Raw genomic sequence first — 115,343 nt, 5'->3', positions numbered from 1 at the left:
CTCGACAAGGTGTGGGCGAACGTCAGCTCCGACCGCGACCTCCCGTGGACGAGCCCGACGATCGTCGTCTACGAATGGCCCGACGTGCCCGCCTCCGCCTGCGACGCGGACTCCTTCGACGCCGACTATCCGCGGGTGTGCAACCTCGACTCGACGATCTACTGGCCGTTCGGGTACGGGCTGACGCCGCTGCTCGCGGAGGACGACCGCTTCGCCGACGACGCCGAGGTCTCCACGTCCTACCTGTGGGACCTGTCGTACATCTACATGACCGTCGTGAACTGGAACAGCTCGCTGGGGACCTACTACCAGAACCTGCTGGTCAAGCTCGGCGACGACACCGACGCGCAGGACGACGCCTGGCGGCGGTACAGCCTGCAGGCCACCTGCCTCGCCTCGGCGGCGATCCTCGAGGTGCCGGAGGCGCAGCGTCCCGCCCAGCACGTCCTCGACATCCTCGAGGACCCCGAGACCTGGAACGACACCGCGGTGACGGCCGAGGCGCGGGCCCGCTGGATCACCGCCGGCTTCGAGTCCGACGGCGACCTCGCGGCCTGCAACACCTGGGAGGCGCCGGACGACCAGGTCGTCTGACCCGGCCCCGCGCCCGCCCCGGTACGACGCCCGCCGAGGGCTTGGGCCCGCCGGGACCGTTGCAGAACGGTCTCGGCCCGTCCCTGCGGGGCGCGCGCCGATATCCTGCCGTGTGCACGGCGCCGATGCCGGCGCGTCACGCACAGCATCACGGGGGAGCGCATGACCACGCCAGGGAACGGGGGCCCGGGGTACCCGCAGCAGGGGAACGGGCGTCAGCAGTACGGGAATCAGCAGGGCGGCCAGGGCGGTCCGCAGGGGTGGGGACCGCCGCAGGGAGCACCGCAGGGCATGCCCCCGCAGGGTCCGCCGCAGGGCCCCGGGGCCTCGGGGCCGACGGGCGGGGGCGGCGGACGCAAGCCCTGGGCGATGATCGCCGTCGCCGCCGGCTGCGTGATCGTGCTGCTCGCGGTGATCGCCGTCGGCGCCGGCGTCTACCTGTTCACCCGCGACGACGGGACCGCCACCGCCTCCGCCACGGACACGCCCTCCGAGACGCCGTCGGAGACGCCCTCGGAGAGCATCTCCGTCACGCCCGCCGAGCCGACGGAGGACTTCGAGGTCGTCGAGTCCTGGGACGTGCCGCCGGGCGATGCGGATGAACTGCGCGAGGTCCTCCGCACGAGCCCGCTGACCACCGGCTCCTTCTCCTCCGTGGGCTCCTGCGAGCTGCCGGAGACGCCCGTGGACCCGAGCGTCGAGGAGATGCAGGCGACGCTGGACGCATCCGCGTCGTGCCTGAACAGCCTGTGGTCGTCGGTGAGCTCGGACCGGAACCTGCCGTGGACGAGCCCGACCATCGTCGTCTACGAATGGCCGGACATCCCCACCAGCTCCGTCTGCGACGCCGAGTCCTTCACGGAGGACTCCGCGCGCGTGTGCTTCCTCGACAACATCATCTACTGGCCGCTCGGCTTCGGCGCCGCCGAGGAGGACGCGGTCGCCGCGGTCTCCACGGACCCGGCCGCGCGCTCGACGATGGTCCTGTGGGAGCTCGGCTACTCGTACTCCCTGGTCGCGTACTGGAACAGCTCGGTCGCGTTCTACTACTCGGCGATGATGAACCTGTTCGACGAGGACGGGGATACGACCGCCTCCGAGGACGCCCAGCGGCGCTTCATCCTCTCGCGCGTCTGCCTCGCCTCGGCCTCCACCGAGGCCCTGCCCGAGGCCGCGCACGTCCCCGACGACCTCCAGGATCTCCTCGTCGAGTCCGACACCTGGATCGACACCGACGTCAGCGCCGAGGCCTGGGCCCACTGGATCGAGGTCGGCCTCGACTCGGGCGGCGATCTCGGCGCCTGCAACACCTGGACCGAGGATGCGGAGTCCGTCGTATGAGCAGGGAGAACGTGAGCAGCGATCCCCTCTACACCGCCCGCGCAACGAACCGCGGCGGCACCTCCGGCGAGGTCGAGGCCGACGGGCGACCGGCGCTGCCCACCGGCGGCCCCTCCCCCGACGCCGAGGGCTTCAACCCCGAGCAGCTGCTCGCCATGGCCTGGTCCACCTGCCTGAACGAGACCCTGCGGACGATCCTGCGCGAGCGGCGCCGTGCCGCGCGGAAGGCCGGGGACGCGGAGGCCGTCCGGGTCGCGGAGAGCATCGGCGAGCCGGAGGTGATCGTCGAGGTCGCCCTCGAGCCCGACCCGGACGGCGGCTACCGGTTCCTCCCGCGCGCCCGCGTCAGCATCCCGGGGATCGACCCCGAGACCACGCGCGAGCTCGCCCTGGCCGCGCACGCCCGCTGCCCGGTCTCCAAGCTGCTCACCGCCGCCGGCGACCACCCCGTCGAGGTGCACGTCCCCGGCGCCTGACCGGCGACCCGTCCGCGGCATGCCGGCGCCGCACCCGCCGCCCGGCCGGCGTCTCGCCGGGCGAGTGAGGTCGCCCACCGGGCCACCCACCGGCGGGGCCGCCTCCCTAGGATCGAGAGGGCATCCTGCCCGGTCATGACCGGGCTCCCGACCCCTCTCGAGGACCATGATCCACTTCGACGGCGTCTCCAAGACCTATCGCCAGGGCCGCTCCGTCGTGACCGCGCTGGACGGCATCGATCTCACGATCCGGGACGGCGAGATGTTCGGGGTGGTCGGCGAGAGCGGCTCCGGGAAGTCGACCCTGCTGCGGCTCGTCAACCATCTCGAAGCCCCGTCCGCCGGGACCGTCACGGTCGACGGGGTCGACCTCGCATCGCTCCCCGAGCGGCAGCGGCGGCTGCGCCGGCGCGGCATCGGGATGGTCTTCCAGCACTTCAACCTGCTGGCCAACTCGACCGTCGCCGAGAACGTCGCCATGCCGCTGCGGCTGCAGGGCCGGCGCGACCCCGCGCGCGTCGCGCAGATGCTCGACTTCGTGAACATGGGCGCCCGCGCGGCGCAGCATCCCAGCCGCCTCTCCGGCGGCGAGAAGCAGCGGGTCGCGATCGCCCGCGCCCTCGTCACCGCCCCCTCGATCCTGCTGTGCGACGAACCGACGTCGGCGCTGGACGCCCACCACACCGACGAGGTGATGGAGACCCTGCGCACCGTCCACACGGCGCTCGGCACGACGATCCTGCTGGTCAGCCATGAGCTCGAGGTCGTGAAGTCCTCCTGCGACCGCGCGGCCGTGCTCGAGGACGGCCGCCTCGTCGGCCTCACCGAGGTGACCGCCCCGCCCCCGCGCCGGCGCTCCGGCTCCTATGCGCGGCGGGCCACCGACTATCTCGCGGAGGAGGGCGCATGACCGGCCTCGGAACCTGGGTCGCGGCCCTGCTCGCCCTGCTCGCCGAGTACCGCGGCGAGATCGTCACCGCGATCGTCGAGACCGGGATCATGCTGGGCAACTCGCTGATCGCCGCGGTCCTCCTCGGCCTGCCGGTCGGGACGCTGATCTACCTCACCCGCCCCGGCGGTCCCTATGAGCGGCCCGCGCTGCGGGCGGCGTTGAACGCGTACGTGAACGTCGTCCGCTCGGTGCCGTTCCTGCTGTTCGTCGTCGCGATGATCCCCTTCACCCGCTGGCTGGTGGGCACGAGCTTCGGGACGACGGCGGCGTCGGTGCCGCTCGCGTTCGTCGCCGTCGCCCTCTACGCCCGCTTCGCCGAGCAGACCCTGCTGGACGTGCCCGAGCAGACGATCGAGCTGGCCCGCTCCCTCGGCGCCGGACCCGTGCAGCTGGTGCTGCGCTTCCTCTACCCCGAGGCCCGCTCCGGCCTCGTGCTGAGCCTGACCACCGTCACCATCAGCATGATCTCGTACTCGACGATCATGGGCGTGGTCGGCGGCGGGGGCGTCGGCGACTTCGCGATCCGCTACGGCTACCAGACCTACGAGTACGAGCTGATGTACACGACGATCGCGATCATGGTCGTCTGCGTGATGCTCGTCCAGGGCGCCGGCACCCTCCTCGCCCGCCTCCTCGACCACCGCGCGCGCTAGCGCGCCGCCTCCCCTCACCGGACCCTTCCGGCGCCCCTCACACGGAAAGACGAGCCCCCCCCATGACTCCCGCGTCCCTCCCCGCTCCCCGCACCCGCGCCGCCGCTCCGTCCGTCGGCTCTGCCCGGTCCGTCGGCTCCGCCCCGTCCGTCGGCTCCGCTTCGTCGGCCGGCTCGCTCCTGCCGGCGCCCACCCGCCGCGGCGCCCTCGGGCTGCTCGGCGTCGGCGGCGCCGCGCTGGCGCTCGCCGCCTGCGGCGCGGGCGGCTCCGGCGCAGGGTCCGACGACAAGGTCATCAAGGTCGCCTCGCACATGACCCCGATGACCGACGTCGTCGAGCTCGCCGCCGAGGTCGCGAAGGCCGACGGCTGGACCGTCGAGCTCGTGCAGGTCAGCGACAACGTCCAGTACAACCGGCTGCTGGCCGACGGCGAGGTCGACGCGAACTTCGCCCAGCACGAGCCCTACATGCAGGCCTTCAACGAGGCGAACGGCACGGACCTGGTGAAGGTCCAGGCGATCTACGACGCGAAGGTCGGCTACTACTCCAAGGCCTACGACGCCGTCGACCAGATCCCCGAGGGCGCGAAGGTCGCGATCCCCAACGACGCCTCCAACGAGGGCCGCGCCCTCGCGATCCTCCACGAGCACGGGCTCATCGCCCTGCCCGAGGACGCCGGCTTCGAGGGCCGCCTCGCCGACATCGTCGAGAACCCCCTGGCGCTCGAGTTCGTGCAGATCGACCTGCTGAACCTCTCCTCCGCCTACGACGAGGACGGCATCGCGCTGGTCTACAACTACCCGACGTACATCGCGAAGGTCGGCCTGACGCCGGCCGACGCCCTCATGCTCGAGGAGACCGTCGACCAGCGCTTCGCGATCTCCCTCGTCGCCCGCGGGGAGGACGTCGAGTCCGAGAGGATCCAGGCCCTGAAGGCCGCGATGTCCAGCGACGAGGTCCGCGCCTTCCTCGAGGACGAGCACAGCGCCACCCTCATCCCGTCGTTCTGAGCGCGGGCGGGGCGGGACGGGGCGGCCCGGGCCGCCCCGCCCCGATCCCATCCTTCGTCGCCCACTCGCTAATGCGAACGATTCTCATATAGTGGGGGGATGCCCCTCCCTCGACTCCTCGACCCGCGGATCGCGCCGCACGCCCGCGCGGCCCGCCGCGGGCTCATCGCCACCAGCGCGGTGACCCTCGCGGCCACGGCCGCCTCGATCCTCGTCGCGTTCTCCCTGGCCGCGGCCACCTCCCGCCTGCTGACGGAGGACCCGCGCGCCTGGTGGCCTCCCCTGCTGCTGGCGCTCGGCGGCGTGCTGCTGCGCGCCGGCCTGCTGTGGCTGCGGGACGTGCTGGCCCTGCGCACCGGCACCGCCGTGGCGCGGCGCCTGCGCGCACGGATCCTCGACCATGTGCTCGACCTCGGCCCCGGCTATGCCTGGCCGGGCGGATCGGCCCGCGCGCATGCGGCCGTCGTCGACGGCTGCGAGCACATCCGCGGCTATGTCGGCTCCTATCTCCCGCAGGCGATCTCCGCGGCCGTGGTGCCTGCAATCCTGGTGATCGTCATCGGCCTGCAGGATCCGCTCGTCGCCGGGGTGATCGCGGCGACCCTGCTCGCGGTCCCCCTCGGGCAGCGGTTCACCGCGCGCCTGCTCGGCCTGCGGTCCGCGACCCACTGGCAGAAGTACGAGGACTACGGGGCGAAGGTCGCCGACTCCGTCGCCGGTCTCGCGACCCTCGCGGGCCTCGGGGCGACCGCGCGCCGGGCGCAGACCCTCGCCGACGAGGCCGACGCGCTGCGCGAGGCGACCACCCGCACCATGAACGTCTCCCTCTCCTCCTACATCGTCACCGGCGCCGCGATGCTCCTCGGGACCGCCGGCGCGACCCTCCTCGCCCCCTGGCATGCCGCCCAGGGGACCCTCCCCGCGGGCGCCGTCATCCTGGTCCTGTTCCTCGCCGCCGAGTGCTTCCGCCCCCTCCAGGAGCTGCAGAACTACTGGCACGAGGGCTTCTACGGGCTCGCCGCGGCCGCCGCCGTCAACCGGCTCCTCGAGGAGGAGCCCCCAGTGCGGGACGAGGCCGCCGGGACGTCCGCACCCGCGGCGCCGGCCCGCATCGCCGGTGCTCCGGGCTTCGTGCTGCGGGACGTCAGCCTGCGCTATCCGGGGGCGACCCGCGCCGCGCTGGACGGGGTCACGGCCCGGATCCCCGCGGGGCGCAGCACGGCGCTCGTCGGCCTCTCGGGCGCCGGGAAGAGCACCCTGACGGCGCTGCTGCTGCGCGACCGCGACCCGGACGCCGGCGCCGTGCTGCTCACGACGCCCCTCGACCCGACGGACCCGCTGGAGCCTCTCGCCCAGGAGACCGGCAGGCCGGAGCCCGGCGGGCACGGGATCGATCTGCGGGAGATCCCGCTGCGCACGCTGCGCCGCGCGAGCGCGCGCGTCAGCCAGGACGTGGTGCTGCTCGACGGCACGATCCGCGAGAACCTGCTCGACGCCGCCCGCGGGCCGGTCCCGCCCGAGCGGCTCGCCGCGGTGCTGGCGGCGGCCCGGGTCGATGAGTTCCTGCCGCGGCTGCCCGCGGGCCTGGACTCCCCCGTCGGCGAGCGCGGGCGCCTGCTCTCCGGGGGCCAGCGCCAGCGGATCGCGCTGGCCCGGGCCCTGCTGCAGGATGCCCCGCTGCTCGTGCTCGACGAGGCGACCAGCGCGCTCGACGGCGAGAACGAGGCCCTGGTGACCGCCGCGCTGCGGGGCGACCCGGGGCCCGGCACGACAGGACCCGGCACCGCGGGGCGGACCCTCGTGGTGATCGCCCATCGGCTCAGCACCGTCGCCGCGGCCGATCACGTGATCGTCCTCGAGGACGGCCGGGTCGCCGAGGAGGGGTCGCCCGCCGAGCTCGAGGCCGCGGGCGGCGCCTGGGCGGGGCTCGTCGGCGCGCATCGCGAGGCCATGGCGGGCGCCGGGGCGGGGGTGCGCGCATGATCGCCGTCGGCCATGCCGTGCCGCAGCCGCCGCGCGGGACCCGCTACGACTCGCTGCGGGCGCTGCCGGCGGTGCTCGTCGGCTGGCGGCCGTGGTTCGCGCTCACGCTCGCCTGGAACCTGCTGGTGCACCTCGCGGCGGCCCTCGCCGCCGGGGGCGCGGCCTGGGCGGTGGCCGCAGCGGTCCGCGGGGCGGCGCCGGAGGCGCTGTGGGCGCCGACGCTGCTCGTGCTCGGCGCGACGCTGGTGCGCTCGATCAGCCAGTGGCAGGAGTCGTACACCAGCCATGACCTGTCCTTCCGGGTGATGGCCCGGATCCGGATCTGGGTGTTCGACGCCGTCGCGCGGGTCGCCCCGGGCGGTCTCGCGGGGCGCCGCCGCGGCGATCTCACCAGCACCGTCATGAACGATGCGGAGGCGCTGGAGGTCTTCCTCGCGCACAGCTCGCTCTACCGGATCGGGCGCTTCCTGGCGACGCCGCTGATCCTCGCGGGGCTCGCGCTGATCTCACCGGTCACGGCCCTGGCCGTGGTGCCCTTCGTGCTGCTGCTCCTGGCGATCCCCGCCGCGACCCGGCGGGCCGCCCTGCGCGACGGCGCCGAGGCCCGGGAGCTGCTCGCGGCGATGGCCTCGCAGGTGCAGGAGGATGTCGGCGCGGTCCGCGAGATCGTCGCCTTCGACCTGCGGGAGGATCGTCGGGCGCGGCTCGAGGACCTGCAGCGGCGGCTGACCGCGGCGCAGTCCCGCACCGTCGCCCGCACCGGGCTCGAGTCCGCGGTCGCCGGGGTCGCGACGGCCTCCCTGGCGGTCGTGGCGACCGCCGTCGGCGCGGTCGAGGTCTCCGCGGGACGGCTCGACCTGGTGATGCTGCCGGTCGTCGTGGCGGTCGCCGCGGCGAGCCCCTCCGCGGTGCTGCAGTGGATCTCCACCAGCCGCCACACCGGGAACACCGCGGCCGCGGCCCGTCGGATCGAGGCGATCCTCGAGGCCGAGCCGCTGGTGGACCCCGTCCCCGGCGTCCACCCGGTCGTCCCGGCCGCGGAGCCCGGCATCGTGCTCGAGGCCCGGGACCTGGCCTTCTCCTGGCCGGGGGCGCCCCGTCCCGCCGTCGACGGGATCTCTCTCGTGCTGCGCGAGGGCGAGCAGGTCGCGATCGCCGGAGCGAGCGGATCGGGCAAGTCGACGCTCGCGCAGCTGCTCGCCCGCTGGCAGGAGCCCGCGGCGGGCCGCGTCCTGCTGGACGGGGCCGACGTGCGGGACATGCCGCTGGAGGAGCTGCGGGAGCGTCTGCGGATGATCGAGCAGGAGCCGCATCTCTTCGCCGAGTCGATCCGGGAGAACCTGCTGCTGGCCGCCCCGTTCGATCCCTCGGGCGCCCAGTCCGCGCCCGACGACGCGGAGCTGCGCCGGGCGCTCGCCCGGGCGGGGGCGCTGGCGACGGTCGACCGCCTCCCCGACGGCCTCGACACGGTGCTCGCGGACCATGGCGCGAGCCTCTCCGGCGGCGAGCGCCAGCGGATCGCCCTGGCCCGGGCGTTCCTGCGGCCCGGGCAGGTGCTCGTGCTGGACGAGGCCGTCAGCCAGCTCGACACGGGCGCGGCGCTCAGCGTGCAGCGCTCCGTCGCCACGGACCGCCGCACGACCCTGGTGATCGCGCACCGCCTGGTCACCCTCCTGCACGCGGACCGGATCCTCGTCCTCGAGGACGGGCGCCTGGTCGACGACGGCACGCACGAGGAGCTCATGGAGCGCTGCGCGGCCTACCGGGCGCTGGTGGAACCGCAGCTCGTGGTCTGACGGGACCGCGGGCCCTCGAGCCCGACGGACGGCGGACGACGACGGACGACCGACTCAGGGAAGAGAAGAGAGGGCGTCCCGCGATCGCGGGACGCCCTCTCGGCTCATCTGACGGCTCGGCTCATCCGACGGCTCGGCGCGCCCGACGGGTCGGACCGTCGGCCGGCTCAGGCCGTCGTCGGACGATCAGTGCTCGTCGTAGTGGTCGCCGTGGGCGGCATGCTGGTGGCCGTCGTGGATGTAGTCCACGTGGTCGCCGTGCTGGACGGCCTCGTGGCCGCAGTCGGCGCCGTGCTCGTGATCGGCGACGGCGTGCTCGGCCTCGTGCGCGTGGGTCGTGGTCATGGTGCGCTCCTCTGTGCTGATGGTGTCTGTGCTGATGGTGCGTGCGGATGATGCCTGCGGGCCCTGCGTGCGAACCCTGCTCACTGCTCCACGCCGGGACGCGGGATGCCGGCATGCGCGACGTGGGCGAAGGCATCCTCGACCACATGGACGACATGCTGGTCGGCGACGCGATAGACGACTTCTCGCCCCTCGCGATCACCGTGCACCAGGCCCGCCTGACGGAGAGCGCGGAGGTGCTGGGACGCCAGGGGCTGCGTGAGACCCGCCTCCTGGGCGAGCACGCCGACCGGCCGAGGCTGCTGGGCGATCCGCCGCAGCAGGTCCAGGCGCACCGGATGGCCGAGCGCCTTGAAGAGCTCGGCCGTCCGCTCGGTGGTCGCTGACGTCTCCATGGCTCCAGCCCACCACACATATGCATCTATTGCAATATCACCATACTTCTTGTCATCGGGAGTTCGCGCCCTGGACGCACACCGCCCGTCACCCTTCTTGCTGAGGACGCAACACCCCTTGCCATCGCGTCACCTGCAGCGAATGCTGGATGCATGACGCACACCCCCGGCCCCGCCTCCCCGACCGCCACCGGCACCGCGCACGAGCACAAGCACACGCATGAACACCAGCACACGCACGCGGACGCCCCCGCGCAGGCCTCGGCGCACCCGGCATGGCCCGAGGTCGCGGCGGACGGCTTCTGGGAGGACCGCTACCGCAGCCGGGAGATCACCTGGAGCGGCCGCCCCAACGGCCTGCTCGTCTCCCTCCTCGACGCGCATGCCGCTACGGAGCCGCGACCGGCCGGGGCGCGGGCGCTCGACGTCGGCTGCGGCGAGGGGGCCGACGCGATCTGGCTCGCGCTCCAGGGCTGGGAGACGCTCGGGGTCGACGTCTCGGCGACGGCCGTGGCGCGCGCCGAGGCCGCCGCACGCGAGGCCGGCGTCGGCCCGCAGGCCGACGGGGCGGACGGGTCAGACGGGGTGCCGTCGGCGCCGTCGGCACGCTTCCGGGCCGACGGCCTGCTCGGGATCCCCGCCGAGGAGCGCTTCGACCTCGTCTGCGCGAGCTATCTGCACGGCCCCGCGCAGGGGCGCCGCGAGAATCTGATCGCGGCGGCCGGCGAGCGCGTGGCCCGCGGCGGCCTGCTGTTCCTGCTCTCGCACCTCTTCGGCGACGAGCCGGTCCCCGCCGACGGGGCCCTCGCCTCGGCTGCGGAGATCCGCGCACTGGGGCTCGACGACGGCTGGGAGTGCGTGCGGGCCAGCACCCTCCCGCGGACGGAGGCCCGCCCCTCGGGCGAGCAGGTCAAGCTGGCCGATCGGGCGATCCTGCTGCGCCGCACCGCCTGACCCCGCCCTCGACGCGGTCTCGCCGCCCGAGCACCCTCCACCTGTTGCGAACCGTTCTCATATGATGGCGCGATGCTCCTCACCGGCCGGGCGCGCATCGCATCCGACCGTCGGACGGGGAGCCGACGACGAGAGGCGGGCGCATGGCCGGACGAGGACCGATGAGGGACGAGCACCGATGAACGTCGAGCTGGCCGCGCACCCGCGCCTCCGCGCCGCGGAGCTGGACCGGGCGGCGGAGCTCTTCGGGGCGCTGGCGACGACCTCGCGGCTGCGGATCCTGCTCGCGCTGGGGCCGCAGGAGCGGACCGTGAGCGAGATCGTGGGCCGCACCGGCCTCTCCCAGCCGCTGGTCTCCCAGCATCTGAAGACGCTGCGGGGCCTGCGGCTCGTCCGCGTGCACCGCAGCGGCCGGCAGGCCTACTACGCGGTCGACGACGCGCATGTGCTGAGCATCGTGCGCGACGCCCTCGACCACATCCGCGAGGACGAGGCGCCGGACGAGCACTGAGCCCGCCCGGCGCCTGCAGGTCACCCGATGATCAGGCGCTCCTCGCCGTCGAGCTCGATCCAGCGGGAGTCCACGCCGAAGCAGCTCGCGATGAGCTCGGGGACGAGGATCTCGCGCGGGCGCCCGGCGGCGATCGCACGACCCGCCTCGAGCACGACCGTGCGATCCGCCCAGCGGGCGGCGAGCGCGAGGTCATGCAGGGCGACGAGCACGGTGCGGCCCTCCTCGCGGGCGAGCTGCCGCAGCAGGGCGAGGGCCGCGACCTGATGGCCGATGTCGAGGTGGTTCGTCGGCTCGTCCATCACGACGACGGCGGCGTCCTGCGCCATGACCCGGGCGATGTGGGCGCGCTGGCGCTCACCGCCGGAGAGCGTGGCGATGTCCCGCTCGGCGAGCTCGACGATGCCGACCTGGGCCATGGCCTCGGCGATCCGTCGGGCGTCCTCGGCGTCGGCCCGCTGCAGGACCGGCCGACGGGCGGACCGCCCCACCGCGACGACCTCGCGGGTGCGGGTCCCGGCGGCGAAGTCCCGCTCCTGCGTGAGGACGGCGAGCCGCTCGACGCGGGCCCGCGCGGGCAGCGATCGCAGCTCCTCCCCGCCGACGCGGACGGAGCCGGTGGCCGGGACCGCGGAGAACAGCGTCCGCAGGAAGGTGGACTTCCCCGACCCGTTGGGGCCGACGAGCGCCGTCACCTCCCCGGCCCGTGCCTCGAGGGCGATCGCGCGCAGGATCTCCCGCCGCCGCAGGACGACGCCCACGTCCTCGGCCCGGATCCCCTGCGCGGCGGGCTCCGTGGCGCCCGGCTCCGGGGAGCCCGGTTCCGCGGCGGGCCCGGGCGGGACGGTCTCGGGCAGGACGGTCTCGGGCAGGACGGTCTCGGTCTGGACGGTCTCGGTCTGGATGGTCATGCGTCCTCCCGGGTGCGGGTGATCAGCAGGATCGCGAAGCCGACGCCGCCGACGAGCGCGGTGACCACGCCGATCGGCAGCTCGGAGGGGCGGGTGGCGACGCGGGCGAGGACGTCGGCCCACACCAGGAAGGCGGCGCCGAGGGCGGTCGCGGCCGGCAGCAGGCGGCCGTGGGCGCTGCCCACCAGCAGCCGGCAGATGTGCGGGACGACGAGGGACACGAAGCCGATGCCGCCGGCCGCGGCGACGCACGTCCCCACCATCACCGCGCACACGACGATCAGCTCGACGCGCAGCAGGGCCGGGCTCAGCCCGAGCGACCGCGCGGTGAGGTCCCCGAAGGCGAGCTGGTCCAGGCGGCGCGCCCGCAGCAGCAGGTAGGCCGCACCGGAGAGCAGCACGACCAGCGGCAGCACGAGGTCGGCCCATTGGGCGCCCGCCACCGAGCCCATCTGCCAGAAGATCGCCGAGCGCAGCTTCCGGTCGTCCCCGGCCCGCGCCAGCACGTACTGGGTGAGGGCGCCGAGGACGTAGGAGGTCGCGACGCCCGCGAGGATCAGCTTGAGCGGCGAGAAGCCGCCGCCGGCCGTCGCGATCACGAGGGTGATCGCGAAGCCGACGGCCGCTCCGACGAACGCGCCGAGGGGGATCAGCAGCGACAGCGCGCCCGGCAGCAGCGCGATCGCCGCGACCGCGCCGAGGCCCGCCCCGGCGGTCCCGCCGAGGACGGAGGAGTCCGCGAGCGGGTTTCGCACGACCGCCTGCAGGATGCAGCCGACGAGCGCGAGCGCGGCGCCCACCAGGAGCGCCAGCACCCCGCGCGGCAGGCGGAGCTCGGAGACCAGACGGTCCGGGGCGGCGACGTAGTCGATGCCCCAGGCGCGCCGGTAGGCGATCTCGAGGACGTGCGCGAGGGACGTCGGCTCCGTGCCGATCGCCCCCGACACCACGAGTCCCACCAGGGCGAGCAGCGCGCTGACGACGGTCAGCGCGATCGCCGCCGCGACGGGCCCGGTCCGGCGGCGCGCGGGCTCCGACCGACGCGTCGTCGGCTCGGTCCCCGGGGCGGTGGGCTCCGGCCGACGGGCCGGCGGCGAGGCCGACGGCCCGACGGGTGCGGTCCGGAGGCTCACGAGGCCGCGTCGATGGCCGCGTGGATCTCCTTGATGCCCTCGATCGCCTGCGGCCCGGGCACGTTCTTCGCGTAGTCGAGCGTGATGATGCGGTCCTCCTGGACGGCGGTCATCTGCGCGAGCGCGGCGTTGGAGGTCAGGTAGTCCTCGATGTCCTGGCGGGTCTCCTCGCCGCCGCCCCCGCCGGAGAACAGGATGTCGGGGTTCCGGGTGGCGATGTCCTCCCCACGACGGCGTCAGGTAGCCCTCGGGGCTGTCGGCGTAGGAGTTGATGCCGCCGGCGTAGTCGAGCTGGTCCTGGACGAAGCTGCCGGCGCCGGAGACGAAGGGCTGCGAGGGATCCATGTTCCCGTAGACCACGACGGTCGGGGCGTCGGAGGCCACCTCGGTGCGCTCGGGCAGCTCGGAGCGCCACTGCGCCACGAGCTCCTCCCCCGCCGCGGCATCGCCGAGGGCGGTCGCGATGGTCTCGACGTCCGCGAAGTAGCCCTCGACGGTGTGGTCGGGCTCGTCGCAGGTCTCGGAGAGCTGCAGGTAGGGGATCTGCTGCGCGTCGAGCTGCTCGGCGAGCTCGCCGGAGTCCCCGAAGCCGTAGAGGACGACCAGGTCGGGGTCGTTCTCGATGACCTGCTCGGCGGTCGGGAAGGGGAACGAGGAGCCCAGGTGTTCGGTCTGCTCGGCCTGGGCGGCGAGGTCGTCCGGCAGGCTCTCGGGGGCGGTGCCGAAGTAGCCGACGGTCTGGTCGGCGACGCCGAGCGCGAAGAGCGTCTCGGCGGCGCCCTCGACGCCGACGACCCGCTGCGGGGCGCTGTCGAGGGTGACCTCGCGCCCGCAGTTCTCGACGGTGACCGGGTAGGTCACGGTCGCCCCGGCATCCGCGGAGGCGTCCGCTCCGGCCGAGGCGGAGGCCGAGCCGCCGTCGGAGGCCGTGCCCGCGGCCGCCTGCTCGGGGACGGCGGGGGCGCAGGAGGCGAGGGCGAGGGCGAGCACGCCCGCGGCGAGGCCGCGGCGGACGACCCGCGGCGCGGGACGGGCAGGACGGATCACGGAGCTGGTCATGGGATGGGGTCCTCTCAGAGGGATCGGGGCAGGGGGTCAGGCGGGGAGGTCAGGCGAAGGGGAGGTCAGGAGGGAAGCAGGACCGCGGGGCGAGGTGCCGCGACGGCGGCCCCGAGCGCGCGGTACCGCGGGCGCAGGCGGACGGCGATGATCAGCACGCTGACGGCCCAGAACACGAGGTGGTCGATGAAGACGCCGGTCAGGCCCAGCGGGAGGATCCGGGTGAGGAACCAGCCGAGCGGCAGGAACACCGCGTACTCGGCGACGAGGCTCGCGATCATCGGACCGCGGGTGTCCTTCAGGGTCCGCAGGGCGGAGGTGATGGGCACGTGCAGGGCCATGAGCGGGATCTGCGCGAGGGCGAGGCCGACGACCCCGGCGGAGGCCGCGACGACCGTCTCGGGGGCGATCAGGCGCAGCAGCGGCAGATAGCCCACGAGGCCGAGGGCGAGCACGAGCGCGCCGATCGACAGGGTCAGCAGGAGGCTGTGCCGCAGGACGCGCCGGAAGCCCTGATGGTCCTCGGCGCCCGCGGCCCGGCCCAGCAGGGTCGTGGCGGCGGTCCCGAAGCCCGCGAGCACCGTGAACACGATCGAGCCGATGGTGAGCTCGAGGAAGCGGGAGGCGGCGAGCTCGGCGGAGGGCCCCGCGGACAGCAGCCAGGTGGCCACGACCGCCGCGCCCGAGCTCGCGCCGTAGAGGATCGCCTCGGGCCAGCCGAGGGCGAGCAGGGCGCGCAGGGCCGTGCGGTCCACGCGCACGAAGGAGGCCGCGCGCGGGCCCCTCACCCCGGTCGATGCCGGCAGCCGGCGCACGGCGATCAGCAGCAGGATCAGCATGTTCGTCGCGGATCCGAGGACGGTGCCGATCGCGACGCCGAAGGGTCCGAGGAGCAGGTTCAGGCTGATCGCGGCGCCCACGTCGACGACGGCGGCGCAGGCCGCGGCCACCAGCAGGCCCCGCGCCCGGCCGAGGCCCGCGCAGCGCGCCCGCAGGGCGGAGCTGATGCCGATGCAGGGCAGGGCGATCAGGGTGATCGAGAGGTAGGTGCTCGCGAAGGCGCCGTCGATCGCGGGACCGGCGAGCGCGGACAGGAGGAACGGACCGAGCAGGGCCAGGAGGATCGCCGTCGCGGCCCCCGCCCACAGCCCGACCCAGAGCCCGGTGTCGGCGGCGCGGGCCGCATGGTCGCGGCATCCGGCGCCCATCGCCCGCGAGATGAGGACCTGGCCCGCGCCGACGAGACCGGCGACGACCATCGCGGCGACGGCGTGCACGGACGAGGAGGCGACGGCGGAGGCGAGCACCCGGTCGGAGGCTCCGGCGAGCAGGATCGTGTCGTTGCCGCTGATGAACAGCGTGACGAGACCTGACAGGATCACCGGCCAGGCGATCGCGGACAGGGCGCGGACCGTGGCGGCGAGACGCTGCTCGGCGGGACGTCCCTCGACGGGACGTTCCTCGGCGGGGCGCGGGTCGGCGGGGCTCATGGGGTGCTCTCCTGGTCTGTCGCAGGACCGCGGTGCTCGCCCGTGATCCGCAGATGGTCGATGACATGGGCGCGGGCGGCCGTCGCGTGGGCGGCCCACAGCGCAGCGAGCTGCAGCTGCTCCCGCCCGATCTGCTCCACGCGCGCGGGGGGTCGCGCCCCAGGCGTCGGCGAGGAGCTCGACGGCCTCACCGGCCGGCAGCCCGAGATGCTCGGCGAGCACGGCGCGGGACTCGGCGGCCCCGGGCCGCGGGAGGCCCGGGACGAGCCCCTGGGCGACGAGCGCCCGCACGAGCCCGGCGCGCATGAGCTCCGGCCAGCGCTCCTCCTCGGCGAGCCGGTCCAGCAGGTCGACGGCGCCGACGTCGCCGACGACCGCATCGTCGGCCCGGTGCTCAGCGCCCGCGCCGCCCGTACTCGCGGCGGCGCGGGCCTCGGCGAGCACGGCCTGCAGCTGCTGGGTCGCGGGCACCGCCGCCGGATCATGGATCCGCTCGGGGCTGCGCCGGAGGAGCGCCGGCAGGGCGGCGATCGCCTCCCGGGCGTCCTGCTCCTTGCGGCCGGGCCCTTCGAGGATCTCCGCGCGCAGCCGCCGGACGGCAGGTTCGGTCAGCGCGGTCGGCGCGGTCGGCGCAGTCGGTTCGGTCGGCTCGGTCAGATCCGCCAGGAGGCCGCGCCAGGTGCGGGCGGCGTAGAAGCGGTCGCGGGCCGCGGAGCGCAGGCGCTCGGCCTGTGCGCTGTCGAGGATGTCGCGGGCGAGGGCATCGTCGCAGGCGGCGTCGACGTCAACGAGGGGCACGCTCAGCGCCCGATGCTCGTCCTCGGGGCCCGCATGGGCGACCGCCACGTCGGCGTCGCTCGTGCGGGTCCCGTCGGCATAGGCGGCGGCGATCGTCCCCACCGGCTCCGCACCCCACGGGGCGCATTCGACGGCGCGCAGCGCACCCGTGCTCGAGCAGCCGATCACCCGGCCGCCCGCGGCGAGGACGGCCAGGATCTCCTTGTGCCACAGCGCCGGCTCGCGCTCGTAGACGCCGTCGACGAGCAGCACGACGGGCGGCTCCGCGCTCGCCTCGAGCAGGCGAGCCAGGTCGCCGCAGCGGGCCGGCGGGTGGACCCGCAGCACGATCCCCGCCGCGCGGGCGAGAGCGCGGGCGACGTCGACGGCGAGCGTCGGGCCCAGATAGGCGTCGACGACGGTGCTCATACGCCGACCTCCGGCTCGGGGTCGACGGCGCTGCCGCCGGAACCGGCGTCTGCGGCGGCGTCGCCGGCGAGGATCGCGCGGGCCCGGGGACCGGGGGCGCAGGCGCTGCCGTAGGCGGCGCCTGATCCCTCGAGGCCGGGGGCGAGGACCCGCACCACGCGGACCTCGAGGTCAGGGGCGGGGAAGCGGCCGAGGTCGACGACCACGGGCTCGCGGCCGGTCGTCCGTCGGACGGCCTCCGCGAGGGAGCGCAGGTCACCGGCGACAGTCGCCGAATCCGTTACCGAGCCGGTCGTCGAACCGGCCGCGGGATCGCCGTCGGCGCCCGCCGCGGCGAGGCGCTCGCGCAGCCGATGCTCCGCCTGCGGGTCGAGCATCCGGCGGTACGCGGACGGGCTGAGGTCGTCGCGTCCCCCGGCGATGGTGACGAGACGCGACTGCGCGGCCTCGGTGAGGGCGCGGACCGCCGTCGCGTCCGGGTCGGGACCGGCGGCGGTGCCGAGCGCGACGGGCAGCGGGCGCACCGGGCTCGGCCGCTCGTCCAGCACGATCGCGCAGAGAGCGGGGATCCCCGTCGCGGAGCGCAGGTCGACGAGGCGGACCAGCGCCCCGGCCGCGCCGAGCGCGGCGGCGAGGTCCCTGGTCGCGGGGCCGATCGCGGCCGGGTCGAGGACCGGGGAGAGGACGGGCGGCTCGAGCCCGCCCGCGACGGCGCGAGCGGTCGCGAGGGCGAGGGCGTCGCGCTCGACGAGCTCGAGCAGGCCATGGCGGATCGCGGCCTCGCGGCTCGTGCCCGCGCCGATCCCGGCGGAGTCGACGGCGAGACCGCTCGGATCCGTCGGACGCGTCCAGTCGGTGTGCACGGCCTCGAAGGGGACGTGCACGGCGGCGCCGCTGAGCAGGCCGCGCCCCGTGCACCACCACAGCTCCCCGTCGAGCGCGCCCTCGGGGCGATGCGGCAGCTCGGCGGGCACGACATGCGGGCCCTCGAGCTCCGTCGCGCGGGCGCGGAGGCAGGGCGGGGCGACGGTCTCCGCCGCCTGCGCCTCGAGCGCCTCCATGATCGCGGCGATGCGGGCCTGCTCGGGCGCGGTGCCGCGGCCGCTCATGACGGCGAGCGAGCGGGAGCCGGGACGGATCGCCGAGACGACGGGCACGCCGAGGGTGTCCAGGCCGGTGACGTCGGCGAGACGGGTCACGCCGACGGCCGCCTGCAGCGGGAGCAGATCGTCGGAGCGGAGGATCGCGCTCATGCCAGCGGCACCGGCAGCTCGGTCGGACGGACGGACCGCGGCAGCGGCGTCCTCGCCCCCGGAGCGAGGACCCGCATGACCGTGAGGCCCGCCCAGCGGCTCTCCGGGGAGCGCAGCTCGACCGCCAGCACGCGTCGGCCGCGCTCGCGCAGCAGCCGCACCGGGTCCTCGCCGACGGGGCCGTCCTCGAGATCCGGGTCGACGACGGCGTACCCGGCGGACCGGGCGGCGGACCGGTCGGCGGGCCGGGCGGCGTCGACGCGCGCGCGGATCTCCGCGGCGAAGCGCGGGTCCAGCAGCAGGCGCAGCGTGCCGGCGAGGCTGCGGTCCTCCGCGGCGGGCCGGTCCAGGAGGCGACGGTCGCCGGCCGACGGGAGCAGCGCGGTCAGCTGCGCGAGCGAGATCAGCGCCTCCTGGGTCGCCTTGCGGCGCCGACGGTCGGGATCGGGACCGGCGCTGGTGCCGACGGCGACGAGCTCGCGGGCGTCGTCGACGGCCGCGACGAGGATGCAGCCCGGGCCGATGGCGAGGGCGTGCAGCGCGATCCCGCGCGCGCCGAGCTCGGCCGACACGGCGAGGGACCGGGTGTCGGAGGCGGCGGGCAGCGCGGCCGCGGGGGTCCGGTCGCGCCACCAGGCGGTCAGGAGATCCCGTTCGAGCACCTCCCAGGCGCCGGCGGCGATCGCCGCCCGATGCCCGACGGCGGCGGCGAGGCCCGTGCTCCCCGCCGGGAACCAGCCCGGGCCGCCGAGCCCGACGGCGGCCCGGTCGACCGTGACCAGGCCCGAGACGGAGTCGAGATCCGTGAGCTCCTCGACGGTGGTCGCGATCCCGCTGGGGATCGGCAGGACGCCGTCCTGGGCGAAGCAGGCGGCCCGCAGATGCGGGGCTCCCCGCAGCGGCGCGGGCAACGGGTCATGGCGCCAGGCGGTGAGGCGCTCGACGGCCTCGCCGTGGCACCGGCCCGCCGCGGCGGCGACGTCGGCGTCGTCGGCCCCGCAGGCGATCTCCGGCGCACCGGGCAGCGGGCTGAGCAGGACGTGCTCGCAGCCGGGGACGGCGAAGGGTGCCGGCTCCGGGGGCGGCCAGGGGCCGGTCCGCACGGAGGTGGCCGCGGGCGCCGGGACCGCGGCGGACGCCGCGCGCAGGGCGACCGTCGACGGCCGGGAGGAGGAGAGCGGAGGGGACGGGAGGGGCATCAGGGGCATGGCGACGATTCAGGTGTGCGGGAGCGGAGGCAGAGGACGATCCGCGGGGACGGGATCCGGGCGCAGGCCGAGCTCGACCGGCTCGGTGCGCCAGCGCTCGCCGGCGAGGAACGGGGTCGCGGCGGCGGCGTTGGAGTAGGTGCCCGGGGCGATCACGCGGACCGCGGCGAAGCCCGCCTCCTCCACGTCGCCGGTGGTCAGGTCGATGCTCACCGGCTCGACCCCGGCCTCGGCGAGGCGGTCGAGGTAGAGCTCGCGCAGGTCGTCGGCCTCAGGAGACGCAGGAGGTTCCAGCAGGTCGGGCAGCTCCTCGGCGGCGAGCATCCGCTCGGGGCGGCGCAGGCGGTCGACCTCGGCGAGCGCCCGCGGATCCAGGTAGTACTGGGAGTTGCAGCAGAGGTCGTGCATGTCGGAGAGGTCCGGGGCGAAGGAGTCGAGGTAGCGCCGGTCCGCGCGGAACGGGGCGAGGCGCGAGGCGCCGAAGAGCCCGAGGTCGACCGCGAGCCAGGCGCCGCCGTCGGCGTCCAGCAGCCCCTTGGAGTAGGAGCGCAGGCTGACGGCCTCGGCGGCGGCCTTGCGGGCGGCGTCGAGCATCCGCGGCCGGGCCGCGGTGCCGACGGCGAGGATCCGCAGGGCGGCGTCGTGGACGACGACGGCGACCACCGGCACCCGCCAGCGGTTGGGCACGGCGAGCACCGTGAACTCGAGGTCGCCGGTCGCGTCCTCGAGCTCCGCCCGCAGACCCGGGATCCGCTCGTCGGGCACGCCGATCGCCGGGCCGCCGGCCCGCCACCAGACCTCGACGGCGTCGCGCTCGATGATCTCCTCGAGCGCAGAGGTCTCCGCGCGGCGGCGCGAGGAGCCGGCGGCGAGTCCCGCGTAGACGGTCGCGTTGGTGCGGGGCTCGCCCGGATACCGGGTCGCGTGGAAGTTCGGGAACACCAGCGAGGCGGGGACGAGGCGCGGGCCTCCGCCGCGCATCGCGGTGCCGGCGGTCCAGCGCACGGGCAGGTCGCGGGTGAGCGGGAGGAAGGGGAAGCCGGGACGGGCATGCTGCTGCGCCGAGTACAGCAGCAGGCTCTGCGGGTCGATCGCGTCGATGCCGCGGTCCGCGAGCGCGGACCACGACGCCGACGGCAGGCCCGCGGGCACGAAGTTCCCGCAGTAGCGCTCGAGGGCCTCGCCGACGGCGGCCGCCGCGATCGGATCCGCCGGGCGGACGGAGGCGTCGCCGCCGGGCGCGACGAAGCCCATCCCCGTGGACATGCGGTCGCTCGGCCAGGTGCCGTCGCGGCCGGTGTCGGCGACGTGGCCGACGATCATCCGGAATCCGCGCGGCCACTCGGGCGGGCTCGCATAGGCCTCGAGCTCGGTGAGCAGGCCGGTGCGCCGGTCGATCAGGCGCCGCATGGCGGGGGCGACGTCGGGGCTCACCGGGCGCTCCCCTCGAGCGCGCCGGGATCCTGCACGGCGCGGTCCGGAACGGCGCGGTCCGCGGGCGCGAGGAGCGACGGGTCGAGATCCGGGCGCGCGGGATGCGGGCCCTCGGGCCGCGGGTACGGCAGCACCGGGTGGAGGCCGACGCTCAGGTCGGGGGTCACGAGCGCCTGATGCCCGGCGAGCAGGGTCCCGCCGTCGGCGAGCTCGGCGAGGATCCATGCGGCCGCGGCGAGCAGCGCGGACCGGGCGGGACGGGCCCCGCGATGGGCGGGGATGCTCACGGCATCCCGCCAGAGCTCCTCGAGGAGCTCGGGCGCCGGATGCGCGGCCAGCCGACGTCGCCGCAGGTCCTCGAGACCGGGCCCCTTCCCCGGCACGGGGTGGAAGGGGCCGACGGCGATGGAGGCGCCCTCGATCAGCACGGGCAGGTCGTGCCCGGCGAGGGCGAGCCGCTGCTCCTCGAGGTCGTGGCAGACGCGCAGGACGAGCTCGTCCGCGGCCATCGGCCAGGTCGCCGCGACGACGAGCGTCGGACCGAGGGCCGCGCGCAGCACGTCGGCCGCCTCGGAGCTCCCCTCGACCCGGCAGCCGACCGTGCGAGTGCGTCGGCGCGGCACCAGATAGCCCTCGGCCCGCAGGCCCTCGAGCGCCTCCGCGAGGCGGGGCCAGCGCTCGGCGACCCGGGCGGGCTCGGGCAGGGCTCCGCCGGCGGCGCGAACGTCCAGGAGCAGCGGTCTGGCCCCGTGCTCGATGTCCAGCTCGGCGAACTGCTCGTCGACGTCGACGGCCATCAGCACGCCGTCGCGAGTCGTGAACAGCGAGGCGCCGGGGGCGAGGACGTGACCGTCGGGATCGGGACCGGGCATGGCGGAGTGGGCTCCTGGGAGGGGGACGGCGAGGGGCGGGCGGCACAGCGCGGGCGGGCGACGCGGGCGGGCGGACAGCACGGCGGCCCGGCCGGAGGGGCCGGGCCGCCGAGGGGTGTCACTTCCACACGGAGAAGGCAGTCGCCGTGGCGTGGTTCGACGAGTGCAGGGCGATGCCTGCGGGGCGCGTGCCGACCTTGCTGAAGGCGGGCTTCGAGGCGTTGCTCGTGGAGTTCGCGGTCATGATTCACCTCCTTCTCTCTGCTCGACGGGATGTCGGGAGAGAGTCTGAGGAGGCGTGTCCAGCATGGTCAAAGCGTCATATGAGCATGCGTGAATATGCCGCTGGTCAGGGACGATTCCGTCGACGGGCGGGCATGACGAGAGCGGCCCGCCCCTCGCTCCAGGCGAAGGGCGGGCCGCTCTCGGGACGTGCTCCGGGGCCGACGGTCGTCGGCCCGATGATCGGTGGTCGGCGGTCGGCGGCCGGCCGTCGGCGGGATCAGCCGAGCGTCGCCGGGGCCTCCCACTCCTCGCCGCGCACGTGCTCGTCGAGGAAGCCGAGGAAGGTCTCGTACCAGACCTGCGCGTTCCCGCGGCCGAGGACCCAGTGGCCCTCGTCGGGGAAGTACAGGTAGCGGTGGCGGGTGCGTCCGTCGGCGTCGCGCGGGGTCGCCGAGTGCTCGTGCAGGTCGTACCAGAGCGCGTGGCCCTGGGAGATCGGCACGCGGTAGTCCTTGTCGCCGTGGATGACGAGCATCGGCACGACGATGTCCTCGACATGGTCCCGCGGGTTGTAGAGCGCGTTCTGCTCCCGCATGGGGCGCTCCCAGCCGGCGTTGTCGGTGGTGCGGCCCATCGAGGCCGTGTCCCACAGCGAGGCATGGGTGACGATGCAGCGGAAGCGGTCGCCCGTGCGGCCGGCGACCCAGTTGGCCATGTAGCCGCCGTAGGAGCCGCCCGCGAAGGCGGTGCGCTCGGCGTCGACGTCCTCGCGCGCGACGGTCGCATCGGTCAGCGCCATGATGTCGGTGAAGGGCGTGCCGCCGAGCTGATGCTGGCCGCGGTCGATCATCGCCTGGCCGTAGCCGGTGGAGATCGCCGGGTCCGGGAGCAGCACCGCGTAGCCGGCGGCGACGAAGGGGTTCGGGTTCCACCGGTAGGTCCAGGCGTTCCACGAGCCCCAGGGCCCGCCGTGCGCGAAGACGACCAGCGGGTGCGGGCCCTCGCCCTCGGGCAGGCGCAGCCAGGCTCGCAGGGCGGTGCCGTCCTCGGCGGTGGCCTCGACCTCCGTGAGGGTGCCGGCCTGCGCGATCTCGTCGGCCGGGTTCGGCAGCGGCTCGACGACGGCGCTCCCGCCGTCGAGGGCGATCCGCACCGGGTGCGGGGCGACGGCGACGCCGGAGGCGAGCGCGACCACGGCGCCGCCCGCGACGGAGACGCCCGAGAAGGCCAGATCCTGGCCGGGGCCGCCCGCGAGGAGGCGCGGGGCGGCCTCGTCGATCCCGCCGGCCCAGATCGCGCCGCGGCCGTGGTCGTCGCTCGCGGCGACGAGCGTCGCGTCGTCGGCCCAGACGGGGTCGATCCAGCGGTCGAGCTCGGGCCAGACGGGACGGGAGTCGTCGGTCGCGAGGTCGAGGACCTCGACGCTCGAGCCGAGGGACCGGGTCTGCGTCCACACCTGCTCGCGGGAGATCAGGGCGCGGGTGCCGTCGGGGCTGAACTGGCCGGGCCAGAACTCGACGTCCGCGCTCGCATCGCGCACGAGGCGCGGGGCCGTCTCGCCGACGAGGTCCACGAGGTACAGCCGCGGGACGCCGAGGCGGGAGTCGAGGGAGTCGGTCATGGCGACGAGCGCACGCTCGCCCGCCCGGTCCATCGTCCAGCTGTTCAGGCGGCCGGGCGGCAGCGCGACATGGCGGAAGCGGAGGACCTGGTAGCCCTTCTTCTCGTCCTTCGCGTCCTTGCCATCCTCCTCGTCGGCGTCGTCCGCCTCGTCGGCCGACGGCGCGGGCACGGGTTCGGCGGTGAAGACGCTCTCGGGGTGCTCGGGCAGCTCGGCGACCGCGAGGATCGGGCGGGACGGGCCGAGGTCGCTGTCCCAGAAGCGGGTCGGGAAGCCGCTGTGGAGGGCGGCGGTGACCTTGGCCTTCTCGCGCGCGCCGGAGAGCTCGGCATGCTCGGTCTCGTCGGTCGCCTGCGAGTGGACCTCGATCTCGACGACGAGGCGGCCCTCGCCGAGGCGGAGGGCGCTGAAGCCGCCGGGGCGGGAGGCCAGCTCGCGGGCCTCTCCGCGCACGGGCAGCGCCCACAGCTGGGCGTCGTCGGCGCTCTCGCCGTCCTCGCCGATGCGCTTCGCGGTGAAGTAGGTCGTGCCGTCCTCGGCGAGCGCGACGGCGCCGACGGAGGCGCTGCCGCGAGTGAGCGGGAGGAGGGTCCCTCCGTCGGTCCCGTCGATCCCGTCAGTCCCGACGGTCCCGACGATCTCGACGAGGGAGGTGCGGTAGGCGGTGCCGTCGGCGTCCGGGGTCTGGACCTTCGCGACGATGCGTCCGCCGGGGGTGGTGGTGAGGCCGGCCGGACGGGTCGCGTCCAGCAGGTCGGGGATGCTCCTGTGCGTCATGGCTCGCCATCCTGTCACGGAGCTCAAGCGCTCGAGGGCGCAGGGCGGGGCCGAGATCGGGACGAGACCCGACCGCCTCCGGCCCGTCGTCGGCCCTGCGGACATCCCCGCGGGCGGCCCCGCGGAGGGCCCACCGGTGTGACCGCGCCGACCTCCGGACCCCTCGGGACTTGCCAAGCCGACCCAAGTAGTTTAATTTCGAACTATCAGCCGGACGGGCGCCGGACTCCCCCGCGAGGGGCACGGAGGCCGGACCCGATCGGCGCACAGCAACGAGCAGGAGGAGCCGTCATGCAGTTCGGAATCTTCACCATCGCCGACATCACCCCCGATCCCACGACCGGTCGGGTCCCCACCGAGAACGAGCGCCTGAAGAGCATGGTCGCCCAGGCGAAGCTGGCCGAGGAGGTGGGGCTGGACGTCTTCGCGCTCGGCGAGCACCACAACCCGCCCTTCGTCACCTCGTCCCCCACCACGACGCTCGCCTACATCGGCGCGCAGACCGAGCGGATCATCCTCTCGACCGCGACCACGCTGATCACCACCAACGACCCGGTGAAGATCGTCGAGGACTACGCGATGCTGCAGCACCTCACGGGCGGCCGCGTCGACCTCGTGATGGGCCGCGGCAACACCGGCCCCGTCTATCCGTGGTTCGGCCAGGACATCCGCAAGGGCATCGAGCTGGCCGTGGAGAACTACGAGCTGCTGCACCGCCTGTGGCGCGAGGACGTCGTGAACTGGGAGGGCCAGTTCCGCACCCCGCTGCAGCAGTTCACCTCGACCCCGCGCCCGCTCGACGGCGTCCCCCCGTTCGTGTGGCACGGCTCGATCCGCTCCCCGCAGATCGCCGAGCAGGCCGCGTTCTACGGCGACGGCTTCTTCCACAACAACATCTTCTGGCCCATCAGCCACACCAAGCAGATGGTGCAGCTGTACCGCGAGCGCTTCGAGCACTACGGCCACGGCACCGCGGCGCAGGCGATCGTCGGCCTCGGCGGCCAGGCGTTCATGCGGAAGAGCTCGCAGGACGCGATCACCGAGTTCCGCCCCTACTTCGACAACGCCCCCGTCTACGGCGGCGGCCCCTCGATGGAGGACTTCACGCGGCAGACCCCGCTGGTCGTCGGCTCCCCCGAGCAGGTCGTCGAGCGCTACCTGACCATGGCCGACCATGTCGGCGACTACCAGCGCCAGCTGTTCCTCATGGACCATGCGGGACTGCCGGAGAAGACGGTCCTGGAGCAGATCGAGCTGCTGGGCACCGAGGTCGTCCCGGTGCTGCGCCGCGAGCTCGACGCGCGCCGTCCCGCCGACGTCCCCGACGCGCCGACGCACGCCTCGCTCGTCGCGAAGGCCGAGGCCGACCGCGGCGCCTTCGACGACGCCTACCGCTTCGAGACCGGCGACAACTGGACCGGCCTGCGCGCCGAGGACTCCCGCTCCGGGCGGGCCGCCGGCACCGCGACCGCGACGACGGAGGCCCGCCGATGACCGCCCCGATCCGCCTCGCGGTCATCGCCGCCGGGCTCTCCACCCCGAGCTCCACGCGGATGCTCGCCGACCAGCTGGCCCAGTCGGTGCGCGAGCAGCTCACCGCGGCCCCGACGTCGGACGCCGGGTCCCCCGCGACCCCGGAGGTCGAGATCCGCACGATCGAGCTGCGCGAGATCGCCCACGAGATCACCGACATGATGCTGACCCGCTTCCCCGGCGAGCGCCTCGCGCAGGCGATCGACGCGGTGCGGACGGCGGACGCGGTCATCGCGGTCACCCCGATCTTCAACATCGGGCCGTCGGGCCTGTTCAAGTCCTTCGTCGACGCACTCGACAAGGAGCTGTGGGCCGGTCGCCCCGTGCTGATCGGCGCGACCGCGGGCACGGCCCGCCATTCGCTGGCGATCGACTTCGCGCTGCGCCCGATGTTCGCCTACCTCCACGCCGACGTCGCCTCGACCGCGGTCTTCGCGGCCTCCGCCGACTTCGGCGCGGACACCGAGGGCCAGGCCGACGAGCAGCCGCTGTCCGCTCGCGTCCGTCGGGCCGCCGGCGAGCTGGCCGCGCTGATCCGCGCCCGTCGCGCCGACCTCGGCGGGACCGCCGCCGGCCCGACGGCCGGTTCGACCGCCGGTTCGACGGCGAGCTCGGCCGACGAGCAGGCCGAGGGCGCGGACCGGACCGAGGCCGCCGGCCCCGCCACAGGGCTCGATCCCGAGTTCGCGGACTTCGTGCCGATGGGGACGCTCCTGCACCGCTGACCCCGCGGCTCACCCCCGAGGCCGGGGCCGGACACGTTCCGGCCCCGGCCTCGGCGCGTGTCGGCGCGGGCGCCGACGCGTGTCAGTGCGGGCGCCGGAGGGGGCGGCCGCGGACGCCGCAGGCGGCGCGCGTCTCACCGGAGCCGTCGGTCCAGTCACACACGGTCACCAATCTGAGCTTATGGACTCCCAAAGCTCTTATTGTTGAATCGTGTCTTCCTCCTCTGCCCTCGCGCCCTCCTCCGCCGCTCCCTTCCTGGCCGTCCTCGGCGACCTGAGCGGCACCGGCCCCCTGCTCGCGCAGCCCGCCGACGAGACCGCTGAGGCCACTGAGACCACAGGGATCGCAGGGACCGCTCGCCTCGCCGCGCTGATCGCGGCGCTGCGCCCCGGCACCGCCGCCCGCACGCGCGACGCCTGGGCCGCCCTCTACGCCGAGGGCCAGGCCCTGCCGGCCGCCTTCCTGCACTCCGTCGCGGCCGACGTCGCCGCCGCGCAGGGGAACGACCCGCTGCGCGCCTGGCACGCCGAGCGCTCCGCCGCCGACGCCCCTGCGGTCGACACGGCAGACGACACGACCGTGCCCTTCGGCGACGCCGCCTCCCCGAGCCTCGACGCACAGGCCGTGGAGGCGCTGCGCGCGCACGCGCTGCTGCTCGCGGTCTCCCCGAGCCTCGCGCACGGCGAGGACGTCGACGCCCTGCGGGACGCGGGCGCGAGCGTCACGCAGATCGTGCTGATCGCCCAGCTCGTCGCCTTCGAGAGCTACCTGCACCGGCTGGCCCTGACGATCCTCGCGGTCGCCGGGCTCGCCCTGCCGATCGCCTCCGGGCCCGTGCCCGCGACGATCGGCCGCGGGCGTCAGCACGCCGATCACGCGACCACCCCGCAGACCCGTCTCGGCACGCCCCGTCCCACCGCCTACACCCGCGAGCAGCTGCAGTGGGAGCCGTGGGTCGCCGTTCCCGCCGCCGAGGAGCTGACCGCGGAGCAGGTCGTCTCCTTCGCCGCGAAGTCGACCACCAACAGCGTCTACTTCCGCCTGATCTCCCTGACGCCCGCGCTGACCGCGGCCCGTTCGGACATCGACAACGCGATCTTCCTGCCCCGCACGGGCGGCCTGCCCAAGGCCGAGCGCGAGCTCGCCGCGGCGGCGACCTCGAAGGTCAACGACTGCATCTACTGCTGCTCGGTCCACGCCCGCAAGGCGGCCGCGCTCGCGAAGCGACCCGAGGACGTCGACCGTCTGCTCGCGATCTCCCTCGAGCGCGACGGCGACTGGATCGCCGCCGACGTCGCCCCGCTGGCCGCGGGCCAGGACGCGCGCTGGAGCGGGATCGTCCGCCTCGCCGCGGAGATCTCCCGGCCCCGTCCGCAGGCCCCCGCCGAGGTCCTCGAGGACCTGCGCGCGCAGGGCCTCGCCGACGACGAGCTCCTCGACGCGCTCAGCGCGGCCGCGTTCTTCGCCTGGGCGAACCGCCTGATGCTCACGCTCGGCGAGCCGGCCCTCGCCGCCGACGCGGCCTGAGCGGCCCTCGCCGAGCGCCCCGCTCCCCCTCTCCCTCCCTCCTCGCGAAGGAACCCCCTCATGCGCACCACCGTCTCCCCCGCTGACTCCGCCTTCTCCGCCGGCTCCGCCGTCGCCGCGTCGGCCTCCGCCGCCCCGGCCCGCCGCGGCCCCTCCCGCCGCACGGCCCTGGGCCTCGGCCTCGCCGCCCTGCTGCCCCTCGTCGCCGCCTGCGGCGAGGTGACCGTCGAGGGCGCCGAGGAGTCCACCGCCGCGAGCATCACCGTGATCGACGACCAGGACCGCGAGGTCGTCATCCCGCAGCCGGTCGAGCGGGCCGTCGTGCTGAACAGCTACACCAACGAGTTCGTGCGCGCGATCGGCCGGGGCGACGCCGTCGTCGGCATCGACCGCGCCAGCCTGGACCGCCTGCCCTACCTGGACCTGGGCGAGGACGCGATCATCGCCGAGGGCCTGGACCAGCTGAACTACGAGGCGATCGCCGAGCTCGCCCCCGACGTCGTGATCCTGCCGCGCAACGCGGTGTGGTCCGAGGCCGCGGCGCAGCTCGAGAGCTTCTCGATCCCCGTGGTCGTCGCGACCGCCTGGGACACCGAGGTCGTCGAGGACACGATCACGCTGCTCGGGCAGGTGTTCGGGGCCGACGAGGCCGCCGCCTCCGTGATCGCGTTCAAGGACGAGATCGCGCAGGTGCTCTCCGCGAACCTCGAGGGCGTCGAGGCGCGGTCCGTCTACCTCGAGACCGTCGACCCGTACCTGACGACGCTGCCGGGCTCCGGCTTCCACGCGATGATCGAGGCCGCCGGCGGCGAGAACATCTTCGCCGAGGCCTCCGGCGGCGACGCCCAGGAGGAGCTGACCGTGGACCCCGCCGAGGTCGTCACGCGGAACCCCTCGTTCGTGCTCCACGAGTTCGAGCCGAGCGCCGAGGCCGTCGACCGCTTCGACGACCTGCACGCGGAGATCGCCGCGCGACCGGCCTGGAGCGGCATCGACGCGATCGCCGACGGGCAGATCGCGATCGCCAACGGCTGGGCGACGAGCGCGCTGGGCAAGTCCATCGGCGCCCTGTACCTGGCGACCTGGCTGCACCCGGAGGCCTTCGACGGCGTCGACCCCGACGCCTACCTCACCCGCTGGGTCGAGGAGTTCCAGGACGCCGGCTCCCTCGACCCGGCCGAGTACGTGCAGGGGCCCGGAGCATGACCGGCACCCTCGAGACCGCTCCCGCGCAGGACCGCCGCGAGCGGCGCGAGCGGCGTGAGCAGGGCGGGCGGCGTGAGCAGGGCGGGCGGCGTGAGCAGGACGGGTCTGGTCCGGACGCCCGCCGCCGCGAGCGCCCGCTCGATGCGGGCCGGGGCCGTCCGCGCCTGCTGCTGCTGATCATCGGCGTCGTGCTGTCGGCGGCGGCGCTCGTGGTCGCGGTCGCCGTCGGCTCCGGCAGCGCCGGGATCGGCGGCGTGCTGCGGACGGTGCGGCTGAGCGTCCTCGGCGGCACCATGGACGCCGACTTCGCCTCCACCTACGCGGTGGTCCGCGACCTGCGGTTCCCGCGCGCCGTGCTGGCCTTCGCGGCCGGGGCCGCGCTGTCGCTCTCGGGCGTGCTCATGCAGGGCCTGCTGCGGAACCCGCTGGTCAGCCCCTTCACCCTCGGCGTCTCCCCCGCCGCGGCCTTCGGCGCGGCGCTCGTGATCACCCTCGCCGGCACCCAGTACCTGCCGTCCTGGGCGGTGATCGCCGGGGCGATGGTCTCGAGCCTCGCCGTGTCGGCGCTCGTGCTGGGCATCTCCTCGAGCCGCCGCATGTCGGTCGCGACGCTGCTGCTGCTCGGCATCGCCTTCACGCAGATCTTCGAGGCCATGACCTCGGCGCTGCAGTTCACGGCCAACGAGAACACGCTGCAGGCGATCGTCCGCTGGACCTTCGGCTCGGTCAACGACGCGACCTGGTCCGACGCCCTCATCGTCGGGGCCGCGACCCTCGTGGCGCTGCCGATCGCGCTCTGGGCGGCGCGGGACCTCAACGCGATCGCCTTCGCGGGCGATGAGGCCGCCCGCAGCTTCGGCGTGAACGTCGGACGCGTGCGCATCGGGCTGATCGCCCTGTCGGTCGTGCTCGCGGCCGTCGTCGTCAGCTTCTGCGGGATCATCGGCTTCGTCGGCCTCGTCGGCCCGCACATCGCCCGCCTGATCATCGGCTCCGACCACCGCTACCTGCTGCCGTTCTCGGCCCTCGCCGGCGGCGTGCTGCTGCTGATCGCCGACGTCGTCGGCCGCACCGTGATCGCCCCGGCGGTCGTGCCGGTCGGCATCGTGGTCGCCTTCATCGGCGGCCCCCTGTTCGTCTACCTCATCATCACGCGGAGGAACTCGCTGTCATGACCCTCGCGATCGAGAGCCTGTCCTTCTCCTACGGCCGCCGGCAGATCCTCTCCGGCGTCGACCTGCGCGTCGCCGAGGGCACCTTCTGCGCACTCCTCGGCCCCAACGGCTCGGGGAAGTCCACCCTGGTCAAGGCCGTCGCCGGGGTCCACCGCCCCGGCGCGGGCCGGATCCTCGTGGACGGCGTCGACACCGCCTCGCTGGGCCGGCGCGCGCTCGCACGGCTCGTCGGCTACGTGCCGCAGGCGGGCGACGCGCCCTTCGACCTGTCGGTGCGGGAGGCCGTCATGCTCGGCCGCACCCCGCACTTCGGCTTCGCCCCGCGCGCCGTCGACCATGACGCGGTCGACGCGGCGATCGCCCGCATGGGCCTCGAGGAGCTCTCCGAGCGGAGCATGTCCGAGCTCTCCGGCGGACAGGCGCAGCGCGCCCTCATCGCCCGCGCCCTCGCGCAGGACACCAAGGTGCTGCTCCTGGACGAGCCCACGAGCGCCCTGGACCTGCGCTTCCAGATCGAGACCCTGCAGCTCGTGCGCCAGATCGCCCACGAGCAGGGCCTGACCGCGCTGATCGCCATCCACGACCTCAACCAGGCCGCCCGCTACTGCGACCAGACGGTCGTGCTGCACGGCGGCCATCTCGTCGCCGACGGCGCCCCCGAGCAGGCGCTCACCGCCGACGTCCTGCGCGCGGTCTACGAGATCGACGTCGAGGTCCGCACGGACGCCGACGGCGTCGACGTGCGCCCGCGCATCGGGGCCGACGGCACCACCCGCACCGGCGAGCGGCTCCACGCCGACGCGCTGGTCGGCGCCCGATGAGCGCCGCCACGACGCCCGCCGCCACGACGGTCGCCGACCGTCCCCTCGACGCCGTGATCGTCGGCGGCGGACCGCGCGGCGTCGCGACCGTGCTGCGCCTCGCCGCCCGCGCCGAGGCCGCCGCGGCCACCGGCGGGGGCACCGAGATCGCCGGCGAGGGCACCACGAATGCCGGGGGGAGCGCCCCGCGCCCGGTGCGGGTGGCGCTCGTCGACGTCTGCGAGATCGGGCCGGGCGCCACCTGGACCACCGCCCAGACCGGCGCCTATCTCAACAACACGCAGGCCGCCGCCACGACCATCCATCCCGACGCCTCGACCCGCATGTCAGGGCCCGCACGCCCCGGCCCCGACCTCGTGGACTGGGCCCGCGAGGTCGTCGCCGCGGGCGGGCATCCCGCGGGCGCATGGGTGCTCGCGGAGGCGCGCGCCCTCGAGCCCGCCTCCTTCCCGAGCCGCCGCCTGCAGGGCGTGTACTACCGCGACCAGCTCGACCGGGCGATCGCCTCCGGCACGGTCGAGGTCGACGAGCACCGCGACCTCGCGATCGCGCTCGAGGTCGCCGGCGCCGCTGACGCTGACGCTGACGACACCAGCGACATCGACGGTGCCGGTGACGGCGACATCGACGGCGGTCTCCGCACCGTCGTCCTGCGCGACGGGACCCGGCTGACGGCGCCGACGGTCGTGCTCGCGCAGGGCATGGTGCAGGCCCGCCCGTCGGCCGAGGTGCGCGGGCTCGCCGCCGCGGCCGAGCGAGCGGGCCTGCGCTACGTCGCCCCCGGCATGCCCGCCGAACGCGTCTTCACCGACCTCCCCGCCGGGCAGACCGTGCTGGTCAGGGGCCTGGGCGCGAACTCCTTCGATGTCATGGGGCAGCTCGCCGAGCACTGGGGCGGCCGCTTCGAGGCCGTCCCCGGGGATCCCCACGGGCGCCTCCGCTATGTGCCGTCGGGGCGCGAGGCCCGCCTCGTCGTCGGCTCCCGGCGCGGCGCGCCCTACCGCTCGAAGCCCGACGGCGGTCTGCCGGTGCGGCCCTTCGCGGCCCGCTGGGCGACGCCCGAGCTGTTCGACGCGCTGCGCGAGCGCGGCCGCGTCGACCTGCGGCAGGAGGTGTGGCCGGTGCTCGCCCGCGAGTTCGCCCGCTGCTATCTCGAGGCCCTCGCCGAGCACGCCCCCGCGGTCGTCCCGCCGGCGGCCCTCGCCCGCGCGCTCGCGCAGCTCGACGCCGCCCGCACCGCCGAGGAGGCCGACGAGATCCTCGCCGAGACGATCGACGACGAGCGCTGGGCCTGGTCCCTCGCCGAGCTCGAGTCCGCGACCTCCGGCGCCCTGGTCGACGAGGACGGCTGGGCGCGGATCGTCGGCCGCCTCGTCGACGACGAGCTCGGCTCCCTCGCCGAGCCCGCGACCCATCCGCGGGCCGCGGTCAACGGCGCCATGGGGGCGCTGCGCGGGCACGTCGGGCGCCTCGCCGGGGCCGGCGCCTTCACCGGCGCCTCCCTCGCCCGCGATGTGCTGGGCTGGTTCGACGCCTGCGGCCTCTCCCTCGCCTCCGGCCCGCCCGCCGACCGCACCCGCGCGGTCCTCGCGATGATCGAGGCCGGGGTGATCGACCTGCTCGGCCCCGCGCTCGAGATCGGCATCGACGAGGACGGCACAGGTGCGGCCGACGGGGCCGGCACATCCGCGATCGACGGGGCCGCGGCCGACGGGCCGGCGTTCACCGGGCGCTCCGCCGTCACCGGCCGCAGCGTCCGCGCCCGCACGCTCCTGGAGACGCGCATGTCCAAGGGGCGGGTCCCCGAGACCGACGATCCGCTGCTGCGGGGCCTGCTCGACGCCGGACGCGCACGCGTCCACACGGTCGACGGCGTCCCCACGCACAGCATGGAGGCCACCGGCGCCGAGATCTCCGAGGACGCCGCGGGCGGGCACAACCTGGTCGCGGCCGACGGGACGGTCGATCCCGCCGTCGTCGTCCTCGGCATCCCCGCGCAGTCCACGCAGCCCGGCAGCGCGATCGGCGCGACCCCGGGGAAGCCCTCGCCGCTGCTCGCCGGCGCCGACGTCGCCGCCCGGCAGGTCCTGCGCCGACGCCGGGAGGTCGGCGAGACGGTCGGCGAGCGGGCGGTGAGGAGCGCGTCACCGCGGTGAGGTTGCCGCGTCATGCCAGCTCGCGTTGACGCTGGTCGTCGGACATCCTTACAGTCCCGGGCAGGCCACCCGCCGCCCTGCCGACGACGTCGAGGAGTCCGCCGATGATCAGACCGGGTCTGTGCTCCGTCACCTTCCGCGCCCTCGCGGTCGAGGACGTGATCGCGCGCGCCGTCGAGGCCGGCCTCGAGTGCATCGAATGGGGCGGCGACGGGCATGTCCCGCCCGGCGACCTCGCCGAGGCGGAGCGCGTCCGCGCGCTCACCGAGCAGGCGGGGCTCGCCGTCGCCAGCTACGGCGCCTATCTGGGCTTCGCCGACGGCGAGCGCGCCGACGAGATCGACCGCGAGCTGATCGACGCGATCATCGCCACCGCCCGCGCCCTCGGGGCCCCGCGGATCCGCGTGTGGGCGGGCCGGACCCCGTCGGAGGCGACGGATCCCGCGCTGCGCGAGGAGATCGTGCGCCGGATCCGGCTGTTCGCCGACGCGGCGGGGCTCGCCGGGATCGACGTCGGCCTCGAGCACCACGGCGGCACCCTGACCGACGAGATCGGCTCGACGCTGCGCCTGCTCGACGAGATCGACCGCTCCCACGTGCTCTCCTACTGGCAGCCGCATCAGGACATGCCCGCCCCCGAGGCCCTCGCGACGCTGCGCGCGCTGCTCCCGCGGGTCTCGACGATCCACGTGTTCTCGTGGTGGCCCGGGAGCGAGCGCCACCTCCTGGCCGCGCTGCCCGAGCGCGAGGGACTGTGGCGCGAGGCCTTCGCGATCCTGCGCGAGGAGGGCTCGGACCACGACGCGCTGATCGAGTTCGTGCCCGCCGACGATCCCGCCCTGCTCGCAGGCGAGGCCGCGACCCTGCGCGCCTGGATCGCCGGCGCCCCCACGCCCGCGCCCGGCTCCCCCGCCCCCACCCCGATCCCCGCCCCCGAGGAGGCCGCCCGATGAAGGCCCTGCTGGCGATGCCCGAGGGGCTCCCGCACCGCATGTTCTCCCCCGCCCAGCTCGAGCGGCTGCGCGCGCTCGTCGAGGTCGACACCGCGGCGACGACGCCGGATCTCACGGCCGCGCCCGATGAGATCCTCGAGCAGGTCGAGGTGCTGATCACCGGCTGGGGCTCCCCCGTCGTCGACGCCCTCGCGCTCGCCCGGATGTCGCGTCTGAGGGCGATCGTGCACACCGCCGGGACGGTGCGCTTCGTGGTGTCCGACGAGGTGTGGGCGCACGGCGGCATCCGCGTGACCTCGTGCACGGAGGCCAATGCGGTGCCCGTCGCCGAGTTCTCGCTCGCGCAGATCCTGCTCGCCTCCAAGCGCGCCCTCGCCCAGGAGGCCGAGTACCGGCGCACGCATCGGCCCGCCTTCGGCGATCGGGCCAGCACGGAGATCGGCGCCTACGGAGCGGTGGTCGGCCTCATCGGCGCCTCGCGCGTCGGCCGCCTCGTCGCCGAGCACCTCCGACGTTTCGATCTCGAGGTGCTGATCTCCGACCCGTACGTCGACGCCGAGGAGATCGCGGCGCTGGGTGCGCGGAAGGTCGAGCTGACGGAGCTGTTCTCCGCCTCCGACGTCGTCAGCCTCCACGCCCCGGACGTCCCCGCGACCCACGGCATGGTCTCGCGCGAGCTGCTCTCCCTGCTGCGCGACGGCACGACCTTCATCAACACCGCACGTCCCGCGCTCGTGGACATCGACGCGCTGCGCGCCGAGCTCGTCTCCGGCCGCCTCTACGCGATCCTCGACGTGCACGACGACCTCGAGGAGGACGACCCGCTGTGGGGCGTGCCCACGCTGTCGATCACCCCGCACATCGCCGGCTCCCAGGGCAACGAGCTGCACCGCATGGGCGAGGACGCCCTCGAGGAGGTCCGACGACTGGTCGCGGGCGAGGCGCCCCTGCACCCGGTCGACCACGACACCCTCGCCTTCAGCGCCTGAGCCCCGGGCCCCGCCCGCACGCCCGCCGACCCTCCGCACCGCGCCGCGAGTCTCCGGTTCCCCAGGACGCCGCCGCGGGTCCCACGTATCCTGATCCCGTCGGACAGCGGTTGCCATCGGCGTGCGCAGGCACGTCGCGGCACGCGGGGAGGCTTCCCCGCGCCCCGCTCCCGGCATTGCCGGGCATCCTGCCCGCACCGCGCGACCCCGTCGGGGCCGCGGATCGAGACGACAGGGAGAGGGGCCGACGATGGCCGCCGTGCGACTCAGCGATGTCGCCCATGATGCCGGGGTCTCCCTGGCCACCGCCTCACGGGTGCTCAACGGATCCTCCCGCGTGCCGGGCAAGGAGGTCGCCGAGAAGGTCCGCCGCTCGGCCCTCAAGCTCGGCTACGTGCCCAATGCGCAGGCGCAGGCCCTGGCCCGCTCGCGCTCGGGCCTGATCGGCCTGGTCGTCCACGATATCGCCGACCCCTACTTCGGCGCGATCGCCCGCGCCGTCCAGCAGCAGGTCTTCGCCTCCTCCTCGCAGGTGCTGCTCACGCAGACGGATCGCGACGCCGACACCGAGGTGCGGGCGCTGCGCTCCCTCATCGCCCAGCAGGTCGACGCGCTCGTCCTCGTGGGCTCGCACCGCTACGGCGGCGAGTCCGACGACGCGATCCGGCAGCTGATCGAGGGCTTCGCCCGCAACGGCGGCATGGTGGTGGGTCTGGGCCAGTCCCTCGGCGTCGGCCGCACGATCGTCCCCGACAACGCCGAGGCCGCCTACGAGCTCGCGACCGCGCTCGTCGTCGAGGGCCACCGCCGCTTCGCGGTCGTCGAGGGCATCCGCGGGATCCCCTCCGCCGGCGACCGCACCGGCGGCTTCGTCCGCGGCCTCACCGAGGCCGGCATCGAGCCCGAGCTGACCTTCCAGGCCGACCTCACCCGCAGCGGCGGCCACGATGCCGCCCGCCGGGTCGCCGAGCACCTCGCCGCCGCCCCCGCGGGCGCCGATCCGGACCTCCCGCTGTGCCTGTTCGCCCCCGCGGACATCATGGCGCTCGGGACCCTCGGCGAGCTGCGGCGTCAGGGCCTCGCGGTCCCCGAGCAGGTCAGCGTCGCCGGCTTCGGCGGCGTTCCCGACGCCGAGGACGTCCACCCCACGCTCACCACGATCGCCCTGCCCCTCGAGCGGATGGCGCAGCAGGCCGTCGACTGGGTCCTCGGCCGCACGACGAGCCCCGCGGGCGCCGCCGAGGCGGCGGACGGGGATGCGGAGGCGGCGGACGCGTCCGGCGATCAGCAGCCCGACGCCGAGCAGACGGCCCCTGCGGCCCCGGAGCCGCAGGAGATCCACCTGCGCGGCGACGTGGTGCTGCGGGAGTCCACCGCCCTCGCCATCGCCGTCTGACCGGCGCGCTCGGGCGATCTCACCGGCGCGCTCGGGCGATCCGACCGGCACGCTCCAGCCGTCCGACCGGTGCGCTCAGACCGATCCGCGCTCGATCACCCGGAAGCGCGGGCTCACGATCGCGCTCGCCCCGTCGGCCGTGCTGGCATTCGCCCCGTCGGCTGCGCTCGCACCCGCGGCGTCGGCCGACGCGTCGAGCGGGCTCTCGCCGATCATCTCGAGCCCGCGGGCGAAGAGCATGCGGGCGAGACCGCGCGCGTCGTAGTCGATCGTGGTCAGCGGCGGGTCGAGGAAGGCGGACATGGGCTCGTCGTCGATGCCGATGACCGAGAGCTCGGAGGGGACGGCGATGCCCTCGGCGCGCGCGGCACGCAGCAGGGCCGCCGCCCAGAAGTCGTTGTAGCAGGCCACGGCGTCGACGGGCTCCTCGAGGGCGAGCCAGCCGCGCAGGATCTCCTGCACGGGGACGATGCCCTCGGCCTCCACGACCATCGGGATCGCCGCCTCGACGGGTGCGGGCAGCCCCAGCTCCTCGCACGTCCGGCGGACGCCCTCGCGGCGGCCGGCGTCGAAGAGCGCGAGGCTCTGCTCGGTCGCCCCCAGATAGGCGAGGCGGCGGCGACCGGCGTCGGCGAGGCGTCGGACCTGGAGGGCGGAGGCCTGCTCGCCGCCGACGACCTCGCCCTGCAGCGCCCAGCCGTCGACGATCGGGGCGTCGAGGCGGGCGAGCACGCGGAGGTCCTCCTCGGGGACCGGGAGGGTCGCGATCACCAGGCGCGGGTGCAGGTGGACGACGGTGGTCTCGAGGGCGCGATGATCCTCGGAGCGCAGGCTCACAAGCGAGAAGCCGGCGCCCGCGGCGAGCGCCGCGAAGGCGTCCATCATGTCGCCGACGTTGCGGCCGAAGGGCATGTCGTGGGTGACCACGAGGATCACCGGCGGCACCTTCCCGCGCAGCGCGCGGGCGCTGTGGTTGGGGATGTAGCCGAGCTCCTCGGCCGCGGCGCGCACCTTCTCGCGGGTCGGCGCCGAGATCGAATGCCCGGGCCGGTCGTTGAGCACGTAGCTCACCGTCGCGCGCGAGACCCCGGCCCTCCGCGCGACGTCGGCGCTGGTCGCCCGTCCGCCCACGTGCTGCCTCCTTGAATCGACCGAGGACCCAGCCTACAGTGAGGTTACTCGTGTCACCAACCGGTCGCGCCGCCGCGGCCCCCCATCGAGAAGGACGCCCATGCCCGAGAACCTCGGCCTGCCCAACCCCCTGATCCCCGGCTTCCACCCCGACCCCAGCATCTGCCGCGTCGGCGAGTGGTACTACCTCGCCACCTCGTCCTTCGAGTACCTCCCGGGGATCCCCGTCTTCCGCTCGCGCGACCTGCGCAGCCTCGAGCTGATCGGCCACGTCGCCGTGCGCGAGGGCCAGGTCGGCGTGCCGGGCGTGCCCACCGGCGGCGGCGTCTGGGCGCCGACGATCCGCCATCACGACGGCCGCTTCCACCTCGTGGTCCCCGACATGATGGGCACCGGCCGCGGGAACATCCTGTTCACGGCCGAGGATCCGGCCGGCCCCTGGGACGACGGCGTCGTGCTCGACGTCCAGGGCATCGACCCCGACATCGCCTGGGACGAGGACGGCACCTGCTACGTCACCATGTCCGGCTTCCTGCTCGACGAGGAGACCGGCACCCTCACCCACCAGGGCATCACGCAGGTCGTCATCGACCCCGCGACCGGCGCGGCCCTGACCGAGCCGATCCGCCTGTGGTCCGGCACCGGCGGCATGTTCCCCGAGGCCCCGCACCTCTACCGCGTCGGCGAGCACTGGTACCTGATGATCGCCGAGGGCGGCACCGAGCGCGGCCACAGCGTCACGATCGCCCGCGGCCCCTCCCCGCAGGGCCCCTTCACCGGCGCGCCCCACAACCCGCTGGTCACGGCCCGCGGGACCGACCATGCCGTGCAGAACAGCGGCCACGGCGACCTCATCGAGCTGCACGACGGCTCCTGGGCGCTGGTGCTGCTGGGCACCCGCCCCCGCTCCTCCACGCGCGCCTGGGCGCCCATGGGCCGCGAGACCTTCGTGACGCCCGTGACCTGGGTCGACGGCTGGCCGCATGCCGAGCCGGTGCGCCTGGACGACCGCCATCCGGCGATCGCCGGCGAGGTCTCGCTGACCGGCGAGGTCCCCGCCGCCGTCGACGGCTTCGACCCGGAGATCGTCGCCGTGCGCCGCTTCCCGCGCGAGATCGCGGATGCGTCGGCCCGTCCCGGTGCGCTGCGGCTGAGCGGCCGCGGCGTCGGCATGGACGACCTGCGCCCGGACTTCCTGGGCATCCGCCAGACCACCGAGGCCGCCGTCGTCGAGATCGCGATCGACCCGCGCGCGGGCGTCGGCGGCCTGGCGATGCGCTACGACGAGCAGACCCACCTCGACCTCGAGGTGCGCACAGGCGAGGTCGCCGCGACCATGCACATCCCCTCGATGCAGCAGACCTGGTCGGTGCCCCGCCCCTCGGGTGACGCCCCCGTGCGGCTGCGCCTCGAGGCGCGCCCGCCCGCCCCGGGCGTCGTGGACATGCTCTCCTCCTGCGACGTGCTGATCGCGTCCGTCCACGACGGCGCGGACTGGGTCGAGATCGCCCGCGTCGACGGCCGCTATCTCACCTCGGACTTCTGCGAGTCCTTCACCGGGCGCATCGTCGGCCCGTACGCGCGCAGCGGCGCGATCGACGTGCTGTCCTGGACCTTCAGCGGCCAGGACGTCCAGCGCGTCATCCGCTGAGCGGGCCGCGCCCGGCCGGCACTCCGGGGCCGACCGGGCGCCGTCGGCCGATCAGTGCGCGTTGACCGCGTCCAGGAACTCCTGGATCTCCTCGCGCGAGAAGCCGCCGAGGCCGGTGAGGCGGCCGACGGGGATCTGCTCGCCCATCTTGCGCATCTCCGGGTCCTGGAACAGCGGGGTGCGGGCGATCAGCGCCTCGAGCTTCTCGGCGCCGCCGGGGATCTCGGCGATCTCCAGCGGGGTGGTGGAGAAGGTGGCCTCGAGGACGGGCTCGTCGCCCGCGAGCACGATCTCGGCGCTCCCGCGCAGGTCGCGACTGGAGGCGCCGACCTCGACCCGGTAGGTGCCGGCCTCGACGGCCCAGGCGCCCGCACGGGTGCTCCAGTACTGCAGCTCCGTCGCCGGGATCTCGATGCGCAGGCGCTGGGAGGCGCCCGCCTCGAGCTCGACGTCGGCGAAGCCCTTGAGCTCGCGCGGGGCGCGGGCGATCCGCGAGTCCGGCACCGAGACGTAGGCCTGGACGATCTCGCGGCCGGCGCGGTCGCCGGTGTTGCGCACGGTGACCTCGACGGCGATGCCGTCGCCCGCGGCCTCGACCGCGACGTCCGTGTGCTCGAAGCTCGTGTAGCTGAGGCCGTGGCCGAAGGGGAAGGCGACCTCGGTGCCGCGGGCGTCGAGGCCGCGGTAGCCGACGAAGAGGCCCTCGCCGTAGGTCACGCGACCGTGCTCGCCGGGGAAGTGGAGCGCGGAGGGCACGTCCTCGAGGCGCAGCGGGATCGTCTCGGCGAGCTTGCCCGAGGGGTTCGTGCGGCCGAAGAGCACGTCGGCCGTGGCCTCGCCGCCGGCCTGGCCGAGCAGCCAGGCCTCCAGCAGGCCGGGGACGGAACGCAGCGTCGGGGAGAGGCGGATCGCCGAGCCGTTGGAGAGGACCGCGACGACGCGGTCGTTGACCGCGAGGACGTCCTCGAGCAGGCGCTCCTGCGCCGCGGGGAGCTCCATGTCGGTGCGGTCGTAGCCCTCGGACTCGACGTCCTCGCCGAGGCCCAGGAAGAGCACGACCGCGCTGGCGCCGCGGGCGAGCTCGACGGCCTCCGCGCGCAGCGCCTCGTCATCGGCGGAGGCGTCGGCGCCGTCGGCGGCACCCGCCCCGGGGGCGAAACCGCGCGCGAAGGGGACCTCGCCGGCGATCGCGCGGATCGCGTCGAGGGCGGTCGACAGGCGGGTGGGGTTCACGTGCGAGGAGCCGGCGCCCTGGTAGCGGGGGGTCGCGGCGAAGTCGCCGATCACCGCGAGCGGACGGCCCTCGGCGTCGGCGCCGCTCTCGGGCAGGGGCAGGATGCCGTCGTTGGCGAGCAGGACGATCGCCTTGCGGGCGGCCTCGAGGGCGACCCGATGGTGGTCGTCGGCGTCGTAGCTCGCGTCCTCGTCGTGCGCGGCGGCGGACTTGCGCAGCAGGTCCAGGACGAGGCCGGCGGCGCGGTCGACGTCCGCGGGGTCGATCTCGCCGGCGGCGAGCGCCCGGGCGAGCTCCGCCTCGGCGCCGGGATCGGCGGGCATCTGCAGGTCCAGGCCCGCGGCGACGGATGCCGGTCGGTCGGTCACGGCGCCCCAGTCGGAGACGACCAGGCCCTCGAAGCCCCACTGCTCGCGCAGCACCTCGGTGAGCAGGAAGCGGCTCTGCGAGACGAGCTCGCCGAGCACCGAGTTGTAGGAGCACATGACGGTCCACGGCTGCGCGCGGGTGACGACGGCGCGGAAGGCCCGCAGGTAGATCTCGTGGAGCGTGCGCTCGTCGACGGAGACGTCCACGCGCATGCGGTCGGTCTCCTGGTTGTTCAGCGCGAAGTGCTTGACGGAGGTGCCGACGCCCTCGGCCTGCATGCCGTCGACATAGGCGACGGCGAGCTCGCCGGTGAGGTGCGGGTCCTCGGAGAAGTACTCGAAGTTGCGCCCGCACAGCGGGGAGCGCTTGATGTTCATGCCGGGGCCGAGCACGACGGCGACGCCCTCGGCGAGCGCCTCCTTCGCGATCGCGCGGGCGACGGCGGCGGCGGTCTCGCGGCTCCAGGTCGCCGAGAGGCCGACGGCCGGCGGGAAGCAGGTCGCGGGCACGGAGTCGTTCAGGCCCAGATGGTCGCTCTCGCCCTGCTGGGCGCGCAGGCCGTGGGGACCGTCGGTCACCATCACGCCGGGCAGTCCGGCCGACGGGGCGGCGTTCGTGTGCCAGAAGTCGGCGCCGCCGGTCAGGGCGATCTTCTCGGCGTCGGTCAGCGCGGCGACGGCCGGAGCGGCGTCGGTCAGCGCGGCGGCAGGCAGATCGGTCATGGAGTCCTCCTCGAGCGTCCATCGGGTGTCACGCGTGAGGTTACACGAGTAATCCCTACCGGTGGAAGGGGTGTGGACCACCTCTTATCTACTATCTACTCAGTAGATGGGTAGACTGCCGGGACCGACCTGCTCGGCCCGACGCACTCCCTCCGCAGCGCCCGGCCCGGGCGACCTGCTCGCGCGATGAAGGGTGACCGCCATGGATCGACTGCTGTACGGAGCCGCCTACTACTCCGAGTACCTCCCGTACGACCGCACCGCCGAGGACGCGGCGATGATGACGGCGGCCGGGCACAACGTCATCCGCATCGCCGAGTCGACCTGGTCGACGCTCGAGCCGCAGCCCGGCGTCTTCGACTTCACGCATGTGGACCGCGCCCTCGAGGCCGCCCGCGAGGCGGGCCTGTCGGTCATCATCGGCACCCCCACCTACGCGGTGCCGACCTGGCTGGTCGCCTCCTATCCCGACGTCCTCGCCGAGACCGACGCCGGCCCGGGCCGCTACGGCGCGCGCCAGATCATGGACATCACGCATCCGACGTACCTCTTCCACGCCGAGCGCGCGATCCGCGCGCTGCTCGAGCGCACCGCCCATCACGAGCACGTGATCGGCTTCCAGATCGACAACGAGACCAAGCACCACGGGACCGCCTCCCGCGGCGCGCAGCGCGCCTTCGTCAAGCATCTGCGGGCGCGCTTCGACGACGACCTGGACCGTCTCAACGACGCCTTCGGCCTCGCCTACTGGTCCAACCGGATCGACGCCTGGGAGGACTTCCCCGACGTCCGCGGCACGATCAACGGCTCCCTCGGCTCCGCCTGGGAGGCGTTCCGCCGCTCCCTCGTCGACGACTTCCTGGGCTGGCAGGCGGGCATCGTCGCCGAGTACGCCCGCGAGGACCAGTTCGTCACGCAGAACTTCGACTTCGACTGGACCCCCGGCTGGTCCTACGGCCTGCAGCCGGCCGTCGACCACTTCTCCGCCGCCCGCACCGTCTCCCTCGCCGGCACCGACATCTACCACCCCACCCAGTCGCGCCTGACCGGCAAGGAGATCGCCTTCGGCGGCGACATGACCCGCTCGATCAAGGGCGGCGCCAACTACCTCGTCCTCGAGACCCAGGCGCAGGGGCAGATGGGCTGGCTCCCCTACCCCGGGCAGCTGCGCCTGCAGGCCTACAGCCATGTCGCCAGCGGCGCCCTCGGCGTCATGTACTGGCACTGGCACTCGATCCACCACTCCTTCGAGACCTACTGGAAGGGCCTGCTCAGCCACGACTTCTCGCCGAACCCGACCTATCTCGAGTCCGGCCGCGTCGGCCGCGAGTGGGCCGCGCACGCCGCGTCCCTGACGGGGCTCGCCAAGCGCAACCGGGTGGCGATCATGGTCAGCAACCGGGCGCTGACGGCGCTGCGCTGGTTCACCCTCGAGACCGGCTTCATCGACGGCGTCTTCGGCTCCTCGATCACCTACAACGACGTGCTGCGCTGGGTCTACGACGCCCTCTTCGACCTCAACGTCGAGGTGGACTTCATCGCCCCCGATGACGAGGACCTCGGCCGCTACACGATGATCCTCACCCCCGCGCTCTACACGGCGAGCCAGGAGACGATCGATCGCCTCGCGCGCTTCGTCGCCGACGGCGGCCATCTGGTCTCGACCTTCCGCACGGCCGTCGCCGACGAGGACGTGACCGTCTGGCACGACCGCGCCCCGCATGCGCTCACCGAGACCTTCGGTATCTCCTACGACCAGTTCTCCCGGCCCGACGGCGCCCGCCTCGCCCTCGCGGGCCCGCTCGCCGGCGCCCGCCCGTCGGCCGACGCGACCGCCGCCGGCGACGCGGACGCGGCCGACGACACGGACGCGGCCGACGGCGCGGCGCCGGCCGTCCAGCACTTCCTGGAGCTGCTGCAGGTCGAGGACGCCGAGGTGCTCGCCTCCTACGACCACCCCGCCTGGGGCGGGACCGCGGCCGTCACCCGTCGGGTGCATCCGGCCGCCGGCGGCACCGGCTCCGACGCGGGTTCCGACGCCGGCACCGGCACTGCGGGCTCCGCGACCTACATCGGCGCGATGACCTCCCCGGAGACGCTGCGCGGAATCCTCGCGCACGCCCTGCGCGAGGCAGGCCTGTGGGACTGGCCGCAGGAGATCGGCACGGTCGCCGTGCGCCGCGGCACCAACGGCCGCGGACGCGAGATCACCTTCCTGCTGAACTACTCGGGCGAGACGGTCGCGCTCGCGAGCCCCGTCGCCGGCGTCTCCGTGCTCGCCGCGTCGGCCGACGAGGCGGCGGCGCACGATGCGTCGTCGGCTGCGACGTCGGCGAGCGGGGCCGGCGCGAGCGGCGCGCCCGGCGCGCCGATCGCCGTCGGCGACCCGCTCGAGATCGCCCCCTGGGATCTCGTGATCATCGAGGGCTGAGCCCCCACCGCCTCCACCGCCGCCGACGGCGCCCGATGACGGGCCCGTCGGCGGCTGTCGCTCAGCCGGCGGCGGGACCGGCGACCTCGGCGCCGAGGAGGCGGACCCGCTCGTCGAGCTGATCGCGGATCAGGCGCATGCGCTCCTCGCCGTCGATGCCGCGCTCCGAGGGCTCATCGAGGATCCAGGTCTCGATGCTCCCCGCCATCTGCGGCACGGGCTCGACGACCGCCTCGTCGCCGATCACGACGACGCGGTCCACCGTGCGCAGCAGGACCGGGTCGATGGGCTTCGGGCGCTCGCCCTCCATGCTGGCGCCGACCTCGGCGACCGAGGCCGCGGACAGGGCGTTGAGCCCGGAACCGGGCTCCGTGCCCGCCGAGTGGACCTCGACGGCGTCCCCGGCGCGCCGACGCAGGAGCGCCGCCGCCATCTGCGACTTCCCGCCGTTCTTGACGCAGACGAACAGCACGGACGGGACGGACGGGGTCTTCTCGACCATGGCGCGGCTCCTTCTCGACGGACGCGATCGTCCCCATCGTGAGGACCGGCGGACGCCGGCGCAAGCCGCGCCCGCCGCCGCCCCTCGACGGCGCGACGCCCTCCCGATCCGCGGCCTCGGGCCGAGGATCGGGAGGGCGTCGCGCGTGATCGGGAGGGCTTCCCTCGGGGAGGGCGGAGGTCAGTGCACGCCCTTGATGCGGGTGATCGTGAAGGCGCCGAGCACGGCCGCGAGGATCGAGACCGCGAACACCGCCGAGTAGCCGCCGGTCGCGACGACGATCGCCGAGGTGATGAGCGGGCCGACGGTCTGGCCGGCGGTCGTCGAGAGGTTGAGGATGCCGAGGTCCTTGCCGGCCTCCTCCTCGCTGGGGAGCACGTCGACGTTCAGCGCCTGGTCGACCGAGTTGTAGACGCCCTGGCCGAAGCCGGCGATCGCGGCGAACAGCAGGATGCCGGCCGTCGTCGGCAGGATCCACGGCATGGCGACGCCGATGCCGAACAGGACGCTCGCGACCACGACGGGCAGCTTGCGGCGTCCCAGGCGGTCCGAGATCGGGCCCGAGATGAGCGAGCCGACGAGGCCCGCGACCAGCAGGATCACGGACATGGTGGCGATCGTCCGGGCGGACTCGGCGACCGACTGCCCCAGGTGGCCCTGGACGATGTAGAGCTGGTAGGCGAGGACCATCTGGATGCTGACGAGCATGAAGAAGCGGCCGACGAACGCCTTGTAGAAGTCCGGCGCATGGCGCGGCGGACGGAAGGACATCAGCACGTCGCGCAGGTCCGTCGAGGTGATGGGCAGGTCCGCGGCCGAGCGCTCGCGGGGCCAGAGGACGACGGCGATGACGCCGCCGAGGAGCATGAGCGCGCCGCCGAGGAAGAAGCCGGGGACGGTCGTGGTGATGAAGGCGGCGCCGATGAGCGCGCCCAGCGGGCTGCCGACGGCGAGGCCGGCGCCGTAGAAGGCGCTCATGGTGCCGCGCACGGCCATGGGGACGCGGTCGGCGAGGATCGCGATCGCCGGGGCCAGCATCATGTTCAGGCCCACCATGCTCAGGCAGTACAGCAGGATCATCGGCGCGGGGCTCGCGACCAGGCCGATCGCGGCGAGGGAGCCGCCGCCGAGGACCGCACCGCCGAGGACCCACGGAGCGCGCCGGCCGAAGCGGCTGCGGGTGCGGTCCGAGAGGTTGCCGAACACCAGGTTCGACACGAGCGAGACGATCGCGGTCGCCGCGTTGGCGGTGCCGAGCATGGCCTCGGGCGAGGCGACGCCGATGTCCTGCAGGCGCTGGGGCAGCAGCACCTGGGCGACCATCTGCAGGCCGACCATCCAGACCGCGCCGAACAGCAGGAATCCGGCCGCGAAGCGCAGCACCTGCCCCTTGGCGAGCGGCAGCCCGGTGTCGGGGGCGATATCGGCGGGCAGCTCGGCGGGAGCGGCGCCGGCGGCGCCGAGCGGAGAGGCGTGCGGTATCGCGGTCAGCGGGGCTCCGGCGCGCGAGGAGCCGGCGGGCGAGTCGTCGGCGGGCAGGGCGTCGGCGGCGGCCGCGGTCTCCCGCGCACCCGCCGTCGGGGTGGTCGATCGGTTGTCCATCTGTGCCTTCTTCGGTCCAGGACGGCCGGCGATCCGGCGTCATTGCCGCGGGGCCAGTGGCCCCGTCGAGTCCTCCCAGCAGCGGCCGTCGAGGGCGGCCCCGCACCCTTATCGAGTGCATACTAGGTAACGCTCTGAAACTAAGTCCGTCGAGCGCGGATGTCAATCCGGCGTCCATGTGCCCCACGCCACGCAGCGCCGGTCCCCGCCGCGTCGGCCGCGACTACTGTGTCGTCATGCCCTCCCCGACGAAGTCCCCCAGGCCGCGCATCCGCCTGACCCCCGAGGAGCGCATCGCGCAGATCCTCGAGGCCTCCACGGACCTCGTCGCCCGGCACGGCTTCTACGGGCTCTCGCTGCAGGACGTCGCCGACGCCGTCGGCCTCACCCAGCCCGGCCTCCTCCACTACGTGAAGAACAAGGACGGCCTCCTGCAGCTGCTCGTCGACCAGCGCTACGACCGCCGCTTCGACCCCGACGACTTCATCGCGACCGGCGATCCCGCCGCCATCCACCCCGACGGCGTCTCGCTGCCCGCCTACTTCCGCTACCTGGTCCGCCACAACGCGCAGGACCCGCAGCTGATCCGCCTGCACATGGTGCTCAGCGCCGAGTCCACCTTCCCCGAGCATCCCGCGCACGAGCACTACGCCACCCGCCCCTCCGAGGTCTGGGCGCTCTACAGCGCCACGACCTGGCGCCTCCCCCCGGAGATCGGCACCTTCGAGGACGCCCGCGAGCTCGTCGAGATGGCCCTCGCGGCGATGGACGGCCTCCAGCTGCGCATGTTCCGCAATCCCCCGATCGACCTCGAGGAGGCCTGGGACCGCTTCGACCGCGTCCTGTTCCCCTCCCCCGTCTGGGACGACTACCGCTGAGGCCGCGGCGCCCGTCGGCCGCACGCCGACGGACGCCCCTCGCCACCGCCCCTCCACTGGATTAAAGTAAGGCAGTCCTTACATAAAGCGGAGAGGCGGCCCATGTCCACCGAGCGAACATCGCAGCACCCTGTCGACGCGCCCCGCACGAGCTCCCCGCGGCGCGGCCTGAACGGCGTCATCCTCAAGGCTTATCGCGCCCAGGACCTGCGGCTGCGGGTGCTCTCCCGCGAGCAGCGCTCCGAGCGCCTGCTGCGGCTGACGGTCGACGTCGGCGACCTGCTCGAGCGCGACGACGTCTACCCGACCTACTGGCTGCGGCTGTGGTTCACCACCCCCGCGGGCCGCGGCCACCAGCGCGCCTACACCCTCGTCGATCCCGATCCGGCGACGGGCACCGCCGCGATCGAGTTCTACCTCCACCCGGGCGTCGCCTCGGACTGGGCACGAGGCGCCCGCACCGGCGACGAGATCGATGCGACCGTCCTCAACGGCCGCAACCCGGTCGCCGACTCCCCGACCTCCATGGTCCTCATCGGCGACGGCGCCTCCCTGCCGGCGATCCGCGACCTCCTGCGCCGGGAGCCCGGGATCACGGCGACCGTCCTGCTCGAGCGCGGCTACGCGAACGACCCCGAGGAGCTCGACTCCCCCGCCCGCGAGGGCGTCGAGGTCGCCTGGTTCGACCGCGACGGCTCCATCGAGACCGCCGCCTGGACCGCCGGCGTCGAGGCGCCGGCGGGCACGACCTTCTTCGTCTCCCTCGAATCCGCCGCGACCCGCCGCATCGGCGCCATGCTCCGCAAGCAGCTCGAGGTGCCCAAGGAGAGGATCCACGCCCTCGCCTACTGGAAGCGCGGCTGACCCGGACGCACGAGCGTCCGGGTCAGCCCCCGCTCAGCTCACGCGTAGGGCTGGACCAGCTCCGCATACCGGTCGGCGATGATGCCGACGGACTCGGCGACGGGGGTCGCCCAGACGTCCTCGTTGAAGATCTCGACCTCGATGTCGCCGGTGTAGCCGGCGTCCTTGATCAGGGTCGTGATCGCGGGGAAGTCGATGTAGCCATCGCCCATGTAGCCGCGGGAGTGGAGGGGCTCCGCCGCGAGCGGCAGGTTCCAGTCGCACACCTGGTAGCTGAACAGGCGATCGGTGTCGGCGGCGCGACGGATCGCGGCGGCGAGGTTCGGGTCCCACCACACGTGGTAGGTGTCCACGACGACCCCGGCGGCCGGGCTGCCGGAGGCCTCGGCGATGTCGAGGGCCTGGTCGATGGTGGAGACGACCGCGCGGTCGGCCGCGAACATCGGGTGCAGGGGCTCGATCGAGAGGGTGACGCCCGCGTCCTCCGCATAGGGGGCGAGGCGGGCGATGGCCTCGGCGACGCGGGCGCGGGCGCCGACGATGTCCTTGTCCTCCCGGCTGATCCCGCCGACGACGAGCACGAGCGTCGGGGCGCCGAGCGCGGCGGCCTCGTCGATCGCACGATGGTTGTCGGCGAGGGCGGCGGCACGCTCGGCGTCCCCGGCGGCGGTGAGGAAGCCGCCGCGGCAGAGCGAGGAGACGCGCAGCCCGGCGTCGTCGACGCGGCGGCGCAGGGCGTCCAGGCCGACCTCCTCGACGTCCTGCCGCCACAGGCCCACGGAGCCCAGGCCCTGGGCGGTGCAGGCCTCCAGGAAGTCCTGGATCGGGGTGGTCCTGCAGGTCCAGCGGTTGATCGAGAGGCGCGGCGTGGTGCCGTGAGCGGTCATCGGGGTCCCTCCTTCGGAGGCGGTCATCGGGCGCCTCCTGCCGAGACGTCCTCGTCCTGCCCGATGGCGCAGCCGGCCAGCCGCAGCATCGCGTGCCAGCGCTCGACCGCCAGGGCCGGGTCCTCGAGGTTACCCGTCGCGGCGGCGAGCTCGAAGGTCCGCGAGAGGTGCGGGAGGCCGCGGGCGCTGTGCATCCCGCCGATCATCGAGAAGGCGCGCTGGTGGCCGTTGAGCCAGGCCATGAACGCGACGCCGGTCTTGTAGTGGTAGGTCGGCGCCGAGAACACGTGGCGGGCGAGCTCCTCGGAGGCGTCGAGGATCCGACGGGCCTCCGCGGGATCGCCCGCGTCGAGGGCCTGCACCGCGGCGGACGCCGCCGGGGCGGTGACCGCGAAGGCCCCCAGCAGCGCATGGGAGAAGTCGCCGACGGGCAGCGACCCGTCGTCGGCCGCACCGGTGCCGTCGCCCACGATCAGGTGGGAGAAGTGGAAGTCGTCGCCGGTGAGCATGACGACGCCCTCGGGCAGGCGCTCGCGCACGGCGACCTCGGCGGCATCGTCGAGCAGGCTCATCTTCACGCCGCGAACCTTCGCGGGATCCTCGGCGATGATCCGCAGGAGGGTCTCGGAGGCGACCGCGGTGTCGGCCGCGCCGAAGTAGCCCTCGAGCTGCGGGTCGAAGGCGGTGCCGAGCCAGTGCAGGACCACCGGCTGCTCGGCGCTCGCGAGCACCCGCCGGTAGACGTCCTCGTAGTCCTGGGCCGACGTCGCCGCGCGGGCGAGATGGCGGCTGGCCATGAGCACGGCGCCCGCGCCCGCGGCCTCGGTCGCGACGAGCTGCTCGGTGTACGCCGCGACGATCTCGTCGAGGCTGAGCTCGTGCTCCTCGCGCTGGTCGGTGGAGACGCCGGCGACGACGAGGTCGCGCACCTGCGCCCCCTCCGGGAAGACCGCGGCGATCTCCGGGTCCTGCAGGGCCTCGCGGGCGGCGTCGGCCGAGCGGGAGATGAGCTCGCGCGTCGCCGCCGGGTCCAGGCCCATGTTCCGCTGAGCGGTGTCCATGGCGTCGGCGACGCCGAGGCCGCGGGACCACATGGTGCGGCGGAACGCGAGCGTCGCCTCCCAGTCGATGTCGGCGGGCGCGCCGGGGGTGTTGTCCCCGTGGACCGTCGGGATCACGTGGACGGCCGCGTAGACGGTGCGCGAGCGCAGCGGCGCCGTCGGCTTCGGGAAGGCGGCGGCCTGCCCGACGGCGATCGTGCGCAGCCCGCCGTCCTCGTCGATCAGGGTCGCCCGCAGGGCGCCCGTGCCCGCAGCGGTGACCGCGTCGGGGCCCGCGCCGGTGCTCACATCGGTGCTCATGCCGGGACCTCGGTCAGCGGCTCGAGGGCGATGCGGCGGCCCTCGGCGGAGCTGGCCAGGCCCGTCTCGGCGAGGCGGACGCCGCGGGCGCCGGACAGGAAGTCGTAGGGGTAGGCGCGGCCCTCGACGTAGGAGGCGAGGAAGTCCTCCCACTGGACCTTGAAGCCGTTGTCGAAGCCGGTCGGGCCGGCGTTGTCGGGGACCTCGATCCAGTCGCCGCGGTAGTCGTGCCCGTCCTTGACATCGGGGTTCCACACGGGCTTCGGGGTCGCCTCGCGCGGCTGGATGCGCGCGCCGTGGAGGCCGACGACGGCCGAGCCGTGCGTCCCGTCGACCTGGAACTCGACGAGCTCGTCGCGGTGCACGCGCACGTCCCAGCTCGAGTTCATCTGCACGACGACGCCGTTCTCGAGGCGGAAGACGCCGTAGGCGGCGTCGTCGGCCGTGGCGACGTACTTCTGCCCCTTCTCGTCCCAGCGCTCGCCGATGTGGGTGGCGGTCTGCGCGTAGACGTCCTCGATGCGGCCGAAGAGCTCCTCGATGACGTAGTTCCAGTGCGGGAACATGTCGGCGACGATGCCGCCGCCGTCCTCGGAGCGGTAGTTCCAGGAGGGGCGCTGGGCGGTCTGCCAGTCGCCCTCGTAGACCCAGTAGCCGAACTCGCCGCGCACGGAGAGGATCTCGCCGAAGAAGCCGGAGTCGATGAGGCGGCGCAGCTTGAGCAGGCCCGGGAGGTACAGCTTGTCGTGGACGACGCCGTTGACGACGCCGGCCTCCTGGGCGAGCTTCGCGAGCTCGAGCGCGTCCTCGAAGGACTCGGCGGTGGGCTTCTCGGTGTAGATGGCCTTGCCCGCGGCGATCGCCTTCTTCAGGTTCGCGACGCGGAGGTTCGTGACCAGGGCGTCGAAGTAGACCTCATAGTCGGGGTTCGCGAGGGCCTCGTCGACGTCGGTCGTCCAGTTCTCGAGGCCGTGGCGCTCGGCGACGGTGCGCAGCTTCTCCTCGTTGCGGCCGACGAGCAGCAGGTCGGGGACGAGGCGGTCCCCGTCGGACAGCTCGACGCCGCCCTGCTCGCGGATCGCCAGCAGCGAGCGCACCAGGTGCTGGCGATATCCCATGCGGCCGGTCGCGCCGTTGACGATGATGCCGATCCTGCGTTCTGCCATGACTGTCTCCTGTGCTGTGTCGGGCGGGTCCTGCGAGTCGAGGGGGTCCTGCGCGTCCGACGGATCCGACGGTTCGGGCGGGTCCGACGGGACGAGCCGTCGGCGACCGGGGCCCCGACGGCGGTGCGGAAGGCGTCCGTCCGTCGGCCCTGACGGCGGTAACCGCTTTCCACTTCCCCCAGTCAAGCATGCCCGGCGCAGGAGGGCAAGCGGATTCCCGGACTCGGTGCGTCCGATGCGACCGAGATCGCCCGCCGCGGGGCCCCGGACGCAGTGCAGCGCCCCGGGGGCGGACGAGCAACGACACTCGTCCGCCTCCGGGGCGCTGGTCCGGCGGGCCGACCGGGAGACGGATCCACGGCCCGGCGGGCCGAGGGGCGGAGGAGGGATCGGCTCCTCCGTCCGACGGCGGCGTGGGGGTCAGCTCACCGGGGCGATCTCGATCTCCTCGGCGTGCCGACGGCGGGCCGCGCGGCGCTCGGCCTGGCGGTCCGGATCGGGGACCGGCGAGGCCAGCAGCAGGCGCTGCGTGTAGGGATGCTGCGGGTCCTGCGTGACCTGCGCCGCCTCCCCCTGCTCGACGATCTCGCCCTTGTACAGCACGGCCACGCGGTGGCTGATGTGCCGGACCACGTCGAGGTCGTGCGAGATGAAGAGGTAGGACACGCCCGTGATCTCCTGCAGCTCGAGGAAGAGGTCGAGCACGCGGGCCTGCGTGGACAGGTCCAAGGCGCTGACGGGCTCGTCGCAGACCACCAGCCGCGGCCGCAGGGCCATGGCCCGGGCGATCGCGATGCGCTGGCGCTGGCCGCCGGAGAACTCGCGCGGCAGGCGGCCCATGGCGTCCTGCGGGAGGTGGACGCGCTCGAGGAGCGTCTGCACCCGCTCGCGCGCCTCCGCGCCGTCGATGCCCTGGATGCCGAGCGGCTCGGCGAGGATGTCGCCGACGGTCATCGAGGGGTTCAGCGAGGTGTAGGGGTCCTGGAAGACCACCTGGATGTCCTTGCTCAGCCCCCGGCGCTGGCGCCGCGAGGCGCGGCCGATGTCCTGCCCGTCGAAGCGCACGCTGCCGGAGGTCACCGGCGCGAGGCCGAGGACGGCGCGGCCCATCGTGGTCTTGCCGGAGCCGGACTCGCCGACCAGGCCGAGGGTCCGGCCCTCGCCGATCGCGACCGACACCCCGTGCAGGACCCGGAAGGGCTGCGAGAAGACCCCCTTGCCGGGGTACTCGACGACCAGGTCGTCGACCTCGAGGAGCGGGCTCCCCTCCGCGGGCTTCTCCATCGCCGGTTCTCCTTCGGGTGCGGCGCCCCGAGGGGCGCGGGTGCTCTGCAGGATGCTCATCGCGCACCTGCTGCGGTCGCTGCGGTCGCGGCGCCGACGCCGGTGCCGACGCCCGAGGCGGTCGCGGTGCCCGCGGCGTCGTCGGCCGGGGGCATCAGGCGGGTCATGGGCTCCTTGCCCTCGAGCATCGAGCCGAGCAGCATCTGCGTGTACGGGTGCGCGGGGCTGCGCAGGATGTCGCGGGTGGTGCCCGCCTCGACGACCCGGCCGGTCTGCATCACGATGACGCGGTCGCAGATGTCGGCGACGACGCCGAAGTTGTGCGTGACCAGCAGGACGCCCAGGCCCAGCCGCTCCTGGAGGGCGCGGATGACGTCGAGGACCTCGGCCTGGACGGTGACGTCCAGGGCCGTCGTCGGCTCGTCGGCGATGATCAGGTCGGGCTCGCAGGAGATCGCGCCGGCGATCAGCACGCGCTGCGCCATGCCGCCGGAGATCTCGTGCGGGTAGGAGTCCATCGTGCGCTGCGGGTCGGGCAGGCCGACGCTCGCCAGCAGGTCGAGGGCCCGCTTCCGGGCCTCCTTGGCGGAGATGCCGAGCACCTTGGTCATGGGGCGGATGAGCTGGTGGCCGACGGTGAAGGCCGGGTCCAGGTTGCTCATCGGCTCCTGCGGGATGTACGAGATGCGCTTGCCGCGCAGCGCGACCATGGCCGACTGGTCGACCTCGGTGTCGCCCTCGCGCACGGTCCGCACGCCGTCGAAGACGATCGAGCCGCCCGCGATGATCGCGTTGTCCGGCAGCAGGCCGAGGACCGAGAAGGCGGTCTGCGACTTGCCCGAACCGGATTCGCCGACGATGCCGACGACCTCGTTGCGGTCCACGTGGAAGCTGACGCCGTCGACGACGACCTTGCGTCGGCCTCCGGCCTGCGGGTACGCGACCCGGAGGTCGACGACGGAGAGCAGGTGCTCCTCGGCGGCGGCCTCGAGCGCGGCATGCTGGGCGCTGCGGGCGGCGGGGGCGACGGCTGTGATGGCCGCGGTGCTCGTCGACGCCTTCGTCGGCTTCTTCTCGACGATCACCTCGAGGTCCTCGAGGGAGTCGCGCAGGGCGTTCCCGAAGAGCACGAAGCTGCCGATGACCAGCATGATCGCCAGCGACGGCCATACCACGTTCAGGGGCTGGCGGTAGATCGAGCGGAAGCCGTCGGAGACCATGACGCCCCAGGTGGGGACCGTCGGGTCGCCGAGACCGAGGAACTCGAGCGCGGACTGCACGGAGATCGCGACGCCGCAGCTCATGGCCGCCTGGATGATGATGGGCGCCCGGACGACCGCGAAGATGTGGCGGCCGATGATGCTGCGGTCGCTGAGGCCGGAGACGCGGGCCGCGTCGACGTAGAGCTCGCCGCGGACCGACTGCACCGCGGTGCGGGTGAGCCGGAAGAATCCGGGGCTGAGCAGGATCCCGAAGACCACCATGGCGAGGTAGACCGAGGGGCCGACGGCCGCGCGGAAGGCCAGCAGGACGATGAAGCCGGGCAGCGCCATGATCACGTTGACGACCCAGCCGGCGAGACCGTCGAAGATGCCGCCGTAGTAGCCGGCGATGAGGCCCGAGGGCAGGCCGATCGCGATCGCGACGGCCGCGCAGATCGCCGCCGACAGCAGGGTCACGCGGGCGCCGAACAGCAGGCGGGAGAAGATGTCGCGGCCGGCGCTGTCGGTGCCGAGGAGGTGCTCGCCGCCCGGGGGCAGCAGCACCGAGGACAGGTCCGCGACCTCGGGGTCGTGGGGCGCGATCAGCGGCGCGAGCAGCGCGCCGACGAGGATCACGAGGAAGACGGCGGCGGCGACGATCGCCATCGGGTTCTTCGCCAGGCGCCTCAGCGGGGAGGAGCGCAGGACGCCGGGGGGCGTCGCGACGGGGGCGGCGGTCTCGCTCATGCGGCACGCACCTTCGGGTTGAGCCATCCGTTGAGGATGTCGACGATCAGGTTGACGACGATGACGATGACGACCGTGTACATCACGACCCCCATCACCAGCGGCAGGTCGGACTGGGTGGTGGCGTCCACGGCGAGCTTGCCCATGCCGGGGATCGCGAAGATGCTCTCGATCACGACGACGCCGCCGAGCAGGCTGATGAACTGCAGGCTCAGCACCGTCAGGCCCGCCGGGGCGGCGGAGCGCAGGACGTGCTTGAACAGCACCTCGCGCTCGCTGATGCCGCGGCTGCGGAGGGTCCGCACGTAGTCCTGCTCGAGCTGCTTGATGAACGCGCTGCGGATCTGCTGCGCGGCGCTCGCGACGCCGTTGATGACCAGGGCGATCACCGGGAGCGTGAGCGAGGTGATCCAGACGGCGGGCGAGGAGGTCGCCCGGATCTGCGAGGTGGCGTCGAACCAGCCGAGGTTCACGGCGAACAGGGTCACCAGGAACACGCCGATGATGAAGCCGGGCAGGGCGCTGCCGCCGACGGCGCCGATCTGGACGACGCGGTCGATCCAGCCGCGCCGCACCGCCGCGGCGACGCCGAGGACGGTGGCGGCCACGGCGATCAGCGCGACCGAGACGATGACCATCACGAGGGTGACGGGCAGGCGGGAGGCGATGGCCTCCATGACGGGCTGGCTGGTGAACCAGGAGCGCCCGAAGTCCAGCCGGAGGGCGTCGCCCATCCAGGAGGTGAGCTGGACGAACAGCGACTGGTCGAGGCCGAGCTCCGCCTGCTTCGCGGCGATCTGGTCCTCGGTGGCCTGGTCGCCCAGGATGTTGCGGGCGATGTTCCCCGAGCCCGCGAACAGCAGGGCGTAGGCGAGGATCGCGACGACGAACAGGACGACGGCTCCGGACAGGAGCCGGCGGGAGATGAGTCTGAGCATGATGTCCTCTTCCCCGGTGCGCATTCCTCGTCAGCATTGACGGGACGGCGCACCGGAACGGTTCTCACGGCATATCCGTCCGACGGCGCCGGAATGCGGGGGCGGGTCGATGTTCCGCCCCGCGCATTCCGGTCCGTCGGTCGACGGGAATCCGGTCAGAGCACCGGCTCGTAGTTGTAGATGGACGGGACGGCCATCTGCGTCTGCGCCACCGGGGTCACGACCGCGGCGTCGTAGAAGTAGAGCTGGCTGGGCCGGTAGAAGGGCGCGAACCATGCGTTCTCCACGAGATAGCGGTTCATGGCCTGCGCGGCCTCGACGGCCTCGTCGCCGTGGATGCGGATCTCCTCGATCCACTCCTCCATCTCGGAGGTGGTGCTGTCGAAGGGGTTGTAGAGCACCTCGGGCTTGATCATCTGCGAGATCGCGACCCAGGTCGGGCCCTGGAAGAGGTTGAACCAGGCGGCCGCGTACTTCGCCTGCCCGAGCTCGCCCTGGTAGTCGATCGAGGGGACGGAGACCTGCTCCACGGTGATGCCCACGTCGGAGAGCTGCTGGGCGACGAAGGTCATGATCGTCTCGCCGCCGGGGGTGATGGTGGGCATCTGGATCGTGACGCCGTCGGCGTAGCCCGCCTCGGCGAGCAGGGAGCGGGCCTTGTCGGGATCGTAGGTGTAGTAGCTCTCGAGCTCCTCGTCGTAGGCGCTCGCGTCCGGGCCGAAGACCTGGCTCGAGACGGTGCCGTGGCCGAGGACGAGCTCCTGGAGGAGGGACTCGCGGTCGAAGGCGAAGTTGATCGCCTGGCGCACCTTGGGGTCGGCGAGGGCCGGGTTGAGGTCGCCGTCGCGGTCCATGAGCAGCAGGCCCGACCAGTCGGTGGGGTACTCCAGCAGCGTGCTGCCGGAGCTCTCGGCCTGCTCGAAGGTCGCGCCGTCGACGAGAGTCGCGTCGACCTCGCCCGCGACCAGCGCGTTCACCCGCGCGGTCGCGTCCCCCATGATCCGCAGCTCGATGCGGTCCCACTTCTGCAGGTCGGGGTTCCAGTAGCCGTCGCGCGCCTCGAAGACGTACTGGCCGCCGACGACGGACTCCTCCGCGACCATGGTGTACGGGCCGGAGCCGACGGGCAGCTGCTGGATGCCCTCGCCGCCGATCGCGTCGGGGCTGCCCATGAGGCCGAGCGCCTGGCTCAGGTAGTACTCGAGGGCGGAGTCGGGCTCGCTGAGCGTGATCTCGACGGTGTCCTCGCCGGTCGCGGCGACGGACTCGATGGCCGCGGCCTGCGAGGCCTGGCGGCCGTTGCCGCCGCGGAAGTTCTCGATGTTCGCGACGACGGCGTCGGCGTCGAAGGCGGCGCCGTCGGAGAAGGTGACGTCGGTGCGCAGGGTCAGCGCCATGACGAGGTGGGAGTCGTCGGTGTAGCCCCACTCGGTGGCGAGCATCGGGGCGAGCGTGCCGTCGGGCTCGCGCAGCAGCAGCGTGTCGTAGACCGCCTGGTACGGCTGCAGCGTGTGGCCGACGTGCGCCTGCGACGGATCCCAGGACAGGGGCTCCTGCAGGGCACCGAGGCGGAGGAAGGCCCCGCGGCCCTCGACGCTGCCGGCCTCGCCGCCGGATCCGCTCGACGCGCTGCTTCCGCATGCGCTGAGGGAGACCGCGGAGAGGGCTCCCGCACCGAGAGCTCCGGCCATGAACATTCTGCGTGACGCCATCGTCAACTCCTCGTCAGGGCGCCGCTCTCGCGGCATTCGTCCCATGAAGCGTGGGGTCATTCCCACTCGGCGTGAACAACACCATCGGAGGTCGATCCTGAAACACCGGTTGCCGGGAGTTGCCCCTGTTTCAGGAACAGGCGTGACACTCCCGAGACATGACCTCCCGGTAGAACTCCAAGGTCAGCGGCACGGAATACGGCTACGGAATGATCACGCGGAAGCAACACGTGGCAACATTCGGCAATTTTCGACGGAAGTAGCCAGCGCTGCGGCCCATGGAACTCGCCTGCTCTGCAACGCAGAAGACCCGATTTCGCGAGTTGCCGCGCATGCGCCCGCGCGCCTCCGCGCGGGTGCGCGCGCACGAGACTCGCGCGCGCGACGTGCACGAGGCGCCCGCGGGCGCCCGCGGGGAGCCCGCGGGGCACCTGCGCGGCGCCCCAGCGGTCGATCGCGCCCCCTTCCCTCCACCCCGCCCCTCACACATAGGATGTCTGTCGACGGAGAGTCGGCTCCCGCGGAGGCATCCCTCGGCGGCGACCAGCGGCCGACCCGTCGGCACCGTCGCCCGAGCGGTCGCCCCGTTTCCCGTGAAAACCTGGGAGTCCATCCATGACAGCCGCCCCCGTCCGCATCCATCGCGATCGTCCTGCGACGCGCTGGCTCGAAGCCCTCCCCCTCGGCAATGGTCGGATCGGTGCGATGGTGTGGGGCGACCCGCGCCGCGCACGGTTCAGCCTGAACGAGTCCACGCTCTGGTCCGGCGGGCCCCGCACCGTCGACCGCTGGCTCACCCCTGCCGACGAGGCCTCCCGCCTCCGCGCCGAAGCCCGAGATCTCTTCCTCGCCGGCCGCGTCCGCGAGGCCCAGGACGTGATCGAGGGGCTCGGCGCCGCCTGGTGCCAGGCCTATCAGCCCGTCGGCGACCTCATCATCGCCATCGAGGGCGACGACGGCGACAGCACCGGCACCAGCACCGGTGCCGACACCGACACCGCCACCGGCGGCCCCTCCCCCGCCGCCCCGCGGATGCTCGATCTCTCCCTCGCCGAGCACACGGTCTCGACGCCCGACGGCGAGCACACGAGCTGGATCAGCGCGGCCGACGAGGTCCTCGTGCACACCGCCCCGCTGGCCGACGGCGAGCGCGTGCACCTCGAGCTGACCTCGCCTCTCGTCGAGGAGCACCGCGAGTTCCTCGCCGGCGACGCGGGGCGGGGAGGCGCCGTCGGCCCCGGGACCGACGGCGGTCTCGAGCTGGTGCTGCGCGCCCCCTCCGACGGCGTCCCCACCCGCCATGCGGACCTCGCGGAGCTGGCCTGGGACGAGGAGGGCGCCTCGCGCGCCGCCGTCGTCGTCCGCACCCGGATCGTCGAGACGGGCCCGACGAGCGCGGCGGACGGGACGAGCGCGGCGGACGGGTCGAGCGCGCCCGTCGGCCGTCGCCTGCTGGTCGTGTGCGCGATCGCGACGACATGGCGGGGCCTCGGCGAGGAGCCCGATCGTCCGGTCGCGGAGGTGCTCGCGCAGGCGCGCGAGCAGGCGGAGTCGGCGCTCGAGCGCGGAGAGGCGGAGCTGCGGGAGCGGCACCGCGCCGCGCCGCTGCCGGCCGCCCATGACGTGGCCCTCGAGCTCACCGGTTCCGAGGAGTCGCGCCTGCTCACGACGATGTTCGCGTACGGGCGGCATCTGCTGCTGGCGTCCTCGCGGCCCGGTCTGCCGCCGGCGAACCTGCAGGGACTGTGGAACGACCAGGTGCTGCCGCCGTGGAACTCGAACTTCACGGTCAACATCAACCTCGAGATGAACCACTGGGCGGCGGGGGTCGCGCATGTGCCGGGCGCGGCGGGCGCGCTCGAGGGGTATACGGCGATGTGCCGCGTCGCCGGGCGGGACACCGCGCGCCGGCTCTACGGGGCGGGCGGCTGGACGATCCACCACAACTCCGATCCGTGGGGGTACACCGACCCCGTCCACGGCGACGGCAAGTGGGCGACCTGGCCGATGGGCGGGCTGTGGCTCGAGCGGGAGCTGGATTCCCTCGCCTCCTTCAGCGGAGAGGATCCGCGGGAGATCGCCGCGCGGCGTCTGCCGGCGCTGCTGCAGGCCGCGGAGTTCGCGCTCGACCTCCTGCACGAGGGGCCGGACGGCACCCTCGTCACCTTCCCCTCGACCTCCCCGGAGAACGAGTGGATCGACGACGACGGCCGTCCGGTCGCGCTCACCGAGTCCTCCGGCATGGACCGCTGGCTGCTGCGGGAAGTGCTCGAGTCGCTCGTGGCGAAGGCGGAGCTGCTGGGCGCGGACGACGACGCGGCCCAGGGCGAGGACCCGAACGGGGGCCGGGACGAGGACCCGATCGTCGGCCGGGCCCGGTCGGCGCTCGAGCGGATCCCCGGACCGCGGATCGGGGCCGACGGGCGGATCCTCGAATGGCACCGCGATGGCGTCGGCGAGGTCGAGCCGACCCACCGTCACGTCTCCCACCTGGGCTTCGAGTATCCGGGCGGGCAGCACCTCGCCCCCGAGCTGTCGGCGGCGGCGGCCAGCTCGATGGTCGCCCGCGGCGATGAGGCGACCGGCTGGTCGCTCGCCTGGAAGACGGCCCTGTGGGCCCGTCTGCACCGGCCCGACAAGGTGCAGGCGCTGCTGGAGCTGTTCCTGCGCCCCGCCGAGCTTCCCGACGGCTCCGAGCGCAGCGGCCTCTATCCGAACCTGTTCTCCGCGCATCCGCCGTTCCAGATCGACGGGAACATCGGCATCGTCGCGGCGATCGCCGAAGCCCTCGTCCAGTCCCATCGCGGGGAGATCGAGCTGCTGCCCGCCCTCCCCGCAATCATGGCCTCCGGCTCGGTCCGCGGACTGCGCGCCCGCCCGGGCATCGAGATCGCGATGACCTGGGCCGACGGCCGGATCACGGCGCTGATGCTGCGGGCCGTCGGCCCCGGCGCCCTCGGCGAGCACCGCGTGCGCGTCGGCGGGGCGACGGGCGCGGGCGGCGTGCGTGTCGCGCTCACCGACCTCGAACCGGTGGAGGTCGACCCCGCCCTGTTGGGCTGAGCGGCCGCAGTGCACAGAGCGACAGGCGAGGGCGAGGGGCGACGGGCGAGGGCGGCGCGCGAACCGGCGGCCGAGGGCGGCGGGCCGCGCCCGCCCGCCGCCCGTCGAACTCAGGACTTCTCGACGAGCACCCAGCTGACCTGGACGTCGGGCGAGAGCGTCGGGTGGATGACGAGGTCGATCCCGCCGTCCTTGGGGACGTCGACCTCGAGGGAGACGACCTCCGGGGTGGTCGGGAAGCGCTGCGCGGCGATGACGACCTCGCCGTTCAGGCTGACGCTGGCCTCGCGGTCGGTGCCCGCCCAGCGCTCGTAGAAGCACACGTGGACGGTGTGCCTTCCCTTCGCGAGGGTCTCGAAGCGGTAGCGGAGGTCCTGGCCGGACTTCGCGTAGCGGAGCGTGTAGTCCATGGACTCCTGCTCGGAGCCGGCGGGGGCGCTCGATCCCGTGTAGCCCCAGATCGCGCCGGTCGCGGCCTCGCGCCCGTACTCCTGGTCGGCCGCCTGGTTCCGGATCGTGCCGGCGGCGATGTCGCGGATGGCGAGCCAGTCGTCGGTCTCCTTCCCGCCGGCGTTGACGAGGTACTGCACCTTCTTCGGCACGACGAGCACGGGGCGGGTGAAGGTCAGGTCCTCCTCGGTCCCGGCGGCCGCGGCCGCGATGGTGCCGACGGCCGTGGTGATGCCGGGGCGGTCGAGGTCGCCGCCCCAGGAGACCTTCACCCGGCGGGTCGTGCCGTCGCGGTCGAGCACGACTCTGCCCGGCAGCGAGGACGTCTTCCCCGGTCGGATGTACTCGGGCATCGTGACCTCGACGTCGAAGCGTGGCTGCTCCTCGAGGTCCTCCCAGCGCCAGGTCTCGCGCCACTCGATGGACATCGAATCGCCCTCGCCGAAGAGGATCGGCAGCCACACGTAGGGCGCGGCCTTGAGGTCCGACGGCGTCCAGCGGTCCCCCATGTAGACGAACAGCCCGCGCTCGGCGTCGATCGGCAGCACATGGGTGGACTGCGAGCGGAAGGTCGTGCCCGCCTCATCGCCCATGCAGGGGTTCCCGTGGTCGGTCCACTCGCCGAGGATCTCCGTCGCCGTGGCATAGCTCGCGGGGTTCGGGTCCCAGCCCGTCGCCCCGGAGGTGATCAGCACGTACGTCCCGCCGCGCTTGAACAGGGCCGGGGCCTCGCGGTGCGCGCCGATGTAGGGGCGGATGAAGTCGACGCCCTTGACGGCGTCCTCGGGGCCGGTCGCCAGATAGGTGTAGTCCGCGTCCAGGCGCGAGATGAACAGGGAGTAGTTCTCCTCGCTCGAGTAGATGATGTAGGCGGTGCCGTCGTCGTCGCGGAACACCGTCATGTCGCGGGCCATGCCCGGGTTCGCGGGATCGTAGTTGTCCTCGCCCTCGGGCGCGACGTGCAGACGGTAGCTGTCGATCCAGCGGAACGGGCCCGTCGGCCCGTCGGAGACGGCGACGCCTGCGCGGGCCTTCGCGTACTGCGCGGTCGAGGTCTCGCTGGGACCGTCGGCGTGGACCCACATGACCCACTGGCCGGTGGTCTCGTTGTGCAGCACCTTCGGGCGCTCGAGGATCGCCATGGCGACGCTCTCGCCGGGGACGGGGACGGTGCGCAGATCGCGCAGCACGGCCTCGCGCTGGGCGTCGTCGTACTCGCCGTAGAGGCCGACGAAGTACTCGTCCTCGTCGAGCTGCGCATCGGTCTCCAGGGTCCGCAGCGCGAGCCCCTCGTCATCCCAGTCGTAGAGGTTCCGCGAGGAGTACACGTGCACGCCGGGGCTGCTGGCGTAGCCGTTGGAGCGGTCCTCGCCGTACCAGTAGTAGATGCTCCCCTGCTCATCCTCATGGGCGACGATCTGGCCGCCGTGCGCCTGGATGAGCTCGCCGGAGGTGTCGGTCCACGCCTGCCCGGGCGCGAAGGGGCCCGAGTCCGGGGCCGGGACCGGAGCGGCCGGGGCGACGGCCGCCCCGGGCGCCGCGGGGGCGGCGGTCGTCGGCGCGGCGTCGGCCCGGCTCGCGCCGACGAGCAGCGGCGCGGCGATCGCACCGGCGCAGGCCGCGCCGAGCAGGGCGGTGCGTCGGCTCATGCCGAGCGGGGCCGCGGTCGCGGCGGCCGACGGGCGAGCCGCGGGGGACGGCGAGGCCGCGCGCAGTGCGGCCGACGGGCGCGCTGCGGCCGACGGTTCCTGCGCGGGGAACGGAGACGGCGAAGGGAACGGCGAAGGGGCATGCGTCATCGGATGGCTCCTCAGGGGTCGCGACGGTCCGCCGCATCGTCGCGGCAGACCGGCACCACTTATCTCAACCCTTTATATAAGTGGTGCGCGCCACACGGTATCGGCCCGGCGGCCTCTCGTCCAGGAGGTTCCACGGATCCGGCCGCGCCGCACGCCCGTCGGGACGCCGAGCGGGAGCCGGTCAGAACAGGGAGGGCTGCGGCATCAGGTCGAGCGCACGCGGGCCCGCCACCAGCGCGGATGCTTCCGTCGGCCCGACCAGCCCCGTCAGCCCCGCCGGCCCGACCGCACTCGCTCGCGCGGCCGAGGCCGCACGGAAGGACGCCGCGCGGCGCACCTCGGGCTGGTCCTCGTCCTCGCGGGCGTCGAGTCCGTGGCGGGCGAGCAGCGGCAGGATCCTCCGGCTCAGATCGCGGCGGTAGCCGGCGGGCGCATAGTGCTCGCGGCCGTAGAAGCGGCGATAGCCGGTCGCGAGCTCGGGATGCTCGCGCTCGATCCAGGCGAGGAACCACTCCTTGGCGCCGGGCCGCAGATGCAGGGCGCCGAACTCGACGCGCACGGCCCCGGCCTCGGCGATGCGGGCGAGGGCGTCGTCGAGCTGCGCGGTGGAGTCGGTGAGCCACGGCAGGATCGGCATCATGAACACGGTGACGCCGAAGCCCGCGTCGGCCGCGGCCCGCACGGTCGCCAGGCGCGCGGCGGTGCTGGGCGTGCCCGGCTCGACGGCCTTCTGCAGCGCATCGTCGACGATCGCGATCGACATCGCGAGGCCGACGGGCACCCGCCGGGCCGCCTGCTCGAGCTGCGGCAGATCACGGCGCAGCAGCGTGCCCTTGGTCAGGATCGACAGCGGCGTGCCGGAGTCGGCGAGCGCGGCGATGATCCCGGGCATCAGCCGGTAGCGGCCCTCGGCCCGCTGGTAGGGGTCGGTGTTCGTGCCGAGGGCGACGTGCTCGCCCTTCCAGGAGCGGCGGGCGAGCTCGGCGCGCAGCACCTCAGCCGCGTTGACCTTCACGATGACCTGCTGGTCGAAGTCGGCCCCGGCGTCGAGATCGAGGTAGCGATGGCTGCTGCGGGCGAAGCAGTAGACGCATGCGTGCGAGCAGCCGCGATAGGGGTTCACGGTCCAGCGGAAGGGCATGGGGCTGGACTCGGGCACCTTGTTCAGCGCGGACTTCGCGAGGACCTCATGGAAGGTGACGCCCTGGAACTCGGGCGCCCGCACGCTGCGCACGAGGCCCGCGAGGGAGAGCAGCGCGGGGGCCTGCTGGTCGGCCCGCTCGCTGGCCGGCTCGTCGGCCCGCTCGTCGGCCCGTTCGTCGGCCCGTTCGTCGACCTGCGCGTCCGCCTGCTCGTCGACCCGCTGTCCGCTCCACCGCATGCCGACAGTCGAACATTCGTTCGATACGATGTCAAGGCGATGTCCGACTCGCCATCGCCGCCTCGACAGGGCACAGTGAGGCGGGGGTCGCCGCGTCATGCCGTCACCCCGTCATGCCGCCGCACTGCCCCCATCGCCGCCCCCATCATCGCTCCCGAGAGGACCGCATGCTCCGTCTCCCCCGTCCCGCCGGCTCCGCCCTCTCCCGCGCGCTCCGCGCGTCGGCCGCCCTGCTGGCGACGTCGGCGCTGGTCGGGACGCTGGGAGCCTGCACGCTCCCGGGGGATGCGCTCGCGGTCGACGTCGTCGACACCGCACCGGCGTCGACCGTCCTGCCGGACGAGGACCCCGCTCGCGCCGCGCTCCTGCTCTCATCCTCGCTGTTCGTCGCGTCCGACGGCGCGATCGTCGCGGCGGAGGCGAGCTCCGACGCTGTCCCAGGCCTGGCCGCGCTCGCGGCCGAGACGGGCCTCCCGCTGCTCCTCGGCACCGATGCGGAGGTCGCGGCCGAGCTCGAGCGCCTGGGCGCGACGACGCTGATCACCGCGGAGGGCGAGGACGCCGCGGCGCTCGAGTCGGCCCTCGAGTCGACGTTCGGGACGGCCATCGAGGAGGCGGGCGGCGAGGACGTCGACGTGCTCGCGGTCGACCCGTCGGCCGACGACGCCGCGGCATCCCTCCCGGACGTCGAGCGGGAGGGGACCTCCGCCGCGCTCTCGCTGCTCGTCGACCCCGAAGCGAGCGATGCCGAAGCGAGCGACGCCGGGGCGAGCGACGCCGGGGACGCGGAGGCGTCCGGACCGGGCGAGGATCCAGCGGCGCTCGCGCGCGTCGTCGCCTCCGCGCAGGTCCGCGCGGCCGGCGGGAGCATCGCGGAGATCCCGGGCGGGGACCCGGGCCTCGACTCGACGACCGTCGCGGCGACCCGGGAGGCCGCGACCGCGGACCCGTCGAGCGGGATGCTCGCCCTCGGGGAGTCCTTCGGCGACACGAGCGGCGCCGACGCCGCAGGCAGTGCCGCGGCCTGGACGAGGGTGCTGACCATGGCGATCACCGCGCCCGAGCTGCCCGGAGGCGGCACCAGCATCTTCCCCGGGCGCCGCATGGTCGCCCTCTACGGCACCCCCGGGGTGCCCTCGCTCGGCGTGCTCGGCGAGCAGGACGTCGACGCCTCGATCGCCCGCGTGAAGGACCTCGCCGCCGAGTACTCCGCCCATTCCGACGAGGAGGTCGTCCCCGCCTTCGAGATCATCACGACGGTCGCCTCCGACCAGGCCGGCTCCGACGGCGACTACTCCACCGAGCTCAGCATCGACACGCTGCGCGAATGGGTCGACGCCGCGGGCGAGGCCGGGGTGTACGTCGTGCTGGACCTGCAGCCCGGCACCACCGACTTCCTCACCCAGGCGAAGCTCTACGAGGACCTGCTGAAGGAGTCGCACGTCGGCCTCGCGCTCGACGCCGAATGGCGCCTGAAGCCCGGCCAGCGGCACCTCGAGCAGATCGGTTCGGTGTCGATCGAGGAGGTCAACGAGACTGCCGCCTGGCTCGCGGACCTCACCGCCGAGAACGGCCTCCCGCAGAAGCTGCTGATCCTCCACCAGTTCAGCCTGTCGATGATCACCGACCGGCAGGACCTCGACACCTCGCATCCCGAGCTCGCGATCTCGATCCACGCCGACGGGCACGGCACCCCGGACGCGAAGCTCGAGACCTGGCGCGCGCTGCAGCGGGACCTCCCCGACGGCGTCCGCATGGCCTGGAAGAACTTCTACGACGAGGACACCCCCACCTTCACCCCGGAGGAGACCTTCGCAATCGACCCGAAGCCCTGGTTCGTCTCGTACCAGTAGGCACAGCCCGCGCGCCGGCGGCATCGCCCGGGTCAGGCGGCGCGGAGGTGGGCGAGGACCAGCCCGACCGGGATGGACACCGCGGTCAGCACCAGCGCGGCCCGGAACACCCACAGCAGCCACACGGGACCGGCGGCCCGGCGGCCGACGGCGCGGAGCATCAGCACCATCGTCACCACGAGCAGCGCGCCGCCCGCGTCGACCAGCAGCGGCGTCCCCAGCACCGTCCCGCCGATCACGGCGAGGCCGCCGACGTTCCAGGTCAGCAGCTCCGTGGCGAGGACGCCTCGGCCGGGAGCACGGTCGGCGAGACCCTGCTGCGCGATGCCGAGCACCCCCTGCATCACGCCGCCGACGAGCACCTGGAAGGCCGCGGACCAGGAGCCGTGCTCGAGGCCGAGCGGGCCGGTGATCGCCGCGGTGAGCCCGCCGGTGATCACCCAGGCCAGGGCGAGGAGACGGAAGGGGAGGTCTCCGCGGGCAGGGCTCGCGGCGGTGGCGGCGGTGGCGGCGGAGGGCTCGGTCATCCCTCCATCCTGCGCCTCGCCACTCCCGGATCGCGCAGTTCTCGGCCGGATGTGGCACGGGCCCCAGCGATCCGTCCGTCGGCCGCGGCCGGCGTGCCGGCGTGACCCGCCGGCGCCGCCCCGGGCCGCGCGTCAGCTGAAGGAGACGCCGAAGATCGTCGAGCAGGCGACCAGCAGGACGAACGCGGCGATGCCGCAGATCGCCCTGGTCCGCTCCTGCTGCGCGAGGACCGCCGCCGCCCCGGCGAGCACGGCACCGGCCAGCCCGCCGACGGCGAAGCCCCGCGTCCACCCGGGGTCGGCCCCGGTGAGCAGCAGGATCCCGGCCGTCAGCGCGGCGAGCAGGCCCACGGCCCCGAGCGCGGCCGTCGTGCGGACCGCCCTGTCCCTGCCGGCGGACACGGTCGATCGTGCCGCCGCCTGCGGTGCAGTCATCGTGCTTCCCTTCGTCGCTGGCTCGCGTCAGTTGATATCACGGGTGCTGAACACGATCGTGGACGCGCCGATGGCGACCGCGCACCACCCCAGCAGCACGAGCAGGGCTGTGCCCACTGTCGCGTCCGGAGCACCTCCGACCATACCGGTGGACCCCGTGGCATCGGCAAGGACTCCCGCCGCACCGCTCAGGGTGAGCACCCGGATCCCGTCGAGGGCCGACACCATCCCGGCCAGGCCGTGCAGAGCCTGCTCGACGGCGAGCGCCCACAGCAGCCCGATGGCGATGGAGAGGGCGAGGCTGCGGGTCATGATCCCGAGCGCGAACCCGAGCACGGCCCAGGTGAGCCCCGTGGCATAGCCGTAGGCGATGTCGCGCAGGATGACGTCGAACGAGGCGAACGCGATCGGGTCGTCGGACAGCGCGGCGAGGATCGCCGAGCATCCGAAGGCGACCAGGAACGAGGCGAGGATGGCGACGGCCACGACGACCGCGAGGGCGATGATCTTGCCCCCGATGAGCGTGGACCGCTCCGGGAAGCGGCTGAGGATCGCACGGATCACTCCGGACTTCTCATCGCCCGCCGCGAGCAGGGCGCCCAGGATGATCATCACCGGGGCGCCGAACATCGGCAGCGACCCGACGACGGCGGCGGTCGCGTTCTCGGGTCGCAGAGCGTCCTTCATCGCCTCGATCTGCTCGGCAGGCACGCTGTCCACATTCTGCGCGAACAGGAAGTTCACCAGGTAGGCGAACAGCACGATCTGGAGGACCCAGACCATGGAGACGATCGCGAACGACCGCCGGTGTCGGATCCCGTAGAGCTCTGCGTCGGCTGCCCCGATCATCGCGCAACCCCTTCCTTCTCGGCGGCGGCGCCGGCCGCCTCGGTGTTCTTCCCGGTGCTGGTCATCTGCAGGAACGCCTCCTCGAGGGAGCGCTCGCGAGCGCGCATGCCCTGGACGGCGACCCCGCCGGCGACGAGCGCCTGGATCAGGGCGGCAGAGTGCTCCGGGGGAACCTCCGCCTCGATCCCGTCCTCCGCGACCCGCACGTCCTCGACCCCGGGGACGTCCCGGGCGATCGCGGCCGCCTCCTGCGGGCGGTCGCAGGTCACGAGGACCTCGTGGGCTGCGGTGTACTGCTGCTCGATCTCGCGCGGAGTCCCCACCGTGATGAGCCTCCCCTGGTGGAGGACCCCGATCCGATCGCAGACCTGGGAGATCTCCCCGAGCAGGTGGCTCGAGAGCATCACGGTGCGGCCGATCTCGGCCTGCTCGCGGATCAGATCACGCATCGCGGACATGCCGGCCGGGTCGAGACCGTTGGTCGGCTCGTCCAGGATGAGCAGCTCCGGGTCGCCGAGCAGGGCGCAGGCGAGGCCGAGGCGCTGCTTCATCCCGAGGGAGTAGCCCTTGAACTTCGAGGCCGCCCGGGAGCCGAGGTCCACCGTCTCGAGGGCCGCGTCGATTCCGGAGCGCGGGATCCGCGAGTACCGGGCGATGAGCTCGAGGTTCTGCGCGCCGGTCAGTCCCGCATAGAACGTGGGGCCCTCGATCATGGTGCCCACGCGGCGCAGCACGTCATTGGTGAGGCGCTGCTGGCCCAGCACCTCAGCGACCCCGCTCGTCGGCCTGGCGAGGCCGACCAGCATGCGCATGAAGGTGGTCTTGCCGGCGCCGTTCAGGCCCACGAATCCGTATACCTCGCCCCGCTTCACCTCAAGGCTCACCGAGTCGACGGCCGTTCGCGACCCGAATCTCTTCGTGAGATCACGGGACCGTATCGCCAGCTGATCGGTTGCGTCGGTCATGTGGTTCCCCATTTCGTTCGTTCCGGTGCGGCCGGGGCCTGAGTACCTGGTAGTTGGGCGAGATGCCGTCTGGACCGGCGGCTGACGATGAGCGCGGTGGCCACGGCGGCGCCGACCACGACGATCACGATGAGAGCCGCCGGACCGGTGCCGACCAGCGGGGAGAGTCCGCTGATCCCGAACACCGCGGCGGCCGCGGCGAAGGCTGTGTAGAGGGCGACGGTGAAGATCCCGTACGCCAGATAGAGAGGACGCAGCGGGTTGGCGCCGCGGGGGCCGCCCCCGCGGCGCAGGAGCGCGAGAAGCTCCTTCTGCGCCGAGCCCTCGAGGTCGCGGATCTGCAGCAGGTGCGCCATCGCGTAGTAGCCGTCCATCTTCAGGACGGGGATCAGGTTGAGCAGCCCCGAGAACAGGCCGAACGCGATGATCGCTGCCGCGACGGTGCCGAGCAGCCCCTCTCCGCCCGTCGCGAGATGGGGGATGACGAACGGCAGGCACAGTGCGACCGAGATCGTCGGCCCGGCGAGTGCGACCCGCACCCGCTGCATCCGGTCATGGAAGAGCACGGTGTCGTCCACCTTGCAGTACGGGATCAGGAGCGGGAGCCGCCACATGATGCCGATCTCGATGTCGCGCGCGCCGTAGAGGCGCGCAGTCACCCCGTGGCCGATCTCGTGCAGCAGGATCGTGGCCCAGAGGACCGCCATCACCATGATCACGGCCGCGGGCTGGGTCCACGCGGACCGCGCGGTCGTCCACACCTGGTCCCACTGCGAGATGAGGTACCCGAGCAGCGCGAGCGCGCCCACCCACGTCGAGACCCACACTGCAGGCCGGTCCAGCGCCTGCGCCAGGGGCGATAGGGCATCGAGCAGACGATCGGCGCGCAGGAAGGGCATGCGGGCATGCGCCAGGGTGCGCGAGTCGTCCAACTGACTCGCACGGGCGTCACGCAGGCGGTCCATGAGCACCGGATCGTCGCTGCCGACGAGCAGCCCTCTGGCTCCGAGCAGCGAGAACAGCGACGCCCACAGCGCCGGGGTGAGGGTCCTCTCGAAGTGCTCGGCGAACTGGGCCTCGATCTCCTCGATCGACAGCGCCCCGTCGAGCCGTTCGATGAGGAAGTGCTCGTGCTCCCCCACCTGGAAGTACCAGCCAGTGCGCGGATCGTGCAGCGTAAAGCGCCGCCGATCCCCGTCCCAGAGACCCGGCCCGATCCTGACCGCGGGGTCGAGGCACGGTCGGGCGTCGCCCGGGATTCCGGGAACCGCGAGGGAGCTCATCGATCCGCTCCGGTCCCGCCGAACATGATCCCGACGTCCCCGTCGAAGCCAGCCGGCTCGCCGTCGTTGAGGGTGACCTCGAGCAGGTAGGCGAGATAGCACTCGTCGATCATGCTCACGCCCAGCCGGTTGTTCGTCATATGCAGGTATGCGCTGAGCAGCGCGATGAGTCCGGTGTCGAGGTCGACGGCCTGCATCGCGCCGTCCTCGCCGACGGGGAACCTCAGCTTCCCCTGAGCGGCGATCTCCGCGAGCCGCGAGCGGAGCTCGATGCAGTGGTCCGCCCAGTCCCTGAGGAAGCCGGTGAGCTCCTCCGACCGTTGCTCGGCCGCCGCCCGGTAGACGGGGAGGATGTGCTCCTCGAGCCCGCCGGCCATGAGTTCGAAGGCCTCGTGGTACGCCTCCTGGCGGGGGGTCGAGTCCCCGGATCCGGCCCGCTCCCAGAACGACCGGTAGGTCGCGAGGAACGTCGCCGACGCGGCGGTATCGGCCTGGAACACGCCGAGCATCACCGTCATCAGCTGCGCGGCGAGGCCGAACAGCACCGAACGCACGTGCACGTTCGTGAACTCGACGAGGTGGAGCACGAGATCGCTCGACTTCTCGAAGTGCCATTCGGCGATGACGATCCCGTCATCTCCGCCGTACCTTCCGATCTCCGGCTCGTAGAGCATGACCTGGTAGGTGTTGTTCGGTCGCAGCGGCATCGAGCCGTCACGGCCGTACATCTCCTCCCACTGCTCCTCGGTGTACTCCCCGAGGAACATCTCCTTGAACAGGTCCGCCTGCTCGGCCTCGTCGATGTCATAGAGGGCGGGCCGGTCGTCGAGGAAGGCGTCGAGAGCCGCGAACATGCGCCGCGCCACCTCATGTGTGTCGCCGGCCTTCCGCGGAAGGAGGCGTACCCGCAGGTGCGGGCCCTCCATCCAGTAGCGGATGAAGAACCAGGAACGGAGCAGCCCGTCCGCACGCAGCTCCTCGATCACGGGGCCCACGCCGTCGACGAGCAGCGGATGGTTGTTGCTCGAGTAGAAGACGTGGATCGCGATCCACTCGCCGACCGCCTCCGGATCGGTGATGACCGGGAGCGTCGTCTCCCTCGCGACCGGCGTGGACGCCGCCCGCGGATCGGTGTCCTGCTGGGTCGTGGTCATCGGACTCCACCTTTCTGGTTGATCTCGAGGGTCAGCTCGGTCACGAAGCGCTCCCCGTCGGCGCTCCTCGCCACGAGCCCCTCCGGTCCGGGCAGCATCTCGGTGAAGACGAGCCGACGATTCGCGCGCCGGGCGAGGTTGTCCAGCAGAGTCAGCGAGAAGTGGTCCTCGAGATCCACGAACTGGGGCTTGCCGAACTTCATCGCGCCGTCATTGGCCTCCTCGTCCTCGGAGTCCGCGGTGTCCGGGGTGACGAAGAGGTATCGGGGCAGCCCGTGGCGGCGCGCCCAGCGCTTCCACTGCAGGATCCGGTCCGCCCCCTCCGCGCCGAGGAGACCCTCGGGCAGGTTCGACGGATCCGTCTTCCAGACCTGGCGCACCAGTATCAGGTCGCCGAAGCGCACCCGGGGGTGCCCCCCGATCTCGTCTCCGCCCAGCGGCTTGTCCGTGCCCGACCAGAGGTCGAGCATCGCGATGCGGCTGCGGGAGAAGGACAGCAGGAGGCGCTGCAGATCCGGGAGCGCCATCGGCATCAGGAAGCCGAGGTAGACCGGGACGACCTCCCGGTCCAGCCGCTTCGAGCGCAGCGAAAGTCGGCCGTCCTGCGGATCCCGGTGGATGAAGAGGTCCTCGATCGGGATCTGCTCGTGCGGGGCGCGGAACGAGACCTCCCCCGGGCACACGATCTCGTACGGCGTCACCGACTCGTGCAGGTTGAGGTTGGAGGTGTCGTAGCCGCCGGTGATCTCGGCGAGAACCGCCCCCTCCGGCGTGACGTCACTGAGGTGCTCGCGCAGAGCGCTCGGGAGGTCCCCCGCGCTGTCCTCCGGGAAGCAGTGGTGGAAGCGTGAGAAGAGCAGCGACAGGCCGGAGTAGGTGCGGTTGAGGATGACGCGGCGGTCGCCCTCCACGTCCCCGACCTGGGCGAAGTAGGCGCGCGGGTCGAGGTCCCGGTCCTGGGGCGGGAGCTTCGCGGCGATCCTGTCGATGAAGTCGTCGTCGAGCAGCATCTCCGCGCCGCCGTCATGGCGGGCATAGCGCTCGCGCATCTGCGCGATGAGCTCACGGCGCGCCTCGTCGAGATCAGCGATGTCCTGGAGCTTGAACCAGTTCTCCTGGTCCTGGTACTCGTTGTCGACGAAGTCCCGACGGTTCATCGCATACCGCAGGTACTGGTCATACACGTCCAGATGGAAGTCATGCGTGAACTTGATGAGGTCGTCGCAGCGCCCCTTCGCCCCGTAGCGGGACTCGAAGAAGCCGCGCACCATGTACCGATGCGGGGAGAGGGCGTCGAAGACGGGCAGGATCCGCGCGAACTTCGCGAGATCGGCCGCCGCCCCATCGGACCACGCCGAGCGCCCGGCGCGGACGTCGGTGCCGACCAGCGCCGTGTCCTCGTAGAGGACGGTGCGCGGGCTGACCGGGTCCTTGACGCGAAGCCGGCCCATCATCTCCTGGATCCCGCGCTGCAGGTCCCGCAGGATCAGCCGGCGCTCATCGACACCGGCGTCGCGATATCCGGCGGCGAGCTGCTCGAGGTCGAGGAGGTCCTCTGCCAGCCGCGTCGCCCACGGCACGTCGAGCTCGGCGATCCTCGCGCTGAAGTCCGCGACCGGGTACCGGGCGTGGATGTTCACGGAGAGGATCGGGACGGTCAGCAGGTTCAGGCGGACCAGGTGCCGCAGGTACCGCCGGATCTCGTCACGGGGTCGGTCCTGCGGGCTGCGCTCGTGCAGGGCGCGGCACAGCTCCCCGAAAGCCAGGGTCGTCCCGCCGTCGAGCAGGGCGAAGATGTCCTCCACGATGTCGCTGTGCGCGAGGAAGAAGACGTTCTCGTCGAAGCTGTCCAGCGTCATCGCCGCCTGGGCGTCCCCCATGCGGCGCTGGCGGCGCATGTACCGCACCCGGCGCCGGTCGGTCGACCAACCGGTGGAGATGGCCAGCGGCAACGCCTGGAGCATTTCGTCCTCGGCGAGGATCGCCTCGCCCACGCGAGCGATGACAGCCATGTTCAGCCGCGTGTGGCTGCTGAACGACGTCTCGCCCTGGCCACCGGGGTCCACCTCGAGCAGATTGTCGACGTCGTCCTCGAAGCTGCCGAGCGCGACCGAGGTGAGCGTGCTGAAGGGGCTGGTCTTGCAGATCGTCCGGTACACGTACTCGCTCACCGAGCGCTCGACCCGGCGCGCGCTCTTCGACGGGCTGACGGGATCGGATGCGAGATACCGAGGGATCGCCTCGTCGAGAGAGGGTGAGGCGAGCAGGATGCCGGAGCGGATCTCGGGCAGCGCCAGGAGGCGCTGGAGCGCCTTGCGTCGCTGCGGCAGCTCACGCCGGAAGATCGCTGTCCCTCGCTGGCGCACCTCGCGGTGCTGCTCGCTCAGCTCCAGCCACGCCTCGATCTCCTCGGACAGCTCCGACGGGAGCTTCGCGGCGGCACTCCGGACCGCGCCCGGATCGCGCGGGGCGCGGCAGTTGAAGACATCCCGACGCAGATTGATCAGGGCCTGACGCAGCTCGTCATCCCCCTCCCCCTTCACGTGGGGAGCGATCCGGTCCGGCAGGGCTCGGGCCGCCTCGTCGAGGCGCACCTCCAGCTCGAGCACGGCATCGGCCCAGGCCACGGTCTCGTCGAAGCGCAGCGGCTCCAGTCGCTCCCACGAGAGGGGCGCGATGCGCAGCATGAAGTGGGGCGCCATCGACTCCTGGACATCTGCTCCCCCTGGGCCCGGCCGGCCCGGTGCTTCACGGTCAAGGATTCCTGTCACAGTTCCCCCCTGGGAAAGTCGGTGCTGAGTGGAAATCTGAAATCCGCCTGATCCCCGCGATCACGCCCGACCATGAGCATGATCATCGGCCGCTCCCCGGTCTCCGCGACGCCGAGGAGCTCTGCGTATCCGACGTTGTCGAAGCCGAGCGCCGCCCCGCAGGCGATCCCGAGCTCGGCCGCTGCGAGATAGCACGCCTGGGTCGCAGCGCCGGTGACCGCGTTGGCAAGGCGGATGCCGCGGCCTCCGACGGTGTCGAGCACCGCCGTGACCGGGACCAGGAGCGTGATAACCGCCGCTGCCTGCTCGACGTTGTAGTTGTCGAGGAAATAGGCGGCCTGCAGGAACTCGCCGGGCGGCGTGGGATCGGCGAGGACGAGCTCTCGGGTGTCGATGTCGATCAAGTAGGTGCCGGCGGGGACCCTGTCGACGTGGTTGACGAACACGGCGGGCCGCGTGAACCGCGCCGTGCCGGCATCAGTGGGGAGCTGCGCACCCAGCGTGACGGCGTCGATCAGCTGGGCGAGCTCGGCGAGTGTCAGCGGCTCGGCGCTCGAAAAGGTCCCGAAGCTACTGCGCCGGCGGCCGACGACGTCGCTCAGCGCGTCACCGGGTCGCGTGGGGAGCTCCGGCAGGGCGATGCGGGGAGCGTCCGCCGCGAACGGGAGCCGCGACGGCTCGGGCAGCCGTCTGCGGGGCACCTCGCCAGAGGCCTGCTCGATCGCGACCACCTCGTCGACAGCGGGGAACGGGACCCGCCGGGTGAACCGCTCCGACTCCGCGAGCTCCACGTGCGGGCGGCCGACGGTGTCCGACGCGGGCGCCTCCGCGAAGGCAGGCACCGGGTGATCGGTGGCCACCGCCGCGGCGGCGGGATCTGGGCCGTCGTCGACGGCTCCATGACGGTCGGGGCGCTCGTCTACGGCGGGGACGCCGTCCGTGCGGTCCGGACCGCCGGGCAGCGGGATCACCGCGAGGGTCGTCTCCTCCGCGCTGTCGAGGCCCAGCAGGGAATCGAGCCGGGAGCTGTCGAACCACAGGTGGCTCACCCGCCCGGCGGCCTCGTCGACAATCCCCTCCAACCGGAGCGTCATGAGCGTCGCCCCGAGATCCATCGTGACCACGTGATGCGTGAAGCTGTTGTATTTGAAGGAGTTCTTCCAATACTTCACAGTCACCAGGAGGAACTGGTCGGTATGCGCGGGCACACCGAGCGCCTCCACGACGTGGTCGCTCACGTCCCCGGCGAGAAGGCGCTGCAGCCGGCCGGAAGACGTGTCCCAGTGGTGGATGCCCGGCGTCGGGCGCGCGGACGGCCCGTTGATCCAGTAGAACTCGAGCGGGTACAGCCCGCCCCCGTTCGCCGTCCCCCGCGCGTAGGTCGTCCCCATCGCACGGGGCTTGTGCTGCGAGTCGTCATTGCCGGAGACCCGCAGGCGCCTGCTGATCAACCCGTACGTATCCTGCAGGCCGCGCCCCAGGCGGGCGATCTCGAGCGGCTCGTCGGCTGGCCAGCCGGCCGCACCGCGCAACGCGTCCCAGAAGCCGGTGGTGACCGGCTCCCCGATCGGCAACGTGTAGGTCGGCGCAACGGGGTAGATCTTGTGGCGCCGCGGCTGTTCGCGCCAGCGGACCTCGTAGTCGAAGGGCGGCATCGGCACCCGGGCGCGCTGGAACACGTCGTAGGCGTAGTCGTGCAGGGTCTGGGGAGCAGTCATCGTCCCTCCTGGGACGGGGGTCGGCGGCGTGAGCGACGCGATCACGGGAACGGGTGCGGCACGGGATTGAGCTCATCCCTCTCGAGCGGCCGATCGCGCAGGCCCGCCTCGTGGTGGGCGGTGAGCACCCGGTCCATCTCGAGCCCGCGCTGCTTCGTCCACCCGAAGTCGATGGGGACGAGGCCGGGGACGATGGTGGCGTAAGTCGAGAGGCCGAGTGCCCGCTGCTCGGCGGTGGTCTGGTCCACCGCGAATACCTCGAAGCCGCGCTCGGCGAACATGTCGAGGAGCCACTGCAGGTCCTCTGTGAGGTCCCGGTGGCGCGGCCGGTCCCGTTCCCACTCCTCGTAGACCTCGGCCACCGCGCGAGCCCGCCCCTCACCGAGCAGGAAGTCCGAGTGGGCGGCGACGGACTCCAGGCCGTGCAGGAGTGCGTGGTGCTTGAGCTCGCCCACCTGCGAATAGTCCGCCTCCATCGCCTTCGCGTCCTGCGCGCCGTCAGCCATACGGCGTTCGAAGCTGGGGACATAGGAGGAGATCTCGCAGAGGGCCGCGCGCATCGCCTGCACCGGGTCCGGGGAGGAGCCGGCGGCATAGCAGAGCCGTCCGGGGGTGTCGTCCTGGCGCACGGCGACAGCGCTGATCACCGGGATCGGGAGGTCGATCCGGGTGTCGAACATACGCACCTCAAACCCCTCGAGCCTCATGCGGGCGATCATCAGGTCGATGTCCTCTGCGCCGCTGCTCATCGGATCCACCTCGTCCGCGCGATGCCGGGCGAACCAGGTGAGCAGGAACGAGTCCCGCTCGATGAGCTCGAGGAGGCCGTGGAAGATCGCTTCCTGCGGGGAGGCGCCGGTCGCGCAGCCGTTGGAGCACTCGTCCACGAACGCGGGACCGGCCTGGTCGAGATAGTGGACGAGCCGCTGCGGCACGAGTGTCGGCCGCTGCGTGGTGAGGTTCTGGCCCCAGACCCACGGCACCTCGAGGTCCGGGGTGAAGGCCGTGTAGAACGCACCGAAGCGCTCGTAGAAGCGATCAGGGTAGAGGGTGCACTCGCGCGGGTCGAGCGCCGCCGTCCCCTGAGCCCGCAGACCCTCCAGAGAGGACCAGATCGGGTCAGGCAGCCCGCGGGAGAGGAGGCCGGCGTAGCGCTCGAGGCCCTCGAGGATCGCGAGCAGCTGTGAGTCCCGGGTGCAGTCCGCGTGCCCGCTCCAGAAGAACTCGTGGATGTGGGCCGCACCGCGCACGAGGCTCACCCCGGTCACCGGCATCGTCGTGGGATTGTCGAACGCCGCGTTCATGACCGACCCCAGGGCACCGCAGACCGGGTTGGCGAAGGCGCGGGGGTCGATGTCGTAGTCGGTGACGGATTGCTGGCGGAATGAGTCCGGCCTACGCTTCTGCCGGCGCTCGAGGGGCACGATCGCCCGATGGGGGCCGGCTTCGGGACGGCTCCCGCACTGCGGGCAGTCGGGGTCTGCGAGGAGCGGGAAGGTGCTGGTCGCGAGCGTGTCAAGGCGCAGCCTGCGGATCGTTCCGGTTCCGACGGGCCGTTCCGCCCGGTCGACGTCGCGCTCGGCGACCAGGGCTCGCAGCGCGGTGAGGGCGAGCGGGGTGAGCCATGGGTCGGACGGCACCGCGCTGGAGGACCCGGTGACCTCGAGGGCGTCGCGCTCCTCCTGGTTACGGATCGCCTGCCACCGCCGGTGGAAGCAACGAGCGCACGGCGAGGGCCGCTCATCGGAGGCGGCGAGGAGGTATGCATCGCGGCCGTGCAGATGGACCGTCGTGGCCCCAGGCGGCGTGGGGAAGCCGACCTCGTCACCGATCTCCGCCCCGAGGACGTCCGTGAAGCCGAGGGCCATCACGACAGGGGGCTGCGATGCTCCCGGATCGCGCTCGGCATCGAGGAACGCCTGGGTCTTCTCCACGGCGGTCATGGTCAGGGGTGCGAGCATGTCGCTCCGTCTACCTCTCTGGGCTCGGGGCAGCCCGCGCTTCGGGCGCAGGCGGGGACGTCGTCGGATCCGCGGTGCGCGATCCAGCTGGAATGCGAGGGGACCGGGTTCGAGCTGCAGCTGACGTGTCTGCAGCTCGAACCCGTGCGACCCATCGCGGTCGATGGGCGCAGTGCGTCGGGGTCGAGAAGCCGTGGTGTCGAGAGTCAGGCACAGCCGGGCCGGTGAGTTCCGGACCAGCGCGCGCTTCGTCGTGCACCGGGCCTCGAGAAGCGGAGCGGGAGCGAGGCGCCCGCGAGCAGTGCTGGAACGATGGCTGCCGCCGTCGTCAGGGACCGATCCGGCGCCGAGATGCGCCTCGATCTCCCCTGCGGTCGGGGCCGCTGTCGTAGTGGGTGTTCGGAGTCCGCTCGCTTCGAGGGTCGGTCGCGCCGTATCAGGCGCAGGAAGAGGTCGATCCGCAGCTGCAGGAGCAACTGCTGCAGCTGCCGCAGCTCGAGCTCGAGCAGCCGCAGCAGCTCGACGTGGAGCAACTGGAGAAGGTCAGAGCCTCATCCTGGGACAGCTGCGCGACATCGGTGATCTCGAAGGTCTGCGCCTCGAGGTCAGCAAGCTGGTTCGCGAGCGGGTTCATGCGATTCTCCCCGTATCAGCCGCAGGACGACGTCGAGCTGCAGCTCGAGCTCGTCGTCGAGCAGGTGGAGGACGTCGAGCAGGAGCAGCATGAGGTGCTGCACGATCCGAAGTTCTCCTCGGGCGAGGACAGGTCCGCGACCTCGAAGGTCTCAGCCTCGAGCGCGGCGATCTGGCTTCCGAGAGTTGACATCTTCTTCCTTCTTTCGGTGGTGGCCCTTCACTGCACAGCACAGGGTGGGCCGGGGGCCCTGCACTGCGGTCCGGTGGTGCGCTCCGAGCGCACTGGCTCAGCCGCTGGTCGAGCCGCAGCTGCACGAGCAGCCGGTGCAACTGCCGCAGCTCGAGCTCGAGCAGCCGCAGCAGCTCGAGGTCGAACAGCTCGACCAGGTCCAGGCGTCGTCCTGAGACACCTCGGCGACGTCGCTGATCTCGAAGGTCTCGGCCTCGAGGGCCGAGAGCTGGGTCTTGAGCGTTGACATGTCGTTCCTCCTCTCCTCTCCTCAGTGGCCCTTCGGGGCGCCGCAGCGGATCGGGCCCGGATCCGTGCGGAGATCGGGGTCAGCCGATGTGGCTACAGCTCGTGGTCGAGCTGGAGCTCGTCGAACTGCAGCTGGTGCTGCTGCAGCTCGAGCTGGAGCAGCCGCAGCAGCTGGAGGTCGAGCAGCTGGACCAGGCGATTCCCGCGTCGAGCATCACCTCGGCGCTGTCGACGATCTCGAACGTCTCCGTCTCCAGGACGGACAGGTCGGACGAGAGCTTCGAGCTCACGACTCATCTCCTTCCGGTGGGTTTCGTCATGCACCGGCGCGGGTCAGGAGGACCCTCACCGTCCTCAGCGCCCCGGTCGACAGGACGTCTGCAGGTGTGGTGTCCACGACCACCGCTTGGCGGCCCTCCGCACGGAGCTGCTCGGCGAGACCGAGGCCCGACGCCTCCGGCGCGGGAAGCGAGGTGGTGGAGGTCGAGGAATCGACGCGGATCGTCCGCGGATCGAATCCTGGGAGGAGGAGCTCATCGGACATCGGCCGCCCCTCGGGCACCAGGCTGCGACCGAGATACGACAGCAGAGCGTCGTTCGCCGCGCTCACGAGGTCGACACCGGCACCGACGGCATAGGCCGCCGAACCGTGAGGGTTCCGCGCGAGCACCACCGCGGCCGTACCGCGCGTCGGGAGGACGACGAGCTCCGGGACGTTCCGCAGGATCCCCGCGGACTCTCGGAGGAAGACGGTCGCCGCATCGACGTGCCCGCTGGGGTAGCTCCGGCATGCGGCCCCTCGTGCCGCCTCACGGACCGCCTCGAATGCGATTGCTGAGATGATCCCCTGGCGGATGGCGTCCGGGAGGCTCGGGCCGGAACCTTCACCGGCGCTACTGCGCTCGAGGTCACCGGCGGAGTTGAGGTCGCTCCGGGCGTACACGGCTGCCGCAGGGACGGCTACGAGCTCGCCGCCGAGAGCGCGACCGATCACCGGCGCCGCCGCCGGATCCGCATCGCTCCCGGGCCCTCCGAGCCCGGTGGCGAGCACGAGGTCGGACGCGGTGATCTCCTGGGTCCCGGCCGCATCGGGCTCCGGAGCGCGAGGGATAGGGCCAACGTGCGCGACGTAGTCCAGGACCGCCCGCTGCACCGCGTCGCGCCGTGCATCGCCCAGGGTCTCGAGGGCGAAGCCCCGCATCGCCGAAGCCCTGCCGTCCGCGCCGATCAGAGCGCGGGAGATCTTCACAGGCGACTGATCGATATCCTCGTCGTCGAAGTCACGGACCACGCCCACGTACTCGCCGACGAGCTGCAGGTACCGCTTGAGCTCCTCGTTCTCATCCTCGAGGGACGTCGCGGAGTACTCGTCGGTGTCCGCGGGCGTCGCGACTCCGCCGAGCCGAATATCCTTGACCGTCGGCACGCCCGTGGCCCCGAGCGAGACGGATCGCGGGTCGGGGAGGACTTGCTCCTGGTGGGAGTCCCCAGTCTCCATGTCGAAAACAACCACCGCGCCATCGGTCTCGGGAGCAGGCGCGGCGGTGAGCACGCGGAACGCCTCGTACGCTGTGGCCAGCCCGATGATCGACGTGTGGAGTGCGCCTAGCGCTGCTGGTCGGCGCCCGTTGCCAGGTAGCGCCGCGGCGCGCCATACCTCGGCCGCGGTCGCGGGGTCATTCCGAGTCATCCGCGTCATGGCGGTCGTCCAGTCACTCTCGCGTCCTGCTCCGGACAGCGGGCCGAGAACGACCGTCGATCCCCAGCGGGTCACGGGCAACACTGCCGTCTCCCCGTCGCGGAGCGCCGCGACAATGCGGGAGGAGTCGCCGTCTTCGGCACATACCACGACGAGGTCGGCCGAGTCCGGCGACGCCGTATCCATCGAGGCAATGGCGCGCAGCCCGTTGAGCCGCAGCCCGTCCTGGACGGTCCTGGCGAGGGGTCCATCCCCCCACACGCGGATGTCCGCGCTGCGGAAACGTTCGAACCTCGTGGCCCCGTGGTCCGCATAGTGGTCGATGTAAGCGATCTGCGCGCGGTACTCAGCGAGCTCATCGTCCTCCAGGACGGACCGTCCGGACACCTCGGTGACGACATCCTTCTCGCTCAGAGCGCGGACGAGCTGCTCGACCATCTTCGCGCGGTCCTCGTCGAGCCCGGCGAGGAGCTCCTCCCGGGTCAGCGAACCGTCAAGGAACGGTGCGATGGACGCGAGCCACTGGTAGGTGTTCTCGCCGCGAACATAAAAACCTCCGTCCGAATGACGCACGAGAACCCCTTGCGGCGCTTTCGCAAATACCGCGTCGTGACGAAGTCGAAGGCGTGCGGGCATGCTAACGCCCAGAGTTTGCGAACTCACGTTCCCCCAATTCACGGGCCGTACACCCCGAACGCGATCGCGCCGGTGCGGCCCTGGCTCCTCTGCTGGCCTCGCGGACTTCTCTCTCGAGTCGTCCTGGAGCCCCCCACCTCGGACAATACGCACCGAGCACCTCGGGGAGACCCACCGCCACACTGACAACAACCCCGACCAGACGCAATGCATGATCCCTGCAGTTCACCTGAAGTACGCCTGAGCGTCAGATTTGGTCGCAAATAATCTTGAGAACTCAATGAATTCTTGTATCGAGAGGTCGGACTCTTAGCACCGCCGCCATCCCGAGTCACATCAGAGTGACCGCCCGCGAGACGGGGCCGGAGATTCTTGGCACCTCCCCCCGCTCGCACCGCGGCGCCCGCACGATCGGGGGCGTCGGCCTCCAGGTCGACCCAGCCGATCACGTCGACATCCGCGGCAGTACCGGCGCAGGCGAACGGCCACTCCGATGAGCCCGACGAGCTTCGAGAGCGGGCCACGAGGACAGCCGTGGAAGCGCGACCGGTACCAGCGACGAGGTCGGGAACGTTCTGCGGCGCGGGCGGGCAGCTCGGGATCCATCCCGAAGCGCTGAGAAGCCGGGGCATGTGGACCGAGATCGACGGCGGACGCCATCCTGGAACAACGACCAGCGATGCAGACTGAACCCAGAACGCGCTACGCGCTTTCCCGTGACACGGGGTGGGTCGACGGCCAGGCCGACACTACGGACGCGGAGGCCGGCGCGGCCGGGGTCAGCGCGGCGGGGCGCTGAGGACGGCGTCGAGCAGGCCCGGGAAGCGGGCGTCGAGATCCTCGCGGCGCAGCGAGTTCATGATCGAGGCACCCTCGTAGACCTGTCGGATGACACCGGATTCGCGCAGGATGCGGAAGTGGTGGGACGCGGTCGACTTCGCGACCGGCAGCTCGATCGCCACGCAGGTCTGCTCGTGGGCGTGGTCGGCGAGCTTCCGCACGATCGTCCGACGCACGGGGTCGGCGAGCGAGGTGAGCACGTCGTCGATGCACAGCTCGTCGCGCGCGGGATGGGCGAGGGTGCGCATGCCACTTCCTGATCCGAGGTCCGATTCGCGAACATCGATCATACGTCGGGGTTCGACGGGCGTCGATCATCGACGCTCGTCGACGGTCGACGGAGATCGACGGTCAATAGAGATCGATGATCGACAGAGATCGATGTCCGACGGGGGTCGAAGTTCGATTGCCATCGAAGTATGATCCCCATCGAACATCGCGCTGCGGGTCGACCGCGGTGCGCCCCGACCTCAGGAGGACCTCGGTGTCCAAGAAGCTCTTCGATCCCCTCACCCTGCGCGGCCTCACCGTGCGCAACCGGGTCTGGGTCCCACCGATGTGCCAGTACGCCGTCGAGGCGCGCGACGGCGTCGCGACCGCCTGGCACATGGTCCACTACGGCGGCTTCGCGCGCGGCGGCGTCGGCGCGATCATCGTCGAGGCGACGGGCGTGTCCCCCGAGGGCCGCATCTCCGACAAGGACCTCGGACTGTGGAACGACGAGCAGCGCGACGCGCTCGCCCCGATCGTCGACTTCGCGCACTCGCAGGGCGCCGCCATCGGCATCCAGCTCGCCCACGCCGGCCGCAAGGGCAGCTTCTGGCCCGAGTGGGGCGAGTGGGGCACCGACCGCTCCCACACCTCGCAGCCCATCGAGGACGGCGGCTGGGAGACCCTCGCCCCCTCCGCGATCGCCTTCGAGGGCATCGCCGCGCCCCGCGCCGCCGAGCTCTCCGACATCGACGCCGTCGTCGAGGCCTTCGCCGCCTCCGCGCGCCGCGCCGCCGACGCCGGCTTCGACCTGCTCGAGATCCATGGCGCCCACGGCTACCTGCTCCACGAGTTCCTCTCGCCGCTGTCGAACCGCCGCACCGACTCCTACGGCGGCTCGCTCGAGAACCGCGCCCGCCTGCTGCTGCGGGTCGTCGACGCGATCCGCGCCGAGATCGCCGACGACATGCCGCTGCTCGTGCGCCTCTCGGCCACCGACTGGCTCGAGGACGGCCTCACCCTCGAGGACACGATCCAGGTCTCGCAGTGGCTGCGCGAGCACGGCGTCGACATGATCGACGTCTCCACCGGCGGCAACGCCCCGGCCGACATCCCCGTCGGCCCCGGCTACCAGGTGCCCTTCGCCGCGGGCATCCGCACCGCGACCGGGCTGCCGACGGGCGCCGTCGGCCTCATCCTCGACCCGGCCCAGGCCGAGCAGATCCTGCTCACCGGCCAGGCCGACGTCGTGCTGCTCGGCCGCGAGATGCTCCGCGACCCCAACTTCGTCCTGCGCGCCGCCGACGTCCTCGGCTACGCGAACCCGCCGATCCCGCTCCCCTACCACCGCGCCCACCGCTGAGCGGGCGGCGTCCGGCGTCTGCGTCGGCGTCGGCGTCGGGCGGCGTCGCTTGAAGGTCTGTCACAACACTACCGTTTTCGGTATAGTTGCGCCATGCCTTCGTACGTCGGATATCGCCGCCGGGTCCGCGAGATCGCGCTCGACCACTACGGGTACATCACGACGCGCGAGGCGGCAGAGGCCGGTATTCCCCCCGGCGAGCTGCCCAAGCTGGCCGCACGAGGTGGACTGCGGAACGTGGCCTACGGCCTCTACCGTGTGGAGGACATGCAGCCTTCACCGTACGACCAGTTCGCCGAGGCCCTGCTGCGAGCGGGCGACGGCTCGTTCCTGCATGGCGAATCCGTCCTGGCACTGTTCGGCCTCGCCGACGTCAATCCTCGTCGGATCGCCGTCGCCGTGCGGCGTCGGACGCGCTCGAAGCTTCCGCCCTTCATCTCGATCACCCAGGTCGACGGTGACCCCCGCACGACCCACTACGAAGGCCTCGCAGCCCAACCTGTGGCCGATGCGCTCCTCGAATGCCGGGGTGCCATAGACGCCGACCGCCTGCGGGCGGCCGCTGAACGCGCACGCCGGGAGGGGCTGCTCACCACCGCCGAATGGCAGAGGGTGCGGAGAGGATTGCGAGCATGACCTGCTCCCGGCGAAGCCGGAAGCATCGTCGGCCGCCCTCAGGCTCTCGACGCAGCGAGCCCCCGGTGCCGCCCGCCCCGCAGGGGACGGAGAGCGCCGGGGGCTCGTGGCTCGGCGGACCGAGCCGAGGATCAGGCGTCGACGACGACGGCCATGACGGCCGGCTCGCGGCGCGAGTTGCGGCGCAGGTAGCTCGAGACGGTGTCGACGACGATCTCCTCGATGTCGGCGATCTCCTCGACGTTCTCCGACTTCGCCCGCGCGAGAGCCTTCGCGACCTGCGCGTTGACGCCCTCGAAGGTGCGCTTGTCGTGCACGAAGCCCTTGGTGAGGAACTCGACCGGCTCGACCGGCTCGTAGGTGTCGGGATCGATCAGCGCGACCACGGTGACGACGCCGCCGCCGGAGAGCAGACGACGCTCGGCGAGGGTGTCCTCGGTCGCGGCGCCGATGGTCTGGCCGTCGACGTACACGAGCCCGGCGGTGACCTCGCCGACGATCTTCGCGTGGCCGTCGACCAGATCCACGACGCTGCCGTCCTTGCCGATGACGACGTTCTCGTCCGGCACACCGGTCTTGCGGGCCAGCTCGGCGTTCGCGTGCAGGTGCTTGGACTCGCCGTGCACCGGCATCACGTTCTTCGGACGCACGATGTTGTAGCAGTACACGAGCTCGCCGGCGCTCGCGTGCCCGGAGACGTGCACCTTCGCGTTGCCCTTGTGGACGATGTTCGCGCCCAGGTCGGTCAGCTTGTTGATGATCCCGTAGATGGCGTTCTCGTTGCCGGGGATCAGCGACGAGGCCATGAGGACGGTGTCGCCCTCGCCGACGGAGATCTGGTGGTCGCCGTTGGCCATGCGCGCGAGCGCGGCCATCGGCTCGCCCTGGGAGCCGGTGCAGATCAGGGTGATCTTGTCGTCGGCCATGTTCTGGATCTTGCGGAAGTCGACGACCAGGCCCTTGGGGATGTCCAGGTAGCCGAGGTCGCGCGCGATCGCCATGTTGCGCACCATCGAGCGGCCGACGAACGCGACCTTGCGGCCCGCGGCGTGGGCGGCGTCCAGCACCTGCTGGATGCGATGCACGTGGCTCGCGAAGCTCGAGACGATGATGCGGCGCGGCGACGTCGCGAACACGCGGTCGATCGCCGGCGTCAGCTCGCGCTCCGACATCGTGAAGCCGGGGACCTCGGCGTTGGTCGAGTCCGTCATGAACAGGTCCACGCCCTCCTCGCCCAGACGGGCGAAGGCGCGCAGATCCGTGATCCGATCGTCCAGCGGGAACTGATCCATCTTGAAGTCGCCCGTGCACAGCACCATGCCCGCCGACGTGCGGATCGCGACCGCGAGCGCATCCGGGATCGAGTGGTTCACGGCCACGAACTCGAGGTCGAACACGCCCTGCTTGCGGCGGTCACCGGCCTCGACCTCGATCGTCACCGGCGTGATGCGATGCTCCTTGAGCTTCGCGGTGACGAACGCCAGCGTCAGCTGCGAGCCGATCACCGGGATGTCCTCGCGCTCCTTGAGGAGGTAGGGAACACCGCCGATGTGATCCTCGTGCCCGTGGGTCAGCACGATGCACTCGATGTCGTCGAGGCGATCACGGATCGAGGTGAAGTCCGGCAGGATCACGTCGATGCCGGGCTGGTGCTCCTCCGGGAACAGCACACCGCAGTCGACGATCATCAGCTTGCCGTTGTGCTCGAACACGGTCATGTTCCGGCCGACCTCGCCGAGGCCGCCCAGCGGCGTGATCCGCAGACCGTTCTGCGGCAGGCGCGGAAGCCCGCCCTGGTTCTGGGTCCGACGAGCGCCCGAGCGCGACCCGCGCGAGCTCTTGCGGGAGCCGCGCGAGGAGCGGCCCTCGCCGGAGCCCTGGTTGCCGTTGTTCGCGTTGCTGCCGCCGTTGCTGTTGTTGGCGTTGCTGTTGGCGCCGCCGTTGTTCGCGTTGCCGCCGTTGCCGCGGCCGCTGCTGCGACCGCCGGAGTTCCGGTTGTCGCCGCCGCGGGACCCGTTGCGGTCGTCGCCGCGATGGTCGGAGTTCCGCTCCGAGCGCTGGTCGTTGCGCGAATCCGAGCGCGTGGACGTACGTGAGTCAGAGGTCATGAAGTGTTCGCAATCGTCGTAGGGACAGGGACTCAGGTCTTCGGGGAGCGCGCATCACGGCGTTCGTCGCCGCGGACGCAGCAGCATCCACACCCTTCAACGTACGGCAGAACTGCGCCGTACGCCTCACCCGTGAGGTGAGGACCATGATTGTCGGCCCCTCCGAACCGCCCTCGCGGGCCGCGGGTGCGCCTCGCGGGGACCGTGGGTGCGCTTCGCGGGCCGTGGGCGCGCCTCGCAGGGACCGTGGGCGCGTCTCGCGGGGGCATCGGGTGTGCCTCGCGGGAGCGTCGCCTCCGCAACGGGCGGAATACTCACCCTGCCCCCGTCCCGTCCCGCCCACTGTCCCTCAGCAGTAGCTGAAGCGCTCCATATCCGACAGTTCCCGGCCACTCCCCCTCGCTGACCGGAGAGGGGACGGTCCCGGCGCCCTCCCCGAGCCCACCATGCACTCAGCCTCACGGCCACAGCTGCCGCCGCGGCTACCCTCCCGCCCACTGTCCCTCAGCAGTAGCTGAAGCGCTCCATATCCGACAGTTTCCGGCCACTCGGGGCCGATGCACGGTCGGGACTGATGCCGGTCAGGGGTCGGGGCAGCTGAGGTTGGGCCCACTGTCCCTCAGCAGTAGCTGAAGCGCTCCATATCCGACAGTTTCCGGCCACTCCCCCGCGTCGCCCGGAACCGAGGCGCCCGGAGCAGAGGCTCCCGGAGCAGAGGCACCCGAAGCAGAGGCGCCAGGAGCAGAGGCATCCGAGACGCACTCCCCCACGAGACGTGCAGGCCCTCGAGAAGCAGCCACCCGAGAAGGCGAGTCACCGTGCGAGGACAGCCTCCGTCACCTCGGGGACGTCCCGCGGGTCGGTCAGGTGGGCGGGGACCTCGCGGGCGTCGGCGATCCAGGCGTCGAGGCGGGCGAGGACATGGTCCTGGCGGATCCAGTCCGGACGGATCCAGTGGGTGGCCTGCGCGGATTCGAGGGCGAAGGCGGGGTCGGCGGCCTCGAGGGCGATCGCGGCGGCGAGGCGCTCGGGGCTCAGCGGCTCGGGGATCTCCACGTTGTCGAGCTGGGCTCCGGGGACGCGGGCATCCTTGCGGACGACGCTCTGCCAGGCGGCGTCGAGATGCGGCGAGAGTGCGCGCTGGAAGCGTCGGGCGAATCCGGCGGAGCGGAGGACCTCACCCGCAGCCTGCTCCACCGCAGGCACGCCGGTAGCAGCCACGCCATCTGCAGCCACATCACCCGCAGCCACGCCGCCCGCCCCGCCCGCCCCGCGCGAAGAGCCACCGAGGCCCCCGACCCCAGCACCGCGGTCCCCGCCCCCAGCACCGCGGTCCCCGGCATCGAGGAGCTCGGTGGCGAGGAGGTCGCGGAGGACGGTGGCGGCGACGGCGGCCATGGTCATGCCCTGGCCGGACGAGGGGTTGTAGGCGGCGGCCGCGTCGCCGAGGTGGATGAGGCCCTCGGGCTGGTCGAGGGAGTCCTCCCACAGCAGACGGTGGTCGCTGGCGGCACGGGAGGAGGCGGGGGCGCTGAGCTGCTCGGCGCCGCGGAGGGCGCGGGCGATGAGCGGGGTCGGGAGCTGCTCGGCGATCTCGAGGATCGCCTCGACGTCGGTCGGCGGGTAGTTCTTGCCGACGCCGTAGGCGATGACCATGTGCTCGCCGCGGCCGACGTCGCGCAGGTGGACGCTGATCGGGTTCGTCGCCGAGGGCGGGCCGAGGAGCGTGGAGACGCCGTCGGGCAGTGCGCCGTCGGCGAGGCGGACCCGGTAGCAGGTGTAGCCCATGTGCACCCAGGCGGTGGAGGTCGTGGGGCGGGGGAAGCCGAGGCCCTCGAGCCACTGCGGGGTGCGGGTGCTGCGGCCGGTGGCGTCGACGACGAGGTCGCCGAGGACGCGTCCGTCGGGGAGGTCGGCGGCGCCGCGGACCTCGGCGCCGATCACGGTCGATCCGTCCTCGGAGAGGATCAGCCCGGAGGCCGCGCCGCGGACGGCCCGGATGCCGGGGAGCGCGAGCACCCGTCGGCGGATGACGCCCTCGAGCACGGGACGGGTGAAGGTCACGGGGTCCAGGCCGCTCGCGGTGCGGGCGCGCCAGGAGCCGCCCTGCCAGAGGGCGGCGTCGACGAGGTCGTCGTGCGGGGTGCAGCCTTCGGCGATCAGGTCGTCGCGGAGGCCGGGGAGGATCTCCTCGAGGCGGGCGGCGCCGAGCGCGAGGAGGTGATGGGTCTGCTCGCCCTGGGGCACGCCGCGGCGGGGCGCGAGCGCCTCGGGGCCGGAGACGACGAGCTCATCGCGGTCGACGACGGTGACGTCGACGGAGCGCTGGGCCAGCACGGCCGCGGCGAGGAGTCCGGCGATGCTGCCGCCCAGCACGACCGCGCGCGGGCCGACGGCGGACCGACCGTCGGCGCTCGCAGCCGGCTCGACGCCGGCGTACGCGGAGGGTTGGCCGACGGCGCTCGCGGAGGGTTGGCCGACGGCGCCCGCGGCAGGTTGGCCGACGGCGCTCCCGGTCGTCGTCCTCGCAGCTGCTGCGGCATCCTGCTCGCGCGTCATCGTCCGCCTCCCGTCGCATGTCGGCCGACCCCGTCGAGGCGGCTCCGATCCCAGGATCGATGCCGGTCAGGGCCTTAGGACAAGCAGGATGCGCCCACAGCTCTCATTTTGACAAGCTATGGCGTTCATAAATCACGGCGGTGTGGTGACTGCCACCCATCGCGGTCCGGGAGCCGGTACCTCCGGGCAGACGTCGGGCCCGACCGGGTGTCCATCCGGTCGGGCCCGGCGCCCGTCGGCCTCCGCTCAGGCCATGGCCGCGGCGAGCAGCCGCACGGACTCCTCGCCGACGAAGCGGTGCCCCTCCCCCGTCACCACGAGCTGCGCATGCCCCAGCGGGGCGATCTGCGCGAAGGCGGCGCGGGTCGCGGCGATCGGGAAGATGTGGTCCTTCTCGCCGGCCTCGAGGATGAGAGGCCGCGGGGCGACGAGCGCTCCGATGTCGGCCATCTCGAGGCCGCGGCTCCCCTCGGCCCCGACGAGGATGCCGGGGATGATGTTGCAGGGGCAGTGCCGGATGGAGCAGAGGCTCGCGGCGAAGGACGAGAAGTAGGTCGCGGAGAGGGCCCCCGCGATGGACTCGTCGGTCGCGGCGAGGAGCAGGGAGACCGCTCCGCCGCCGGAGCCTCCGACGACGGCGATCCGGTCGGGGTCGACGCCGTCGAGGGTCCGCAGGGCGGCGGCCGCGAGTCCGGCGTCGGCGACGCGCGCACCCATGAGCGGCTGCCCGCGCAGCAGGTAGCGGGCGGCGTCGATGCCGCAGGAGTTCTCGCGCTCCTCGTAGGGCTCGGCGCCCTCGGGCCGCGGGAAGCGGCGTCGGCCGAAGGAGATGGCCTCCGGGGCCAGCACCGTGAACCCGGCGCCCGCGAGCGTGTGCGCGAGGCCGTCGTGGTACTCGTCGGCCGGGTCGGTGGAGACGAGGTCGTCGATCCCGCGGCCGTGGCCGGCGATGAGCACGACCCCGGCGCCGAGATCCCGGTCCGGCGCGGGCCGGAGCAGGTAGGCGGGGATGTCCGCCTGCTCGGCGGCTGACGGGGCGACCTCGATCTCGGCGTCCGATCCGTCCGGCGAGCCCGCCGACGCCGCGGCCGATGCCCCCTCGATCGGCGTGCGCCGGATGCTGACGAGCACGGGACCGTCGGCGCCGACCTCGGGGCCGACGGGCGTGCCGTCGGGCCCGACGACCGTCGCCGACGGACGTCCGGCGCCTGCACCCTGGCCCTGGCCCTTCCCGTCCCGGGCCGTCGGCCCGAGGGCGAGCAGGGCCCGCAGGCGGGCGCGGTCCGTCTCCGGAGCGCGCGCCTGCCCGTCGTCGGCCCGCTCGCCGGCAGCCCGCCCGGAGGCGGCCCGGTCGTCGGCGGCGCGGTCGCCGACGGACTGCCCGCCGACGACGCGCCCGTCGGCCCCGTGCTCGTGCTCGTGCATCAGATGTCGTCCCCGATCACCGTCGGAGCCGCGCCGTACTGCGGGCCGGCCCAGGCGTCGACGACCTCGGCGACGTCGGAGGCGTCGTCGACGCGGGAGCGGAGGGTCGGCTCCCAGCTGTCGTCCTCGGTGAGCTGGGTGCCGCCGAGGGCGTTGTAGGCCTCGCGGAGGTCGACCTCGACGCCGTCGACGAGGTTGCCCTCGGTGCGCACGGTCGTGCCCTTGAGGACGGAGAGCAGCTGCCCGGCCTCGACGACGCCGCCGGTGTCGAAGGCGTTGGCCTCGGCCCACACGTGGGACTCGTAGCCGATGCCGAGGGAGTAGCCGTAGGAGACGGTCTGGTCCTCGGTGATCACGTAGTGGTTGTTGTAGACGTCGACCTGGCCGAAGCGCACGCGCGGGGCCCGCTGGCCGACGCCCTCGTAGAGGTTGTGGTGGAAGGTGACGCGCAGCAGGCCGGGGTCGCCCTTGTCTGGGTTGTCGGTGGAGCCGACGAGGGTGAGCTTGTCGTGGTCGGCGAAGGAGTTCCAGCTGACGGTGACGAGGTCGGAGCGGTTGGTGACGTCCAGGGCGCCGTCGTGGCGCTGGTAGGTGCGGCCGAAGTACTCGGGCAGCTGGTCGTCGGTCATGGGCTCGTCGGTGAACGCGTTGTGGTCGACCCAGATGTGCGTGGCGTCGTCGTAGATGCGGACGCTGTCGTACTCGCTGTTCCAGTTGCCGAGCGATCCGTCGGTCGGATCCCAGGCGGGGAAGCAGTCGTAGGTGTCCGCGAAGGTCAGGTTGCGGACGATGACGTTGTCGACGCCGGTGATGGCGAGGCTCGCGCCGGTCAGCCCGGCGCCCTCCTCGGCCCCGATCAGGGTGGTGTTCGAGGGGATGACGATCTTCACGAGGGCCGCCTGCTTCTTCGCGGCGGCCGCGCGGGCGTCCTCCTGCTCGCCGGAGGGCTCCTCGTCCCAGCCCCACACCTCGGGGTCGTAGGCCGCGAGATAGGCGTCGAAGTCGTAGCCGGTGCCCTCGGCGATCTCCTCGCAGGTGATCGCGTTGCCGTCGGCGTCGGCGTTGACGGGGATGGTGCCGTGGACGCGCACGATCGAGGGCTCGTCGCCGGCGTCGGCGAGGGCCTCGACGAGCTCGGTGCGGGTGCTGACGTCGTAGACGTGCTCGGCGGTCGCGTCGGCGCCGCCGGTGGTGCCGCCGTCGGCGCTCGCCCAGCCGTCGTCCTCGCCGAGCACCTGGCGCTCGGTGATCGCCGCCGTGGCCTTCGGCCCGCCGTTGCCCTTCCCCTGGCCGTTGTTGCCCTTGCCGTTGCCGGTGCTGTGGCTGTTGCCGTTGCCCTTGCCGTTGTTCTGGCCCTTGCCGTTGTTCTGGCCATTGCCCGTGCCGTTGCCCTGGCTCTGGCTGCTGCCGCTGCCCTGGCCGTTCCCGTTCCCGGGGGCGGCGACGGCCATCGTCGGCGCCGCGAGCAGGAGGGCGGCGGACGCGACGGCGATGCCGCGCATGAGCCGTCGGCGCGGGCCGACGGCGGATCGTCCGGCGCGAGCGGCCGACGAGGCGTCGTCGGCGGCGGAGGCGGGGCGGTCGGAGGGAGAAGAGGAGGTGCTGCGGAACAGGAAGGTCATCGTCGTCCTCGGTGTCCGGGGGGATGGGGATGGTGGGGAGATGCAGGGGCGGGCCGCACGCGCGCGGCGTGCGGCCCGTCCCGATGATGTCAGCCCTTGACGGAGCCGATCATGGCGCCCTTGACGAAGTAGCGCTGCACGAAGGGGTAGACGGCGAGCATCGGGAGGGTGGCCACGGCGATCACGGCCATCTTCACCGACTGCGCCGGCGGCACGACGTCCACGGCGGTGGCGTCGGCGTTCATGCCGGAGGAGACGACGACGACCTGGCGCAGGAGCACCTGGATCGGCCACTTCTCCGAGTCGTTGATGTAGAGGACGGCGCCCATGTAGGTGTTCCAGTAGGTCACCGCGTAGAACAGGCCGATGGTCGCGATGGACGCCATCGACAGCGGCAGCACGATCCGGCCGAAGACGCCGAGCTCGGAGCAGCCGTCGATGCGGGCGGCCTCCTCGAGGCTGTCGGGGATGCCGGCGAAGAAGTTCCTCATGATCACGAAGTTGAAGGCGTTGATCGCGACCGGGAGGATCAGCGACCACAGCGAGTCCAGCAGGCCCAGGCGCGAGACGACGATGAAGGTGGGGATCATGCCGCCGGAGAACAGCATGGTGAACACGACCATGAAGTTCACGGCGCGTCGGCCCAGCAGGTACGGCTTGGCGAGGGCGTAGGCCATGAGCGCGGTGAGCACGAGGCTCAGGACGGTGCCGATGACGGTCACGTAGATCGACACGCCCAGGGAGCGGAAGATCGTCGGCGTCGAGAGGATGTACCGGTAGGCGGAGAGGGTGAACTCGCGCGGGATCAGCAGGAAGTTCCGGGTCGCGAGCTCGCCGGGGGTGGCGAAGGAGCTGCCGATGACGTGGATGAACGGCACCAGGCAGATCAGTGCGAAGGTGGTCAGGATGATCCCGTTGACCACCGCGAAGATCTTCTCGCCGGCGGAGCGGGGGCGGGCCCCGCCCTTCTTGCGGCGGGGCGCGGCGGGCGTCGGGCTCGCGCCGGTCCCGGCGGCGACGACGTCGCTGAGGTCGGCGACCGGCGATGCGGCGGAGCCGGAGCCGGCGGCGGCGGTGGCCGGTGCGGCAGGGGTGGTGGTCATCGGGTGCTCCCCTCGGAGGCGGGACGGCGCACGGCGTAGAGGCCGGCGGCGACGAAGAACAGGAAGGCGATCGGGTACAGGATCAGCTGGCTGCCGACGAGGCAGACGACCCCGGCGGCGAGGAACCACCAGCCGGGAGCGCGGCGCTCGGGGCGGACGCGGGTCTGGACGATGCCCGCCGCGCACAGCGCGAGCATCACCACGAAGGAGACGCCGAACCAGGCGCCGAGGGTGCGGGCGGCCTCGTGGGCGGCCCCGACCTCGACCTCGCCGGCGGCGTCGCCGAACAGGGAGGGCATGACGGTCTCGGCGAAGCCCGACTCGTCGAGTTGGTTGATGACGAGGGCGAAGCCGCCCATCACGACCAGCGCGATGACGAGGCCGACGGCGACGACGATCAGCTCGGGCGTGCGACGGATCCGCGGGGCGGGCGCCTCGGTCCGGCCGGCGGCGCGCCGCCCGTGGGGGCGGCCGACGGAACCGGAGGAGCGGCCGACGGAGCGGCGATCAGCGAGCATCGACATGACCGCTCTCCGATCCGGCGCGTCGGACGTCGGCCTCGAGGTCCTCGCAGCCGACGGCGACGAGCACCTCGCCCTCGGCGCCGCGGATCCGGACCCGGCGCAGCTCGGCGCCGCGGGCGTAGCCGATGCGCAGGCCCTCGCGGACGACGGGCTCGAGGCCGGTCGCCATCTCGGGGGTCCCGGGGATCGGGTCGGCGGCGAAGGCGACGTCGAGGTCGTCGACCGAGAGGTCCTCGATCGGGGACTCGGGGAGGCCGAAGAGGTGGCCGGCGCTGGCCCGCACCCCGGTCGCGGTGACGTGGGCGATGCGCAGGCCGCGGAAGCTCGGCGTCCCGGCGTCCACGGGCAGCGCCGAGCGGTCGCCGACGTGCGGGAGCTTGCCGTCGGGCCCGCAGAAGTAGAAGGAATTGATGGTGAACGGGCACAGCACGTCCTCCATCACCACGTTGGTCACGCGCACGTGCTCGACGAGGCCGCCGCGCCCGCGCCGGGTCTTCATGCGGATGCCGCGGTCGGTGCCCTGGAAGACGCAGTTGGAGATCGCGACGTTGCGGACGCCGCCGGCCATCTCGGAGCCGATGACGACGCCGCCGTGGCCGCGGACCATCGTGCAGTTGGTGACGACGACGTTCTCGCAGGGGACCCGCTCGGCGGTGCCCTCGGTGCCGGCCTTGATCGCGATGCAGTCGTCGCCGACGTCGATGTGGCAGTCGGAGATGTGCACGTCGCGGCAGGACTCGGGGTCGATGCCGTCGGTGTTCGGGGAGTCCGCGGGGTTCTGGATGCGGATGTTCGAGACGGTGACGGTGCGGCACAGGGCCGGGTGCACGGTCCACGCCGGGGAGTTGCGCAGGTGCACGTCGCGGATGGTCACGCGCTCGCAGCCGTGCAGGCCGATCAGCGTGGGGCGCGGTGCGGCGAGCTCCTCGCGGCGCTCGCGGAAGGTCTCCCACCACCAGGCGCCGCCGCCGTCGATCGTGCCGAAGCCGGTGATCGCGACGTCGGTCTCGTCGGCGGCGTAGAGGCACGGGGAGTGGACGGACCCGAGGACGCCCTCCCAGCGGGCCTCGACGATCGGGTAGAGCGCGGGGTCGGCGACGAACTGCAGGACGGCGCCGGGCTCGAGGTGCAGCTCGATGTGCGAGCGCAGGCGCAGCGCCCCGGTGCGGTGGACTCCGGCGGGGACGCTCACGCGTCCGCCGCCGCGGGCGGCGGCCTCGTCGATCGCCCGCTGCAGGCGCGCGGTGGCGAGCTCGCCGTCGACGGCGATCGCGGCGTCGGCCGAGGTCGCAGCGGCGTCGGCGGTCGCGGCGTCGGGAGCGACGGCGCTCTGCTGGTCGGTGAGGGTCACGGGGAGCCTTTCACGTGGTGCGTCCGACGCCGGTGGGCGGGAGGGGCGCGGGGAAGCGGTGGGGCGGGCAGGGCCCGCACGAGGCGGGCGGAGGGCAGGGCCCGCACGGGGCGGGCGGAGGGCGGGGCCCGCACGGAGCGGGCCCCGCCCGCGCGATCAGCTCGCGGCCTCGTTGGCCTCGGTGAGCTCGGCGATGATGTCGTCGAGGCCCTGGCCGCGGATCGACTCGATGGTCGCCTCGAAGTCGTCCATGGAGGTCTGGCCCACCATGTACGTGTTGTAGGCGTCGTTGACGATCTGCTCGAGCGCGGCCCACTGGCTGTCGTAGGTCTTGGAGGTGAGCGACTGGGCCGGGTTGGTGACCGCGTACTCGTCGTTCTCGGCCATGAGCTCGTTGGCGCGGTTGACGTACTCGTTGGTGGACTTGTAGGTCACCACGTTGTCGGCGGGGCGCGAGCTCGAGTAGGGCTGCACCTCCTGCTCCCACAGGGTCTGGTCGATGATGTTGACGACCCCGTCGGCGTCGACCTCGTAGTGGGTGCCCTCGATGCCGTTGGTCATGAGGGCGAAGGCCTCCTCGTCCAGCAGCTTGTCGATGAAGCCGAGGCCGCGCTTGAGGGCGTCTTCGTCCTTGAGCGTCTGGGTGTTGAAGGCCAGCAGGCCGCCCATGCCGCCGCTGGTGTCGGAGATGATCCGGCGCGGCACATCGCCCCAGGTGATGTCGTTGATGAGCTCCCACTCGACGCCCGAGTCGGGGTTGATCTCGTCGGCGAGGGCCATGTAGTTCTTGGCCTCGAACAGGCCGGTGACGACGATGCCGCCCTTGTCCTGCGCGATCGCCTGCTGCTGGTTCTGCTTCTGGACGGTCACGAACTCCTGGTTCACGCCGCCGAACTCGAAGACCCCGCGGTACCACTCCATGGCCTCCTTCCACGCATCGGTGGTGAAGGCGGGGACCATCTGGCCGGAGGAGTCGAGCTCGAACCGGTCGGGGGCGCCGAAGTAGCCGGACAGCGAGCGGAAGCCCACCGCGAAGGACTCCTGGCGGTCGATGAAGCCGGTGACCTTCGCGCCGGTGCCGGTCGGGTCGCCCTCGACGAAGGCGCGGGCGACCTCGGTGAGGTCCTCGATGGTGTGGGGCACCTCGAGGCCGAGGCGGTCCAGCCAGTCCTTGCGCACGAGGACGCCGTAGCGGGCCAGCGGCTTCTGGAAGGGCACGCCGTAGAGGACGCCGTCGAGGCGGGCGGCCTCGATCGTCTTGGGGTTGATCGCGGAGAGGTTGGTGTACTCCGAGAGGTACGGCTCGACGTCCCAGAACAGGCCCGACTGCAGCGGCTCGCGGACGGCCGCCATGCTCTGGTTCAGGACGTTGATGTCCGAGAGGTTGTTGGAGGCGAGGGCCGCGGTGATCTTCTCCTCCTTGGAGGCGTCCGGGACCCAGGTGATGTCGAAGTCGACGCCGGTGTGCTCGGCGAGCGCGGTCGCGATGGGACCGTCGGCGCTGGGCGTGGTCGGCGTGTGCAGCATCGACATCCAGGTCAGCGCGCCGTCGGAGCCGCCGGAGCCCGAGCCATCGGAGCCGCCGGAGCCGCAGGCGGAGAGCGCGGCGGCGCCCGCCGCGGCGAGGGGAAGGGACTTCAGGAGGGTTCTGCGCTGGATCATGCCGGGGACCTTTCGAGAGGGGACGGACGTCCGGGGTGGGGTGGGCGGTGGGGGTCGCGCCGACGTTGGCGCTCCCTCCCGCCCTGTCAGCTGGGAGACCGGCGGAGCCGGAGACGGGTGAGGGGGCTCGGGACGACGGCGGGGCCGACGGCCGGAGCGGTGAGGGATGCCGGGGCGCCGGCCGCCGCGGAGGCGGCGTCGGCGGAGGCGGCGTGCGCGACGGCGACGGCCTCGTCGAGGTCGCGCAGCACGCTGCGGAGGATCGCGGCGACGACCGCGAAGGGCAGCACCGGCACGAGCAGGAGCAGGAGCGGGACGGCGAAGCGGGTCATGAGCCAGCAGGAGAGGCCGACGGCGGTGGCGCCCAGCACCGTCCAGTGCAGGGAGCCGACTCCGAGCAGCAGCGCTCCGGAGAGCTGGCGGCGCATGCCCCGCACCTCGGTCGCCGCCATCACGAAGAAGACGTACGAGCCGATCACGGCGAGGAGGACGAGGGCACCGAGGTTCGCGGCCCGCAAGTACCAGTCGGTCAGGCTCATGAGGTTCACGGCGATGACGACGGCCGCCGCCTGGAGGATCGCCGCCATGGCGACCGGCCGCAGGCCCTGCTCCCGCGCGTACCGCCAGAACGCGGGGACCATCGCGGGGGTCTCCCCGTGACGGAACCAGCGGTCCAGGTACTTCGCGAGCGCATAGCTGGCGGGGCCGATCCCGACGACCACGAGGCCGAGCAGGGTCACGGCGATCCACAGCAGGTTCAGCGCGATGAGGCGCCAGAACCCGCCGAGCCAGCGGTTGAGCTGTGCGAACTGGTCGAAGGCGAACATGTCAGTACACGCCCTCTTCGCCCATCTTCTTGGCGACCGAGTTGGCGCCGATCACGAGGATCAGCCCGACCAGGCCCTTGAAGAGGCCGACGGCGGTGGAGTAGCTCAGCTGCCCGTTCTGGATGCCGGCGGTGTAGACGTAGGTGTCGAAGATCTCGCCGACCTCGCGGTTCATCGAGTTCAGCAGCAGGAACATGTGCTCGAAGCCCAGCTCCAGGAAGTCGCCGATGGAGAGGATGAACAGCACGATGATCGTGGGGCGGATCGCCGGCAGGGTGATGTGCCAGGTCTGGCGCCAGCGGTTGGCGCCGTCGATCTCGGCGGCCTCGTAGAGGTTGACGTCCACGGCGGTCAGCGCGGCCAGGTAGACGATGGTGCCCCAGCCGGCGGTGCGCCAGATGTGCTGGAAGACGTACATCGGCCGCAGCCAGTCGGGGTCGGTGAGGAAGCCGACGGGCTGCCCGCCCGCGGCGACGATCAGGTTGTTGATCGCACCGCCGTCGGTCGTGAGCATGACGTAGAAGATCGACACCACGATCACCCACGACATGAAGTGGGGGATGTAGACGATCGTCTGGATCGTGCGCTGGAAGATGCGGCTGCGCAGCTCGTTGAGCAGCAGGGCCAGCACGATCGGCACCGGGAACGAGATCACCATCAGCAGCAGCGACAGCACCAGGGTGTTGCGCAGCAGCATGAAGAAGGTGTCCTCGGTGAACAGCCGCACGAAGTGCTCGAAGCCCACCCACGGGCTGCCCAGGACGCCGAGGAACGGCTTGTAGTCCTGGAAGGCGATGATCAGCCCGCCCATGGGGACGTACTTGAAGATGATGAAGTAGACGACGCCCGGGAGCACCATCAGATACAGGGTCCGCATCTTCCAGACCTTGGTCCAGACGGACCGCTGGCGCGGGGTGATGGACGTGCCCGAGCCGAGGCCCGCGGTCGCCGCGGGTCCCGTCCCTGGGACGGTCGAAGGGTCAGCCACCATCGGCGTTCCACGCTCCTCGTCGAGTGTCGGATCGCGGCTCCGACGGGCGGGTGGATCCGATCGCGTCACTGCCGGTCGATCCGCTGCCGGGATGCCCCTCCGTCGGGGATCCCACCGCTCCGTGGGAAACCGATCAGAAACCGGTCTCACCGCGTGCCGACCAGTGTGGAGGTCGCCTCGCCGCCTGTCAACAGATCTGGGCAAGCACTTTCCCAAAATCTCGCGACGAGCACGTTCCCGGACCCCGCATCCCCAGGTCAGACCCTGGTCACAGAATGATCTCGGAGCCCTCGGGTGTGCGCCGCACCGCCCGCGCGGCCCCTCGGGACGCCCCTCCCCCATTTGCTCTCCCGCCCCTCCGAGGAGCCTGCTACTGTGGGCGGCCACACAGTCGCAGAAACCGGTCTCTCCCCGTTTCCGACCCTGTTCCCGCGGCCCGCGGCCCGCGCACCGGCGCCGGGCGCCCCCGCGCCCGCCCGGACCGGCCCCGCCCACGCCTCGCATCCGCGCACGCATCCCACGCATCCCAGGAGTCCGCATGCACCGCCGTTCGAACCCCGTCCTCGACGCCGACTGGCCGGACCCCGACGCGATCCGCGTCGGCTCCGACGTCTGGATGATCGCCTCGAGCTTCAACCGCGCCCCCGGCCTGCCGGTGCTGCGCTCGCGGGACCTGGTCGACTGGGAGCACGTGACCAATGCGCTGCCCGCGCTCCCGCAGACCGCGCACTATGCGGTGCCGCGCCGCGGATCGGGCGTCTGGGCGCCGAGCATCCGCGAGCACGAGGGCCGCTTCCACATCGTCTACCCCGACCCCGACCACGGCATCTTCGTGGTCAGCGCCGACTATCCCGCCGGCCCCTGGGAGGAGCCGCACCTGCTGCTCGCGGGCCGCGGCCTCATCGACCCCTGCCCGCTGTGGGACGAGGACGGCGGCGCCTATCTCGTCCACGGCTGGGCCCGCTCCCGGGCGCGCGTGAAGAACCGCCTCACGCTCCTCGAGGTCACCCCCGACCTGCGCGCCCCGCTCGACGGCGGCGAGATCATCATCGACGGCGACGACCTCGGGGACATGCTCACCCTCGAGGGCCCGAAGATCTACCGGATGCACGGCGCGTACTGGATCTGGGCTCCCGCCGGCGGCGTCGCCGACGGCTACCAGGTCGTCTTCCGGGCCGACGACCTGCGCGGCCCGTGGGAGCACCGGATCGTGCTCGAGCAGGGCTCGACCCCGGTCAACGGCCCCCACCAGGGCGCGCTCATCGACGACGAGGACGGCGCCTGGTGGTTCCTGCACTTCCAGGATCGCGGCGTCTTCGGCCGCGTCGTGCACGCCCAGCCGGTCCGCTTCGGCGAGGACGGCTGGCCGCGCGTCGGCGCCCCGATCGACGACCTCCGGGGCCAGCCCGTCGCCGTCGTCCCCGCCTTCCCGGCGTCCGCGGGAGCCGCCGCCTCGCAGGCCGACGCCTCGCAGGCCGACGCCGCCGCTGCGACCGGGGCCGACGCCGCTGCCGCCTCGGACGGCTACCACGAGCCGCAGCGCTCCGACGACTTCTCCTCCCCCGTCCTGCATCCGCGCTGGCACTGGCAGGCGAACCCGCGCCCCGAGTGGATCGACCTGCCCGGCGATGGCGCCCTCCGCCTGGGCTTCGCCTCCTGCACGCGCGGCGACCTGCGCGACCTCGGCGCGATCCTCGGCCAGCAGATCCCCGGCAAGCCCAGCCGCTGGACCACGATGCTGTCCCTCGAGAACCCCGCGGCCCCCGCGGCCCCCGCAGACTCCGCGCCGGACGCGTCGGGCGAGACCGCGGCGTCGGCCGCCTCCGCAGTGCCCGCCGGTCGGCCCGCGCGCGTCGAGCGCGCCGGTGTGACGGTCCTCGGCTACGCCTACGCCTGGGCCGGGCTCCGCCGCACGGGCGACACGGTCGCCCTGGTCAGCGGCACCATGGGCGCCGACGACGCCGACGAGCAGCTCACCGTCCACCGCCTCCTCGCCCCCGCCGAGGCGGGCTCCGCGGGCGCGGGCTCGTCGGACTCGTCGGGCTCGTCGAACGCAGCCGCGGGCGCCGTGAGCGTCGAGCTCGCGGTGGAGATCGACGCCGAGGGCCGCGCGACCCTGAGTGCCGACGGGCAGACGCTGCTGGCCGGATGGCAGGCGACGGAGGGACACTGGATCGGTGCCGAGATCGGCCTGTTCGCGGCGACGGACGGGCAGCTCGGCTCGCCCGTCGACGAGCGTCGGGCGCGCTTCGGACCGCTCGTGGTCCGGCGGGAAGGAGAGCCGGCGTGAGCCCCCGAGGAAGCGGTGGACCCACCATCACCCAGGTCGCGGAGGCCGCCGGCGTGTCCCGGGCGACGGTCTCGCGCGTGCTCAACGGCCGCACGAGCGTGGACCCGAGCATCGGCGAGCGCGTGCGGGAGGCCGCCCAGCGGCTCGACTACCGACCGAACATGACCGCCCGGAACCTCTCGATCGGGCGCACCCTGACGGTCGCGCTCGTCGTCCCCGACCTCGGCAACCCGCTGTTCCAGACGATCCTGCGCGGGGTCGCGAAGGCGGCGGAGGCCGACGGCTACAGCGTGTTGGTCGCCGAGGCCGGCGATCCCGAGCACGAGGCGCGGATCGCGCGCGATGCCCGTCAGCGCTGCGACGCCGTGGTGCTGGTGTCCCCGCGCATGAGCGAGGAGGACCTGAACGTCCTGGTCCCGCAGGTCGCACCGGTGATCGTCGTGAACCGCGCGAGCGCGATCCCGGGGGTGGCTACCGTCGGCGTGGACTATGCGCGCGGCATCCAGCAGCTGGCCGAGCACCTCCTGTCCTACGGGCACCGCGACTTCCTCTACGTCGCGGGCCCGGCGGGCAGCGTGGCGAACCATGCGCGCATCGCCGCGCTGGGCGCGATCCGCGAGGCCAATCCGGACATGCAGGTGCGCACCCTCGCTGCCGGGTCGACCATGCGCGCGGGCTACGACATCGCACCGGAGGTCCTGGAGTCGGGGGCGACGGCGGTGCTCGCCTTCAACGACCTCCTCGCCTTCGGGATCCTCGCGCGGCTGAACGAGTTCGGCGTGAGCGTCCCCCGGGACCTGTCGGTCACGGGTGTGGACGACATCGAGCTGGCCCGCTTCGCGGTGCCCTCGCTGACGACCGTCGGCCAGGGCGGCACCGACATCGGCGCGGTCACCTGGTCGCTGCTGCATCAGCGGATCGTCCGCGGCCGCACCCCGAGAGGCACGGCCGGCGCTGCGAGCGCGGTCGGCACGATCACCTCGTCGGGCACCGGGTCCTCGGGCGCCGGGTCGTCGGGCGCGGTTGCGTCGGGCGCGCTCCTCGCGGCGGATCCGCAGGACAGCGTGCTGGTCGCGCCGACGCTCGTGATCGGGGACAGCACCGGACGGGTCCCCCCGTCGCGGATCCCGATGGCGCCGGCCTCCTCCCCCTCGAGCCCGTCCGCTCCGCCCACGGGCACCGGGGTGCGGCCGCTGGGCTGGGTGAAGGAGGGCGCCGACTGGACCCTCCTGCACGGCGGCGAGCTGCTCGCGGCCGCGGTCTCCGGCGCCTCCATGGCCCCGCTGCACAGCCCGCGCCCGCACCTGCATCCGGTGCGCTCGCTGCAGGGCCGGGCCATGACGGTCACGAACCCCCTGGACCACCGCCACCATTTCGGGGTCTCGCTGACGGTCTCCGACGTCAACGGCACCACCTACTGGGGCGGACGCACCTACATCGAGGGCCGCGGCTCGACCCTGCTGAACAACCACGGCCGGCAGGAGGTGCAGGCGATCGACGCCGTCGGCGACGGCCACGAGCTGCGCTCCGACGTCCGCTGGCTCTCCCATGAGGGCTCCGAGCTGCTGCGCGAGAGCCGACGCCAGAGCGCCTTCGTGCTGCCCGGCCGGGAGGGCTGGGGCCTGTCCTGGTCCTCGCGGCTGCATGCCGACGAGGAGGACGTGCGCATCACGAGCCCCGCGGTCCGCGGCCGGATGGGCGCCGGCTACGGCGGCCTGTTCTGGCGTCTGCCCTCGACCGACGAGGCCCGCATCGTCGTCCCCGGCGGCACCGGCGAGGGGGCCGCCCACGGCTCCGAGCATCCCTTCGTGATCCTCCAGCGCCGCCACGGGGACGACTGGTCCAGCCTCGTGCTGATCCAGGACACCGCCGCGCAGGGCCGCATCGACCCCTGGTTCGTGCGGTCGACGGACTACGTCGGCGCCGCGACCTCGCTGGCCTGGTCGCAGCCGCTGGACATCCCCCGCGGCACCTGGGTCGACGTCGCGGTCACCGCCCTCGTCCTCGACCGCGCGATCGAGGCCGACGAGATGCAGGAGCTGCTCGCCGCCCTCCCGGCCGTCCCCGCCCCCGGCATGGGCGCGTGACAGTTCCGGACTGACAAGGATCTGCTGATGACCTCTCGCCGCGCACTCCTCGCACTGGGCACCTCCTCGGCCGTGGTGCTGCTCGGAGCCGGCTGCGGCGGCCAGCCATCCGCCGACGGAGCATCCGGGGAGACGCCCGAGGAGACGGCCGCCGAGTCAGTCGTCGAGGTATCAGCGGACTATCCCGACTACGGAAGCCTCGAGGCCGCGTTCGAGGCGGCGGACACCGTCGTCGTCGGCACGGTGGAGTGCTCCCGCGAAGCGTTCGAGCACCCGGACGCCGAAGTCGCCGAGGGCGCCGACGACTCCGGGACGGATCTGGAGAACCCGCAGTCCGGAGTCGACCTCTCCGACGAGGACTGCGAGGCGATGGGGGTCCTCACCTCGATCGCGACCCTCCGGGTCACCGAGGTGATCTCGGGAGACGTCGAGGTCGGCGATTCCCTCGACGTCGTGCAGACGGTGGGAGCGGATGACAGGGCGACGTCCGAGGACGAGAGCGGCGCCCCCATCGAGGAGGTCGACTCCCCCGAGGTCCTCCTGCTCCTGAGCGATCTCGGCGATGGCGCATATGTCCTGGTGAACCCCTTCGAGGGCGTGTACACGGTCGCTGACGGCAGGCTCGGAGCGGTCACCGCGGACGGGGCGGGGCCCGACGTCGGGTCTCTCGAAGAGCTCCGCGAGCTCGCCGGGTGACCACGGCCCTCACGGCCTCATCCGGCTGGTACCTCATCGCTCATCAGTCCCATGCGCTCGACCTGACGCCGGCGGAGCGGGAGTCGCGTTCATGAGTGGGAAGCGGGGTCGAGTGTCCGTGAGCTGTAGGTATGCGGGCTCGAGTGTCCGTGAGCTGTAGGTATGAGGGGTCATTTCGACTGCTGGTGGACACTCGCCGGTCTGTTGAGGGCCATTCCGACTGCTGGCGGCCACTGGACGGGTTCCCGGTGCGCTCGATGCGCAGGCCGTCTGTCCGGATGGGCAGGCCGCCTGTCCGGATGGGCAGGCCGCCTGTCCGGATGGGCAGGCCGCCTGTCCGGATGGGCAGGCCGCCTGTCCGGATGGGCAGGCCGCCTGTCCGGATGGGCATGGCGCCTGTCGAGTGGCCGTGAGCTGTAGGTATGCGGGCTCGAGTGTCCGTGAGCTGTAGGTATGAGGGGTCATTCCGACTGCTGGTGGACACTCGTCGGTCTGTTGAGGGTCATTCCGGCTGCTGGCGGCCACTGGTCGTGCTCGAGGATGCTGTGCGGGAGGGCTCGTGGGGCGAGCTCGAAGGAGGGGTGGCAGCGAAAAGGATCTCAGCGGCACGTGGCCCGCATATAGCAGGGCAGATGCTTCTCACGTCCCATTCGCGGACAGACCACCCCGGGCCCGCCGACCCTCGGGACGACAGACCGCCCCGGGCCCGCCGAGCCTCGGGACGACCGACCGCCCCGGCGCGCTCGACGACACGAAAGCCCCCGCCGCTCCCGTCTCCGGGGGCGCAGCGCCGAACCGCGGAACAGCGCAGAACAGCCCGATCCCGTCCCCTGGAGATGCATCTCCGGAGAACGGGATCGGACTGTCTGCGTCGGGGCCGCCGCCGAGGCCGGGATGGACCGGCCGGCCTCGGCCCCGCCGCCGGCTCAGGCGAGGGTGAGGCTCACCGTCGCGAAGGAGTGGGCGGGCAGGGTGAGCTCGAGGCCCTTGGGGTGCTCGCGCACGTCGGTCAGCGCGACCGGGACGACGGCCTCGGGGTGCTCCGGCGAGTTGAAGGTCGCGGTGCCCTCGCCCGTGAGGAGCGTGGCCGTGACGTCGGCGATCTCGCGGCCGCGGAGGTCGAGCACGAGGGTGCGGGCCTCGTCGGCGTCGAGGTTCGAGAGCGAGATGAGGGCGGTGCCCTCGTCCTCACGCACCGAGGCGGAGGCGGAGACCAGCGGGAGGGCGCGGCCCTCGACGTCCTTCGGCGCCTCCGGCAGGGACACGTGGGTGGCGAGCGAGCGCGCATCCTGGTGGGCGGCGTTCATGCGGAACACGTGGTACGTCGGCGTGAGGACGAGGGCGCCGGACTCCTCGTCGGTCAGGATCATCGCCTGCAGCACGTTCACCGTCTGCGCGATGTTCGCCATGATCAGGCGGTCGGCGTGGCGGTGGAAGCCGTCGAAGTGGATCGAGGCGACGAGGGCGTCGCGCACCGTGTTCTGCTGGTACAGGAAGCCGGGGTTGGTGCCGGGCTCGACGTCCCACCAGGTGCCCCACTCGTCGAGGACCAGGCCGACCTTCTTCTCGGGGTCGTAGCGGTCCATGATCGTGGAGTGGCGGGAGACGAGCTCCTCGGTGCGGGCGGCGTTCGCGAGGGCGGTGTACCACTCCTCGGGGGTGAAGTCGGTGGCCGAGCCCTTCTCCTCCCAGCTGTGGGCGAAGGTGTAGTTGTGCAGGGAGATCGCCTGGTAGGGCAGGTGCGGGCCGGCGTCCTTCATGAGGGCCTCGGTCCAGCCGTAGTCGTCGACGTTGGCGCCGCCGGCGATGCGGGTGATCTTGTTCCCGGCGTGCTCGCGCACGAAGGTGGAGAACTGGCGGGCGAGGGCCGTGTAGTCGTCGGCGCGCATGTTGCCGCCGCAGCCCCAGGACTCGTTGCCGATGCCGAAGAAGGGGATCTTCCAGGGCTCGTCGCGGCCGTTCTGGCGACGGAGCGCGGCCATCGGGGAGTCGTCGGCGCGGGTCAGGTACTCGATCCACTCCGACATCTCCTGCACTGTGCCGGAGCCGACGTTGCCGTTGACGTAGGGCACGGTGTCCAGGAGCTCGACGAGGTCCATGAACTCGTGGGTGCCGAAGGAGTTGTCCTCGACGACGTCGCCCCAGTGGGAGTTGACGACGCGGGGGCGGTCCTCGCGGGGGCCGATGCCGTCCTTCCAGTGGTACTCGTCGGCGAAGCAGCCGCCGGGCCAGCGCAGGTTCGGGATGTTCAGCGCGCGCAGCGCGGCGACGACGTCGTCGCGGATGCCCCGGGTGTTGGGGATCTCGGAGTCCTCGCCGACGAAGAAGCCGCCGTAGATGCAGCGGCCCAGATGCTCGGCGAAGTGGCCGTACAGGTGGCGGGAGATGACGGGACCGGCGAGGTCGAGGTCGACGACGACGGTCGCGGGGCCCTCGGCGGTGCGGGTCGTGGACCCGGTGGCCGGGGTGCCCAGCGCGGAGACCAGGTTCGCGGTCAGGGAGGAAGCGGTCATGGCTGTTCCTTCGAAGGGTGCGGTGCGGGATCAGGCGGTGCGGGGCCGACGGGCCGAGCGGAGGCCCGGCCCGTCGGCTGGTGCGGATCAGGCGGTGCGGCGTGCGAGGCGGACCATGGTCCAGGAGATCGCGGGCAGGGTGCCGGTCAGGCGGGTGCCGTCGACGGCGATCGAGGCGTTGGCCTCGGGGGCGACGGTGTCGGGGGCGTCGGCCGAGTTCGCGGCGTAGGCGTCCTCGTGGTGGAGGGTGACGGCCTCGACGAGCTCGAGGTCCCCGAAGGCGGAGAGGTCGACGTCGAGGGAGAGCTCCTGCGCGGGGTCGCGATCGACGATGAACAGCGCGAGGTCGCCGGACTCGGCGTCCCAGGTGGCGACGGCGTCGGCCGAGGCGGAGTCGCCGAAGCGGGCGTTGCCGAAGGTCGGCGCATCGATGCCGACCTGCAGCACCTGGCCCTTCGCGTACCGGGAGGTGAGGGCGAAGGGATGGAAGGTGGTCTGCTTCCAGGCGCGGCCGCCGGGCTCGGTCATGATCGGGGCGATCACGTTGACGAGCTGCGCGAGGGAGGCGGAGGCGACGCGGTCGCTTTGGCGCAGGAGGGAGATCAGCAGGTTGCCGAAGACGACGGCGTCCTGCGCGGAGTAGATGTCCTCCAGCAGCACGGGCGCGACGGGCCAGTCGTCGCCCTGCGGCGGACGGGACTCGGCGCGATGCTGGTACCAGACGTTCCACTCGTCGAAGCTGATCATGATGCGCTTGTCCTTCTTGAGCTTCGCGCGCACATGGTCGGCGGTCGCGACGACGGACTCGATGAAGTGGTCCATGTCGTCGGCGGAGGCGAGGAAGGACGCCTGGTCGTCGTCCTTCTCCGCGTAGTAGGCGTGGGCGGAGATCATGTCGACGAGGTCGTAGGCCTCCGTCAGCACGGTGTTCTCCCAGGCCGCGAAGGTGTCCATCGAGGAGCTCGAGGAGCCGCAGGCGATGAGCTCGAGGTCCGGGTCCTCCTGGCGCATGACGCGGGCGGCCTCGGTCGCGACGCGCGCGTACTCCTCGGCGGTCTTGTGGCCGGCCTGCCAGGGGCCGTCCATCTCGTTGCCCAGGCACCACATGCGGATGCCGTAGGGGTCGGGGTGGCCGTTCGCGGCGCGCTGGTCGGAGTAGGCGATGCCCTGGGGGGCGTTCGCGTACTGCAGCACGTCGAGGGCCTCCTCGATGCCGCGGGTGCCGAGGTTCACGGCGTACATCGGCTCGACCTCGGCCTTGTCGGCCCAGGTCATGAACTCGTCGAGGCCGACGGTGTTGGGCTCGGTCGAGTGCCAGGCGAGGTCGTGGCGGGCGGGACGCTCCTCGACGGGGCCGACGCCGTCCTCCCAGCGGTAGCCGGAGACGAAGTTGCCGCCCGGGTAGCGCACGGAGGTCACGCCGAGCTCGCGGGTGAGGGCGAGGACGTCGGTGCGGAAGCCGTCCTCGTCGGCCGAGGGATGCTCGGGCTCGAAGATGCCGGTGTAGACGCAGCGGCCGAGGTGCTCGACGAAGGCGCCGAAGGTGCGGCGGCGCACGGGGGCGACCGAGAAGGCGGGGTTCAGGGCGAGGGAGACGGAGCCGGCGGTCGACGCGGCGTCGACGGCGGCGGGTGCTGCGGTGCTGGACATCAGGGGTGGCCTTTCAACGGCATCGGTGGAGGGCGGGACTGCGGGATGAACAGGGGGTGCGGGACGGCGGGATGACAGGGTGAGCGGGAGAGACGGGAGGGTCGGGCGCCTATGCATGAACGCTCCCGACTGCCCTGCGACCGCCGTTCGTGCAACGTTGTACATAAGCCAACCACGCCCCTCCGCACCCGTCAAGCCGCTCGCGCCGACCGCCTCTGCCCGCCGCCCCGTCGGCCGCTCCTTCGGCCGAGTGAGAGAATCCGGGCCATGACCGCTCAGCCCTCCCGCCGCCGACGACCCCCTCGCCTCGCCGATGTCGCGGAGCTGGCCGGGGTGAGCATGAAGACCGTCTCCAACGTGGTCCACGGCTATGCGCACGTGCGCCCCGAGACCCGCAAGAAGGTGCAGGCGGCGATCGACAGGACGGGCTACCGCCCGCAGCTCGCCGCCCAGCAGCTGCGCAAGGGGTCCAGCGACATCGTCACGCTCGCCGTGCCCTCGCTGACCTTCGGCTGGTTCTCCGACATCGCGCAGCACTTCATCGACCAGGCGCGGGTGCGCTCGCGCACGGTCGTGCTGCATACGACCTCCGACGGCCGCGAGCAGGAGCTCGAGGTCTTCGAGGGCTTCAAGCGCCGCCTCGGCGACGGGGTCATCTACTCGCCGCTGCTGATCGAGGAGGAGATCTTCGCGCGGACGGCCGAGTTCCCGCAGCCGACGGTCCTGATCGGCGAGCACGTCCCCGAGGCGTCCCTGCCGCGGGGCTCCGACTACGTGCGCATCGACAACACGCGCGCGATGGCGGATGCGACGGCGCACCTGCTCGACGGCGGCCGCGAGCACCCGGCCTTCATCGGCGCCCTGCCGATCGGGCCCGTGCTGCACCCCCACAGCTCGGCGGCGCTGCGCATGGAGGGCTTCCGTCGGGCGCTGGACGAGCGCGGGATCGATCCGGCGTCGGCGCCGGCGCCGGAGGTGGAGAACTGGCATCGGGCCGACGGCCGTGACGCCGCGCTCCGGCTCCTGGAGGAGCATCCGGAGGTCGATGCGATCGTCTGCGGCAATGACGAGCTCGCCCTCGGCGTCCTCGCGGGCCTGCGCGAGGGCGGCCGGAGCGTGCCCGAGGACGTGGCCGTCGTCGGCTACGACGACTCCCCCGACGCCCCCTTCGCCTTCCCGACCCTGACCTCGATCAGCCCCGACAAGGCCTTCCTCGCGCGGATCGCGCTGGACATGCTGATCGAGCGGATCGAGGGCCACGACGGCCCGCCGCGGATCGTCACGGCCCCGCATCAGCTCGTCGTGCGCGACAGCTCCGCACCCCGCCACTGACCCCGGGCCGCTCAGCCCGCGCCGATCCCTCGGCCCGCGCCGCACCCGTCGGCCGACGGGCGACCGACGGGCGACCGACGCGCGACCGACGCGCGGCCGACGCGCGGCCGACGCGCCGTTCTACAACGTTGTTCCCGATCCGTGACCAACAGCATCACTACCGGTCACATGCCGTTTTCGCCGCCGAACGACGAGACATCCGACCCCTCTGCGAAGCCCGCCCCTTGCCACTTTGCTTTACAACGCTGTAATGTCCTGCTCGATCGCTCCGCTGCACTCCGCATCGACGCATCCCAGCGCGATCATCACCGTGCAGACTCGCTGCTCGCAGGACGGAACACCATGAAACGACGAAGTTTCCTCGCGGGAACGGCCGCCGCCGCCGGGCTCGCCACGACAGGCTGTGGCAACCTCGCCACCTCGGACCCCAACACCATCACCTTCATGTTTCGCGGAGGCATCGACGAACGCGCCGCGTACGACCAGGCCATCGCCGAGTTCGAGCGCCTGAACGATGTGACGGTCAACGTCATCGTCACCAACGCCGACCAGTACGACACGAAGCTCCAGGCCGCGATCCTGGGGCAGAAGACGCCCGACGTCTTCTACTTCGACTCCGGCAAGGTCAAGGCGTACGCCATCAACGAGGTCCTCCAGGACATGACCCCCTACCTGGAGGGCACGGGCGCCGCGGTCGACGAGCTGTGGCCGCTCGCCGTGGACCTCTACCGCTACGACGGCGAGCTCCAGGGCCAGGGCGATGCGATCTACGGCCTGCCCAAGGACATCGGACCCTTCTCCTTCGGCTACAACCGCACCATGTTCGAGGCGGCGGGCCTCCCGCTGCCCGATCCGGAGGTCCCCTACACCTGGGACGAGTTCGTCGACGTCTGCCAGGCGCTCACGGTGGATCTCGACGGCGACGGCGAGCTGGACCAGTGGGGCACCGGCCTGAACGTCACGTGGAACCTGCAGGCGCTCGTGTGGTCCAACGGCGGCGACTGGTCGAACGAGGCCGCCACCGAGGTCACCGTCGACACCCCCGAGTTCGCCGAGGCCCTGCAGTACTTCGCCGACCTCCAGAACGTCCACGGGGTGACCCCGTCGATCGCCGAGTCGCAGACCCTGGACACCTACCAGCGCTGGATGCGCGGCCAGATCGGCTTCTTCCCGGTCGCCCCCTGGGACCTCTCGACCTACCGCGAGCTCGACTTCGAGTGGGACCTCATCCCCTACCCCGCGGGCTCGACGGGCAGCCCGTCCACCTGGATCGGGTCGCTCGGCATCGGCGTCTCCGCGACGACCTCGAACCCCGAGATGGCCACCCGCCTCGCGGCGTACCTCTCGGCCGATCCGGACACCCAGGCGCTGCTCGTCGACGCCGGGATCCAGCTCTCCAACATCCGCTCGACGGCGATCGAGTGGGCCTCCGACGACACCTACATGCCGGTGAACAAGGAGGAGATGATCCGCATCGTCGAGGACTACGGGCGTCCCCTCCCCGGCTACAACACCTACAACGCCGAGTGGTACACGGAGTTCTTCACGAACATCCAGCCCGTGCTGGACGGCAAGCAGACCGCCGCCGAGTACTGCACCTGGGTGCAGCCGCGCATGCAGGACCTCCTGGATGCGGCCAACGAGCAGGAGAAGTTCGACCGAGGAGAGTACCGATGAGCGCCGTCGACACCGATCGCACGCACCGCGGGGATCCCCGCTCCGGCGGCCCCACGGGCTCCGGCCGTCGCGCCCAGCGCGGCGCGGGCGCCGACGGGCCCGTCGGCCGCGCCTCCGGCGGCCGCTCCGGCACCCGCCCCTCGGGGACGACGAACGCCCTGCACAAGGCCGAGCGCCGCTGGGCCACGATCTTCATCGCGCCCCTCGTGATCGGCTTCCTGCTGTTCGCGGTCGCCCCGTTCTGCTATTCGCTCTATGCGGCGTTCACGAACTGGAACGGCCTCAGCTCGCCCACCTTCACGGGTCTCGACAACTTCCGGCAGATGGCCTCCGACGACTACTTCTGGAAGTCGCTCTGGAACACGCTGTTCATGATGATCGGCATTCCGATCGGCCTGTCGATCTCGCTGCTGCTGGCGATCGCCCTGAACCGCAGGATCCCCGGCCGCTCGCTGTTCCGCGTCATCTACTACCTGCCCGTGGTCACCTCGCTCGCCGCGATCTCGATCCTGTGGCAGTGGGCCCTCAACGGCGACTTCGGCCTGATCAACCAGGGCCTCGCGCTGATCGGCATCGACGGCCCGAACTGGCTGAACGAGGCCGCGACCTCGAAGCCCGCCCTGGTCCTCATGATGGTGTGGAAGGGCCTCGGCTTCTCGATGCTGCTGTACCTGGCGGCCCTGCAGTCGGTCCCGCGCTCGCTCTACGAGGCGGCGGAGCTCGACGGCGCCGGCTCCTGGAACGTCTTCCGCCACATCACCTTCCCGATGCTGCGACCGGTCACGTTCTTCCTCGTGGTCACCAACATCATCGGCGGCTCGCAGGTCTTCACGGAGATCAACATCATGACGCCGACGGGCGGCCCCGAGTTCTCCACCGCGACCATCGTCTGGTACATCTGGCAGAAGGGCTTCCAGAACCTCCAGCTCGGATACGCGACCGCGATGAGCCTGGTCCTCGGACTCATCATCTTCGTCATCACGCTCATCCAGTTCCGGCTGAACGCCCGGAACTCCTTCTCGGTGGAGTGAAGCCATGTCCCGCCACAGCACATACCGCATCACCAACGCCGTCGTCGTCACCCTGCTCGCCCTGGGCTCCGTGCTCATGCTCGCGCCCCTGATCTGGATGATCTCCACGTCGCTGAAGACGATGGAGGGCGTGTTCGAGCTGCCCCCGCAGTGGATCCCCGACCCGTTCGTCTGGTCGAACTACGCCCGCATCTGGGAGGCCGGGCCGCTGCTCTCGGGCATCCGCAACAGCGTGATCATCTCCCTGACCGTCACCATCATCGGCACGCTGACCTCGTCGATGGCCGCCTTCGCCTTCTCGAAGCTGCGCCTTCCCGGCAAGAACGGCATCTTCCTGGCGATCCTGGGCGGGATGATGGTCCCGTTCCCGGCGCTCATGATCCCGACGTTCATCATCTTCGCGAGGATCGGCTGGGTCGACACCCTGCTGCCGCTGATCGTCCCGGGCCTGCTGGGCAACATCATGATGGTGTTCTTCCTGCGCCAGTACCTGCACAACGTGCCGGACTCGCTCGTGGAGGCCGCCCTCCTGGACGGCGCGACCTATCCGCAGATCTTCGTGAAGATCATCTTCCCGCTGATCCGCCCCGCGGTCGCCGCGCAGTTCATCCTCTGGTTCATGGCCGTGTGGAACGACTACCTCGGCCCGATCATCTACCTGAACTCGGAGAACGTGCAGACGCTGCAGCTGGTCATCGCGAACTTCAACGCGACCTACGCCATCCAGACGGACTATCCGCTGATCATGGCAGCCTCGCTGGTCGCGCTGCTGCCGGTGCTCGTCGTGTTCCTCGTGTTCCAGCGCCAGATCATCGAGTCGATCGCCCTGACCGGCTCGAAGGGCTGAGCATCCGATGTCCGAGGCCCTCATGGTGTGGCTGCGCGTCGCCACGCGGCTGGTGCTGGTGCAGCTGATGATGATCGCGCTGACGCTGGCCGGGCTGGTCGTGCTGGGCCTCGCCCCGGCGGCGACGGCCGCGGCGCGCGTCGTCGGCCCGGTCCGCCGGGACGAGCCGCTGCCGATCGTGCGCACCATGGGGGCCGCCTGGAGGGCGTCGCTGACGAGGTCGACCCTCGCGGCGGCGCCCTCGGGCGTCCTCGCCCTCGCCGCGGGCGCGAACCTGCTCCTGCTGGGCTCCGGCGCCATGGCCCTCCCGGGGCCGACGGCCCTGACGAGCCTCGTGCTCGCCGCCTCGGTCCTCGTGCTGGTCCTCGCAGTCCTCGCCTGGCTGATCGCGACGACGCTCCTGGCCGACGAGGGCCTCTCGGCCGGCGAGGCGCTGCGCGCCTCGGTCCTGTTCCCCCTCGCCTTCCCCGGCACCGCCCTGTCGCTGCTGGTCACGGTCGCGGCGATCGTCCTGGTGGGCACCGTGCTGCCGCCGGTCGCGGCCCTCTGGGGCGCCGCGGCGATCATGCTCGTCGTCGAGCTGCTCGTCTCCGCCCGGCGCCAGCTGCTCGCCGAGCGCCTCGCCGCCGCCTGACGCGCCCGCGCCCCGGGCCGTCGTCCCGGATGGAAGAATCCCCCTCATGCCTCCTCGCCCCCGCTCGGGTCAGCCCCGTCCGCCGACGCTCCGCGACGTCGCGGACCTCGCGGGCGTCTCCATCAAGACGGTGTCGAACGTCGTCAACGACTATCCGCACGTCAAGGCGTCCACCCGGGAGCGAGTGCGCGAGGCGATCCTGCAGGTCGGCTACCGGCCGCAGGCCGCCGCGCAGCAGCTGCGCACGGGCAGCAGCGGCATGATCACGCTCGCCCTCCCCTCGCTCGCCTTCACCTACTTCTCCGACATCGCGCAGTCGTTCATCGACGAGGCGCAGCGTCGGGGCCGCACGGTCGTGCTGCATTCCACGTCGTCGGGCCGCGAGGAGGAGCTCACGGTGCTCAGCGGCTTCAAGCGGGTCCTCGGCGACGGCGTGATCTTCAACCCGCTGCGCCTCGAGGAGGCGGAGTTCGCGGCCATGGAGCGCACCAGCCAGCCGACCGTCTTCATCGGCGAGCACCTGCCCGATGAGCTCCCGCTGGGCTGCGACTACGTGAAGATCGACAACGGCCGCGCGGCCTTCGACGCGACCAGCCATCTGCTGGAGACCGGCCGACGCCGCCTCGCGTTCATCGGCGCGATCACCACGCCCCTCGGCGAGCAGCCCCACAGCTCCGGCACCCTGCGCCGCGACGGCTTCCTGCGGGCGCTCGCGGAGCACGGGATCGCGCCCGATCCGGCGGCGATCCAGGAGGTCGGGGACTGGCACCGGCCCGACGGCGTCGAGGGCACGGAGGCCCTGCTGGCACGGTTCCCCGAGGTCGACGGCATCGTCTGCGCGAACGACGAGATCGCGATCGGCGCCCTCCTGCGCCTGCGCGCGCACGGCCGGCGCGTCCCGGAGGACGTCGCCGTGATCGGCTACGACGACACGCCCGACGCCAGCTACTCGTTCCCCCCGCTGTCGACGATCGCACCCGACAAGCACCAGCTGGCCTCGACGGCCCTCGATCTCCTCGCGGAGCGCATCGCCGGCTACGACGGCCCGCCGCGCACCGTCGAGACGGCCTACGATCTGGTGGTGCGGGAGTCCACCGCGCCCGCCTCCTGAGGGCTCGCGCGCGCCCCGCCCGTCGGCCGCGGCAGCGGTCGTCCACCGGCCGCGGCGGCGGCCGTCCCGTCGGCCGTGCGAGCGGCCGACGCCCCCAGCAGCGAGAACAGGATCGACAGGACCGATGAGCATCCCCACCCCGTACGAGGACCTGCTGCGCGACGTGCTCGAGAACGGCGCGCACAAGGAGGATCGCACCGGCACCGGGACCCGCAGCGTCTTCGGCCGGCAGATCCGCTTCGACCTCTCCCAGGGGTTCCCGCTCATCACGACCAAGCGCGTGCACACCCGTTCGATCATCGTCGAGCTGCTGTGGTTCCTCCGCGGCGACACCAACATCGGCTACCTCCACGACCACGACGTCACCATCTGGGACGAATGGGCCGACGAGAACGGCGACCTCGGCCCCGTCTACGGGGCGCAGTGGCGCTCCTGGCCCGACCGCGACGGCGGCGTGATCGACCAGATCACCGACGTCGTCGAGCAGATCCGCACGAACCCGGACTCGCGGCGCCTGATCGTCTCGGCCTGGAACCCGGCCGACATCCCCGCCATGGCGCTCGCGCCCTGCCATGCGCTCTTCCAGTTCGAGGTGCACGACGGGAAGCTGTCCTGCCAGCTGTACCAGCGCAGCGCCGACATGTTCCTCGGCGTTCCCTTCAACATCGCCTCGTACGCCCTGCTCACGCACATGATCGCGCAGCAGGCGGATCTCGAGGTCGGCGACTTCGTGTGGACCGGCGGGGACTGCCACATCTACGACAACCACGTCGAGCAGGTCGAGCGCCAGCTCGCCCGCGAGCCCTTCCCGTATCCCGCGCTGCGCCTCGCCCGCCGCCCCGACTCGATCCTCGAGTACGCGCCCGAGGACATCGAGATCGTCGGTTACCAGCACCATCCGGGCATCAAGGCCCCGGTGGCCGTCTGATGGCGCAGCCCGCCCCGCACGACGCGCCCGCCCCGCACGACGCGGCCGCCCCGCGGATCGGCATGATCTGGGCGCAGGCGCACGACGGGATCATCGGCGCCGGCGGCACCATGCCCTGGCACCTGCCCGAGGACCTCCGCCACTTCCAGCGCACGACCCTCGGCGCTCCCGTCATCATGGGCCGGCGCACCTGGGAGTCCTTCCCGCCCCGCTTCCGTCCGCTGCCGGGCCGCACGAACATCGTCATCACCCGCGACGACGCCTACCCCCTCGAGGGCGCCCTGCGGGCGCGGGACCTCGACGAGG

At 72.6% G+C, this 115,343-nt stretch carries 88 protein-coding genes (2 of these 88 only partly in view); 40 read left to right on the top strand and 48 right to left on the bottom strand.

The genetic code is table 11. The features are described 5' to 3' along the window. The 8 genes from ACXET9_RS09235 to ACXET9_RS09200 form a co-directional block, all read left to right on the top strand. On the top strand, positions 1-594 hold the 3' end of the coding sequence (locus tag ACXET9_RS09235) for a hypothetical protein (protein ID WP_457886264.1). The gene continues 795 nt to the left of window position 1, outside the view; only the last 594 of its 1,389 coding nucleotides appear in the window; the start codon falls outside the window, past its left edge; its stop codon occupies positions 592-594. Between the two features lie 291 nt (positions 595-885). Next, positions 886-1,935: a hypothetical protein gene (locus ACXET9_RS09230; RefSeq protein WP_457886262.1), complete on the top strand. Its 1,050-nt coding sequence runs from the start codon at positions 886-888 to the stop codon at positions 1,933-1,935. An 11-nt stretch (positions 1,936-1,946) separates the two neighbouring features. Next, positions 1,947-2,411 carry an OsmC family protein gene (locus ACXET9_RS09225; RefSeq protein ID WP_457886261.1) on the top strand — a complete coding sequence of 155 codons (465 nt, stop codon included), beginning with the start codon at positions 1,947-1,949 and terminating at the stop codon, positions 2,409-2,411. A gap of 166 nt (positions 2,412-2,577) precedes the next feature. Continuing rightward, positions 2,578-3,321: a methionine ABC transporter ATP-binding protein gene (locus ACXET9_RS09220; RefSeq protein WP_457886260.1), complete on the top strand. Its 744-nt coding sequence runs from the start codon at positions 2,578-2,580 to the stop codon at positions 3,319-3,321. Continuing rightward, entirely contained in the window at positions 3,318-4,016 is a 699-nt protein-coding gene (locus ACXET9_RS09215; RefSeq protein ID WP_457886259.1) for a methionine ABC transporter permease, read from the top strand. Before ACXET9_RS09220 ends, ACXET9_RS09215 begins: the two co-directional genes overlap by 4 nt. A 62-nt stretch (positions 4,017-4,078) precedes the next feature. Then, entirely contained in the window at positions 4,079-5,026 is a 948-nt protein-coding gene (locus ACXET9_RS09210; protein WP_457886258.1) for a MetQ/NlpA family ABC transporter substrate-binding protein, read from the top strand. A 99-nt stretch (positions 5,027-5,125) separates the two neighbouring features. Then, positions 5,126-7,009 carry an ABC transporter ATP-binding protein/permease gene (locus ACXET9_RS09205; RefSeq protein WP_457886257.1) on the top strand — a complete coding sequence of 628 codons (1,884 nt, stop codon included), beginning with the start codon at positions 5,126-5,128 and terminating at the stop codon, positions 7,007-7,009. Further along, entirely contained in the window at positions 7,006-8,805 is a 1,800-nt protein-coding gene (locus ACXET9_RS09200; protein WP_457886256.1) for an ABC transporter ATP-binding protein, read from the top strand. Before ACXET9_RS09205 ends, ACXET9_RS09200 begins: the two co-directional genes overlap by 4 nt. Positions 8,806-8,991: 186 nt before the next feature. On the opposite strand, the gene ACXET9_RS09195 is transcribed toward ACXET9_RS09200, so the two are convergent. Both ACXET9_RS09195 and ACXET9_RS09190 read right to left on the bottom strand, forming a co-directional pair. Continuing rightward, complete coding sequence (locus tag ACXET9_RS09195; RefSeq protein WP_457886255.1) at positions 8,992-9,150, bottom strand: zinc transporter permease; 159 nt, start codon at positions 9,148-9,150, stop codon at positions 8,992-8,994. 80 nt (positions 9,151-9,230) lie between these two features. Then, positions 9,231-9,545, bottom strand: coding sequence for an ArsR/SmtB family transcription factor (locus ACXET9_RS09190; protein ID WP_457886254.1), 315 nt, complete (start codon positions 9,543-9,545; stop codon positions 9,231-9,233). 153 nt (positions 9,546-9,698) lie between these two features. Here ACXET9_RS09190 and ACXET9_RS09185 point away from each other — a divergent pair, with 153 nt between their 5' ends. Together ACXET9_RS09185 and ACXET9_RS09180 are read left to right on the top strand one after the other, a co-directional pair. Beyond that, a complete protein-coding gene (locus tag ACXET9_RS09185) occupies positions 9,699-10,499 on the top strand; it encodes a class I SAM-dependent methyltransferase (RefSeq protein WP_457886253.1) in 801 nt (266 codons plus the stop codon). Positions 10,500-10,677: 178 nt separating this feature from the next. Then, positions 10,678-11,010: an ArsR/SmtB family transcription factor gene (locus ACXET9_RS09180; protein ID WP_457886252.1), complete on the top strand. Its 333-nt coding sequence runs from the start codon at positions 10,678-10,680 to the stop codon at positions 11,008-11,010. A gap of 20 nt (positions 11,011-11,030) precedes the next feature. Here ACXET9_RS09180 and ACXET9_RS09175 read toward each other — a convergent pair whose 3' ends face one another. The 9 genes from ACXET9_RS09175 to ACXET9_RS09135 form a co-directional block, all read right to left on the bottom strand. Next, the gene (locus tag ACXET9_RS09175; protein ID WP_457886251.1) at positions 11,031-11,921 is read right to left on the bottom strand and encodes an ABC transporter ATP-binding protein; all 891 of its coding nucleotides are present in this window, start codon (positions 11,919-11,921) and stop codon (positions 11,031-11,033) included. Beyond that, positions 11,918-14,113 (bottom strand): iron chelate uptake ABC transporter family permease subunit, encoded by a 2,196-nt coding sequence (locus ACXET9_RS09170; protein WP_457886250.1) that lies wholly within the window; start codon positions 14,111-14,113, stop codon positions 11,918-11,920. Before ACXET9_RS09170 ends, ACXET9_RS09175 begins: the two co-directional genes overlap by 4 nt. A gap of 65 nt (positions 14,114-14,178) precedes the next feature. Further along, on the bottom strand, positions 14,179-16,809 hold the full coding sequence (locus ACXET9_RS09165) for a TfuA-like protein (protein ID WP_457886249.1): 2,631 nt from the start codon (positions 16,807-16,809) through the stop codon (positions 14,179-14,181). After that, positions 16,806-18,062 (bottom strand): YcaO-like family protein, encoded by a 1,257-nt coding sequence (locus tag ACXET9_RS09160; RefSeq protein ID WP_457886248.1) that lies wholly within the window; start codon positions 18,060-18,062, stop codon positions 16,806-16,808. The genes ACXET9_RS09165 and ACXET9_RS09160 overlap by 4 nt, the downstream gene beginning before the upstream one ends. Further along, on the bottom strand, positions 18,059-19,270 hold the full coding sequence (locus ACXET9_RS09155; RefSeq protein WP_457886247.1) for a YcaO-like family protein: 1,212 nt from the start codon (positions 19,268-19,270) through the stop codon (positions 18,059-18,061). Before ACXET9_RS09155 ends, ACXET9_RS09160 begins: the two co-directional genes overlap by 4 nt. A 9-nt stretch (positions 19,271-19,279) precedes the next feature. Then, complete coding sequence (locus ACXET9_RS09150; protein WP_457886246.1) at positions 19,280-20,704, bottom strand: YcaO-like family protein; 1,425 nt, start codon at positions 20,702-20,704, stop codon at positions 19,280-19,282. Continuing rightward, positions 20,701-21,576: a hypothetical protein gene (locus ACXET9_RS09145; protein ID WP_457886245.1), complete on the bottom strand. Its 876-nt coding sequence runs from the start codon at positions 21,574-21,576 to the stop codon at positions 20,701-20,703. The genes ACXET9_RS09150 and ACXET9_RS09145 overlap by 4 nt, the downstream gene beginning before the upstream one ends. Before the next feature lie 118 nt (positions 21,577-21,694). After that, entirely contained in the window at positions 21,695-21,820 is a 126-nt protein-coding gene (locus tag ACXET9_RS09140) for a hypothetical protein (RefSeq protein WP_457886244.1), read from the bottom strand. 258 nt (positions 21,821-22,078) lie between these two features. Further along, a complete protein-coding gene (locus ACXET9_RS09135; protein ID WP_457886243.1) occupies positions 22,079-24,199 on the bottom strand; it encodes a S9 family peptidase in 2,121 nt (706 codons plus the stop codon). 291 nt (positions 24,200-24,490) lie between these two features. Here ACXET9_RS09135 and ACXET9_RS09130 point away from each other — a divergent pair, with 291 nt between their 5' ends. The 10 genes from ACXET9_RS09130 (at position 24,491) to ACXET9_RS09085 (ending at position 36,681) form a co-directional block, all read left to right on the top strand. Beyond that, a complete protein-coding gene (locus ACXET9_RS09130) occupies positions 24,491-25,693 on the top strand; it encodes an LLM class flavin-dependent oxidoreductase (RefSeq protein WP_457886242.1) in 1,203 nt (400 codons plus the stop codon). Then, positions 25,690-26,457 (top strand): CE1759 family FMN reductase, encoded by a 768-nt coding sequence (locus ACXET9_RS09125; protein ID WP_457886241.1) that lies wholly within the window; start codon positions 25,690-25,692, stop codon positions 26,455-26,457. Before ACXET9_RS09130 ends, ACXET9_RS09125 begins: the two co-directional genes overlap by 4 nt. A gap of 211 nt (positions 26,458-26,668) precedes the next feature. Beyond that, positions 26,669-27,985: a peroxidase-related enzyme gene (locus ACXET9_RS09120; protein ID WP_457886240.1), complete on the top strand. Its 1,317-nt coding sequence runs from the start codon at positions 26,669-26,671 to the stop codon at positions 27,983-27,985. Positions 27,986-28,045: 60 nt separating this feature from the next. Further along, a complete protein-coding gene (locus tag ACXET9_RS09115; RefSeq protein WP_457886239.1) occupies positions 28,046-29,191 on the top strand; it encodes an ABC transporter substrate-binding protein in 1,146 nt (381 codons plus the stop codon). After that, on the top strand, positions 29,188-30,366 hold the full coding sequence (locus ACXET9_RS09110; RefSeq protein WP_457886238.1) for a FecCD family ABC transporter permease: 1,179 nt from the start codon (positions 29,188-29,190) through the stop codon (positions 30,364-30,366). The genes ACXET9_RS09115 and ACXET9_RS09110 overlap by 4 nt, the downstream gene beginning before the upstream one ends. Continuing rightward, positions 30,363-31,187, top strand: a complete 825-nt coding sequence (locus ACXET9_RS09105; RefSeq protein WP_457886237.1) for an ABC transporter ATP-binding protein — start codon at positions 30,363-30,365, stop codon at positions 31,185-31,187. Before ACXET9_RS09110 ends, ACXET9_RS09105 begins: the two co-directional genes overlap by 4 nt. Continuing rightward, positions 31,184-33,343, top strand: coding sequence for an FAD/NAD(P)-binding protein (locus tag ACXET9_RS09100; protein WP_457886235.1), 2,160 nt, complete (start codon positions 31,184-31,186; stop codon positions 33,341-33,343). Before ACXET9_RS09105 ends, ACXET9_RS09100 begins: the two co-directional genes overlap by 4 nt. A gap of 104 nt (positions 33,344-33,447) precedes the next feature. Next, positions 33,448-34,296: a sugar phosphate isomerase/epimerase family protein gene (locus ACXET9_RS09095; RefSeq protein WP_457886234.1), complete on the top strand. Its 849-nt coding sequence runs from the start codon at positions 33,448-33,450 to the stop codon at positions 34,294-34,296. Then, positions 34,293-35,285, top strand: coding sequence for a hydroxyacid dehydrogenase (locus ACXET9_RS09090; RefSeq protein ID WP_457886233.1), 993 nt, complete (start codon positions 34,293-34,295; stop codon positions 35,283-35,285). The genes ACXET9_RS09095 and ACXET9_RS09090 overlap by 4 nt, the downstream gene beginning before the upstream one ends. A 250-nt stretch (positions 35,286-35,535) precedes the next feature. After that, positions 35,536-36,681, top strand: coding sequence for a LacI family DNA-binding transcriptional regulator (locus tag ACXET9_RS09085; RefSeq protein WP_457886232.1), 1,146 nt, complete (start codon positions 35,536-35,538; stop codon positions 36,679-36,681). 75 nt (positions 36,682-36,756) lie between these two features. Here the strand turns inward: ACXET9_RS09085 and ACXET9_RS09080 are convergent, their stop codons facing one another. Then, positions 36,757-37,812, bottom strand: coding sequence for a LacI family DNA-binding transcriptional regulator (locus ACXET9_RS09080; protein ID WP_457886231.1), 1,056 nt, complete (start codon positions 37,810-37,812; stop codon positions 36,757-36,759). A gap of 100 nt (positions 37,813-37,912) precedes the next feature. Between ACXET9_RS09080 and ACXET9_RS09075 the strand changes: the two genes are divergently transcribed. Beyond that, positions 37,913-39,463 carry a family 43 glycosylhydrolase gene (locus ACXET9_RS09075; RefSeq protein WP_457886230.1) on the top strand — a complete coding sequence of 517 codons (1,551 nt, stop codon included), beginning with the start codon at positions 37,913-37,915 and terminating at the stop codon, positions 39,461-39,463. 51 nt (positions 39,464-39,514) lie between these two features. Here the strand turns inward: ACXET9_RS09075 and ACXET9_RS09070 are convergent, their stop codons facing one another. Then, the gene (locus ACXET9_RS09070; RefSeq protein WP_457886229.1) at positions 39,515-41,788 is read right to left on the bottom strand and encodes a glycoside hydrolase family 3 C-terminal domain-containing protein; all 2,274 of its coding nucleotides are present in this window, start codon (positions 41,786-41,788) and stop codon (positions 39,515-39,517) included. 202 nt (positions 41,789-41,990) lie between these two features. Here ACXET9_RS09070 and ACXET9_RS09065 point away from each other — a divergent pair, with 202 nt between their 5' ends. Further along, the gene (locus ACXET9_RS09065; RefSeq protein WP_457886228.1) at positions 41,991-44,219 is read left to right on the top strand and encodes a beta-galactosidase; all 2,229 of its coding nucleotides are present in this window, start codon (positions 41,991-41,993) and stop codon (positions 44,217-44,219) included. Positions 44,220-44,280: 61 nt separating this feature from the next. Here ACXET9_RS09065 and ACXET9_RS09060 read toward each other — a convergent pair whose 3' ends face one another. Then, a complete protein-coding gene (locus ACXET9_RS09060) occupies positions 44,281-44,721 on the bottom strand; it encodes an arsenate-mycothiol transferase ArsC (protein ID WP_457886227.1) in 441 nt (146 codons plus the stop codon). Between the two features lie 180 nt (positions 44,722-44,901). Further along, complete coding sequence (locus tag ACXET9_RS09055; protein WP_457886226.1) at positions 44,902-46,323, bottom strand: MFS transporter; 1,422 nt, start codon at positions 46,321-46,323, stop codon at positions 44,902-44,904. Positions 46,324-46,559: 236 nt separating this feature from the next. On the opposite strand from ACXET9_RS09055, the gene ACXET9_RS09050 reads away from it, so the two are divergent. Next, entirely contained in the window at positions 46,560-47,201 is a 642-nt protein-coding gene (locus ACXET9_RS09050) for a TetR/AcrR family transcriptional regulator (protein WP_457886225.1), read from the top strand. A 102-nt stretch (positions 47,202-47,303) separates the two neighbouring features. Further along, positions 47,304-48,065 (top strand): siderophore-interacting protein, encoded by a 762-nt coding sequence (locus ACXET9_RS09045; RefSeq protein WP_457886224.1) that lies wholly within the window; start codon positions 47,304-47,306, stop codon positions 48,063-48,065. A gap of 38 nt (positions 48,066-48,103) precedes the next feature. On the opposite strand, the gene ACXET9_RS09040 is transcribed toward ACXET9_RS09045, so the two are convergent. The 7 genes from ACXET9_RS09040 to ACXET9_RS09010 form a co-directional block, all read right to left on the bottom strand. Next, positions 48,104-48,952 carry a sugar phosphate isomerase/epimerase family protein gene (locus tag ACXET9_RS09040; protein ID WP_457886223.1) on the bottom strand — a complete coding sequence of 283 codons (849 nt, stop codon included), beginning with the start codon at positions 48,950-48,952 and terminating at the stop codon, positions 48,104-48,106. Positions 48,953-48,975: 23 nt separating this feature from the next. After that, positions 48,976-50,313 (bottom strand): DUF993 family protein, encoded by a 1,338-nt coding sequence (locus ACXET9_RS09035; protein ID WP_457886222.1) that lies wholly within the window; start codon positions 50,311-50,313, stop codon positions 48,976-48,978. Then, positions 50,310-51,479: a Gfo/Idh/MocA family protein gene (locus ACXET9_RS09030; RefSeq protein WP_457886221.1), complete on the bottom strand. Its 1,170-nt coding sequence runs from the start codon at positions 51,477-51,479 to the stop codon at positions 50,310-50,312. The genes ACXET9_RS09035 and ACXET9_RS09030 overlap by 4 nt, the downstream gene beginning before the upstream one ends. Before the next feature lie 420 nt (positions 51,480-51,899). Continuing rightward, complete coding sequence (locus ACXET9_RS09025; RefSeq protein WP_457886220.1) at positions 51,900-52,763, bottom strand: ATP-binding cassette domain-containing protein; 864 nt, start codon at positions 52,761-52,763, stop codon at positions 51,900-51,902. A gap of 56 nt (positions 52,764-52,819) precedes the next feature. Continuing rightward, a complete protein-coding gene (locus ACXET9_RS09020) occupies positions 52,820-54,712 on the bottom strand; it encodes a dipeptide/oligopeptide/nickel ABC transporter permease/ATP-binding protein (RefSeq protein WP_457886219.1) in 1,893 nt (630 codons plus the stop codon). After that, the gene (locus ACXET9_RS09015; protein ID WP_457886218.1) at positions 54,709-55,650 is read right to left on the bottom strand and encodes an ABC transporter permease; all 942 of its coding nucleotides are present in this window, start codon (positions 55,648-55,650) and stop codon (positions 54,709-54,711) included. The genes ACXET9_RS09020 and ACXET9_RS09015 overlap by 4 nt, the downstream gene beginning before the upstream one ends. Positions 55,651-55,805: 155 nt before the next feature. Further along, complete coding sequence (locus tag ACXET9_RS09010) at positions 55,806-57,362, bottom strand: ABC transporter substrate-binding protein (RefSeq protein ID WP_457886217.1); 1,557 nt, start codon at positions 57,360-57,362, stop codon at positions 55,806-55,808. A 615-nt stretch (positions 57,363-57,977) separates the two neighbouring features. Here ACXET9_RS09010 and ACXET9_RS09005 point away from each other — a divergent pair. Continuing rightward, the gene (locus tag ACXET9_RS09005) at positions 57,978-60,425 is read left to right on the top strand and encodes a glycosyl hydrolase family 95 catalytic domain-containing protein (RefSeq protein ID WP_457886216.1); all 2,448 of its coding nucleotides are present in this window, start codon (positions 57,978-57,980) and stop codon (positions 60,423-60,425) included. A gap of 110 nt (positions 60,426-60,535) precedes the next feature. Here ACXET9_RS09005 and ACXET9_RS09000 read toward each other — a convergent pair whose 3' ends face one another. After that, positions 60,536-62,674: a glycoside hydrolase family 43 protein gene (locus ACXET9_RS09000; RefSeq protein WP_457886215.1), complete on the bottom strand. Its 2,139-nt coding sequence runs from the start codon at positions 62,672-62,674 to the stop codon at positions 60,536-60,538. Between the two features lie 181 nt (positions 62,675-62,855). Beyond that, entirely contained in the window at positions 62,856-64,055 is a 1,200-nt protein-coding gene (locus ACXET9_RS08995; protein WP_457886214.1) for an Rv2578c family radical SAM protein, read from the bottom strand. A 167-nt stretch (positions 64,056-64,222) separates the two neighbouring features. Here ACXET9_RS08995 and ACXET9_RS08990 point away from each other — a divergent pair, with 167 nt between their 5' ends. Then, entirely contained in the window at positions 64,223-65,908 is a 1,686-nt protein-coding gene (locus ACXET9_RS08990) for a hypothetical protein (protein WP_457886212.1), read from the top strand. A 32-nt stretch (positions 65,909-65,940) separates the two neighbouring features. On the opposite strand, the gene ACXET9_RS08985 is transcribed toward ACXET9_RS08990, so the two are convergent. From ACXET9_RS08985 to ACXET9_RS08945, 9 genes are all read right to left on the bottom strand, one after another. Then, positions 65,941-66,435, bottom strand: coding sequence for a hypothetical protein (locus ACXET9_RS08985; RefSeq protein ID WP_457886211.1), 495 nt, complete (start codon positions 66,433-66,435; stop codon positions 65,941-65,943). Between the two features lie 132 nt (positions 66,436-66,567). Then, the gene (locus ACXET9_RS08980) at positions 66,568-66,870 is read right to left on the bottom strand and encodes a hypothetical protein (protein WP_457886209.1); all 303 of its coding nucleotides are present in this window, start codon (positions 66,868-66,870) and stop codon (positions 66,568-66,570) included. A gap of 27 nt (positions 66,871-66,897) precedes the next feature. Beyond that, positions 66,898-67,719 (bottom strand): ABC transporter permease subunit, encoded by an 822-nt coding sequence (locus ACXET9_RS08975; RefSeq protein WP_457886208.1) that lies wholly within the window; start codon positions 67,717-67,719, stop codon positions 66,898-66,900. Continuing rightward, a complete protein-coding gene (locus ACXET9_RS08970; protein WP_457886207.1) occupies positions 67,716-68,684 on the bottom strand; it encodes an ATP-binding cassette domain-containing protein in 969 nt (322 codons plus the stop codon). The genes ACXET9_RS08975 and ACXET9_RS08970 overlap by 4 nt, the downstream gene beginning before the upstream one ends. After that, entirely contained in the window at positions 68,681-69,826 is a 1,146-nt protein-coding gene (locus tag ACXET9_RS08965) for a metalloprotease (RefSeq protein ID WP_457886205.1), read from the bottom strand. Before ACXET9_RS08965 ends, ACXET9_RS08970 begins: the two co-directional genes overlap by 4 nt. A 137-nt stretch (positions 69,827-69,963) precedes the next feature. After that, complete coding sequence (locus tag ACXET9_RS08960; RefSeq protein ID WP_457886203.1) at positions 69,964-71,121, bottom strand: thiopeptide-type bacteriocin biosynthesis protein; 1,158 nt, start codon at positions 71,119-71,121, stop codon at positions 69,964-69,966. Beyond that, on the bottom strand, positions 71,118-73,823 hold the full coding sequence (locus ACXET9_RS08955) for a lantibiotic dehydratase (RefSeq protein ID WP_457886202.1): 2,706 nt from the start codon (positions 73,821-73,823) through the stop codon (positions 71,118-71,120). Before ACXET9_RS08955 ends, ACXET9_RS08960 begins: the two co-directional genes overlap by 4 nt. Positions 73,824-73,888: 65 nt before the next feature. Beyond that, positions 73,889-75,610, bottom strand: a complete 1,722-nt coding sequence (locus ACXET9_RS08950) for a nitroreductase family protein (RefSeq protein ID WP_457886200.1) — start codon at positions 75,608-75,610, stop codon at positions 73,889-73,891. A gap of 41 nt (positions 75,611-75,651) precedes the next feature. Next, positions 75,652-77,571, bottom strand: a complete 1,920-nt coding sequence (locus ACXET9_RS08945; protein ID WP_457886199.1) for a TOMM precursor leader peptide-binding protein — start codon at positions 77,569-77,571, stop codon at positions 75,652-75,654. Positions 77,572-77,966: 395 nt separating this feature from the next. Between ACXET9_RS08945 and ACXET9_RS08940 the strand changes: the two genes are divergently transcribed. Continuing rightward, positions 77,967-78,683 (top strand): hypothetical protein, encoded by a 717-nt coding sequence (locus ACXET9_RS08940; protein ID WP_457886198.1) that lies wholly within the window; start codon positions 77,967-77,969, stop codon positions 78,681-78,683. Positions 78,684-78,765: 82 nt separating this feature from the next. On the opposite strand, the gene ACXET9_RS08935 is transcribed toward ACXET9_RS08940, so the two are convergent. From ACXET9_RS08935 to ACXET9_RS08925, 3 genes are all read right to left on the bottom strand, one after another. Then, the gene (locus tag ACXET9_RS08935) at positions 78,766-78,975 is read right to left on the bottom strand and encodes a hypothetical protein (RefSeq protein WP_457886197.1); all 210 of its coding nucleotides are present in this window, start codon (positions 78,973-78,975) and stop codon (positions 78,766-78,768) included. Positions 78,976-79,001: 26 nt separating this feature from the next. Then, complete coding sequence (locus tag ACXET9_RS08930) at positions 79,002-81,020, bottom strand: TOMM precursor leader peptide-binding protein (protein WP_457886196.1); 2,019 nt, start codon at positions 81,018-81,020, stop codon at positions 79,002-79,004. 779 nt (positions 81,021-81,799) lie between these two features. After that, positions 81,800-82,108, bottom strand: coding sequence for an ArsR/SmtB family transcription factor (locus ACXET9_RS08925; protein ID WP_457886195.1), 309 nt, complete (start codon positions 82,106-82,108; stop codon positions 81,800-81,802). A 236-nt stretch (positions 82,109-82,344) separates the two neighbouring features. On the opposite strand from ACXET9_RS08925, the gene ACXET9_RS08920 reads away from it, so the two are divergent. Continuing rightward, on the top strand, positions 82,345-83,433 hold the full coding sequence (locus tag ACXET9_RS08920; protein WP_457886194.1) for an NADH:flavin oxidoreductase/NADH oxidase: 1,089 nt from the start codon (positions 82,345-82,347) through the stop codon (positions 83,431-83,433). A gap of 93 nt (positions 83,434-83,526) precedes the next feature. Next, positions 83,527-84,069, top strand: coding sequence for a type IV toxin-antitoxin system AbiEi family antitoxin domain-containing protein (locus tag ACXET9_RS08915; protein WP_457886193.1), 543 nt, complete (start codon positions 83,527-83,529; stop codon positions 84,067-84,069). Between the two features lie 131 nt (positions 84,070-84,200). Here ACXET9_RS08915 and ACXET9_RS08910 read toward each other — a convergent pair whose 3' ends face one another. The 10 genes from ACXET9_RS08910 to ACXET9_RS08865 form a co-directional block, all read right to left on the bottom strand. After that, complete coding sequence (locus tag ACXET9_RS08910; RefSeq protein ID WP_457886192.1) at positions 84,201-86,177, bottom strand: ribonuclease J; 1,977 nt, start codon at positions 86,175-86,177, stop codon at positions 84,201-84,203. A gap of 813 nt (positions 86,178-86,990) precedes the next feature. Next, positions 86,991-88,736, bottom strand: a complete 1,746-nt coding sequence (locus ACXET9_RS08905) for a hypothetical protein (protein ID WP_457886191.1) — start codon at positions 88,734-88,736, stop codon at positions 86,991-86,993. A 246-nt stretch (positions 88,737-88,982) separates the two neighbouring features. After that, positions 88,983-90,161, bottom strand: coding sequence for an alpha/beta hydrolase family protein (locus ACXET9_RS08900; protein ID WP_457886190.1), 1,179 nt, complete (start codon positions 90,159-90,161; stop codon positions 88,983-88,985). Then, the gene (locus tag ACXET9_RS08895) at positions 90,161-91,783 is read right to left on the bottom strand and encodes a pectate lyase family protein (RefSeq protein WP_457886189.1); all 1,623 of its coding nucleotides are present in this window, start codon (positions 91,781-91,783) and stop codon (positions 90,161-90,163) included. The genes ACXET9_RS08900 and ACXET9_RS08895 overlap by 1 nt, the downstream gene beginning before the upstream one ends. A gap of 89 nt (positions 91,784-91,872) precedes the next feature. After that, a complete protein-coding gene (locus ACXET9_RS08890) occupies positions 91,873-92,886 on the bottom strand; it encodes a carbohydrate ABC transporter permease (protein WP_457886188.1) in 1,014 nt (337 codons plus the stop codon). Further along, positions 92,883-93,410 (bottom strand): hypothetical protein, encoded by a 528-nt coding sequence (locus tag ACXET9_RS08885; RefSeq protein ID WP_457886186.1) that lies wholly within the window; start codon positions 93,408-93,410, stop codon positions 92,883-92,885. Before ACXET9_RS08885 ends, ACXET9_RS08890 begins: the two co-directional genes overlap by 4 nt. Beyond that, positions 93,394-94,761, bottom strand: coding sequence for a glycoside hydrolase family 28 protein (locus ACXET9_RS08880; protein WP_457886185.1), 1,368 nt, complete (start codon positions 94,759-94,761; stop codon positions 93,394-93,396). The genes ACXET9_RS08885 and ACXET9_RS08880 overlap by 17 nt, the downstream gene beginning before the upstream one ends. Before the next feature lie 156 nt (positions 94,762-94,917). After that, positions 94,918-96,423: an extracellular solute-binding protein gene (locus tag ACXET9_RS08875; protein WP_457886184.1), complete on the bottom strand. Its 1,506-nt coding sequence runs from the start codon at positions 96,421-96,423 to the stop codon at positions 94,918-94,920. A gap of 86 nt (positions 96,424-96,509) precedes the next feature. After that, a complete protein-coding gene (locus tag ACXET9_RS08870; RefSeq protein ID WP_457886183.1) occupies positions 96,510-97,250 on the bottom strand; it encodes a YesL family protein in 741 nt (246 codons plus the stop codon). Position 97,251: 1 nt separating this feature from the next. After that, positions 97,252-98,241: an ABC transporter permease gene (locus tag ACXET9_RS08865; RefSeq protein WP_457886181.1), complete on the bottom strand. Its 990-nt coding sequence runs from the start codon at positions 98,239-98,241 to the stop codon at positions 97,252-97,254. 538 nt (positions 98,242-98,779) lie between these two features. On the opposite strand from ACXET9_RS08865, the gene ACXET9_RS08860 reads away from it, so the two are divergent. From ACXET9_RS08860 to ACXET9_RS08850, 3 genes are read left to right on the top strand one after another with little or no spacing between them, the layout of a single operon-like run. After that, positions 98,780-100,531 carry a family 43 glycosylhydrolase gene (locus tag ACXET9_RS08860; protein ID WP_457886180.1) on the top strand — a complete coding sequence of 584 codons (1,752 nt, stop codon included), beginning with the start codon at positions 98,780-98,782 and terminating at the stop codon, positions 100,529-100,531. Continuing rightward, on the top strand, positions 100,528-102,618 hold the full coding sequence (locus tag ACXET9_RS08855; protein ID WP_457886179.1) for a DUF6807 family protein: 2,091 nt from the start codon (positions 100,528-100,530) through the stop codon (positions 102,616-102,618). Before ACXET9_RS08860 ends, ACXET9_RS08855 begins: the two co-directional genes overlap by 4 nt. A 27-nt stretch (positions 102,619-102,645) precedes the next feature. Beyond that, positions 102,646-103,314 carry a hypothetical protein gene (locus ACXET9_RS08850; protein ID WP_457886178.1) on the top strand — a complete coding sequence of 223 codons (669 nt, stop codon included), beginning with the start codon at positions 102,646-102,648 and terminating at the stop codon, positions 103,312-103,314. 926 nt (positions 103,315-104,240) lie between these two features. On the opposite strand, the gene ACXET9_RS08845 is transcribed toward ACXET9_RS08850, so the two are convergent. Together ACXET9_RS08845 and arfA are read right to left on the bottom strand one after the other, a co-directional pair. Next, complete coding sequence (locus ACXET9_RS08845; RefSeq protein ID WP_457886177.1) at positions 104,241-105,827, bottom strand: alpha-N-arabinofuranosidase; 1,587 nt, start codon at positions 105,825-105,827, stop codon at positions 104,241-104,243. Positions 105,828-105,914: 87 nt separating this feature from the next. After that, the gene (gene arfA / locus ACXET9_RS08840; RefSeq protein WP_457886176.1) at positions 105,915-107,477 is read right to left on the bottom strand and encodes an arabinosylfuranosidase ArfA; all 1,563 of its coding nucleotides are present in this window, start codon (positions 107,475-107,477) and stop codon (positions 105,915-105,917) included. Positions 107,478-107,744: 267 nt separating this feature from the next. On the opposite strand from arfA, the gene ACXET9_RS08835 reads away from it, so the two are divergent. From ACXET9_RS08835 to ACXET9_RS08800, 8 genes are all read left to right on the top strand, one after another. Then, positions 107,745-108,809: a LacI family DNA-binding transcriptional regulator gene (locus ACXET9_RS08835; RefSeq protein ID WP_457886175.1), complete on the top strand. Its 1,065-nt coding sequence runs from the start codon at positions 107,745-107,747 to the stop codon at positions 108,807-108,809. A 342-nt stretch (positions 108,810-109,151) separates the two neighbouring features. Then, on the top strand, positions 109,152-110,486 hold the full coding sequence (locus ACXET9_RS08830) for an ABC transporter substrate-binding protein (RefSeq protein ID WP_457886174.1): 1,335 nt from the start codon (positions 109,152-109,154) through the stop codon (positions 110,484-110,486). Beyond that, positions 110,483-111,517, top strand: coding sequence for an ABC transporter permease subunit (locus ACXET9_RS08825; RefSeq protein WP_457886173.1), 1,035 nt, complete (start codon positions 110,483-110,485; stop codon positions 111,515-111,517). The genes ACXET9_RS08830 and ACXET9_RS08825 overlap by 4 nt, the downstream gene beginning before the upstream one ends. A gap of 4 nt (positions 111,518-111,521) precedes the next feature. Continuing rightward, positions 111,522-112,364 carry a carbohydrate ABC transporter permease gene (locus ACXET9_RS08820; protein ID WP_457886172.1) on the top strand — a complete coding sequence of 281 codons (843 nt, stop codon included), beginning with the start codon at positions 111,522-111,524 and terminating at the stop codon, positions 112,362-112,364. Positions 112,365-112,371: 7 nt separating this feature from the next. Further along, the gene (locus tag ACXET9_RS08815; RefSeq protein ID WP_457886171.1) at positions 112,372-112,998 is read left to right on the top strand and encodes a DUF624 domain-containing protein; all 627 of its coding nucleotides are present in this window, start codon (positions 112,372-112,374) and stop codon (positions 112,996-112,998) included. A 46-nt stretch (positions 112,999-113,044) separates the two neighbouring features. Continuing rightward, entirely contained in the window at positions 113,045-114,109 is a 1,065-nt protein-coding gene (locus ACXET9_RS08810) for a LacI family DNA-binding transcriptional regulator (protein ID WP_457886170.1), read from the top strand. A 124-nt stretch (positions 114,110-114,233) separates the two neighbouring features. Beyond that, the gene (locus ACXET9_RS08805; protein WP_457886168.1) at positions 114,234-115,037 is read left to right on the top strand and encodes a thymidylate synthase; all 804 of its coding nucleotides are present in this window, start codon (positions 114,234-114,236) and stop codon (positions 115,035-115,037) included. Beyond that, a protein-coding gene (locus ACXET9_RS08800; RefSeq protein WP_457886167.1) for a dihydrofolate reductase crosses the window boundary here: on the top strand, positions 115,037-115,343 show its 5' end (the start). The gene runs 377 nt beyond the window's last position; the window shows 307 of its 684 coding nt (coding positions 1-307); its start codon is at positions 115,037-115,039; its stop codon lies off the right edge, out of view. The genes ACXET9_RS08805 and ACXET9_RS08800 overlap by 1 nt, the downstream gene beginning before the upstream one ends.

This window comes from Brachybacterium netajii (SeqCode), assembly GCF_054114245.1.
The sequence above is the reverse complement of the archived record's forward strand: the minus strand, read 5'-3'. Positions and strand labels throughout refer to the sequence as shown.

Excerpts from the sequence above, each read along its gene's own strand:
- ACXET9_RS09230 (WP_457886262.1), top strand. The coding sequence starts at position 886 with ATGCCCCCGCAGGGTCCGCCGCAGGGCCCCGGGGCCTCGGGGCCGACG.
- ACXET9_RS09220 (WP_457886260.1), top strand. The coding sequence starts at position 2,578 with ATGATCCACTTCGACGGCGTCTCCAAGACCTATCGCCAGGGCCGCTCC.
- ACXET9_RS09215 (WP_457886259.1), top strand. The coding sequence starts at position 3,318 with ATGACCGGCCTCGGAACCTGGGTCGCGGCCCTGCTCGCCCTGCTCGCC.
- ACXET9_RS09210 (WP_457886258.1), top strand. The coding sequence starts at position 4,079 with ATGACTCCCGCGTCCCTCCCCGCTCCCCGCACCCGCGCCGCCGCTCCG.
- ACXET9_RS09205 (WP_457886257.1), top strand. The coding sequence starts at position 5,126 with ATGCCCCTCCCTCGACTCCTCGACCCGCGGATCGCGCCGCACGCCCGC.
- ACXET9_RS09200 (WP_457886256.1), top strand. The coding sequence starts at position 7,006 with ATGATCGCCGTCGGCCATGCCGTGCCGCAGCCGCCGCGCGGGACCCGC.
- ACXET9_RS09195 (WP_457886255.1), bottom strand. The coding sequence starts at position 9,150 with ATGACCACGACCCACGCGCACGAGGCCGAGCACGCCGTCGCCGATCAC.
- ACXET9_RS09190 (WP_457886254.1), bottom strand. The coding sequence starts at position 9,545 with ATGGAGACGTCAGCGACCACCGAGCGGACGGCCGAGCTCTTCAAGGCG.
- ACXET9_RS09185 (WP_457886253.1), top strand. The coding sequence starts at position 9,699 with ATGACGCACACCCCCGGCCCCGCCTCCCCGACCGCCACCGGCACCGCG.
- ACXET9_RS09180 (WP_457886252.1), top strand. The coding sequence starts at position 10,678 with ATGAACGTCGAGCTGGCCGCGCACCCGCGCCTCCGCGCCGCGGAGCTG.
- ACXET9_RS09175 (WP_457886251.1), bottom strand. The coding sequence starts at position 11,921 with ATGACCATCCAGACCGAGACCGTCCAGACCGAGACCGTCCTGCCCGAG.
- ACXET9_RS09170 (WP_457886250.1), bottom strand. The coding sequence starts at position 14,113 with ATGACCAGCTCCGTGATCCGTCCTGCCCGTCCCGCGCCGCGGGTCGTC.
- ACXET9_RS09165 (WP_457886249.1), bottom strand. The coding sequence starts at position 16,809 with ATGAGCACCGTCGTCGACGCCTATCTGGGCCCGACGCTCGCCGTCGAC.
- ACXET9_RS09160 (WP_457886248.1), bottom strand. The coding sequence starts at position 18,062 with ATGAGCGCGATCCTCCGCTCCGACGATCTGCTCCCGCTGCAGGCGGCC.
- ACXET9_RS09155 (WP_457886247.1), bottom strand. The coding sequence starts at position 19,270 with ATGCCCCTGATGCCCCTCCCGTCCCCTCCGCTCTCCTCCTCCCGGCCG.
- ACXET9_RS09145 (WP_457886245.1), bottom strand. The coding sequence starts at position 21,576 with ATGCCCGGTCCCGATCCCGACGGTCACGTCCTCGCCCCCGGCGCCTCG.
- ACXET9_RS09140 (WP_457886244.1), bottom strand. The coding sequence starts at position 21,820 with ATGACCGCGAACTCCACGAGCAACGCCTCGAAGCCCGCCTTCAGCAAG.
- ACXET9_RS09135 (WP_457886243.1), bottom strand. The coding sequence starts at position 24,199 with ATGACGCACAGGAGCATCCCCGACCTGCTGGACGCGACCCGTCCGGCC.
- ACXET9_RS09130 (WP_457886242.1), top strand. The coding sequence starts at position 24,491 with ATGCAGTTCGGAATCTTCACCATCGCCGACATCACCCCCGATCCCACG.
- ACXET9_RS09125 (WP_457886241.1), top strand. The coding sequence starts at position 25,690 with ATGACCGCCCCGATCCGCCTCGCGGTCATCGCCGCCGGGCTCTCCACC.
- ACXET9_RS09115 (WP_457886239.1), top strand. The coding sequence starts at position 28,046 with ATGCGCACCACCGTCTCCCCCGCTGACTCCGCCTTCTCCGCCGGCTCC.
- ACXET9_RS09110 (WP_457886238.1), top strand. The coding sequence starts at position 29,188 with ATGACCGGCACCCTCGAGACCGCTCCCGCGCAGGACCGCCGCGAGCGG.
- ACXET9_RS09105 (WP_457886237.1), top strand. The coding sequence starts at position 30,363 with ATGACCCTCGCGATCGAGAGCCTGTCCTTCTCCTACGGCCGCCGGCAG.
- ACXET9_RS09100 (WP_457886235.1), top strand. The coding sequence starts at position 31,184 with ATGAGCGCCGCCACGACGCCCGCCGCCACGACGGTCGCCGACCGTCCC.
- ACXET9_RS09095 (WP_457886234.1), top strand. The coding sequence starts at position 33,448 with ATGATCAGACCGGGTCTGTGCTCCGTCACCTTCCGCGCCCTCGCGGTC.
- ACXET9_RS09090 (WP_457886233.1), top strand. The coding sequence starts at position 34,293 with ATGAAGGCCCTGCTGGCGATGCCCGAGGGGCTCCCGCACCGCATGTTC.
- ACXET9_RS09085 (WP_457886232.1), top strand. The coding sequence starts at position 35,536 with ATGGCCGCCGTGCGACTCAGCGATGTCGCCCATGATGCCGGGGTCTCC.
- ACXET9_RS09075 (WP_457886230.1), top strand. The coding sequence starts at position 37,913 with ATGCCCGAGAACCTCGGCCTGCCCAACCCCCTGATCCCCGGCTTCCAC.
- ACXET9_RS09070 (WP_457886229.1), bottom strand. The coding sequence starts at position 41,788 with ATGACCGATCTGCCTGCCGCCGCGCTGACCGACGCCGCTCCGGCCGTC.
- ACXET9_RS09065 (WP_457886228.1), top strand. The coding sequence starts at position 41,991 with ATGGATCGACTGCTGTACGGAGCCGCCTACTACTCCGAGTACCTCCCG.
- ACXET9_RS09060 (WP_457886227.1), bottom strand. The coding sequence starts at position 44,721 with ATGGTCGAGAAGACCCCGTCCGTCCCGTCCGTGCTGTTCGTCTGCGTC.
- ACXET9_RS09055 (WP_457886226.1), bottom strand. The coding sequence starts at position 46,323 with ATGGACAACCGATCGACCACCCCGACGGCGGGTGCGCGGGAGACCGCG.
- ACXET9_RS09050 (WP_457886225.1), top strand. The coding sequence starts at position 46,560 with ATGCCCTCCCCGACGAAGTCCCCCAGGCCGCGCATCCGCCTGACCCCC.
- ACXET9_RS09045 (WP_457886224.1), top strand. The coding sequence starts at position 47,304 with ATGTCCACCGAGCGAACATCGCAGCACCCTGTCGACGCGCCCCGCACG.
- ACXET9_RS09040 (WP_457886223.1), bottom strand. The coding sequence starts at position 48,952 with ATGACCGCTCACGGCACCACGCCGCGCCTCTCGATCAACCGCTGGACC.
- ACXET9_RS09035 (WP_457886222.1), bottom strand. The coding sequence starts at position 50,313 with ATGAGCACCGATGTGAGCACCGGCGCGGGCCCCGACGCGGTCACCGCT.
- ACXET9_RS09030 (WP_457886221.1), bottom strand. The coding sequence starts at position 51,479 with ATGGCAGAACGCAGGATCGGCATCATCGTCAACGGCGCGACCGGCCGC.
- ACXET9_RS09025 (WP_457886220.1), bottom strand. The coding sequence starts at position 52,763 with ATGGAGAAGCCCGCGGAGGGGAGCCCGCTCCTCGAGGTCGACGACCTG.
- ACXET9_RS09020 (WP_457886219.1), bottom strand. The coding sequence starts at position 54,712 with ATGAGCGAGACCGCCGCCCCCGTCGCGACGCCCCCCGGCGTCCTGCGC.
- ACXET9_RS09015 (WP_457886218.1), bottom strand. The coding sequence starts at position 55,650 with ATGCTCAGACTCATCTCCCGCCGGCTCCTGTCCGGAGCCGTCGTCCTG.
- ACXET9_RS09010 (WP_457886217.1), bottom strand. The coding sequence starts at position 57,362 with ATGGCGTCACGCAGAATGTTCATGGCCGGAGCTCTCGGTGCGGGAGCC.
- ACXET9_RS09005 (WP_457886216.1), top strand. The coding sequence starts at position 57,978 with ATGACAGCCGCCCCCGTCCGCATCCATCGCGATCGTCCTGCGACGCGC.
- ACXET9_RS09000 (WP_457886215.1), bottom strand. The coding sequence starts at position 62,674 with ATGACGCATGCCCCTTCGCCGTTCCCTTCGCCGTCTCCGTTCCCCGCG.
- ACXET9_RS08995 (WP_457886214.1), bottom strand. The coding sequence starts at position 64,055 with ATGCGGTGGAGCGGACAGCGGGTCGACGAGCAGGCGGACGCGCAGGTC.
- ACXET9_RS08990 (WP_457886212.1), top strand. The coding sequence starts at position 64,223 with ATGCTCCGTCTCCCCCGTCCCGCCGGCTCCGCCCTCTCCCGCGCGCTC.
- ACXET9_RS08985 (WP_457886211.1), bottom strand. The coding sequence starts at position 66,435 with ATGACCGAGCCCTCCGCCGCCACCGCCGCCACCGCCGCGAGCCCTGCC.
- ACXET9_RS08980 (WP_457886209.1), bottom strand. The coding sequence starts at position 66,870 with ATGACTGCACCGCAGGCGGCGGCACGATCGACCGTGTCCGCCGGCAGG.
- ACXET9_RS08975 (WP_457886208.1), bottom strand. The coding sequence starts at position 67,719 with ATGATCGGGGCAGCCGACGCAGAGCTCTACGGGATCCGACACCGGCGG.
- ACXET9_RS08970 (WP_457886207.1), bottom strand. The coding sequence starts at position 68,684 with ATGACCGACGCAACCGATCAGCTGGCGATACGGTCCCGTGATCTCACG.
- ACXET9_RS08960 (WP_457886203.1), bottom strand. The coding sequence starts at position 71,121 with ATGACCACGACCCAGCAGGACACCGATCCGCGGGCGGCGTCCACGCCG.
- ACXET9_RS08955 (WP_457886202.1), bottom strand. The coding sequence starts at position 73,823 with ATGGCGCCCCACTTCATGCTGCGCATCGCGCCCCTCTCGTGGGAGCGA.
- ACXET9_RS08950 (WP_457886200.1), bottom strand. The coding sequence starts at position 75,610 with ATGACTGCTCCCCAGACCCTGCACGACTACGCCTACGACGTGTTCCAG.
- ACXET9_RS08945 (WP_457886199.1), bottom strand. The coding sequence starts at position 77,571 with ATGCTCGCACCCCTGACCATGACCGCCGTGGAGAAGACCCAGGCGTTC.
- ACXET9_RS08930 (WP_457886196.1), bottom strand. The coding sequence starts at position 81,020 with ATGCCCGCACGCCTTCGACTTCGTCACGACGCGGTATTTGCGAAAGCG.
- ACXET9_RS08925 (WP_457886195.1), bottom strand. The coding sequence starts at position 82,108 with ATGCGCACCCTCGCCCATCCCGCGCGCGACGAGCTGTGCATCGACGAC.
- ACXET9_RS08915 (WP_457886193.1), top strand. The coding sequence starts at position 83,527 with ATGCCTTCGTACGTCGGATATCGCCGCCGGGTCCGCGAGATCGCGCTC.
- ACXET9_RS08910 (WP_457886192.1), bottom strand. The coding sequence starts at position 86,177 with ATGACCTCTGACTCACGTACGTCCACGCGCTCGGATTCGCGCAACGAC.
- ACXET9_RS08905 (WP_457886191.1), bottom strand. The coding sequence starts at position 88,736 with ATGACGCGCGAGCAGGATGCCGCAGCAGCTGCGAGGACGACGACCGGG.
- ACXET9_RS08900 (WP_457886190.1), bottom strand. The coding sequence starts at position 90,161 with ATGCACGAGCACGAGCACGGGGCCGACGGGCGCGTCGTCGGCGGGCAG.
- ACXET9_RS08895 (WP_457886189.1), bottom strand. The coding sequence starts at position 91,783 with ATGACCTTCCTGTTCCGCAGCACCTCCTCTTCTCCCTCCGACCGCCCC.
- ACXET9_RS08890 (WP_457886188.1), bottom strand. The coding sequence starts at position 92,886 with ATGACCACCACCCCTGCCGCACCGGCCACCGCCGCCGCCGGCTCCGGC.
- ACXET9_RS08885 (WP_457886186.1), bottom strand. The coding sequence starts at position 93,410 with ATGTCGATGCTCGCTGATCGCCGCTCCGTCGGCCGCTCCTCCGGTTCC.
- ACXET9_RS08875 (WP_457886184.1), bottom strand. The coding sequence starts at position 96,423 with ATGATCCAGCGCAGAACCCTCCTGAAGTCCCTTCCCCTCGCCGCGGCG.
- ACXET9_RS08870 (WP_457886183.1), bottom strand. The coding sequence starts at position 97,250 with ATGTTCGCCTTCGACCAGTTCGCACAGCTCAACCGCTGGCTCGGCGGG.
- ACXET9_RS08865 (WP_457886181.1), bottom strand. The coding sequence starts at position 98,241 with ATGGTGGCTGACCCTTCGACCGTCCCAGGGACGGGACCCGCGGCGACC.
- ACXET9_RS08860 (WP_457886180.1), top strand. The coding sequence starts at position 98,780 with ATGCACCGCCGTTCGAACCCCGTCCTCGACGCCGACTGGCCGGACCCC.
- ACXET9_RS08850 (WP_457886178.1), top strand. The coding sequence starts at position 102,646 with ATGACCTCTCGCCGCGCACTCCTCGCACTGGGCACCTCCTCGGCCGTG.
- ACXET9_RS08845 (WP_457886177.1), bottom strand. The coding sequence starts at position 105,827 with ATGACCGCTTCCTCCCTGACCGCGAACCTGGTCTCCGCGCTGGGCACC.
- arfA (WP_457886176.1), bottom strand. The coding sequence starts at position 107,477 with ATGTCCAGCACCGCAGCACCCGCCGCCGTCGACGCCGCGTCGACCGCC.
- ACXET9_RS08835 (WP_457886175.1), top strand. The coding sequence starts at position 107,745 with ATGACCGCTCAGCCCTCCCGCCGCCGACGACCCCCTCGCCTCGCCGAT.
- ACXET9_RS08830 (WP_457886174.1), top strand. The coding sequence starts at position 109,152 with ATGAAACGACGAAGTTTCCTCGCGGGAACGGCCGCCGCCGCCGGGCTC.
- ACXET9_RS08825 (WP_457886173.1), top strand. The coding sequence starts at position 110,483 with ATGAGCGCCGTCGACACCGATCGCACGCACCGCGGGGATCCCCGCTCC.
- ACXET9_RS08820 (WP_457886172.1), top strand. The coding sequence starts at position 111,522 with ATGTCCCGCCACAGCACATACCGCATCACCAACGCCGTCGTCGTCACC.
- ACXET9_RS08815 (WP_457886171.1), top strand. The coding sequence starts at position 112,372 with ATGTCCGAGGCCCTCATGGTGTGGCTGCGCGTCGCCACGCGGCTGGTG.
- ACXET9_RS08810 (WP_457886170.1), top strand. The coding sequence starts at position 113,045 with ATGCCTCCTCGCCCCCGCTCGGGTCAGCCCCGTCCGCCGACGCTCCGC.
- ACXET9_RS08805 (WP_457886168.1), top strand. The coding sequence starts at position 114,234 with ATGAGCATCCCCACCCCGTACGAGGACCTGCTGCGCGACGTGCTCGAG.